85 protein-coding genes and 7 pseudogenes are annotated in these 100,538 nt (G+C 42.3%); 21 read left to right on the top strand and 71 right to left on the bottom strand.

Annotated elements, in window-relative coordinates:
- Positions 1-110 precede the first annotated feature (110 nt).
- On the bottom strand, positions 111-3,341 hold the full coding sequence (locus L2D08_RS10695; RefSeq protein ID WP_242233754.1) for an Ig-like domain-containing protein: 3,231 nt from the start codon (positions 3,339-3,341) through the stop codon (positions 111-113).
- A 513-nt stretch (positions 3,342-3,854) separates the two neighbouring features.
- On the opposite strand from L2D08_RS10695, the gene L2D08_RS10690 reads away from it, so the two are divergent.
- Together L2D08_RS10690 and L2D08_RS10685 are read left to right on the top strand one after the other, a co-directional pair.
- Positions 3,855-4,974 (top strand): IS3 family transposase gene (locus tag L2D08_RS10690; RefSeq protein WP_242233753.1). Its coding sequence is split into 2 segments (ribosomal slippage): positions 3,855-4,108 and positions 4,107-4,974, totalling 1,122 coding nucleotides; the frame shifts between segments, so codons are not numbered across the junction.
- A 306-nt stretch (positions 4,975-5,280) separates the two neighbouring features.
- Positions 5,281-7,023: a glucosaminidase domain-containing protein gene (locus L2D08_RS10685; protein WP_242233752.1), complete on the top strand. Its 1,743-nt coding sequence runs from the start codon at positions 5,281-5,283 to the stop codon at positions 7,021-7,023.
- 1,355 nt (positions 7,024-8,378) lie between these two features.
- Here the strand turns inward: L2D08_RS10685 and L2D08_RS10680 are convergent.
- Positions 8,379-9,398, bottom strand: coding sequence for an S-layer homology domain-containing protein (locus tag L2D08_RS10680; protein WP_242233751.1), 1,020 nt, complete (start codon positions 9,396-9,398; stop codon positions 8,379-8,381).
- Between the two features lie 117 nt (positions 9,399-9,515).
- Between L2D08_RS10680 and L2D08_RS24675 the strand changes: the two are divergent.
- A pseudogene (locus L2D08_RS24675) lies at positions 9,516-9,620 on the top strand (DUF8096 family protein); the annotation flags it as partial.
- Positions 9,621-9,804: 184 nt separating this feature from the next.
- On the opposite strand, the gene L2D08_RS10675 reads toward L2D08_RS24675, so the two are convergent.
- From L2D08_RS10675 to L2D08_RS24470, 4 genes and pseudogenes are all read right to left on the bottom strand, one after another.
- Positions 9,805-11,196: a CAP domain-containing protein gene (locus L2D08_RS10675; RefSeq protein WP_242233750.1), complete on the bottom strand. Its 1,392-nt coding sequence runs from the start codon at positions 11,194-11,196 to the stop codon at positions 9,805-9,807.
- 304 nt (positions 11,197-11,500) lie between these two features.
- Complete coding sequence (locus L2D08_RS10670; RefSeq protein WP_242233749.1) at positions 11,501-11,929, bottom strand: hypothetical protein; 429 nt, start codon at positions 11,927-11,929, stop codon at positions 11,501-11,503.
- Between the two features lie 354 nt (positions 11,930-12,283).
- A pseudogene (locus L2D08_RS10665) lies at positions 12,284-12,376 on the bottom strand (IS3 family transposase); the annotation flags it as partial.
- A 64-nt stretch (positions 12,377-12,440) separates the two neighbouring features.
- Positions 12,441-12,521: a hypothetical protein gene (locus L2D08_RS24470; RefSeq protein WP_375337576.1), complete on the bottom strand. Its 81-nt coding sequence runs from the start codon at positions 12,519-12,521 to the stop codon at positions 12,441-12,443.
- 688 nt (positions 12,522-13,209) lie between these two features.
- Between L2D08_RS24470 and L2D08_RS10660 the strand changes: the two genes are divergently transcribed.
- The 5 genes from L2D08_RS10660 to L2D08_RS10640 all read left to right on the top strand — a co-directional run bounded on the left by L2D08_RS10660 (position 13,210) and on the right by L2D08_RS10640 (position 16,748).
- Positions 13,210-13,419, top strand: coding sequence for a hypothetical protein (locus L2D08_RS10660; RefSeq protein WP_242233748.1), 210 nt, complete (start codon positions 13,210-13,212; stop codon positions 13,417-13,419).
- Between the two features lie 67 nt (positions 13,420-13,486).
- Complete coding sequence (locus L2D08_RS10655) at positions 13,487-14,248, top strand: ABC transporter ATP-binding protein (RefSeq protein WP_242233747.1); 762 nt, start codon at positions 13,487-13,489, stop codon at positions 14,246-14,248.
- Positions 14,229-15,617, top strand: coding sequence for a hypothetical protein (locus L2D08_RS10650; RefSeq protein ID WP_242233746.1), 1,389 nt, complete (start codon positions 14,229-14,231; stop codon positions 15,615-15,617). The genes L2D08_RS10655 and L2D08_RS10650 overlap by 20 nt, the downstream gene beginning before the upstream one ends.
- Complete coding sequence (locus tag L2D08_RS10645; protein WP_242233745.1) at positions 15,617-16,483, top strand: PqqD family peptide modification chaperone; 867 nt, start codon at positions 15,617-15,619, stop codon at positions 16,481-16,483. The genes L2D08_RS10650 and L2D08_RS10645 overlap by 1 nt, the downstream gene beginning before the upstream one ends.
- Complete coding sequence (locus L2D08_RS10640; protein WP_242233744.1) at positions 16,476-16,748, top strand: hypothetical protein; 273 nt, start codon at positions 16,476-16,478, stop codon at positions 16,746-16,748. The genes L2D08_RS10645 and L2D08_RS10640 overlap by 8 nt, the downstream gene beginning before the upstream one ends.
- Before the next feature lie 128 nt (positions 16,749-16,876).
- Here the strand turns inward: L2D08_RS10640 and L2D08_RS10635 are convergent, their stop codons facing one another.
- Both L2D08_RS10635 and L2D08_RS10630 read right to left on the bottom strand, forming a co-directional pair.
- The gene (locus L2D08_RS10635) at positions 16,877-17,095 is read right to left on the bottom strand and encodes a hypothetical protein (RefSeq protein WP_242233743.1); all 219 of its coding nucleotides are present in this window, start codon (positions 17,093-17,095) and stop codon (positions 16,877-16,879) included.
- 153 nt (positions 17,096-17,248) lie between these two features.
- Positions 17,249-18,369, bottom strand: a protein-coding gene (locus tag L2D08_RS10630; RefSeq protein WP_242233742.1) for an IS3 family transposase whose coding sequence is annotated in 2 segments (ribosomal slippage) — positions 17,249-18,120 and positions 18,120-18,369 — 1,122 coding nt in all. Because the reading frame shifts where the segments join, the coding sequence is not laid out codon by codon here.
- Positions 18,370-18,455: 86 nt separating this feature from the next.
- Between L2D08_RS10630 and L2D08_RS10625 the strand changes: the two genes are divergently transcribed.
- Complete coding sequence (locus L2D08_RS10625; protein ID WP_242233741.1) at positions 18,456-19,577, top strand: tyrosine-type recombinase/integrase; 1,122 nt, start codon at positions 18,456-18,458, stop codon at positions 19,575-19,577.
- Positions 19,578-19,609: 32 nt separating this feature from the next.
- Here the strand turns inward: L2D08_RS10625 and L2D08_RS10620 are convergent, their stop codons facing one another.
- The 5 genes from L2D08_RS10620 to L2D08_RS10600 form a co-directional block, all read right to left on the bottom strand.
- The gene (locus tag L2D08_RS10620; protein ID WP_242233740.1) at positions 19,610-19,861 is read right to left on the bottom strand and encodes a hypothetical protein; all 252 of its coding nucleotides are present in this window, start codon (positions 19,859-19,861) and stop codon (positions 19,610-19,612) included.
- Positions 19,862-19,930: 69 nt separating this feature from the next.
- Positions 19,931-20,374, bottom strand: coding sequence for a HEAT repeat domain-containing protein (locus L2D08_RS10615; RefSeq protein ID WP_242233739.1), 444 nt, complete (start codon positions 20,372-20,374; stop codon positions 19,931-19,933).
- A gap of 182 nt (positions 20,375-20,556) precedes the next feature.
- The gene (locus L2D08_RS10610) at positions 20,557-20,748 is read right to left on the bottom strand and encodes a hypothetical protein (RefSeq protein WP_242233738.1); all 192 of its coding nucleotides are present in this window, start codon (positions 20,746-20,748) and stop codon (positions 20,557-20,559) included.
- Positions 20,749-21,024: 276 nt separating this feature from the next.
- Complete coding sequence (locus tag L2D08_RS10605; protein WP_242233737.1) at positions 21,025-22,038, bottom strand: tyrosine-type recombinase/integrase; 1,014 nt, start codon at positions 22,036-22,038, stop codon at positions 21,025-21,027.
- 146 nt (positions 22,039-22,184) lie between these two features.
- Entirely contained in the window at positions 22,185-23,378 is a 1,194-nt protein-coding gene (locus L2D08_RS10600) for an acetate kinase (RefSeq protein ID WP_242233736.1), read from the bottom strand.
- 344 nt (positions 23,379-23,722) lie between these two features.
- Here L2D08_RS10600 and L2D08_RS10595 point away from each other — a divergent pair.
- The 4 genes and pseudogenes from L2D08_RS10595 to L2D08_RS10580 all read left to right on the top strand — a co-directional run.
- Positions 23,723-24,091 (top strand): annotated as a pseudogene (locus tag L2D08_RS10595) (methyl-accepting chemotaxis protein); the annotation flags it as partial.
- Positions 24,092-24,367: 276 nt separating this feature from the next.
- Positions 24,368-24,949 carry an HAD hydrolase-like protein gene (locus L2D08_RS10590; protein WP_242233735.1) on the top strand — a complete coding sequence of 194 codons (582 nt, stop codon included), beginning with the start codon at positions 24,368-24,370 and terminating at the stop codon, positions 24,947-24,949.
- A gap of 129 nt (positions 24,950-25,078) precedes the next feature.
- Positions 25,079-27,037 carry a methyl-accepting chemotaxis protein gene (locus L2D08_RS10585; protein WP_242233734.1) on the top strand — a complete coding sequence of 653 codons (1,959 nt, stop codon included), beginning with the start codon at positions 25,079-25,081 and terminating at the stop codon, positions 27,035-27,037.
- 256 nt (positions 27,038-27,293) lie between these two features.
- A pseudogene (locus L2D08_RS10580) lies at positions 27,294-27,542 on the top strand (Rieske 2Fe-2S domain-containing protein); the annotation flags it as partial.
- 47 nt (positions 27,543-27,589) lie between these two features.
- On the opposite strand, the gene L2D08_RS10575 reads toward L2D08_RS10580, so the two are convergent.
- From L2D08_RS10575 to L2D08_RS10520, 12 genes are all read right to left on the bottom strand, one after another.
- Positions 27,590-29,029, bottom strand: a complete 1,440-nt coding sequence (locus tag L2D08_RS10575; RefSeq protein ID WP_242233732.1) for a DEAD/DEAH box helicase — start codon at positions 29,027-29,029, stop codon at positions 27,590-27,592.
- 74 nt (positions 29,030-29,103) lie between these two features.
- The gene (locus L2D08_RS10570; RefSeq protein WP_242233731.1) at positions 29,104-29,298 is read right to left on the bottom strand and encodes a tautomerase family protein; all 195 of its coding nucleotides are present in this window, start codon (positions 29,296-29,298) and stop codon (positions 29,104-29,106) included.
- 19 nt (positions 29,299-29,317) lie between these two features.
- Positions 29,318-30,421 carry an NADH-dependent flavin oxidoreductase gene (locus L2D08_RS10565; RefSeq protein WP_242233730.1) on the bottom strand — a complete coding sequence of 368 codons (1,104 nt, stop codon included), beginning with the start codon at positions 30,419-30,421 and terminating at the stop codon, positions 29,318-29,320.
- A gap of 55 nt (positions 30,422-30,476) precedes the next feature.
- A complete protein-coding gene (locus tag L2D08_RS10560; RefSeq protein WP_242233729.1) occupies positions 30,477-30,794 on the bottom strand; it encodes a hypothetical protein in 318 nt (105 codons plus the stop codon).
- Between the two features lie 25 nt (positions 30,795-30,819).
- The gene (locus tag L2D08_RS10555) at positions 30,820-31,239 is read right to left on the bottom strand and encodes an Rrf2 family transcriptional regulator (protein ID WP_242233728.1); all 420 of its coding nucleotides are present in this window, start codon (positions 31,237-31,239) and stop codon (positions 30,820-30,822) included.
- 143 nt (positions 31,240-31,382) lie between these two features.
- On the bottom strand, positions 31,383-32,576 hold the full coding sequence (locus L2D08_RS10550; protein ID WP_242233727.1) for an MFS transporter: 1,194 nt from the start codon (positions 32,574-32,576) through the stop codon (positions 31,383-31,385).
- Between the two features lie 146 nt (positions 32,577-32,722).
- The gene (locus L2D08_RS10545) at positions 32,723-34,207 is read right to left on the bottom strand and encodes an alanine/glycine:cation symporter family protein (protein WP_242233726.1); all 1,485 of its coding nucleotides are present in this window, start codon (positions 34,205-34,207) and stop codon (positions 32,723-32,725) included.
- Positions 34,208-34,336: 129 nt separating this feature from the next.
- Positions 34,337-35,212, bottom strand: coding sequence for an SDR family oxidoreductase (locus tag L2D08_RS10540; protein WP_242233725.1), 876 nt, complete (start codon positions 35,210-35,212; stop codon positions 34,337-34,339).
- A gap of 151 nt (positions 35,213-35,363) precedes the next feature.
- Positions 35,364-35,912 (bottom strand): TVP38/TMEM64 family protein, encoded by a 549-nt coding sequence (locus L2D08_RS10535; protein WP_242233724.1) that lies wholly within the window; start codon positions 35,910-35,912, stop codon positions 35,364-35,366.
- A 77-nt stretch (positions 35,913-35,989) separates the two neighbouring features.
- The gene (locus tag L2D08_RS10530) at positions 35,990-36,718 is read right to left on the bottom strand and encodes a ZIP family metal transporter (protein ID WP_242233723.1); all 729 of its coding nucleotides are present in this window, start codon (positions 36,716-36,718) and stop codon (positions 35,990-35,992) included.
- Positions 36,719-36,847: 129 nt separating this feature from the next.
- Positions 36,848-38,263: an S-layer homology domain-containing protein gene (locus L2D08_RS10525; protein WP_242233764.1), complete on the bottom strand. Its 1,416-nt coding sequence runs from the start codon at positions 38,261-38,263 to the stop codon at positions 36,848-36,850.
- A gap of 159 nt (positions 38,264-38,422) precedes the next feature.
- Positions 38,423-38,818, bottom strand: coding sequence for a hypothetical protein (locus L2D08_RS10520; RefSeq protein ID WP_242233722.1), 396 nt, complete (start codon positions 38,816-38,818; stop codon positions 38,423-38,425).
- A gap of 229 nt (positions 38,819-39,047) precedes the next feature.
- Between L2D08_RS10520 and L2D08_RS10515 the strand changes: the two genes are divergently transcribed.
- Both L2D08_RS10515 and L2D08_RS10510 read left to right on the top strand, forming a co-directional pair.
- Positions 39,048-41,201, top strand: a complete 2,154-nt coding sequence (locus L2D08_RS10515; RefSeq protein WP_242233721.1) for an EAL domain-containing protein — start codon at positions 39,048-39,050, stop codon at positions 41,199-41,201.
- Positions 41,202-41,452: 251 nt separating this feature from the next.
- Positions 41,453-41,932: a hypothetical protein gene (locus L2D08_RS10510; RefSeq protein ID WP_242233720.1), complete on the top strand. Its 480-nt coding sequence runs from the start codon at positions 41,453-41,455 to the stop codon at positions 41,930-41,932.
- A 149-nt stretch (positions 41,933-42,081) separates the two neighbouring features.
- Here the strand turns inward: L2D08_RS10510 and L2D08_RS10505 are convergent, their stop codons facing one another.
- The 14 genes from L2D08_RS10505 to L2D08_RS10440 all read right to left on the bottom strand — a co-directional run bounded on the left by L2D08_RS10505 (position 42,082) and on the right by L2D08_RS10440 (position 57,626).
- Positions 42,082-43,953 carry a putative bifunctional diguanylate cyclase/phosphodiesterase gene (locus L2D08_RS10505; RefSeq protein WP_242233719.1) on the bottom strand — a complete coding sequence of 624 codons (1,872 nt, stop codon included), beginning with the start codon at positions 43,951-43,953 and terminating at the stop codon, positions 42,082-42,084.
- A gap of 237 nt (positions 43,954-44,190) precedes the next feature.
- Positions 44,191-44,370: a hypothetical protein gene (locus L2D08_RS10500; RefSeq protein WP_242233718.1), complete on the bottom strand. Its 180-nt coding sequence runs from the start codon at positions 44,368-44,370 to the stop codon at positions 44,191-44,193.
- Entirely contained in the window at positions 44,357-44,659 is a 303-nt protein-coding gene (locus L2D08_RS10495; RefSeq protein WP_242233717.1) for a hypothetical protein, read from the bottom strand. Before L2D08_RS10495 ends, L2D08_RS10500 begins: the two co-directional genes overlap by 14 nt.
- Positions 44,631-45,884, bottom strand: a complete 1,254-nt coding sequence (locus L2D08_RS10490) for a replicative DNA helicase (protein ID WP_242233716.1) — start codon at positions 45,882-45,884, stop codon at positions 44,631-44,633. The genes L2D08_RS10495 and L2D08_RS10490 overlap by 29 nt, the downstream gene beginning before the upstream one ends.
- Positions 45,881-46,645 carry a DnaD domain protein gene (locus L2D08_RS10485; RefSeq protein WP_242233715.1) on the bottom strand — a complete coding sequence of 255 codons (765 nt, stop codon included), beginning with the start codon at positions 46,643-46,645 and terminating at the stop codon, positions 45,881-45,883. The genes L2D08_RS10490 and L2D08_RS10485 overlap by 4 nt, the downstream gene beginning before the upstream one ends.
- On the bottom strand, positions 46,646-46,816 hold the full coding sequence (locus L2D08_RS10480) for a helix-turn-helix domain-containing protein (RefSeq protein WP_242233714.1): 171 nt from the start codon (positions 46,814-46,816) through the stop codon (positions 46,646-46,648). It lies immediately after the preceding gene.
- A gap of 119 nt (positions 46,817-46,935) precedes the next feature.
- On the bottom strand, positions 46,936-47,937 hold the full coding sequence (locus tag L2D08_RS10475; protein ID WP_242233713.1) for an N-acetylmuramoyl-L-alanine amidase: 1,002 nt from the start codon (positions 47,935-47,937) through the stop codon (positions 46,936-46,938).
- Entirely contained in the window at positions 47,930-50,002 is a 2,073-nt protein-coding gene (locus tag L2D08_RS10470; protein ID WP_242233712.1) for a YARHG domain-containing protein, read from the bottom strand. Before L2D08_RS10470 ends, L2D08_RS10475 begins: the two co-directional genes overlap by 8 nt.
- A gap of 18 nt (positions 50,003-50,020) precedes the next feature.
- Positions 50,021-51,499: an Hsp70 family protein gene (locus tag L2D08_RS10465; RefSeq protein WP_242233711.1), complete on the bottom strand. Its 1,479-nt coding sequence runs from the start codon at positions 51,497-51,499 to the stop codon at positions 50,021-50,023.
- Positions 51,483-52,508: a nucleotide exchange factor GrpE gene (gene grpE, locus L2D08_RS10460; RefSeq protein ID WP_242233710.1), complete on the bottom strand. Its 1,026-nt coding sequence runs from the start codon at positions 52,506-52,508 to the stop codon at positions 51,483-51,485. Before grpE ends, L2D08_RS10465 begins: the two co-directional genes overlap by 17 nt.
- Positions 52,509-52,519: 11 nt before the next feature.
- Entirely contained in the window at positions 52,520-54,109 is a 1,590-nt protein-coding gene (locus tag L2D08_RS10455) for an Hsp70 family protein (protein WP_242233709.1), read from the bottom strand.
- 12 nt (positions 54,110-54,121) lie between these two features.
- Complete coding sequence (locus L2D08_RS10450) at positions 54,122-55,636, bottom strand: Hsp70 family protein (RefSeq protein ID WP_242233708.1); 1,515 nt, start codon at positions 55,634-55,636, stop codon at positions 54,122-54,124.
- 349 nt (positions 55,637-55,985) lie between these two features.
- Positions 55,986-56,954, bottom strand: coding sequence for an NAD(P)-dependent alcohol dehydrogenase (locus L2D08_RS10445; protein WP_242233763.1), 969 nt, complete (start codon positions 56,952-56,954; stop codon positions 55,986-55,988).
- A gap of 189 nt (positions 56,955-57,143) precedes the next feature.
- Positions 57,144-57,626 carry a sigma-70 family RNA polymerase sigma factor gene (locus tag L2D08_RS10440; protein WP_242233707.1) on the bottom strand — a complete coding sequence of 161 codons (483 nt, stop codon included), beginning with the start codon at positions 57,624-57,626 and terminating at the stop codon, positions 57,144-57,146.
- Between the two features lie 836 nt (positions 57,627-58,462).
- On the opposite strand from L2D08_RS10440, the gene L2D08_RS10435 reads away from it, so the two are divergent.
- A complete protein-coding gene (locus L2D08_RS10435) occupies positions 58,463-59,341 on the top strand; it encodes a phosphoadenosine phosphosulfate reductase domain-containing protein (RefSeq protein ID WP_242233706.1) in 879 nt (292 codons plus the stop codon).
- A 36-nt stretch (positions 59,342-59,377) separates the two neighbouring features.
- On the opposite strand, the gene L2D08_RS10430 is transcribed toward L2D08_RS10435, so the two are convergent.
- The 10 genes and pseudogenes from L2D08_RS10430 to L2D08_RS10390 all read right to left on the bottom strand — a co-directional run bounded on the left by L2D08_RS10430 (position 59,378) and on the right by L2D08_RS10390 (position 79,812).
- Positions 59,378-62,725, bottom strand: a complete 3,348-nt coding sequence (locus L2D08_RS10430) for a hypothetical protein (RefSeq protein WP_242233705.1) — start codon at positions 62,723-62,725, stop codon at positions 59,378-59,380.
- Positions 62,722-63,588 carry a DUF4007 family protein gene (locus L2D08_RS10425; RefSeq protein WP_242233704.1) on the bottom strand — a complete coding sequence of 289 codons (867 nt, stop codon included), beginning with the start codon at positions 63,586-63,588 and terminating at the stop codon, positions 62,722-62,724. Before L2D08_RS10425 ends, L2D08_RS10430 begins: the two co-directional genes overlap by 4 nt.
- Before the next feature lie 249 nt (positions 63,589-63,837).
- Positions 63,838-68,100: a hypothetical protein gene (locus tag L2D08_RS10420; RefSeq protein ID WP_242233703.1), complete on the bottom strand. Its 4,263-nt coding sequence runs from the start codon at positions 68,098-68,100 to the stop codon at positions 63,838-63,840.
- 54 nt (positions 68,101-68,154) lie between these two features.
- A complete protein-coding gene (locus tag L2D08_RS10415) occupies positions 68,155-68,991 on the bottom strand; it encodes a DUF4007 family protein (RefSeq protein WP_242233702.1) in 837 nt (278 codons plus the stop codon).
- Positions 68,988-74,225 carry a helicase HerA domain-containing protein gene (locus L2D08_RS10410; RefSeq protein WP_242233701.1) on the bottom strand — a complete coding sequence of 1,746 codons (5,238 nt, stop codon included), beginning with the start codon at positions 74,223-74,225 and terminating at the stop codon, positions 68,988-68,990. Before L2D08_RS10410 ends, L2D08_RS10415 begins: the two co-directional genes overlap by 4 nt.
- 5 nt (positions 74,226-74,230) lie before the next feature.
- Positions 74,231-75,736, bottom strand: coding sequence for a hypothetical protein (locus tag L2D08_RS10405; protein ID WP_242233700.1), 1,506 nt, complete (start codon positions 75,734-75,736; stop codon positions 74,231-74,233).
- Positions 75,737-75,749: 13 nt separating this feature from the next.
- Complete coding sequence (locus tag L2D08_RS10400) at positions 75,750-77,507, bottom strand: hypothetical protein (protein WP_242233699.1); 1,758 nt, start codon at positions 77,505-77,507, stop codon at positions 75,750-75,752.
- 543 nt (positions 77,508-78,050) lie between these two features.
- On the bottom strand, positions 78,051-78,503 hold the full coding sequence (locus L2D08_RS10395; protein WP_242233698.1) for a hypothetical protein: 453 nt from the start codon (positions 78,501-78,503) through the stop codon (positions 78,051-78,053).
- 176 nt (positions 78,504-78,679) lie between these two features.
- Positions 78,680-78,933 (bottom strand): annotated as a pseudogene (locus L2D08_RS24465) (phosphorothioated DNA-binding restriction endonuclease family protein); the annotation flags it as partial.
- Positions 78,934-78,942: 9 nt separating this feature from the next.
- On the bottom strand, positions 78,943-79,812 hold the full coding sequence (locus L2D08_RS10390) for an exonuclease/endonuclease/phosphatase family protein (protein WP_242233697.1): 870 nt from the start codon (positions 79,810-79,812) through the stop codon (positions 78,943-78,945).
- A 760-nt stretch (positions 79,813-80,572) separates the two neighbouring features.
- On the opposite strand from L2D08_RS10390, the gene L2D08_RS10385 reads away from it, so the two are divergent.
- Positions 80,573-81,931: an MATE family efflux transporter gene (locus tag L2D08_RS10385; RefSeq protein WP_242233696.1), complete on the top strand. Its 1,359-nt coding sequence runs from the start codon at positions 80,573-80,575 to the stop codon at positions 81,929-81,931.
- Between the two features lie 152 nt (positions 81,932-82,083).
- On the opposite strand, the gene L2D08_RS10380 is transcribed toward L2D08_RS10385, so the two are convergent.
- From L2D08_RS10380 to L2D08_RS10330, 11 genes are all read right to left on the bottom strand, one after another.
- Entirely contained in the window at positions 82,084-82,425 is a 342-nt protein-coding gene (locus L2D08_RS10380) for a hypothetical protein (protein ID WP_242233695.1), read from the bottom strand.
- Positions 82,426-82,480: 55 nt separating this feature from the next.
- The gene (locus L2D08_RS10375; protein ID WP_242233694.1) at positions 82,481-82,723 is read right to left on the bottom strand and encodes a hypothetical protein; all 243 of its coding nucleotides are present in this window, start codon (positions 82,721-82,723) and stop codon (positions 82,481-82,483) included.
- A gap of 127 nt (positions 82,724-82,850) precedes the next feature.
- Complete coding sequence (locus L2D08_RS10370) at positions 82,851-84,293, bottom strand: lmo1851 family serine protease (protein ID WP_242233693.1); 1,443 nt, start codon at positions 84,291-84,293, stop codon at positions 82,851-82,853.
- A gap of 158 nt (positions 84,294-84,451) precedes the next feature.
- Entirely contained in the window at positions 84,452-85,228 is a 777-nt protein-coding gene (locus L2D08_RS10365; protein ID WP_242233692.1) for a M15 family metallopeptidase, read from the bottom strand.
- A complete protein-coding gene (gene deoD / locus L2D08_RS10360) occupies positions 85,225-85,932 on the bottom strand; it encodes a purine-nucleoside phosphorylase (RefSeq protein WP_242233691.1) in 708 nt (235 codons plus the stop codon). Before deoD ends, L2D08_RS10365 begins: the two co-directional genes overlap by 4 nt.
- 214 nt (positions 85,933-86,146) lie before the next feature.
- Complete coding sequence (locus tag L2D08_RS10355) at positions 86,147-86,908, bottom strand: sporulation protein (RefSeq protein WP_242233690.1); 762 nt, start codon at positions 86,906-86,908, stop codon at positions 86,147-86,149.
- 58 nt (positions 86,909-86,966) lie between these two features.
- Complete coding sequence (locus tag L2D08_RS10350) at positions 86,967-87,194, bottom strand: YozE family protein (protein WP_242233689.1); 228 nt, start codon at positions 87,192-87,194, stop codon at positions 86,967-86,969.
- A 197-nt stretch (positions 87,195-87,391) separates the two neighbouring features.
- Positions 87,392-87,817, bottom strand: coding sequence for a peptide-methionine (R)-S-oxide reductase MsrB (gene msrB / locus L2D08_RS10345; protein ID WP_242233688.1), 426 nt, complete (start codon positions 87,815-87,817; stop codon positions 87,392-87,394).
- Positions 87,814-88,338 (bottom strand): peptide-methionine (S)-S-oxide reductase MsrA, encoded by a 525-nt coding sequence (gene msrA, locus L2D08_RS10340; protein WP_242233687.1) that lies wholly within the window; start codon positions 88,336-88,338, stop codon positions 87,814-87,816. Before msrA ends, msrB begins: the two co-directional genes overlap by 4 nt.
- A gap of 11 nt (positions 88,339-88,349) precedes the next feature.
- Positions 88,350-88,928: a YpmS family protein gene (locus L2D08_RS10335; protein ID WP_242233686.1), complete on the bottom strand. Its 579-nt coding sequence runs from the start codon at positions 88,926-88,928 to the stop codon at positions 88,350-88,352.
- A complete protein-coding gene (locus L2D08_RS10330; protein ID WP_242233685.1) occupies positions 88,925-89,713 on the bottom strand; it encodes a GDSL-type esterase/lipase family protein in 789 nt (262 codons plus the stop codon). The genes L2D08_RS10335 and L2D08_RS10330 overlap by 4 nt, the downstream gene beginning before the upstream one ends.
- A gap of 118 nt (positions 89,714-89,831) precedes the next feature.
- Between L2D08_RS10330 and L2D08_RS10325 the strand changes: the two genes are divergently transcribed.
- The 3 genes from L2D08_RS10325 to L2D08_RS10315 all read left to right on the top strand — a co-directional run bounded on the left by L2D08_RS10325 (position 89,832) and on the right by L2D08_RS10315 (position 91,158).
- The gene (locus L2D08_RS10325; RefSeq protein ID WP_242233684.1) at positions 89,832-90,320 is read left to right on the top strand and encodes a PCYCGC domain-containing protein; all 489 of its coding nucleotides are present in this window, start codon (positions 89,832-89,834) and stop codon (positions 90,318-90,320) included.
- 57 nt (positions 90,321-90,377) lie between these two features.
- Complete coding sequence (locus tag L2D08_RS10320) at positions 90,378-90,638, top strand: hypothetical protein (protein ID WP_242233683.1); 261 nt, start codon at positions 90,378-90,380, stop codon at positions 90,636-90,638.
- Positions 90,639-90,789: 151 nt separating this feature from the next.
- Positions 90,790-91,158 carry a cyclic-phosphate processing receiver domain-containing protein gene (locus L2D08_RS10315; protein ID WP_242233682.1) on the top strand — a complete coding sequence of 123 codons (369 nt, stop codon included), beginning with the start codon at positions 90,790-90,792 and terminating at the stop codon, positions 91,156-91,158.
- Between the two features lie 16 nt (positions 91,159-91,174).
- On the opposite strand, the gene L2D08_RS10310 is transcribed toward L2D08_RS10315, so the two are convergent.
- The 11 genes and pseudogenes from L2D08_RS10310 to L2D08_RS10260 all read right to left on the bottom strand — a co-directional run bounded on the left by L2D08_RS10310 (position 91,175) and on the right by L2D08_RS10260 (position 99,657).
- Complete coding sequence (locus L2D08_RS10310; RefSeq protein WP_242233681.1) at positions 91,175-92,032, bottom strand: DegV family protein; 858 nt, start codon at positions 92,030-92,032, stop codon at positions 91,175-91,177.
- Between the two features lie 125 nt (positions 92,033-92,157).
- The gene (locus L2D08_RS10305) at positions 92,158-92,952 is read right to left on the bottom strand and encodes an ABC transporter ATP-binding protein (protein ID WP_242233680.1); all 795 of its coding nucleotides are present in this window, start codon (positions 92,950-92,952) and stop codon (positions 92,158-92,160) included.
- Complete coding sequence (locus L2D08_RS10300; RefSeq protein ID WP_242233679.1) at positions 92,945-93,862, bottom strand: ABC transporter permease; 918 nt, start codon at positions 93,860-93,862, stop codon at positions 92,945-92,947. The genes L2D08_RS10305 and L2D08_RS10300 overlap by 8 nt, the downstream gene beginning before the upstream one ends.
- Positions 93,863-93,917: 55 nt before the next feature.
- The gene (locus L2D08_RS10295; RefSeq protein WP_242233678.1) at positions 93,918-94,910 is read right to left on the bottom strand and encodes an ABC transporter substrate-binding protein; all 993 of its coding nucleotides are present in this window, start codon (positions 94,908-94,910) and stop codon (positions 93,918-93,920) included.
- Positions 94,911-95,055: 145 nt separating this feature from the next.
- Positions 95,056-95,544, bottom strand: coding sequence for a dihydrofolate reductase (locus tag L2D08_RS10290; RefSeq protein ID WP_242233677.1), 489 nt, complete (start codon positions 95,542-95,544; stop codon positions 95,056-95,058).
- 83 nt (positions 95,545-95,627) lie between these two features.
- Complete coding sequence (locus L2D08_RS10285; RefSeq protein ID WP_242233676.1) at positions 95,628-95,837, bottom strand: hypothetical protein; 210 nt, start codon at positions 95,835-95,837, stop codon at positions 95,628-95,630.
- A 107-nt stretch (positions 95,838-95,944) separates the two neighbouring features.
- Positions 95,945-96,238: pseudogene (thyA, locus tag L2D08_RS10280) on the bottom strand (thymidylate synthase); the annotation flags it as partial.
- Positions 96,239-96,541: 303 nt separating this feature from the next.
- Positions 96,542-97,237 (bottom strand): annotated as a pseudogene (locus L2D08_RS10275) (thymidylate synthase); the annotation flags it as partial.
- Positions 97,238-97,531: 294 nt separating this feature from the next.
- Positions 97,532-98,242 carry a phosphoadenylyl-sulfate reductase gene (locus L2D08_RS10270; RefSeq protein ID WP_242233675.1) on the bottom strand — a complete coding sequence of 237 codons (711 nt, stop codon included), beginning with the start codon at positions 98,240-98,242 and terminating at the stop codon, positions 97,532-97,534.
- Positions 98,243-98,428: 186 nt separating this feature from the next.
- Positions 98,429-99,064: a nitroreductase family protein gene (locus tag L2D08_RS10265; protein ID WP_242233674.1), complete on the bottom strand. Its 636-nt coding sequence runs from the start codon at positions 99,062-99,064 to the stop codon at positions 98,429-98,431.
- A gap of 146 nt (positions 99,065-99,210) precedes the next feature.
- On the bottom strand, positions 99,211-99,657 hold the full coding sequence (locus L2D08_RS10260) for a transcriptional regulator, SarA/Rot family (protein ID WP_242233673.1): 447 nt from the start codon (positions 99,655-99,657) through the stop codon (positions 99,211-99,213).
- A 688-nt stretch (positions 99,658-100,345) separates the two neighbouring features.
- On the opposite strand from L2D08_RS10260, the gene L2D08_RS10255 reads away from it, so the two are divergent.
- Positions 100,346-100,534 (top strand): hypothetical protein, encoded by a 189-nt coding sequence (locus L2D08_RS10255; protein WP_242233672.1) that lies wholly within the window; start codon positions 100,346-100,348, stop codon positions 100,532-100,534.
- The last annotated feature ends 4 nt before the right edge of the window (positions 100,535-100,538 follow it).

The raw sequence follows: 100,538 nt of genomic DNA, 5'->3' as shown, positions 1-100,538 counted from the left end.
TGGCTTTTTAGGTACTTACATACCCATTTTTCAACTTAAAGGTGTTTTTATTTGTCTCACTCCATGGGGTCAGTCCCTATGCCCAGCCCGGCTTTTTCTTTTATAATCGGTTATTTTAATGTTGATAGCTCAACTGGAGATGTTGATCTCCACCTTGTGGTTCCATCTCCAAGCTGCCCATAATTATTCCAGCCCCATGCCCACACACTTCCGCCTTTTGTAATGGCGAATGAATGATAACCGCCTGTAGCGGTTTTTCTAATATTACTTAAATTTTTGACCTGCACCGGAGCTTTGCCTGCGACCCATGTCCAAACTGTCCCATCATTTTTCACAACGACGTTTTCCTGGAAGCCGCCCGCCGAAATCCATTTTACATTCGAGAGGTTCGTCTGGCCATCAGCTTCTTTTTTGATGACTGGGTGATTTGACGAATCAAAAAAAGCATCTCCCCATCCGTTGCCCCACCCATAGACAGTCCCATTTTCGTGAAGGGCTATGGAATGGGTATCTCCTGCCGCAACAGCAACAATGTCGGTTAAAGGCTGCCTATCCAAACTTTTTACTTGAACAGGAGTAGTATACGTTTTGCCCCAAAATGAATCTCCTGCTTCACCAGCACCGACAGCCCCAAAGTAGCCTCTTCCCCATGCCCATACGGTTTTATCTGACCGAAGAGCGACTGTATGCCGTTCACCGAAAACATTCAAAGAAGAGTCGATAGAGATCACTTTATCCAACCCTGTTACTTGAACGGGAGTTGTGCTGCTGCCTTCTTGTCCATTTCCTAAAAGACCATTTCCACCCCAGCCCCATGAAAGAACAGTTCCATCTATCAGTATGGCATAAGCCGTACTGCTTCCGGCTGCAATTGAGACTGCATCCTGAATCCCTTGTACCTGCACAGGTACAGCACTATGAACATTTGTACCATTTCCAAGCTGCCCACTGCTATTACTACCCCACGCCCATACGGTTCCATCTTGACGTAACGCTACATTAAAGTTAAAACCAGCGTCTACGGCAATGATGTCTGATAATCCTGCAACCTGTCCAGGCAAAAAGCGGTTATTGTTTGTTCCATCACCGAGCTGTCCTACATCGTTTTTCCCCCATGTCCAGACCGTTCCATCATTTTTTAGGAAAACAGAATGTTCATAACCGGCTGCAGCTGGTGATTTTGCTAATAAACCTAATCCCTGCTGTTCACCGCTTCCGGACTTTACAACGATATTTGCATTTGCTTCATGCCCTCTAAAAGAGGCACTCAGTTCCACCGGAGGAATACCAGCAATGATTTTATCCGAAACATAAACCATTCCATCGTCACTTATACGTGCAATCGCAGAGTTTTCTGACTGATAGCTCACCTCACCCTGCATCTTGGTTAAATCTAGTGTTTCCCCATTGGTCATTTTGGCGAGAAATGCAATTTGCTTGCTCTCACCTGGTGCCAGCTGAAGATCTTCCGGGCTAATCGAAACACTTTCAATGTCAATGACTTTCACTTTCACTGATGCTTTTTTTTCTTCTTTTTCCGCTGTGATGGTCACTTCCTCTCCCACTTTCGCATCAGGAAGCACCTTTAGTTTGCCATTCTCATCGACCGTGACAGCCTGTTCATTGCTGGAGGTATAGGTTGTCCCATTTTTGGCTTCACTTACGTTTTTGGTTGATTTATCAGCATAATGAGCAATGACTTCCAAATTCATTTCTTTTCCTTTTTCAAGCAGGAGATTCTTTTGGCTTATTTCAATTTCTTCAAATGCCGGACAGTCGTCCCGCTCTTTTAAAACATGTTCCCAGTCAAACAGGGGCTGGGAAGCCTGCACCGGGAATTTTAGAGCTGCGGATGCATTTGCATACAAGCCATCATGGCCTTTTAAGCACACTTTTCCGTCAAACTCTAGTTTGCCTGTTTTCCCTTCTATGATGTTTCCATAGCCGATTTCACTTGTGATGCCGACAATATCCTTGCTAAAAGCCGCAATGAAAAGACTCGGCTGGAGGCCGACGCTTGTTTCCGCTTTTCCCTGAAATTCAAGAAGATTCAATTCAGCCGTCACGTCGAATGGCTTCTCATATTCCACAGGCGACACATTTCCTCCGGAAGCTTCAACCCCCATTTTTAAAACCGCTGTTTCCTTAGCTGAAATTTCAAATGTTACATCCCCGGAGGCATTTGCGACAGCCCAAAGCTCTCCTGAAATCCCGACCGGCCCCTGAATCGGAATGAGAATTTTCCCTATTCTATATTTCGTTTCCATTTCCCCGGCCAGCCTGCCTGTCAGCGCTACATTCAGCTGCTGTTCATTATGCAGTTCCACTTTCGCGTAATTCTTGACTAAACTGACATCGTACTTTAGTACGGGGCTTTTTAATACAAATTCGGCATTAAACTTCCCTTCCGCTTCTCCCCTGTAGCTGCTCACTACATTTCCTAATTTAATGGTTTCCCCTTTGCCAACGACAAGGCTTTTTTCAAAAGAAAAAGTAAGGTCCTGGCCCAATGATATAGAAGAGGCCAGGCTTCGTTTTTCTGAATTTCCAGTGGTCACGGTCACGCCATCATCCGGTATGACACTTGCCTCTGTCAGCGGTGCTTCTCCTTCCAGTTCCAGTTCGGTGAATAATTCTTCAAGTGCCGGCTCGGTTATTTGAACCGTCGTCTGGCCGCCGCCCGTATCAATAGACCCTACTTTTCCGGCCAGTCCGAAAGGAAATTCCTCCGTCGGAGCCGTTGTGAATATGGTTCCTTTTTCTAAGCTTTCCACTTCAGCCGGATGGCCATCAAAAACAATTTTTTCGCCTTCTATAACCTCGCTTGCCTGATTCATCGTGCTTTGTTCAAGTTCTTCAATACCTGTTTCCATGGAAATTTTCTCGGTGCCGATCTTAATCGTAAACTGCATGGTGGTTTGCTTTGCCAACGGACGGCCCTTTTTATCTTTAACTTGATTGGTAACGTAGAGTATGTATGTTTTTCCTTCTTCATAGCCCCCATCCGGAGCCTTTATTTTTACGCTTTTTGGGTCGGCGGATACTATTTCAGATTGAAGCTTCACACCATTGTCATCTTCAACATAAATAGCAGTGTTAGTAAGAGAAAATGGATCAACTTCCTTGTTAAACTTGATTGTAAATGTATAATGTGGATCAACGTTAGCCTTTGAGGGCAGTACCTTATCCACCCCTGCATTTATTGGCTCTTCCGTATCGGCAACTTCCCTTTTTACAGACAAGGACTGAGAGTTTGTATTTTGAGCAAAACCTGTTGTTGTCCCTGTCACCCCTAAAACGATTGTCAGCAATAAGCTTAATAAAAATCTAAGCGATTTCATCTTGTCCCTCCATTTCGTAATTTATAAGTCTATTTCACTATAATGCATAGAACAAAGTACCACAATAGGGATTTAATAGAAAAAATGTCGTGTGTACTGTCCCATTGCTTTCCTCTTACCACTTTATCTAACTTGCTGAAATCATGCTCTCACAAAGGAAAAAATATGCGACTATAGACATGTTAGATGGTACCTTGTTCATAACCAAATCTTCCTTTTCCCTACTTTTCATTTTTGCTAATTTTTTTGCCTGACAAAGCGGAAAAAACAAAAAGAAAGAGCCTAAGCCCTTTCTTTTTCGTCATTGATTATTACCCGCAACTGTAAACTGCATCTTTACAGGCTCCTTTAACTCTTTGCCTGAAGCTGAATTCACTGCTTTTTCTACATAAATAACATATGTTTCTCCTTGTTTATACCCTGCTTCTGGTGCCTCTGGAGCGTCTACACTTATCTGGACAGAAAAATTAAGGTCACGTACACTTGACCTAAAACAGATGAGGAGTTCCAACAATGACAAAGCGAGAACGCCGCACATTCGCGCCCGAGTTCAAAAAACAAATGGTGCAGCTTTACCAGTATGGAAAAACGAAACGAGCCGTTATTAATGAATACGATCTGACTCCGTCCTCTCTTGACCGCTGGATCCACCAGGATGAAACCTCCGGTTCTTTTAAAGAGAAAGACAACCGGTCTCCTGAACAGCAGGAGCTTTTAGAGCTTCGCAAGGAACTGAAACAGCTCAGAATGGAGAACGATATGGTAGTCTTGCCGCGCTGATCATGGGACGAAAGTAAATGTCATCAAGCAAAACCAGGACAAATACTCGGTATCAGCAATGTGCAGCGTCCTGCAAATCTCACGTAGTACGTACTATTATGAGGCAAAAGAACGTCAGTCAGAAGACAACGTAACAGGCGCTGTCATAGAGATTTTCAAACAAAATCGAATTGCCTACGGCACGCGCAAAATCAAAGTCGAACTGCACAAACGTGGATTTATAGTTTCCAGGAGGCGTATTGGACGTATCATGAAGGAACAAGGGCTTGTTTCTTCCTATACGGTGGCACAGTTCAAGCCACAGAAAGCTCCGTGTAATGAGTCAGCCCAGGCAAATGAATTGAAACGCGAGTTTCAGCAGGCAGAAGCGAAAAAAGTAGTCGTCAGTGATTTAACATACGTCAAAGTCAAAAACAAATGGCATTACGTGTGTATCTTTGTCGATCTCTTTAACCGCGAAATTATTGGCTTCAGCACAGGTCCAAACAAAGATGCAAGCCTTGTCGCACGGGCTTTTTCTTCTATTCAAGGTGATCTGCGGGATATCCAGCTGTTCCACACCGACCGTGGCAGAGAGTTTAAAAACCAGCTAACTGATGAGACATTAGCGGCCTTCCAAATTGGCCGCTCTTTAAGCATGAAAGGCTGTCCATATGATAATGCCGTGGCGGAAGTCACGTTTAAAATTATCAAAATAGAGTTTGTCAGCCAGATGAAGTTTGATAGTTTAGAGCATCTTACGATTGAATCCAGTGATTATGTTAACTGGTTTCACAAGCTGCGGATTCATGGAACATTAGGCTACGCAAGTCCAATTGAATACAAGCAATCATGCCTTAAAAAGGTTGCCTGATTTAGTGTTGACAATCCAATCTGCCTTTTGATAGACGGCTGGCTATCAATAAAGCTGCACAGCTATTTAATGTGGAGTATGCTTTCGCCGAGGAGCGTCTTGCTCTGTCGGAGATTTAAATGATAGATATTATGTATAATTCTCCTTTCCATTTATAATGTAGAATTTTTAATAAACCAAACCTAAAACTCTTTTATACACCGCATTTATGGCACAAATGGCATTGCTGTATCTAGATAAATTTTTACCCATTTTTGTTAAATTCAGTGTATTATTAGTATTACTACGTTGATGTTAATAAGGAGAGTGAAAAAGATCATTATTTTTAAAAAGGGGCATATTGTTTGTTTACTAATTACATTGTTTACACTATTCCCACTGACACTAATAAACGCTGCAACTTTAACAGATGAAGTGACCGATGTACCTGTCGATAAGACATGGACGGTTAAGTTCAATTTCCCTGTTGTTGAATCCAGTATTACACCTAGCTCTATTTACGTTATGAATAGTAAACAGGAGAAGCAGAACGTCACGGTTTCTGCCAAAGATAATATTGTAACCGTTCATGCACCTGCAACAGGCTACGAGCCTGGCCAAGCATACACTTTACATATTACAGCAAATGTTTTAGGGCAAATTGGCGAAGAAATTAAAGCTTTGAAACAGCCAGTTGTAAAACCTTTTTCAACAACAGAAGGCTACATTGTTGTAAATATTAAAAAAGATGGGACTTATTCGCCTGTTGAAAACTACCAGACTTATGATGAAGCAAATGCTAGCTTACAAGAAAATCAAGGGATCATGCTAAATGACAAGTACATTAAAATTCCATCTGGTTTTGTGGCAACAAATAAGCAAGCTGTGACGGTTCTTTACAAGCAGGCAACCTTCACCTCACAGTATGAATATACTGGTGTTTCCATCGATACAGAGCTTATCTATGCAGATGCTACAGCAAATTACGTAAAAGTAAAGGCATTTGGGCAAGACATGTATGTTAAACACGAAGACGTTACACTTATTCCTACTGTCACAGCAAAAGGGCAGTCGTATTATGTAGCAAATGAACAAGGCTTATGGCATTACATTTACCACCATAACCAGGGAAAATATAATACTGCCTATTTAGTCGGTAAAAAACCAGACTTTTTAAATGAAGGTGTCAAATACTATAGTACAGACGGAATAAACTTTGTTGACGCAAATAGTAAAGTTGCAGGCGAGAGCTATAACTATTTCCAATATGTATCTCTACGAATACCGACAAGTTACAGTGCAGTTGAACTAGATGCATATATTGATAGGGAACTTGCAGCGAAAGAACGAACAGCCTACGCAAAATATGCAAACGCAACAACAAAAAGCCCATTAAAGGGGCTGGGTGCTACATTAAAAACAATTGAAAAAGAGCATCGTATTAATGCATTGTTTTTATTATCATTTGCTATCCACGAAAGTGATTACGGTATGAGTTGTCACGCGCAAAACAATAACAACTTATTCGGACTAAACATACCGGATAGTAATGATCAGTGTTCAACAAATGGCAACACCTCTTCGGATAAATATTTTGCATCAATCGAGGAAAATATCACTGCCTTAGTGAATAGATTAAATACAAATTATTTAGATCCTCTTAATATGGCGGACTATCGCTACAATGGCGTTGCCCTTGGCAATAAAATGGTCGGAATGAATGTCCGTTATGCTTCTGATCCATACTGGGGTGCAAAAATATCAGGGCATATGTATCGCATAGATAAAGCACTAGGCAACAAAGATTACCAAAAATATGATGTCGGCTTTACTGCAGTTTCAGATGTGAGCATTCGTAAAGAGCCAGTCATCCAGAACGGTGTTAACAACAACCGTGCTTATCAGTATAAGCTGGATTGGACAATCAAACGGCTTGATAAAATGCCGGTCACTCTTTCTAATACACCATCAGAAGCGGCTGGTTGGTTACGTGTTATTTCTGAGCTACCAGAAGATGGGAGAGACCTGTACACAGTAACTGAAAATGTTCTTATTGTACCTACACATTAATAACAAACTAAAGCTAGGCTTAGGTTACGCTGCTAAATAACATGGCAAATACTTAAGCCTAGCTTTTTCTTTATGATTTATTGATACTCCCATATAACATGTCTGTTACACTGTTCGGGCAATCAGTATGTATTCCCTTTACTTCTACATGCCGACTTTTATGCTAGAAAAACTGGATCTGCCTTTTGATAAACGCCTGGCCATCAATCAAGCTGCAGAGCTATTTAATGCTGATCTTATGGGGAAGTACGTTTTGCTCTCTGGTATATCCAATTTACGGGAGTTACGTCTGGAAGGTCCGCTTCTCTTTAAGGAATTGATCCTGAAATTATACAGAAAGAGCCCTTATGGAAAAAGACTCTAGGAACAGTTAATAAAGGTTCCTACAATGGCATTCAGTTGAATAAAAATTAACGGGATTAGTTCTAATATTCTTAAAAGCATTGGAATCGTGCTTTTTAGTTACTATTAAAGTCTAAACATTCCTTTACAGAACAGCGTCCTGCTCTGTGGGAGATTCAAATGATGGGTGTTATATACGGAAAGTCCCCTTCTCTTTTATGATGCGGGAATCTAATTTAAATTTGAGCGAAAAAATATTCATAAAGCAAAAGGCCGTATCAGCATAACAACTGGTACGGATTTTTCTATAATTTAACGGATAGTATATTGAAGCTACAAAGAAATTCCGGCTACCCCGGCGATTTTCTGCCATTGTTCTTCTATAATATAATTTTTATAATAAAGTAACAGCCCCGATATTCCCCAGGTAAAAGCGCTAATAACGCCATAATTAATGAAATCTCCGATAACGACCACACTATCTGCGTACAGTCCATCCTCGTAAAAACTTCTCAAAAACCACAAATTAAATAAGAAACTTAAGATGAACTTCACAGAAAGACCAACTAGTATTCTCTCTGTTACCTACACTATTATGAGCCCAAATCCAATGGATACAGGGATGGATAATCAACAGATCTAATGCAAATGGGTGAAACAGTGTAGAACAAGTAATCATTAAACTCACTCCTCAGAAACCTGAAAATGTAAACGAGAGAAACAAGTTACACATTCTTGAGAAAATACGGATCGCGATCTCTTTGTGCGTCATGATAAATGTCCATTTTAAAAAGCCCCATTAAAAATATGGTCTTTCTTCACGAGTGCCGTAACTGGGGCATAAAGAAAACAATTTAATCCCGCCATCTGGCAGGGTTTATTTTTTACCATCTCATATATATATACGTCAGTTATACGACAAAATTTAAAGAGAAAAAGCACCCACCAGCAAGTAAGTGCATCCTTCTTTTTGAAATATTTGTAAACATAAAAATTACAAACTAAAAATTTATTCAGTAAGTAATGGTGAACTCTGCTACACCGAATGTATTCATGATTCTGTATTCTCCCGCTGTTATTAATGTTCTAAATCTACCAAACGAAACATTCACTTTCATGGTTTTGCCAGCTTCTATTTGTGGTACATCGGTTGGGTATAGGATTCCGCGATTTTCTCTTATCTCCAACCACTTATCTCCTTGTTTCTTCTCTAGTGTATATTGGTATCTATATCCGTAGGGGAAATCTTCTTTATTAACAATTGTCAGGCTTATACCTGTATCAGATGATAAACTATAGCTCTCCTTATCTGCTTTCATTGTTATCCCGCTTGGTGGAGAAGGCAGGTCACCGTCAGAAGGTGGTGATAGAGCCGGGTCACTCAGCCGGGCTACCATGATCGCAAACTCTCCTCTTTTTACAGGATCGTTGGTACCGAACCGGTCAGACGTTTTTCCATGAGTAATGCCTGTAGCAACTAGTTTGTTGATGGCCTTCGCGTACCGCCCTGTTGCGTCTGTAAAATGATGTACCGGCTCGGTTGGTGATAACAACACATCAGCATAGGCTCTTGAGAGAATAATCGCAGCTTCTCCTCTTGTGATCGTATCATTGGATCCGAAAACAGTTTCCGTTTTTCCATTTACTACTTTATTAAATTGGAGATAGGCAATCGCCTGTTTGGCACGGTCTGGAACATCTTTAAACGTCAACCACTTTTCCGGTATAGGGCGCTGCTCTTTTCTAAAACCCATGCCGCGTGCAACGACCATCGCAGCATCCACACGCTTGATTGTCTGGCTCCATCCGAATTGATCCGTACTAACCCCATTTAGAAATTTGTTTTGATAAAGGGCCAAAACGTCTTCCATGCGTTCTTCAGGAACATCAGTAAACGGGAATTCAGATGTAGGTTTTGCATAAATCGGCATGAAGTTTGTCGCCTCTGCTGTCGCCTCTGCTGATGGGCTAGTTGAAGCAAATACTGCTCCCGCAAGTGCAGCTGTAGCTATAATACGAGGTACCTTTTTCATAAATGTTTCTCCCCTCTGTTTTTTAACAAATTTTCTCATTAATTGATATGTTATACAGTATACCAGAAAGCAAGGGAGATTAATTACTAAACAAGAAAAAACCTCTATTTCATCAAAAGTTGTCGTTGCGATAACTGCGGCAATGCCCGTTTTAAAAGCTCCATTAAAAATATGGTTTTTCTTCGCGAGTGCCGCCATTGCGGAATGAAGAAAATAATTTAATCCTACCAATGAAAATAGGAGAAGAACATTTATCATTCCCCTCCTATTGGTTCGTTTACTTTTATTTGAGAATGGTCATACTAGTATTAGAAATTAATATACGGAAAATAGTCTCTTACAGCCGAGCGCCTGCTTGGCTGTTTTTTTATTTACTTGGATTCCCTTTTGTTAAGACTTTTAATAATTAGTGTAAAATATCAAACAATTCCACTTCATAATTAATAGTCACTGGTAAATTGTTTATATCCCGTAACCCGGATACCTTAATGGAAAAAACCTCCCCTTCATTGTAACTTGTGATATTATCAGGCTTAAAGATAACACCAAAACTATCCCCGTACCCCGAAGTATCCACGTTAAAAAACTTTTCACCTTTATCCAAATCATTAAAAGTCCATTTCTTACCATCATTTTTTCTAACTAGTTCTACCGTTACTTCACCATTGTAATCAATAATTGGATCTAAGAATTCATTGTAATTCAAATGGATGGACCACGGAGTTGCAGGATCGTCAAAGAATTGAACAGGGAAATAACCGGCACTTGGCCATGTTGTGTATGTCGAAGTAGCGGGCGGGCCGCTTTTATCAAATACTTTCATGGGAGTAAACGCTTGTGTATAGCCGCTGTATTGAGAACTAGGTTTAGTTGCGTAGCCAAATCCTATGTTTTTTAGCTGTGGACTAAGTATCCACCTGCGATGTCCCACACTCTGTAAATTAGAAGTACCATGATCATCCATATAACTCTTTACAGAATAGGCAAGTGTTCCACTCTCGATAAAGTCTGTTTGTTTGGAATTGAAATGTAAATTAGAGCTAGTAAAGGCATAATGTAAATTACTTGTACTTGTAGCTTGATAACCAATATTGTAAAAGCCTTCAGGCATATCCTCAGGTTTTTCAGGAAAGTGACTCAAGTAACCATTGGCTGCTGTAAGAACCGCACCATATTGGGCTTGTTCATTTAGTGCTTCATCTAACACTAAATTATCAGGCAGCCCTGTTAAATAACGGACGAAATTAGCCATGTTTAAACCATCTTCTAAGAAAGCAGGTTTTAAGGAGCCAGGTGAGTAAGGTGAGCTGATGCTTGGCGTTTCGATATACGGATTCCCTTCAAATGTGGGCTTATACTCATTCCACTTTTGAATAATTTCTTCCTTGGAATGTAAAGATGAAATCACATGTTTTGTAGTAAACTTCATTTTGATTGGCTGCATTAATTCTTTGCCTTTTAATGACTTGACCGATTTCTCCACGAATAAGTAATAAGATTCTTCCGGGCTGTATCCCTCTTCTGGCGCTTCTACCTTAATGGATTTTTTATCTGCATTTAACGATACTTTTACGCCTTCCACTTTGTCTAGATCGTGTTGGACATAGATATTGTTGTTATTTACAGTGTTTGCATCTAGTTCCTGATTCCATTTAATTGTCCAGTCATGATTAGGATCAATGCTTGTTTTTTCCGGCCATTCCAGATAGTCAGTTGTTTGTGCAGAACCCACCGTTACCCCTGTTAATCCTATACAGAGTGTTAGGAGTAAGCTCATTAGCATTTTTAGCACTTTCATACTGCACCTCCATTATTCTTTTTATCTTGTTAATACAATATACACACTACTAATTTACCATTAAATAAGGATATTATTACTAAATAAATCAAAAGTTTACAATGTATTCTTTCATTCTCAGAAAAACGCCTTCTCGGATCATCAGACTCAAAAAGGCGTTTTATATACTTCTAATTGGATTAATCTAGCTCGAATGACGGCTGCTCTTTAGCCAATCTGGATGGATTAGGTAAAGACCATATCAATTTTCCTAACTTTTCTCAGGTGACTCATTTCATTATATATCAGCAAAAAAAGCAATCCCTTAATTGGATTGCTCTACATTTTTATTTATTACAGCTAATTCTTTAGAAAATATATCATATTGCTTTATCATAGATTTTTTAAATTCCCGAAAATCTTTTTCAAACTGTTTTAAAAATTGCCAATAATGATGTTCCTTTAACTTGCTCCGCTCACGTGCCCTTTCTGTTTGTATTTCCTGGCACTTGTTTAATTGATTTTGCGCGCGTTCAATGTCTCGTTGATTTAATATGATTTTCTCATTTAACAAGTTTTTTCTTTTGAAAGATAGTAACCCTAAACCCGCTATTTCGGCTTTCATTTCCTCATTGTCAGACCTGGGCATTTTGATGATTGCCCCTCGCCCTCTCGCTTCTTCATAAAATTCTTTGTCTTCTGGTATTGGTATAATATAAGGACTTGACCATTTAGAATCCTCAGCTATCCCCATGAAAGGTTTCCATTGGTTGGTTTCAAGATTACTTGCGCTCTGTATAAATTCACTAAGTTCATCTCGTATTTCCCTAACCCTTAAGGTTAAAGACGAAAATTTATCATTAATAGATACAGGTGGCAACTTGCTAATAAAATCAAATATAGCAATCCCTAAATGTGAAAACTTTTGATCATTTTCTTTTTCAAAAGCCGAACCTTTAATGTCAATAATCCCCTGTAGTTTTTCTGTATGTTTACCAATGTCTCCATTTTGGATATATCTAGATATTTTATCATTATAAGATACTTGTACTTTAAATTAAATAATAAGCCATTAATCTCCTCTCTTATTGGATCGAACAATGTATCATTAGGCAGCTTGTTGGGCATGAGTCCAGTATTGTACCGGGCTTATGCCCTTTAATTTTGCCTTAATACGCTTTTTATTGTAGTACTCGGTGTAGTAGGCGATTTCCTACTTAAGGTGTTCTATCAGATAACAGGTGTTTTTAATAAAAGTTAATTATTTATTTTTTTGATTTGTTATATTCAGCATAAATAGTAGATCTAGGTACACCTGTTATTTTAGATATATCCGAAACAGTCATTCCTCGTTCTCCTTTTGATTCAAATAATTTAAGGGCTGCCTGATATTGCCGGCTGCCCCTTACGCCCCAATTTTTTGCCGTTCTTCATGGCTCTTTTTCTTCCCTCACCAGTTCGAGAAACGATCATGTCACGCTCAAATTAAGCGAAGTTGCTAAGAGTGTTGTGGAGAATCTGTTAAAAGTATATGTTGAAATACTTTTTCAATAGAAGAGGAATGGCGTATGAAAAAACAACATCAAAGATCCTGCTAACCCATCCATGATTTTAAATTGTATCAAAGTATGCATTCTCGAATTTGTTAGATAATGAGGTATTCTTATACCAATATTTTTAATTCGAGATTTTACCTTTATTTTTCAGTATTGCATAAAAAACCCATATGTACTATAGTTAGGATGTTGTTTCATGATGAACAACAAGGATTAGGGGATATGACACGCTTCAAAGAAAGGATTATAAATGTACACTAAACCTTCTATTGCTCCACGCCAGAATCAGTTAACAAGAGATGAATGGTGGCAGATTCCAGTCGTTATATTTGTTTTACGAGTCTATAATAACCATGCTATGCAACAAGCAGTTGCTAGTTGCGAGCGCTCTGGAGGAGTTCCAGAAGTTACTTCTAAGTTCTTTGGAAGTAGCTGGGAAGTCAAGTGTTTGAAAAAATAAATTTAGGAGGCGTAAAATATGGAATATGTTAAGCCTTTAATTTCCTTAGAAAAAAAACAAGATTTAGAAAGAGATGAGTGGTGGCAAGCTATCCTGCTATTCGTAGTTTGGGCTTACAGTCAATATGCGATGAAAGATGCAATCAATAAATGTGAGAAGCAAGGTGGAATGGCCAAGGTATCAAATTATGTATTTGGAGCAGTTTGGAAAGTAAGCTGCTACAAGTAACTCCATCAAAATGAAGTGTTATATCCCCCAATCCTAATTACTTAGAAATAAGGTGAGAAGGTGAACTATGATTTTATTAGAACTTAAAGACGTTTGTAAAAAATTCAATAGCTCTAAAGGACTTAAAGATATTAATTTAAAAATCTCACCTGGAAAGATACATATCCTTATTGGAGAAAATGGCGCTGGGAAAACTTCTATAATTAAGTCTGTTCTGAGTTACTATCCGGTAGATAGCGGACAGATTCTTTGGAAAGGAAAAGAACTTTTTTTTGGAGAATTTGATTACAAAAAAGAAATTGGTTACGTTCCTGATGATGAAACGTTGTTAGAGTATCTTACACCAAATGAAATTCTTAACTTTGTTCTTAATTGTTATAAGGTAGATAAAGAAAAGGCATTAACAACTGCAAAAAACCTAATGTTATTAATGGATTTAAAAGAGGGAGACACTTTAGTAAATCATTTTTCTAGAGGAATGAGAAAAAAAGTTCAGCTAATTCTATCCTTAGTTCATAATCCAGATTTACTAGTGTTAGATGAACCTATTGCTGGACTTGATCCAACGATGATAGCAATTTTAAAAGACTTATTGAAAGAGCTAAGAAATAAGGGAAAAGCCATTATGATATCAACTCATGATTTAGCTATTGCGGAAGAAATAGGAGATGAAATAAGTATTGTAAAAGATGGGAAAATTATTTTATCTATTTCCAAGCAAATGTGTGAACAACAATACGGTTCGTTACATAGCCTATATTCAACAGTTTATTCGAAAGAAGTTAATGAGTTGAGGAGTCGTGTACATAATGTGGTTTCAAATCTATAAAATATCTATCCGATCAATATCTAGAAAAATTAAAAACATTGATAGAAATATTATAATTGGTATCCTTTTATTAATGTTCATAATTCAAATATCCATTTATACTCAGTTTTCTAACGTATTAAAAGAAAGTATTATCAACGAAGTAATGATTACAAAATCATTGGTTTCAATAACAGGTGCCGCTGCAGTAATGGGTACATTGCTCTTTTTGTACATGGACAAAGAACAGAATTTAAAATCATTAATTCACCTTCCATTGAGTAACCAAGATATTAACCGTGCTTATTATTTACCTAACCTTATTATTATTGTTTTCTTTTTTATATTTGAATCAATTGGGGTTCTGTACGCTGTCCGACTTGTTTTTAATAATTTATCACAGTATTGGTGTTTCATAATATCGTTTCTGTTGTTGATAATTAATAACATACTAATAACCTTCTTTGTAAAAAAACTTCTTGAAAAAGTTTTTTCCCAGAAAAAAAATGGCTATATTTTAGAAATTCTTACTGTGTTTCTATTTTCATGTATCTATATTTTGTTATTCACGCAAGAAAAATTTCTGTTTATTAGTCCCGTTAGCTGGCTATTAAGATATGTCTTTCAAAATGAAAATGTTTTTTTAGTACTTTTTTCAGTTAGTTTTTTCATGATCTATTTTTTAATTGAAATGATCATTTTTAGAACGCCACCATATTATTTTGTTATGAAAGTACATAAAAGCCATATGAATCGTAACCTTCTTAATATCTTGCCTTTCAATGGCATGGCATTGCTTTCAGCTCAACTGATTAGAAATTTACAAGTAGCAAAAGCATTTATTTTTAGTATAGCTTTAGGAATCTTATTAACATTCATATCTTATATTTTTTTCTTAGCCGAAGATGCGAATGCTCATTTTCAGTTTTTAATTATATGTCTAGGTTCCCAACTTAGTGGAATAGTTATGTACGATAAAGAAACAGTGAGAGCACTTAGGAATATTTATGTAGATTATTTAGTTTTAATAAAACAAAAGGTTTTTTTCATCTTTCTCTTAAATGGTATAACTTTTAACGTAAGTATTATCATTTTGAAATTTTTAGGCGTATCTGTATCATATGAACAATTGTTTTCATTGAATACACAAATACTCTTTTTTACGTCAATAATGTTTATGCTTAATCTGATTTTAGAAAGGTTTATTGAAAATTCAAAAATGCTTGTAGGTATTTTAGGATTAGTGGTATATCTAATCTCTATAGAACTTTTAAATTTATTAGATTTATCACAAATAGTTACAGATCTTGTTTCGTTATTTTTAGTGAGTTTAATAACTTATATTTTCGTAGTAGGATATTCTAAGGCACTTAAGGATGTGACCGATTAATGATCTTATTTCCTACAGACATTCCCTATCTTCCTTCAAAACTTCTTCTTAAAAAGAATACAATTGAGGACATGGCTACTGAAGATGAAATTTCATGTAATGAAACAGTAATTAATATGCTAAAGGAGGTAGATGGAAAGAGAAATATAGATGCCATTTCAAAAAAGATTTCGAAAACTTACGATATTCCTTATAATGAAGCTGCTAACGATGTTATAACATTATTTGAAAATTTAAATGAAAATCACTTACTAAATATAATTAAAAAAGATTATAAAAACAGATTTAAAATGTTATTTGTATTTATTTACACGCTCCAGCTCAATAGAATTTTTCACTTACTTAACACTAGAAGACGATATGACATTCCGGAAAAATTTCGTTCTCCGTTTTTCTTATATATCTATTTTATTGTCAAATTGCTAATTATCCATCCTATATTATTTCTAATAATGTATACATTTTTTGTATCTTCTCCCCTTATCGACTACGGTAAAGCATTAGTTTTTACCCTTAATATATTTTTGGCTATAGCTACACATGAATTTTTTCATGCGTTAGCTTTATATACAGTCGACGAAAGCAGAAAGCTATCATTTATAGGTAAGGACAGATTTACAATAGGTATATATAGAAGACAAACTTCTCCTTTGAAATCTATATTTGTCTCATTAGCAGGACCATTGTTTCCTTTCCTAATCGGTTTATTTTTGTATAGGGCAGGTATAATTACTGGAAATCAGGATATTCTTTATGCATCGGTAATTTGGGTTGCTAATATTCTCACATTATTATCTGTAGATGGGAAGAATATTAGGGTTTCTTTATCTACACTTATAAAAGGAAGGAGCTTAAAAAATGACTAAACAATCTGTTAAACTATTCGTCAATTCATTTTTCACTACAGCAATTGTGGTACTTACTATTGTTATGGTCTATATAAATCAACTTGATTTAGAGCTCAATGAAAAAGTCGGAAGTGGGCTATTCTACTTAAAAGGCTATTATGAAGAAGGAAATGTGGTTACCACTGAACAAGGTATAGGAATTGTAACAATTCCTTTGTTTGCAGGCTTGTTAACCTCTCTAATACTATTAGGGATTCAAGTTGTACGCAAGAAAGCTAAATGACCAGAAACATTGATAATGGGCGGTTTACAATAATATCGCCGGGATGTATCCCGGTCTTTTTCTTTTTAAGAATTGATTCTAGTTGAAAGTTAAAATCATTATCTTATGTTGTACTCAAATCTGCATTTTTATAAAAACGTATTCATTACATCATGTAATGACACACTCGTTAATTTTCTTGCAAGCGGAAGCGGCGCCTTCCCTTTGCTTGTTTTGATATAGAGTGTTTTATCCGTCACATGATGAAGATAGTTTTCAAATCCTTTGCCTGTAAAAAAGATAGCATCCGTCTTCATTTTGCAGCAAAATTTTCGTTCAATCATGGCAGCTTTCACAATAAAGTGCATCCTGCTCCTCCTTGTTTTTTCGCTTTTGAATAAAATAAAAAGGAACGCTGAATTAAGCAGCGTTCCTTTTTATTTGGATTAAGCCTCTATTTTTATTTTGCATTGAAGCTCTCTTACGTTTTGGATTTTATAATGTGGATTGTCAACACTAAATCATACAACCTTTTTAAGGGACGATTGCTTGTATTCAATTGGGCTTACATAGCCCAGTGTTCCATGAATTCGCAGCTTGTTAAACCAGTTAACATAATCACTGAATTCAAGCGTAAGTTGCTCTAGGCTATCAAACTTCATTTGGCTGACAAACTCTGTTTTGATAATTTTAAATGTGGCTTCCGCCACGGCATTATCGTATGGACAGCCTTTCATGCTTAAAGAGCGCCCAATCTGGAAGGCGGCTAATGTCTCGTCGATTAGCTGATTTTTAAACTCGCTGCCACGGTCGGTATGAAACATCTGGATGTCTCGCAGATCACCTTGAATGGAAGAAAAAGCCCGTGCGACAAGGCTTGCGTCTTTGTTTGATCCCGTGCTGAAGCCAATAATTTCGCGGTTAAAGAGATCGACAAAGATACATACGTAATGCCATTTGTTTTTGACTTTGACGTATGTTAAATCACTGACGACTACTTTTTTTGCTTCTGTCTGTCGAAACTCACGTTTCAATTCATTTGCCTGGGCTGATTCATTGCAGGGAGTTTTCTGTGGTTTGAACTGTGCCATTGTATAGGAAGAAACAAGCCCTTGTTCCTTCATGATGCGGCCAATACGCCGTCTGGAAACTGTAAATCCACGTTTATGCAGTTCCACTTTGATCTTACGCGTGCCGTAGGCACTTCGGTTTTGTTCGAAGATCTTTATGACAGCGCCTGTTACGTCGTCTTCTGACTGACGTTCTTTGGCCTCATAATAGTACGTACTACGTGAGATTTGCAGGACGCTGCACATTGCTGATACCGAGTATTTGTCTTTGTTTCGCTTGATGACATTTACTTTCGTCCCATGATCAGCGCTGCTTGCTTTAAAATATCATTTTCCATCCTAAGCTGCTTTAGCTCCTTACGAAGTTCCAAAAGTTCCTGCTGTTCAGGAGACCGGTTATCTTTCTCTTTAAAAGAAGCGGAGGTTTCATCCTGGTTGATCCACCGGTCAAGAGATGACGGAGTCAGATCGTATTCATCAATAATGGCTCGTTTCGTTTTTCCATTCTGGTACAGCTGCACCATTTGCTTTTTGAACTCAGCTGTAAATGTGCGGCGTTCTCGCTTTGTCATAGTTGGAGCTCCTCATCTGTTTTAGGTCAAGTGTGCGTGACCTTAATTTTTCTGTCCAGATAAGTGTAGACGCTCCACTCTTTGAGATGAAAGGAAGCATTAAAAAGAACAAGCAAACAGGTAAATGGGATTTTGTAATTGATATTGGTAAGGATTTAATAACAGGCAAAAGAAAGCAAAAAAAGAAGCGGGGATTTAAAACAAAGAAGGAAGCGGAGAAGGCTTTAACGGCGCTTCTAAACGAATTGAATGAAGGGTCTTATATTGAACCATCAAAGCAAGCCTATAGTGACTATATGTACTTTTGGATCGGTATTAAGGCGCATGAAATGAGTATCCAAACTCTAAAAGCATATCAATCCTACTTAAAGAGCCATATCTCTCCTTCACTAGGACAGGTACCGCTCTCGTCACTAACACCTATTCATATCCAAAGCTTTGTAGGAGACCTTAGAAGCAAGGAGTTGTCGGAGTCGACTATTAAGCGGATATATAATGTCGTGAATGCTTCTCTTAATGCGGCTGCTAAAACGGAACTTATCAAGAAGAATCCTGCATCCACTATTGAGAAGCCAAAGGTTGTTGCAAAAGAAACCGTTATTTGGAAATGGGATGAAGTATCTTCATTTCTTGATAGTGCCATGTCTAGCCCTTATTATGTTGCTTTCCTGCTTGCAGTAACAACAGGTATGCGGCAGGGTGAGGTTTTAGGGTTGCGTTGGCGGGATGTAGATTTTGCGAATGAATGCCTCTATGTAAGGCAGACCCTTACTCACGATGGGAAAGGATTCAAAGAAGGTGCTAAGAGTAAGGCTGGAAGCCGCTCCGTTGGTTTGGATGCGTTCACCCTTTCCGCTCTTAAGAAGCAGAAAAAGCAGGTAGCAGAGTGCAAATTGAAGCTTGGTATCGCTTATACGGATAACGACCTTGTAATCTGTTCATCCAACGGCAAGCCTATTAACCCAAGAAATCTACTCAGGTCATTTTATAACTTGCTTGAGAAATCGGACCTTCCCAAAATCCGTTTTCATGATTTAAGACATACACACGCAAGTCTAATGTTACAGCAAGGAGAAAACATTAAACTAATATCCGAGCGGTTAGGTCATAGCAGCGTAAAAATCACATTGGATACCTACTCGCATGTTTTGCCTAACATGCAGCAAGAAGCATCAAATCGTCTAGCAAATAAATTGTTTAACGGTTAATTTCTTGTCCTTGTGACCAAATATGTGACCAATTAAGCAAAACCGCTACAAGAGAATAAATAAAAAAGCCGTAAACTCTTGAATACCAAGAACTTACGGCTTTGAACATTGATGATTCCTACTGGGTTCGAACCAGCGACCTCTACCCTGTCAAGGTAGCGCTCTCCCAGCATGATTCCTACTGGTGCAAAAAGAGGGATGAAACCGGCAAACGGGAAAAGACAGCCCGGTTTTGCAGGAGTGGGAACAATACCCGGATAATCAGGAAAAAGACCATAGCTCAATTCTCTATGGTCTTTAGCTAAATTAAAAAACTCATGTTTTTGTTTTATTCAGCTCTTATTCAATGGAGCTTACCTAGCCGGCAGCGATACCCATGTTTCTTGAAGCCACTTGTCAAAGTCTGCTCCTTTTTCGCCTTCATACGTATCGTATACATCAAGCCGCATCTTTTTCAATTTTTCTTCAAATTCTTTAAATGTGTGGCCTTCCGGCAAACTTTTCTTAATGCGCAGCAAAATCTTATTTACATCTTTTATCGCACCGCTTTTTTTCTGCGGTGGCATTTGAACGTTTTCCCCTAGCTTTTTCAGCTGTCGGAACGCCGCTTCTTGTACTTTATATACTGTATCGGCGGCCATAATCCGCTTTAACAGCTTAATGGTTTGGTCGTTTTTCCACTGGCCCAGCTCTTCCACCGCATCTAAACGTTCTCTCCAGTTAGACGTCCGGTCGGCCGACTTTTTTAATTCCTTAAAATTTGGGGGCAGCTCACTTTTTACTTCTTTATAATTCAAACGATCCGATCTCCTTTTGATTAAGCATCTTTTTAGTCAAGATAAAAACAAACAACCTTGCTTCAACAGCTATTGTACCATGATTTAATCAAGTACATACCTTTTTGGCTCAACTGAACTCATTCAGTCTGCCGTATGACCAGCACTGCTGATAAGCCAAGCCCCTTGAATGAAAAAATGACTTACCTTTTTGGCAAGTCAAGGGCTTGGTAAGCAAACTGAAACTTTCCGCCGTCCGCTACTTCTGCATGGTACAGTGCTTTAAGAGCAAAGTTTTTTTCAAGGTTGTGTTCCTTCATCAGTTCTTTTAAACGAAGCTGCAATTCTTCATTTTCTTTAACAAGCTGTTTCATCTGTGGTTTTAAATATTTCATAAGCCGGTGAACCCCTTTCTAAAACCATTCATCTAGTATATCATCCAGCAAACGATTAGTGGGGAAATAACCGGCTTGCTTTTGAAGGCGGAGTTTATAAAAGTCAGGATCCCCGGCTTTTTTCGCTGTTTGTTTTAACTCCTCTATATCTTCGTAAACAGATACAACCCGCCCTGCATAATTATTTAGTTCTCCTGCTGCCATATAATAAGCAAAAGGTAGCGACTACGACTTTAAAACTTATTACAGGGAGAATTCACACAGAATGTGAAGCCTTTACGTTCTCCTTTTGAATTCGGTTTGTGAAGTTCGTGTTTTTTGCTTTCTTCCATCGTTTAAATGTCTTATAGGACTGAATTTTTCATGTTGTTCCTTAATTGTGTCGTCAAGTACATGTGAATAAATCAGAGTTGTTTTTATATCAGCATGTCCGAGGATTTTCTGTAAAATTCGAATAGAACCGCCGTTTTTGAGAAACATTATATTACTTGTATGCCGGAAAATGTGTGGATGTATTCTCCTGTTAATTCCTGCCCGCCTTGCAATTTCATGAATATGCTTTCTTGCTGAATCTGTACCTAGTTTATTGCCTGCATGTGTCAGAAAAATGTATTCACTTTCCCAGTCATCACATTCTTCAATTAACTTTTCTAAAAGGTTCAATGTCTTTTTTGTTACTGGCACAATTCTAAACAAGCTGTTTTTTGTTTCATTAAAGGTTATTGAGCCGTTTTGAAAGTCAATATCTTGCTTCTTTAATGCTAAAACTTCTCCTATTCTCCCAAACGAATCGAGCAGCACATGAATTAAAACTGCTGATCTAAAATCAGCGAACCAAGAATGGTCAAGTGATTTCAATATTTTCTGTATTTCCTCCTCAGTCAAAGTTTCAACCTGCTTTTTCTGAAATTTAATATTTTTAATTTCCATAAAAGGATTTTCTTCAAGGTGTCCTTCATTAATGAGTGTTGAAAATGCTCCTTTCGCCAGCCGCAAGTATGAATTTGCAGAACTGACGGAAACACCTATCTTTTTCTCTCTTCCCCATCTTACTCCTTGAAATTGCTGTTTTTCAGTTAGCTGCCATTCCAAAAACCTTCTTGCATCGCTGATTGAGAAATTCTCCATATATTTATTTTTAGCAAAACACCGCTCCAAGTCATTGAATAACTTGTTATAATTCTCAATTGTATGTTTTGATAGTCCCTCCATTTTCTTTACTCTTATCACAATTTCCCGTGCTTTCTCAACAGACAATCCACTTTGAATTTTTGTTTTTCTTCTGGCCATAAAAAAACCCTCTTTTCCGTGTTAAAATTCACACATCTAAGAGGGTAAAGGGTCAAAATCAGTTATGGTTGCTGATGACCCAAAATGTTTTATTTAAATGGATAATTCGCTCACCATCAACCAGCCAAAAACGTTGATATAACGCCTTATACGCCAGCCAGACGAGATACGTCACGGGCAATCATGACTTCTTCGTTTGTTGGAATAACGATGACTTTAACTGGCGAGTGCGGGTAGCTGATAAACTGCTCTTTACCGCGTGTATTGTTCAGTGCTGGATCCCAATAAACGCCCATAAACTCGAGGCCGTTCAAAATGCGGGCGCGAGAAGCAATATCGTTTTCACCGATACCGGCAGTGAAAATAATCGCATCTACGCCAGACATACGAGCTGCGTATGAACCGATGTATTTGTGAATACGGCTTGCAAATACTTCAAGTGCTGTGATTGCACGCTCGTTGCCTTCTTCTGCCGCTTTAGACAAGTCACGAAGGTCGCTTGATACACCAGAAACGCCAAGCATACCGCTTTTTTTGTTTAAGATATCCAGTACTTCGTCCGCTGTCTGGCCTGTTTTCTCCATGATAAATGGAATCAGGGCCGGGTCGATGTTTCCGGAGCGTGTTCCCATTGCTACACCGGCAAGCGGCGTGAAGCCCATAGATGTGTCAATAGATTTTCCGCCTTCAATGGCAGCGATGCTGGCGCCATTTCCAAGGTGGCAGGAAATTAAGCGAAGCTGGTCGATTGGACGGCCAAGCAGCGCTGCAGCACGCTCAGATACGTATTTGTGAGACGTACCGTGGAAGCCATATTTCCGGATGCCGTATTCTTTGTAATATTCGTACGGCAGGCTGTATAGGAATGATTTCTCAGGCATTGTTTGGTGGAATGCTGTATCAAATACCGCTACAGCCGGCACGTTTGGCAATACCGCTTGAAACGCGCGAATACCTGTTACGTTCGCCGGGTTATGAAGCGGTGCAAGTTCAGACAATTCTTCGATTTGCGCTAAAGTTGCGTCATCGATCAAAGCAGAGTCGCTGAATTTTTCGCCGCCGTGCACGACACGATGGCCGATACCGTCAATTTCGTCAAGTGACGACACGATGCCGTGTGATACAAGTTTTGACAAAAGCATTTGTACGGCAACAGAATGATCCGGAATATCCGTTACTTCTGTGTCTGTTGTACCGTCTGGCTTTGTAATAGAGAAAACAGAATCCTGCAAACCAATTCTTTCCACAAGGCCTTTTGTCAGTACCGTCTCTTGCGGCATTTCAAAAAGCTGAAATTTTAATGATGAACTTCCTGCGTTAATCGCAATTACTTTAGACATTATATCCTCCTAAGTGTCGAACAATTTATCTCTCTATATAGAGATAACGCGTTCCGAACAAAATAGCAAGTACTCTTCCTTAATAAACCGTTTACATCCAAAAATAAGTATTTTCTGACAAATCTGCTTCGTGTTTCGAATCCGCTTTTTCCTGTTTAATTTTCTGTACTTCGTGTAAAAATACGCCAAATTATTTTTAAAAATATGGTTTTCCCGATAAAACGCATATACACTGCTCCCATCAAATAAACACTGAAAAAGGAGCGATGCTTTTGTTTGGATTTTCTCGCTCTTCTAAAAAAGAACCTGATGCGCTTTTTATACATACATCCGGTGAAATCAAAATTGAAGCAGCCCGTGCCGGTGAACATGGAAAAGGGTTTGCGGTGGCCGCCGGAGAAATCCGCAAGCTGTCTGACCAAACAAAAAAGCCAACGGTAAATATCTCTGCTCATATGACGAAAACAGATGATTTAATCCGGCAGATGAGCGAATCCGCCGGCGCCGTCAACCAGGTTGTAAAAAAAGGCATTTCTGCCATGGCCAAAACGGATGAGGATTTTTCCACTCTTCTTTCCCTCATCAGCGATACGAAAAAACAAAATATAGACATCGACCGCAAAATGCAGCAGTTTTTCGACGTGATTCAGCGGGCCTCCAAGCAAGCAGCAGGCTCGGCTGCCACTTTAAACAGTGTTACGGAATCATTTTAAATTTTATAGAACCGCCCATCAGAGCGGTTCTTTTTTGTGATAAAATATGAGATACACTGCTTGAAATAGGGGATAGCTAGTTGAGTAAGCGATACCTTGTTTTTATTTTGTTTATAAGGGCCATTTATTATGTATGCCTTTTTTCGTTTGAAAACGACAAATGGGCGAAAAACTGGAGCAGCTGATTTAAAAAGCAGACCCGGCCATGTATGCGGTAAAGCAAAATGGCAAGGGTGCTTACCCGTTTTATACGAAAGAAAAAAGGAGAATGACAACATGAGACTACTTTGGGATTTAGACGGAACCATTTTCGATACATACCCGGCTATTCTGGCCAGCTTTGCAGCGGTTCACGAAGCGGCACACGGCACGCCTGTTGACCGGGATGAAGCCCTTCGCTGGCTGAAAAAAAATTCAAAGCTTGCTTTTGCGCATTTTGGCATTTCAGACGATTTTCGTGCCATGTTTGCGGAGCTGGATCATAAACAGGCAGAGTCGGCCTGCTTTCCTTTCGAGGGAATTGACCGCGTGCTTGCTGCCGCGGAAGTAAATGTGATTGTGACTCACCGGACGAAAGAATCAACGAAAAACCTGTTAACAAAGTTTGGCCTGCTCGAGTACTTCACCGAAATTATCAGCCCGGAGGAAGACGGATTCCCGCGCAAGCCGGATGCCGCCGCTTATAAATATCTGCATGAAAAATACGGGCTCGACTGGGCGATCGGCGATCGTTCACTCGACTTGATTCCTGCGCGGGAAGCCGGCATGAAAACTGCCGCTTTTCAAAATGAAGATATCGAAGCCGATGTTCATTTGAACGTCTATGACGACTCTTTCTTCCAAAAAATCACAAAATAAAAAAAACGGACCTAAGACATAGGTCCGTTTTTTAATTTGTTAATAAAGACTCATTTTTTTCATAAAAAAGGATTGATTCCCTGTATTTAAACGCTAAAATAATAGCATCACATAAAAAGGAGCAACATCATGAAATGGACTATACGCAAAAAACTGATTCTTTCATTTCTAGCCGTCCTGCTGATTCCTTCCCTTTTGATCGGCTTTTCCGCATACAACAGCGCGAAAAATGAAATCAAGCAGCAGATGATGGACTCCGCCAATGAAAATATCTCCTCGCTTGACCGGCTCATTACCGACCAAATCGGAAAGAAAGCACATGATGCAGAAATGTACAGCAGTTTTGTAACCGCTAAATCGATTCAAGGAGAAGAAAGTCCGGCTCTTCGTCTTCGCCTTGATCAATATGCGAAGCTTCATCCGGAAGCAGTCAGCATTTATGTCGGCACTACAAACGGCATCATGATCCAGGAGCCGCGCCAGAAACTCGCAGCCGATTATGATCCGAGAGACCGTCCCTGGTACAAGCAGGCGGTTGAAGCAAACGGTGAAACAGTCATTACGCCTCCTTATGTTTCTTCATCCGGTTCAAATGTCGTGACGGTTGCCCGCCAGACAGCCGACAAAAGCGGTGTAATCGGGATCAATTTAACACTGGATTCTATTACCGCCATGACAGACCCGATCAAAGTGGGCAAGGAAGGCTATGCCATCCTGCTTGACGGTGAACGCCATTTTATCGTTCATCCAACCGAAGAATTTGGAACGGAAGCAACAGACGCCCTTTACGACCGGCTGTACGATACCCAATCAGGCTCGTTTGATTACACACTCGATCATGACAGCAAGTTTATGACCTTTCTGACAAATGAAGCGACTGGCTGGAAAATCGGCGGTACCATGTATTCAAGTGAAATAACAGAAGCGGCCAAGCCGATTTTACGGAAAACAGCGCTTACCATTCTTCTGTCCCTGATTGCGGGCGCTGCGCTTGTGTGGGCCATTATCCGCTCTATTACGCGGCCGCTTCACTCATTAAAACGAAGCGCTGATACATTGAGCCGGGGCGATCTAACCCAGGCGGTTGAAGCGGGCCGCCGCAGGGATGAGATTGGTGATTTATCACGTGCATTCAGCTTGATGGCACAGAATTTGCGTGAGCTTATTGGCCAGGTAGACCGCAACACAGAACAGGTGGCAGCGGCTTCGGAAGAGTTAACTGCCTCTGCAGATGAAACAACCGCTGCAACCGGCCATGTGGCCGGTTCGATTCAAAAAGTAGCTGCCGGAGCCGACCAGCAGACAAGCGCGATTGCGACCATTGTAAATGATATGGAAGAACTGCGTGTGGGTGCCGGAAAAATTGTAGACAGTGCCGGCATCATGGCTGCATCTGCAGCGGATACGATGTCCCATGCCGCTGAAGGAGAAGAATCCGTCCGCCGCACAGTAGCACAAATGAACGAGATTCAAGAGCATGTAGAGGCGTCTGATGAAATGATTAAATCGTTAAGCGGGCGGTCAGCCGAAATCAATACCATCATTGATGTGATTTCTTCGATTGCCGATCAAACGAACCTGCTGGCTCTTAATGCAGCCATTGAAGCAGCCCGCGCCGGCGAGCACGGCAAAGGCTTTTCTGTTGTAGCCGGTGAAGTAAGAAAGCTGGCTGAGCAGTCACAGGCTTCTGCCGGACAAATTGCCGGATTAATTAATGTTATTCAAAAAGATACACAGCGTTCGGTTGAGCTGATGAGCCAGGCGTCTCAAAGCGTCAAAACCGGCATTTCCCTGTCGGATGATACTTCCGAAAAGTTTAGCGGCATTTTAAGTGGCATGGAGCAAATTGCCCCGCACGTGCAGGATGTAGCATCCATTGCTGCCCAGGTAGCCGCCATCGTGAACCAGCTGACATCCTCCGTTCATTCCGTTTCGGATGTGGCGCAAAACAATGCCTCGGGCGCGGAACAAGTGGCAGCCGCGACACAGGAGCAGCTTGCTTCTTTAGAGGAAGTGAATACTGCCGCGAAATCCCTGTCTGTCATGGCAGAAGAACTGCAGCAGGTTGTCCGTAAGTTTACTGTTTAATAGATGCTCAGCACCGCCCCTCCGGGCGGTGCTTTTTTATATGACAGGCCCTCCTTCCTTTTTGGCGGAACTGTGGAAGGCCATTGTCGAAAATGAACAAATGAAAAAGCAATGATTCGAATCAGAAGGAGCCCATTCATATGAATGGATCTGCTTGTATAGGCCAGGCTGATGATTTTCCACTGCAGCCCGGCAAAAAAGCCGAAGCCTGAGGCCGCTTGCATGCCGTGTTTAAACTGGGTGATGGAGGGCGGTTGCCAATTTGTGTCCAGCCGGGCAGTGCCCCCTCTCAGCCGGTATGGTAAGCGGCCCCTATTTGCCCTGCCCGCTTCACGATGAAAAAATCAACCCTGATACCGGTTCAGTGGAAGCGCCTGGTACCGGCCAGGTGAAAACAGTTGAAGTGCTTGTAAACGAAGAACACGTTTTTTGTGGTCATTTAAAAAAGCACGCCCGGCTTATTACCGGGCGTGCTTTTGGGTTTTCCGCCATCATCATGACTTAATAGCCATGAATAAACAGCAGAGACTTTCAGTTATGATCGGCCCGGGGTCAGCTTCTTGCTTTTTGCACTTTCAGCTGCTTTCCTTTAACGGTCGTTGTTTTCATCGCCCGCAGCACATCCGGCCCTTTTCCATTTAAAATCTCCACATACGTAACGTTGTCCTGAATCGTAATAATGCCGATATCAGCCGCTTCGATACCCGGGAGATTTGAAATGGTGCCGACAAAGTCAACCGCCCGCAGCTTTTTCTTTTTGCCGCCGTTAAAGTACAGCTTCATAATGTCTTTGTTTAAACGCTCTCCCTTATCCCTTTTCCGTTCAGGGCGCTGGGCCATTTTGGCTGTGAAGGAAGGCTTTGCTTCCCTTACTGCTTCCTGGGACGGCTGATCCACCCGCTTCAAAGAAAACCCAATTAATTCTTCAATCGGTTCAATGAATTTTTCTTCAAATGGCGCCATGAGCGCAATGGCTTTCCCGGTATGTCCGGCGCGGCCGGTACGGCCGGTACGGTGCACATACGCTTCCTTCTCCATCGGCACGTCAAAATGGATCACAAGCGGAATATGTTCGACATCAATGCCCCTGGCGGCAACATCTGTCGCGCACAAGTAGCGGAAATCCGCCCGTTTAAATTTATTCATCACGATAAACCGGTCTTCCTGCGCCATCCCTCCGTGCAGCATCCCTGAAGATATTCCAGCGGCATCAAGCGCGTCAAACAGCGCTTCCACCCGCTCCTGTGTCCGGCAAAAAAGAATGGCGCTGTCCGGATTTTCCACAGTCAGCACGTTTTGCAGCACGCGCGTTTTTTCTTCTTCCGCCACCTGAATAAGCTCATGGGTAATCGACGGGGCAGCGGTTTCCTGCGCCATTTCAATCCGCTTGGGCGCTTTCATATAGGTGTCTGCCAGGCGGACAATGTCTTCCGGAAATGTAGCGGAAAACAGCATCGTGACGCGCTCCGCCGGAAGGCGCTCAATAATCGATGAAACTTGCTCGATAAAGCCCATATTGAGCATTTCATCCGCCTCATCAATGACGAGAAAACGGATGCTGCCGGTATCGAGCGTCCCTTTTTCCATATGGTCGAGCACACGGCCCGGTGTTCCAACCACAATATGCGTTTTCTGCTTAAGCTCCAGCTTCTGACGGGCAAATGGAGATTTCCCGTACACCGCAGCTGCTTTTGTCCGTTTAAACCGGCCGATATTGGTAATGTCTTCTTTCACCTGAACAGCCAGCTCCCGTGTCGGTGTCAGCACAAGCGCCTGCGGCTTGTTTTCCTCCCATTCGGTCAGCTGAACGAGCGGAATCGCAAAAGAAGCCGTTTTGCCGCTTCCGGTCTGTGACTTGACAATCAAGTCCGCTCCTTTAAGAGCTTCCGGGATTACAGCGGCCTGAACCGGGGTGGGATCGTGATAGCCAAGTGTATCAAGTGCCCGCATAATATCTTTGTTTAATGAAAATGATTGAAATGTTTCGGTCATAATGACTCCTCTTTTTTGTTTGGTATTCTGCTTATTATGCAGAAAAACAGCCCGGATCACTCCGGGCTGCCCGATTATTTTTCCTCTTTAAACGATTGCAATTCGCCTTGCTTGCCGTAATCCTCCGGCTTTAAGTCTTCAAAAAAGATGAATACTTTATCCGCGTCTACATCGAATGATTCTTTGACAGCTGCAGTCATCCGCTGGACAAGATCACGTTTTTGTTCAGGTGTTTTTCCTTCTAACACTTTTACGGTAATAAACGGCATGTAAAGGTCACCCTTTCTCTTAAACGCCCGGGAACCAGCCTGGTGTATGAATAATCGCCTTCCAGAGCGGATCTGGCACCACAAGCTGTTCCTGCGCTTCTTTATCGAGCTTCACGGCAATGGATTCTTCCTGTCCGCTCTCTACTTTTTGTACCCAGTCCGGCTCAATAATAAGCCCGCGGCCGATCGCAATTAAATCCACACCCGTTCCGAGTGCTTTCACTGCATCATCTGCTGTGTAAACCGAACCGACACCGATAACCGGCACGGCATCCCCAGCACGCTCCTTAATGATTTCAAGACGTGTGCGCGTATCATCGACGCCCCGTCTCGGCTCGGACCAAAATTCCATTAGGGATACGTGCAGATAATCGAGTTCTTTTTCTTTTAAAGCATCAATCAGTTCAAGCGTATCTGCCATTGTGATCCCCGGTGTTTCCGGCTCTTCCGGTGAAAAGCGGTAGCCGACCGCAAACGGGCGGTCTGCTTTTGCAGCGGCTTGCTTCACCGCATCTACAACGGCAAGCGGAAACGCGAGGCGTTCTCCCCACCGGTCTTCCCGGCGGTTTGAGTGAGGAGAGAAAAACTGCTGAATCAAGTAGCCGTTTGCGCCGTGAATTTCTACGCCGTCAAAGCCGGCTTCCACTGCCCGGCGGGTTGTTTCCCCGAAAGCAGCAATGATTTCTTCTACTTCCGCGGCAGATAATTCGCGCGGCACAGGGCTTCCTTCTGCTTCAGCCGGTACGCTGCTGGCGCTGACTACGTCTCCATCCACTAAATGAGGCGGCACCTGGCGGCCTCCGTGGAAAATTTGTAAAATGGCTTTAGCGCCTTCGTCTTTGATCGCAGAGGCAAGACGCGCAAGGCTTGGAATCATTTCATCCCGGTCAGCAGCAAACTCTCCCTCGAATCCTTTTCCGTTTGGTGTTACATATGTACAAGCTGTAATAACGGCTGACACTCCTTTTGAGCGGCGCGCGTAATAAGCAATTTCCGCATCCGTAACAGTGCCGTCCTCGTTCGATGAAAAGTTCGTCATTGGAGCCATCACGATCTTATTTTTCAAGTGAAGACCGCTGCGCAATGTCATGGTTTCGAATAAAGATGCATATTTTGATTTCATTTTAAAAGCTCCTTTGATAAAATTAGCTCTCCGCTAAAGCAGAGAGCTGTTTCTGTTATGAATATTGCGTTCGCAGTTCCTGCAGCTGTTTCAGCAGCTGCCCAAACCATTCTTCATCCTTTGTTAAAAGTGCTATATCAATCAGCTGTTCAAGCGCTGCTTCCGCTGGTTCCTGTTCCGGCACGAGCTGAAGAGACTTGGACAGAACACGAATCATTCGTCCTTCTAATTCTTTGTTAACAGATTCAACAATATACACTTTTGTAATGTCTTCCGGGTTTTCTATTTTTATGACATATCCGTAGATTCTCTGTTTATCCCACGTTTCGCCTTGTACCCAGTCACCGACATGAAATTGTACTTTGTTCCCCATTTTTCCACTTCCCTGTTTCAACCGGTCATTTATCTGCTTTGATTTGAAGCAAAACAGACGCAACCGTAAATTGGTTCAGAAAGGATGCGTATGAATCTTCCGCTTCTTTGAAAATAAGGTCCATTACACTTTGCGTGTTAGAGGAAATCGGACATCCGCATTTTGGATCGCCTGTTTGCCAGTCTGGCTGCAGGGCCCCGCGCGCAATTGCCTCATATATGTGCCCTAATGTAATCTTCCCTGGATCTTCGCCGAGCATGTATCCTCCCCGGACACCTTCTTTTGTTTTCACAAGTCCTTCGTTGCGCAGCGCACTCATCACTTTGCGGATGCGGACAGGATTGGTCGCTACATTATGAGCGATCGCCTCGCTTGAAGCCATATGCCCCGGCAGATAAGCCAGATACACGAGACTGTGAACGGCGATGGTAAAATTGCTATCCAACCGTGCGTTCCCCTTTCTGAAAACATACTGTAATTTTATTTGTTACAGTTCCAAAAGTCAATGGAAGTGATTTTACAACAGGAATGATGGATTGTCAATCCATGTTTCATCGCCTTTTTCCGACAAAAAAAGCTGCCTTCTTATTAAGAAGACAGCACATTTTGTTTCACAGACCGCTTTTGCCAGATGATTGTAATCATGAGCGCCAGTCCAAGCAGCACCAAACCGAGCATAAACGGGAAGAAGATATTCACATCATATAAAAGTCCAGCGCAGGTTGGGCCGAGCACATTTCCAATCGACATATACATGTTGTTCATCCCCATCGCAAACCCCTGCTCCGAGCCTGCCATTTTGGAAATAAGCGTATTGAGCACCGGGCGCAAAATCGATGTGGCACAAAATATAAGAAGCGAAATGCCGAAAAACAGCCAGTAATTTCCCGCAAACAAGGAAATGAAAAAGCCAAGAGCGGCAACGGCCAAAAACAGATTCAACACTTTTCCTTCTCCATACCTGCTTACAATACGGTCGACCACAAACAGCTGAACAAGTACGCTGACAATGCCGGTAGACGTCACCATAAGGGCAATATCCTGCGGTGTAGCGCCAAATTCATCGTCGACAAACAAGCCAAGCACTGACTCATACGCCATTAAGCCAAAACTCATCACGAGCGTGATCACAAGCGGAATGAAATATGGCATGGTCACCGAGCGGGCCAGCTTTTTCATCATCGGCTCCTCAGCCGGATGGTGTGCTGCGGCCGGCTGTTCCGGCCGCTCCGGTTCTTTTAGGAGCACAACGGAGAACAAAACCGCAAACAAAGCGACAACCGCAGAAATCAAAAACGGGGCTTTTAAGCCGAAATCCGCGAGAAAGCCGCCGATACCAGGGCCGACCACGATCCCGAATGACATGGCGGCTGAAATCAAGCTGTTGCCTTTCGCCCGCTGGTCAAACGACGTAATATCCGCCACATACGCGAAGATAGCCGGCACCAATAGGGCTGCACCGATTCCGCCGATCACACGCGAGGCGTACAGCATCCAAATTGAATTAAAGAAATAAAACACAAACATGGAAAGCGCAAGTCCGAACAAACCATATATAATCATCCTCCGTCGGCCGTAATCATCCGCCCACTTACCGGCAATCGGTGAAAAAATAAGCTGCGCACCCGCAAAAATCGCAATCATTAGCCCGGCAGCCATTCCTCCTTCGTTAATGGAGTCCAAATACGCAGGCAAAATAGGAATAATGATACCGAAGCTGCCAATAGCGATAAACATATTAATCATCAAAATGACTAACTTTTTCCGCTGATCACCAGTCATGTAAAAAACCTCCTTTTGTTCACCCTTGCTCATTTTAGCAAATTGCTCCCCAAACGGAAATATATTTAAACAGAGGGAATCAAACTTTTATTGCACCGCTTCCACGTGCATCATTTCTTCCATCCACACACAAAAAAGCAGCCCTTTTAGGGGCCGCTTGTTTTTTGAACAGGTGGTGTATTCAAGTCTCCGTCATTCTGGTTATATTCATTTTCCCAGAAATCTGCGTTTTTAATGCCAAGTGGTCTTGGATCAAATACCGGGTCCTTGCCCTGCTTTTTCTGGGCTTCGTAATCTTTTAATGCAAGAAGCGCCGGTTTAGCCAGGATCACGATGGCGATCACATTCAGCCATACCATGATGCCAAGTCCCGCATCGCCAAATGCCCAGGCAAGCGTTGATTCATTCGTGGCGCCGTAGAATGTTGTAAGAAGTAAAAGGATACGTAAACTGTTGATCGCCGTCATGCTTGTCCGGCCGCGCATCAAGTAAAAAATATTGGTTTCGGCAATGTAATAATACGCCATAATCGTCGTAAAAGCGAAAAAGAATAGGGCCACTGCTATAAATCCAGATCCAAATCCAGGAAACACGGTGTCAATGGCTGCCTGTGTAAATCCAGGTCCGATTTCCTGGGCCGGCAGGTTTTGAGCTAAAAACGAACCATCTTCTGCCTGCGTGTTATACATGCCTGTCATGAGAATCATAAACGCTGTTGCAGAACAAACTAAAAGCGTATCAACATAAACAGAAAATGCCTGCACAAGCCCCTGTTTGGCTGGATGGGATACTTCTGCTGCTGCTGCCGGATGAGCCCCGGTACCCTGCCCTGCTTCATTTGAATAAACGCCGCGTTTTACTCCCCAGGAAATCGCCATTCCGAGCAATCCGCCAAATACTTGATCCATGCCAAACGCACTTCGGAAAATAAGAGAAAGAACCGCTGGCAGCTCCGTAATGTTCATAGCTACAATAATAAGAGCTAATAAAATATAGCCAAGAGCCATAAACGGCACGATGATTTGCGCAGCGTTCGCAATGCGCTTCACGCCGCCGAAAATAATAAAAGCAAGAAGAAGAACAATAATAAGACCTGTAACCGTTGGACTCATATTAAAAGCATTTTTCATACCGCCGGCAATCGCGTTGGATTGAACACCCGGCATTAAAATCGCCATGGCGATCAAGGCCGCAATGGCAAATAACACAGCGAACCATTTTACACCCATGCCTTTTTCAATGTAATAAGCGGGACCCCCGCGATACTGCCCATCCTGTTTTGTTTTGTAAATTTGAGCCAGTGTAGACTCTACGAATGCGCTTGCCGCGCCGATAAAGGCAATAGCCCACATCCAAAAAACCGCACCCGGACCGCCGTAGAAAATTGCGGATGCCACTCCGGCAATGTTTCCCGTTCCGACACGGCCGCTCAGCGCGATAGACATCGCTTGAAAAGACGAAACCCCCGCATCAGAGCTTTTTCCGCTAAACATTAAAGTAATCATTTCCTTGAAATGACGAACTTGCAAGAATCTTGTTAAAATTGAAAAAATTAAACCGACAGCTAGAAGTCCATAGATCACCGGGTTGCTCCACAAAATACCATTTAACGAGGTCACGAATGCTTCCAAATATCATCTCTCCATTTCTATATTTAAAATAGATTACTTTTTTAGAATAAAGGCTTTCACCTAAAATCACAATAGAAATGTGAACTTTCCTCACACAAAAACCCCTGCTAAAAGCAGGGGTTTTATGATTTAAGAACTAATATAGTCGCCACCATTGACGTGAATCGTTTGTCCTGTGACGTATGTGGAATCATTTGAAGCAAGGTATACGTAAGCCGGTGCATTCTCCGATGGCTGTCCCATGCGCTTCATCGGCGTGCTGTCTCCGTGCTTTCCTACTTTCTTTTCGTCGAATGTAGCCGGGATCAGCGGCGTCCAAATTGGACCTGGCGCAACGGAGTTTACACGGATTCCTTTTTCCACCAAATTCGCTGACAGCGACCGGGTAAACGTTGTGATCGCTCCTTTAGTTGAGGAATAGTCAATCAGCTCTGGTGAGCCCCGGTACGCCGTTACAGACGATGTATTAATGATGGCATCTCCTTCTGTTAGATGCGGAAGGGCTGCCTGTGACATGTAAAACATCGAGAAAATGTTCGTCTGGAACGTTTCCTGCAGCTGCTCTGGCGAAATCTCTAAAAAGTTCTTTGTTGGAAATTGCTTGGCTGCATTGTTTACGAGAATGTTTAAGCCGCCAAACTCCGACACAACCTCTTCCACAAGCTGCCTGCAGTTTTCCACCTTGCTGACGTCTGTTGCTTTGTGCATCGCCTTTACGCCATACGATTCAACGATGTCGACCGTTTTTTTCGCGTCGCTTTCTTCATTTAAGTAGGCAATCGCGACATTGGCTCCTTCTTTTGCAAAAGCAACCGCTACCGCGCGGCCGATTCCAGAATCGCCGCCTGTGATCAAGGCGACTTTTCCGGCGAGCTTTCCAGATCCTTTATAATTCGGGTCATCATACAGCGGCTCAGGCGTCATCTCTGATTCGATACCCGGCTGCTCACTTTGTGTTTGCGGAGGTGTTTGTTCATCCATTTTTTCAAATTTATCTTGCGTCATGGTATCCACTCCATCCGTTTTATTTTACAGAAAAAGTATTCCCCCGCTCACAAAGAATAAACATTGCCTGGAAGCCGCCCGTTTTTATTTTTTGTTGAATTTTGCACATAATGAATTCAGAAAAAAATTAAATATGTTAAGACATCTTATCTTAATCCTGCTGCCTGCGCTTTTTCCTTTTTTCAAGCAGGGCATAAAGCAAAAGCAGCACCGTTAAAAACGTAAGCGATTCATACCAGGGCATTTTTTCAATCACATCGCCAAAAGCGGTATATAAAAGAGCCGGTGTAATTACGCCAAGCAAAGAATAGTGCATGTATTCGCGGTACGATTTGGTCATATCCATTAAATAAACGGACAGCAGGTGAAAATGAACAAACGGCATCACCCGCAGCAGCATAACCTGCCCGATCGTCATTTTCCGCTCCCCGGCCACTTTCCGTTTTACTTTTAACATTCGTTCGCGCACACGCGGAAAGTGGTCAATCAGTTTATAAAAAACGGCACTCATCAGTGACAGGCCAATAATAGAATATAAAGATCCCCAGACAAACCCGAATGCATATCCTCCTGCCATACAAACAATCACGACCGGCAGAAATAAAAAGGGGCGGATCAGATGTAAAAAAACAAATAAAACCGGTCCCAGCCATCCCGCCTGCTCGATCGTTCTTTCGATCCATTGTTCTGCCTCTATCATAAAGCGTCCACCTCTTATTAACAGTGTAGCAGTTTTCCATAAATTGAAGACAAGAAAAAAAGAGGGAGGCCCCTCTTTTACAGCTCATTCAGCAGCAGGGATACAAACAGCCCGAGTGCTGCCATAAAGCCGACGACCGGGCCGCCCTCTTCAAATGCTTCAGGCATCATGGTCGACCCGACCATTGCAATAATCCCGCCGCCCGCAAAAGCCGCGATGGCTGCCATAATGGCCGGGCTTGCATCTTCCAGGAAAAAATAGCCGCCCCATGCGCAAAGAGCGGAAATGACCAGAACAGTCAGCCATAAAAGAAATATTTTTTTCTTTGAATAGCCGCCTTTTAAAAGACCCGTTGTACTTGAAAGACCTTCCGGCACGTTGCTGATAAAAATGGCAATGACAAGTAAAAAGCTGACCCCTTTTCCCGCTAAAAGGCTCGCACCGATCATAATGGATTCCGGTATGGCATCCATAACCGTTCCAATGAAAATCGCAAGCCCCGACCCGCCGCCCGAATCCTGCTCATGCGAGCGTTTCCGTTTAGCGGCCCCTTTTCGTGAAATATAAATGTCTAAGATCGTAAAAACAAGCGCTCCAGCCAGAAAGCCGGCTCCGGTCGCCAGAAAGCCGCCTTCTTCAACAGATTCACCGAGCAGCTCATAAGTGGCTGCCCCAATCAGCACACCTGTACCAAAAGCCATAATGCAGCCGATCAGCCGTTTTTGAATAGGCACAAACAACGCGGCCAATGCACCGAGCAATACGGCTGAGCCGGATACACCGCCCCACATTAATGCCTGCCACATGCGCAATCCCCCTTCTTTTTTCTTTTCTCTTTACACTTCCCTTGCTTATTTGATTAAAAACACATTTTATTTTGAACTTTGCACATTAAGTAATAAGAAAAAGACCTGCTGACGAGCAGGTCTTTTGGATTATCGCTCTAGCGTGCGGTTTAAAAACGCCGCAAGCTCGCCGCGTGTAACAGGCTTGTCCGGATTAAACTTGTTGTTATCTCCGTAGGCAATACCCGCTGCGACTACCCGGCGAATTGAATCGTAGGCTGCCATTCGTGAATGTACATCCGTAAATGAAATCGAGACGGTTTCCTTTAAGTTAAATGCATTCGTCAGGATAATGGCTACTTGTGCTCTTGTAACCGGCTCTGTTTCTGCTAAACGGCCGTTCCTGTCTCCGTTTATAATCCCCTGTTTCTTGGCGACTTCAATAGGCTTCATGCCATTGGTCGGCAACCCGAGCGCCCGCACGACCATCGTCGCTGCCTCTCCGCGGGTTACTTGGCTGCCAGGCTTAAAGGTGCCGTCCGGATATCCGCTGATAATTCCCTGACTGCTGAGGGCAGCGATATCATTGTAAAAACGGTGATTAGCTGACACATCTTTAAACAACGGCGCAGCAGGCTTGTCCGATTTTTCAAGATAAGCAGACGAAACAAAGCCTGTTTTGCCATCTGCCGTTCTCACCGGGTACCAGACAAACTGCCGGTTGCTTTTTGGATTTTCATCAAATTGAAACGGGCCGGTCACAGTTAAAAGAGTGCCCTCCGGAAGTGTCTTTATAACAGCTTCCGGTCCACCGCCTGGAATGCTCCGCAGGGCTGGCGTATTTAAAGTTACGGCCTGGTCTCCTTTTTGCAGGTTATAGGCGGTTTGATTCAATTTTCCCGTCGGCGTATAGCTCATTTTCTTGAATACGATGTTGTCCGTTTTTTCTGGATCATATTGAAAGTCCGAGGTCTTAAAGCCAAAGTCTGCAAATGACCGATCGTTTAAAAAACTCGACGCTTTGATCTCAGCAAATACCTGCTCTTGATAAGCAGCCGTATTTTTTTCACCGTCTTCTTGTTTGATTGGGCTGTTGACAGGCTTGATGCCGTTATACGCCATCACTGGAAAATACCAGTTTTCGATTACATCACGGCCTGCACCGGCAATTTTCGGGACATTGCTGTCATACATCTGGCCAAGCACAGTCACGCCCGCTTCAATGTTATAAGCCAAGTCTGTTTTTAAAAGTTCTTCTTTAAATTGGGACTGGTTGGTCAGCTGCATAAGACCAATGCCGCCATCGTCTGAAACGACCGCTTGTCCACTTTCATCAAATTGTTTCCAGCCGCCATTTTCCTGTGTCGCAATCGCTTTAACAACCTCAGGCGGAATTTCCTGCTTCAGCGCTTCCTCTGTCAGCAGGCAATTAATGTGCTGGAAGGACGGATTCACGCCCGGCTGTACACTTCCGTATGCAGCACATGCAGAAGTATCAGCGGAGGCTTGTCCACTAAAAGACAGGCCGGCTGCCAGCAGGGACAGCACTCCGGCTGCTTGAACCATTTTTCTCACTTTTCCACTCTCCCTTTTTCTTTCATTCTATTATAAACAAGATCCAAATAAAGGAATAATTGTGTCGTTTTTTGCTTTTTTACAGACGAAAACGGCCTGTCCCAATTGACAGGCCGCCCTTGTATGATTTATTCAGTCCAAAGCAAGCTTTTACAAGAGCCGGGCAAACGCCGATTTCAAATAGGAATCAAACGCTTTTTCTTCGCCCTGCTGCCAGTATAAGCTGTCCGCATAGGCTGCCTGGTCCGCATAAATATTGTCGAGAATATCCGGCTCTTCCTCCGTTGTTTTACCCGCGCTTACTTGGATAAACGGCTCTGTTTCATCAAACACGACGTCAAAGCGGAGAAAACGGTCTTCGATTCGGAGCGCTGCTGCGTTTTCTGCTGCTTCAAATGCTGCGTCCAAGCCGACCGCTGCATATTTTTCCAAAGAATCATCAAAGGCTTCTAACTTTCCATATAAATCGAGAAACAAATCTGCTAAAAATAATTCATCTTTATAACGAGCGTCTAAAAACGTCCGCATTTGATCTTGAAACGCCATGACATCTGCTCCTTTACTATTTAACTATTCATAATTTACAGTATAAACAATTTATTCCTTCATGAAAACTATTGTTTGCCTGCTCTTTAAGCAAAAAACAGGGTAAAGGGAAAAAGAACGGGCTTCCATTTTCTTTTTAAACTACCGTTTTCCCCCGTTTTTACATAGCCCATTCGACATATTTCTAGTAAGATTAAAAAAAATGCCTGCAGAAAGAGGAGCAGAGGTTATGGAAAATTTATTTTGGTCTTCATCACTGCTCGATGTGTACCAATCTTTATTTGAACAAGATGACGAAATTTCGTTTGCGATAGATACAAAAGGAAATGTTCAGCTGATGAACGAAGCGGCTGTCCGGATACTCGGTTATACGTCAGCTGAATTTAACCGGATCGATTATAAAAAGATAATTCCAACAGAACATGTGGCAGAGGTAGAGGCTCATTTTTCCCATGTTCTTCAAGGAAATAAAGCATCTTTTCGTATGATGTTTCAGCATAAAGATGGATATATCGTTCACTTATCTGTAAATGCCGTTCCTATTTACGAGAACGGTGCTGTTCAAGGCGCTTTTGGCATCGGCCGTGTGCGGACGAATGAACAATACACAAGCGAGCTTTTAAACGGACAAAACTGTATTTTGCAAATGATTGCCAAAGGTGCTCCCTTTGATGAAGTTCTTCACCAGATTGCAGCCATGGCGGAGCGCATTTCACCGGGCCATCTGTGTGCGATTATGCTGCTTGACCAGGAAAAGAGGGCTCTTTTTCACGTTGCAGCGCCTGGGCTGCCTGACAAATATGTTACATATATTGATGGGGTCCCCGTCGCTGAAAACCAGGGATCGTGCGGCACGGCTGCTTTTTTAGGGGCACCTGTTATTGCAGCGGACCTCGCAAAAGACCGCCGCTGGTCTGGATATCGGGATATCGCACTTAAACATCAGTTACATGCCTGCTGGTCCACTCCTGTTTTTGATGATGATCAGCAGATCATTGCCACGTTTGCGATGTATGCCCGCCAGCCGGCTGTACCGACTGAAGCGGATAAACGGCTCATCCGTGAAGCGACCCGGTTAACGAGCCTGGCCATTCAGCATTACCGGGCGAAAGAACAAATTCACCAGTTAGCTTATCACGACCACTTGACCGGCCTGCCGAACCGCCGGCAGTTCCGGCAGGCGCTCGAGAATACGATTGCCCGTTATCCGCATGACACACACGCACTTTTTTTCCTGGATTTGGATCGTTTTAAATTTATCAATGATTCGTTCGGCCATAAAACCGGTGATGATTTGCTTAAGATGATTGTTGACCGCATTCAAACGCGTCTCGGTCATTCCCTTCTTTTTTCCCGTGAAGGCGGTGATGAATTTACCGTCTGGATTGAGCGGACAAGCGGTCAGGATGCGGCTGATATGGCGGCGGCGATATTAGGGACGTTTCGCGAGCCTTTTTCCCTTCAAGGAAATGAGCTGTTTATGACAGCAAGCATTGGGATCAGCTTGTATCCGCATGACGGTATACAGGAACAGGACCTGTTCCGCAAAGCCGACATGGCGATGTATGAAGCCAAAAAGAAAAACCGGAATTCCTTTCAGTTTTATACCAGTATGCTGGACCGGCAGTCACTAAAAAAATTAAAGATGGAAAGCGAGCTTCGCTCAGCGCTTGAACGGGAAGAACTAAGCCTTGTCTATCAGCCGATTCAGAACTTGTGCACCGGTGACATTTACGGGGCAGAAGCCCTGATTCGCTGGAACAGCCGGCATTTTGGCCTGGTTTCACCTGGCGAGTTTATCCCCATTGCGGAAGAAACGGGCTTGATTATTCCGATCGGCGAGTGGGTCATCCGCACCGCCTGCCGTCAGCTGAAGGCGTGGCAGGAAGAAGGGCGTTCCCTTACCTGTATGTCCGTCAATTTGTCTATTTCACAGTTTTACCAGTCCAATCTGGCAGAAACGATCCAGGCGATCATCGAAGAAACCGGCATTCAGCCGTCCCATTTAACGTGTGAAATTACCGAAAGCATGACGATGGACACGGATAACGCTGCCGCTGTTTTGCAGCAGCTGCAGCGTATCGGTGTTTTTATCTCCATTGATGATTTCGGGACAGGCTACAGCTCGCTCAGTTATTTGCAGAAGCTGCCGCTTGACACGTTAAAAATCGACCAGTCTTTTGTCCGTGATATTGCAGTTAATGAAAGCGCCGAAAAAATCGCCACGACCATTATTTTAATGGCGCATCATCTTGGCCTTCACGTTGTGGCCGAAGGAGTCGAAACGGCAGAACAGCTTTCCATTTTAAAAGAATACCAGTGCGACGCCGCCCAGGGCTACCTGCTCGGGCGGCCGGCGCCGCCAGACGAATTTTTCGCTTAACCGAACAGCAGCCGGCTCCCGATGCCGGCTGCTTTTTGGTTTCTTCTCTTTTATAAAAAGCTTTTTTCGAAAAAAAAACGGATTTTTCCACCGGTTAACAGCCAGGAGCACATTTTATGGCGTGCAAATGTTTAAACTACTGTCAAGAAAGGTTAAAGATGTAGATAAGTTCATTCATTTATATACACGTTCCTGCGCAAAACGGCAGATGTCCGGTTTATGCAATGGAACGAGTCGAAAGGAGACTTTTTATGCCTGTTAGAAAAAGCCCGGGGTATTATGAACGCAAACTCATTGCCGGTGCCCTGGCCGGTACACTTTTTTTCCTGCTGCTGGTTTTTATTCAGCCGCTGCCGATTGATACGCCGGCATCCGGCTGGTCCAATTCCCTTCAGCGATTTACAAACGCCATTCCGGTTTACATGATGTATATTACGCCGGTGGCCATTATTTATTTTGTGCTGACATCCTTGATCAGTGACAGGGCGGCACGTTATTTGACCCGCCGGAAAAACGGCCACAATGAATGGCTGTTTTCCCTGATCTTTCATTTGATCTTCGGCCTTATTTTATTTTGGTATACACTGGCGGCTGCGCTGTTTTTCTTTGTGATCGACCGGATGTTAAAAAAGTGGCGCGACCGGTATTCCTATAAACATGTGCTTCTGGCCATGGTGGTTCCGTTTTTCACCTGGTTCATTTTTATGATGATCGCATTCTTAAAAGGATAAAAAAACCTGCCGGAATCCGGCAGGTTTTTTGTTTTATGGAGCCGCTCAGCGCTTTTTTCAGGCAAACAGACGCACGGCTCATTTTAAAATGGCGGCTTACGCCTGCCTGCTTTACTTCAGTATGAAGCCCACACGTCATAAAAATAGTTTCACGCATCAATCTTCATTTTTTGCTGCTCCTGCACAAGCAGCTCTTCTGCTTCCTGGTGAAAAAGCGGCTTACTGAACAAATAGCCCTGCCCAGTCTGGCAGCCCAGCTTCTTTAGCATGCACAGCTGGCCGGCTGTTTCAACACCTTCTGCCACTACGTTCAACTCAAGATTGTGCGCCAGGTCGATTATATTTTTGACGATCGCTGCTTCTTTTTTGGACGTCGTTACATCCCTTATAAAAGACTGGTCAATTTTCAAGCAGTCGAGCTGCAGTTCCTTTAACACGCTGAGAGAAGAATAGCCTGTACCGAAATCATCAATCGAGACTTTCACCCCAATTTCTTTTAATTGATCCAAAATATGCTTTGTTTCCTGCGTATTCTGCATGATGCTTTCAGTAATTTCAATTTGCAGCAAGCTTGGGTCCATATGGGTTTCCCGAATCAATGCTTTAAAGGTATCGGCGAAATACCGGTTTTGAAACTGCTGAACGGAAATATTGATGCTCATACTAAACCGTCCGTACCCCTGCTGCTCCCACCGTTTGCTTTGCAGGCATGCTTCTTTCAGCACCCACTCGCCAATGGAGGTAATCAAGCCGGATTCTTCAGCGATCGGAATAAATTCGGACGGAGACACAGACCCAAACCTTTCATTTTCCCACCTGATAAGTGCTTCAAACCCTGTTATCTGGCTTGTGGCCAGATCGACCTGAGGCTGATAGTGCAGAAAAAGTTCCCCTTTCCAAATGGCCCGTCTCAGCTCTTTTTCAAGCGCCGCCTTGCGCTGGATCTTGTTGTATAAACTCGAATGAAAAAACTGGTAATTGTTTCGCCCTTTTTCTTTGGCTATACGCATAGCGGAATCTGCGTACATAAGCAATGTATCCATGCTGTCCGCATCGCCAGGAAATGTGCTGATCCCAATCGACGGTGTGATGACGATCCCATGATCCTGTATCATAAAGGGTGAAGTCAAGGTGTGTAAAAGCTTTTCCGCTAAAAGGGTGAGCTGCACTTTGTTCGTCTTATGGCAGACAAACCAGAATTCATCGCCGCCAAACCGGTAAATGCAACCGCTTTCTTTGGACAAAGCACTTTTGAACCGGCCGGCTGCTTCTTTAAGCAGTGTGTCGCCTGCCAGGTGGCCAAAAGAATCATTTACTGTTTTAAAGCGGTCAAGATCAATGATAAACAGCGCTGTTTCTTTTCCTTCCTGCAGCCGTTTATTTAAATCCATAAATAAAGATGTCCGGTTTGGCAGCTCCGTAAGTGAATCGGTATACGCTAACTGTTTAATCCGTTCTTCTGATGTTTTTCTTTCCGTGATGTCCAGGACGATACCGTTTGTTTTCACAGGCTCGCCTTTTTCATTCCAAGTCGAGGATAATTTTACTTCCACCCACTTGATTTGCCCATTACGCACGATCCGGAATTCAGCTGTTTTACCTGCTTCCCCTTTATCGTCTTTATAAGATCGAAGAAAATGTAACGCCTTATGGCAATCCTCATGATAAAGATATTTTTGCCAGAGCGTTCTCTCTGTGTAAGCCTCTTGAAGCGAAACATCGAGTATTTTTTCAAACCCTTTTGACAGTGACATACGGTTCGTCCTATGATCGATGGACCAAATGGCCGCATCCGCATTATCTAACAGGCTTTGCAGCTCATTCCTTTTTTCCATTAATTTTTCATTTAAATGGCGGTTATCATCATAGTGCCTGCCGATCCACCAGGCGATGACAGAAAAAAAGAACAGGGATAACAGGTGGTAGCCATTGTAAAACTGCGCGAAATCCAGCTTCATTGTCCAAAAGAAATAAGCAAAATCGGCAAACAGCGGCGTTCCTACCCTACCGATGTATTTCATACGTTATTCTCCTTTTTTGTCGAAATATGCATTTTATAATCCCTTAGACCTATAAATTGATCATAGCAGAAGAAACTAGCCATGACACGTTAAATTTGCCGTTTTCTCATAAGATAATTAAAACATATTTGTTTCCGGATCTTTTTTCCATCGTTTTAAGAAGCCGAACCGGTCCACTCTTTTGCCTGTTTGTAACAAAAACAGCCTGCACGCCTCGTACAGGCTGTTTGGCACATTTTAATTCCTGCCGTTTGGTTTAGAGAAGGTGGAGGATGGCGGCTTGTTCACATCCACCACACCGACAAGCGCAGGAAACGACTCACATTCGGCAATCATGTCTCCCATCGTCACCGCCCGCCCGTTCCGCTCGACCATATAACCAGAGCTGCAGCATGCGACAACGCTAGGGAGGCTCACCAAGTCCGCACGCTTTTTGTATGGCCCTTTCTCTGGACTCCGCCGCTATAAGCAGCCAAAGCGTCCGGTTGGAGGTTGTGGCATACACGCGAACCGGGACAAAGCCGAGCTCATTTTGTTTTTTCATCTCCCGAATCGCCTCGTTATCCATCGCTTCAAACGGAATCCGGTTTTCGCTTGTTTCCGCATGGACGACCCCGCGGCGCAATAAATCGAGCAGCCCATAAACAAGCGTATCCTCCTGCCGCTTAAACGCTTCCTTAAACAGAGACCGGATCGTCACGGTCAACCAGAATGCCCGTTTCTTTTATGTAGGTAACGGTCACAAACCCCGTCTGGCCGTTTCGGTTTTTCGCCACAATGATCTCCATCCGTTTATCACCTGCTTGTTTGGAATAATAAGCGTCCCGGTATAAAAACAGCACCACATCCGCATCCTGCTCCACCGACCCGGAGTCCCGCACATCTGAAAGCATCGGCCGCTTGTCCGCACGTGCTTCCACGGCCCGTGAAAGCTGCGCCAGACAAATCACCGGGCAGTCAAAATCTTTTGCCATCGCTTTTAAACCTTTTGAAACCGCCGCTATTTGTGCGGTCACGTTCCCGTCAAAAAAATGCGGCGGCGTAATCAGCCCTAAATAGTCGATAAAGACAACCGGGCGGGCTTTCGGATCGTCAATGAGCAGCCGCCTGATGGACGAGCGCATATCGGACACCGTGACGGCAGGCTGATCGATGATATACATGCCAAGCTCCGCTACTTTTTTGATCATATTCGGCCACGTTTTCTTTTGCCCTTCGGTAAACAGCTCGTACGGATTGCGCATTTTTGTCCGGTTAAACCGCCCCTCCATCGCTAAAATCCGCTTGATGAGCGCGGCGGCCGGCATTTCAATCGAAAACACAATCGGCATATATCCTCCCTGTGCGGCCATTCTTGCCAGATGCAGCATCACGTCGGTTTTGCCCATCGATGGGCGGGCGCCAATGACCGTCAGCTCGCCTTCCCGAAAGCCGCCGAGCGTTTCATCGAGCCCTTTGATGCCCGTCATCGCGCGCTGCACCTGCTCTTCTTTCACAAACGGCGCTTCCCGGAGCGGCTCCACCAGCTCTGATGTCGACTGTGCTCTTTGAATGCGGACGCTCCCAATACGGGCTGCTTCTTCCATGATCCGGTCCGCCGGCCATTCTTCTGCCGATGCCCGAATGCACATCGAACGGATTGCCCGCTTCTGCCACTCTTCAATGACGAGCACTTCATAATGCGAAAACCTCTCCACATTCGCATGCGCGACCAGGTCATTGATATACGGTGCTCCGCCAAACGACTCAATGAGCCCGCCGACCGACAGGGTCACGACATCAACGATTCGTCCGGCCTGCGCCTCTGTTTGAATCAAGGAAAACAGCTCCCGGTGCAGCGCCGATTCAAAATACGCCGGCACAATCTGCGTATCGAGCGCCACCCGGCTGTCATGCAGGCAGGTGCCTAAAACCGCCATTTCCGCCCTCACCCGATTCCCTCCCCGGCCTCGATATCGAGCACAAGCGGCTCATACAACGGAGCGGCTCCGGCTCTTTCCGTTTTGTTTTGCACATCTGTGAGTGATGTCCGTCCTTCTGCCTGCCAGCTGCTCAGCACCTTTTGCACATACGCATACGGCTTATCCGCCTCATGTGACCGCTTCAACGCTTCAATGACCAGTTCTTCACTGAGTGCGGAGCACCAATCTAAGAGACCCTGCTCGACTGCTTGAGAGGCCGGGCCAAATAACTTTTCCCAAAACCGCACGACCGCCGGGCAGCTTTCTGTTCGGTTCAGTTCCGTTTTCTTTCCGTTTTCTTTTTCTTTTTGGTAACGTAACGTGCACGTATCGTACAAGGACCGAATGCGCCCAGGCGGAATATGCGCTGCGACAAAAGCAGCGAGTGATGTATCTTTTACGAGCGATAATTCCTTTTCCACACAATCCTCGACCGGCTTGCCGCCCCGGGTGAAATTGTAGCGGCCCCAGTGCCCAATCGCCATTTCGCCTGTTTCTTCACTCAAGCGGATGATACCTTCCTCCTGAAGCACCCGAAAACATTCCTCTACCTTGGACGCCGCCATTCCCATTTCAAACGCCGCCTTGCGCACATTCAGCGGGTAAATGCCAATCTGCGTCGTCTGGCTGTTTGTCAGTACATATAAAAAACAAAGCTTCTCCGCCGCCGACATGTCCATTACTTTATTGTCACTCCAGAAATTCGCATACACAAACCGGTACTTCGCCATTTACATTCCCTCCTGCCGATTGATCCAGTCTGACAGCGTTTCCTGCGAGAAAAAAATCCGCCGCCCCACCCGGTAATGAGGCACCGACCCGTCCTGCACATACCGGTACAGCGTCCCCGGGTATACCCCCAAAAACAGCGCGGCTTCCTTGATCGTCATCTTCGTTTTCATCCGTTTTCCTCCCCTTTCATTTTTTATGTACGGAGAGAAAGAAAAAATCGATACCTGGAGAGAAAAAAAGAAAAAGAAGACAGCTTTTGGCTGCCTTCTTTCATCATGTTAATACATACTTATTGATCTTTATAGTTTGTAATTCCTTCTGCAAGAACCTTCATGACTTTTAGCAAGTATTCCTCACTTGAAAGCATAACATCTTCTTCTGGATTCGTCATAAAGCCGATCTCTGGCAAAATAACAGGCACCTTTGACCAATTAAAGCCTGACATATCGTTTCGTGGGAAAATACCCGGCTCGTTGATAGCCAGCTGAGTTCGGGCCAGTGCCATAACTTCATCAGCGGCCTGGCTGCTTCGGTCAACAATAGGTTTTGTATATGGATTTTCACTTGAAGGGATCAATATAGAAAACCCTTTTGTATCAGGATTTTCAGATCCATCAGCATGCAGCCTCACAAACAAGTCCGCTTTGTGTGTATTAGCAATCTCCGCTCTTTCCCGGTTACTAATATCTACCTCGTTTGAGTCGCGTGTCAATATCACCTGAATGCCTCGTCGTTCCAACTCGGCTTTTAGCAAAAAAGCCGCTTTTAAATTTAGTTCATACTCCGGTACACCTGTTTTGATACCAGTTGTCCCACCAGTTACTTTATATTTTGTCTCAGTGGCTCCCGGTCCTACCGGCTCCTGATCCAAGTTGGCTTTCACCTGATGACCAGGATCAATTACAACAAGAAATCGCTTTTCTTTCGCCTCCGGCACTACTGTTTCTTCTGGTTCAGATTCTTCTTTTATTGAATTTTGCCGGGTTATTACAGAGGGTGTTTCCCCCAGATCAGAATCGGTCTGTTCGATTGTCTCTAATTTTGGGGTTTCTTCTGGCATTTCTTCTGGCGTTTCTTCTGGCGTTTCTTCTGGCATTTCTTCTGGCATTTCTTCTGGCGTTTCTACTGTTTTTTCTTCTTCGCCAGCTGTTTTTGTGACAGGAGAGGTCGTTTTAATCGCTGTGCTGTTAGTTCTTTCCAGGTCGTTAATATTTAGAAGTACAAGGCCGGCTATGATCAAAATAAAACAAGGCAAAAGGGCAAATAAGATTTGCTTTTTCTTTTTATTCATATTGTTTCAGCAGCTCGGCATTAAATTTTTCTATATCTGTTAACATTCCGGAATAAGATGGATCTGGGTAATACCACGATTTTGCATCAAAGTATGCTTGCAAATCAGCTTCATTAAACACGTAACCATGTCGGGCAAAGATTTCATTTCGAGCCAGGCGTATATCTTCACTCGTCATCCCGCTAACTTCACTGTCTTCCAAGTAAACCGTATCACTATTCGGCAAAATATAGCTGTCTGACTCACCGGACTCAACCGCTTTTAAAAAAACAGCATTATATTCTTCCACTCCAGATACCTCTCCCTTATAACTCGCATCCGGTGAGTACCATGACTGCTGGTTAAAGTAATTTTGGATAGATTGATCTGTGAAAATGTAGCCATGCCGGGCAAAAATTTCGTTACGTGCCAGGAGGAGCTCTTCACTCGATAATCCACTCACGTCGTCTGCAGTTAAATAATCACTGTCGCTGTATGGAAGCAAATATGAATCTTCTTCTTCATGCGTTGCTGGTGTATCAGTCGTCTTGCTTGTTTCGTTTGTTTCATTTGTTTCGTTTGTTTCATTTGTTTCGTTTGCTTCGTTTGCTTCGTTTGCTTCGTTTGTTTCCATTGTAAGATCTGGAGTTGTTGCTTCCTGTATGGTTTCGGAGGAAACGGTTTCTGTGTCCAGCAGCCTATTTACCTTCAGTTCGCCAGTCGCCACCATGACTGTCAGCAAAAATGTACTTTTAAATGTTTTAAATTTTTCAGAGCCGTCTCCATACCAAATCGTATATTCTTCATATGTTTCTACCTGGTACATGCCGTCATCCGCTTTTTTCACATCGAGCACTTCAAACCAGGCCATCTCCTCCGTAATGCCTTTTTCTTCAATATGCTTTAAGTAGCTGGAATGCTCTTCATAGGCTTTTCCATTTGGATCAATTAACTGACTGACCAATGAAAAGTCACGGTTATTAATCGAATCGACAGCCTGCTGGCTGTATTTTTCCATAAATGTGGTGATTTCTTCATCCGAATAAGAGCGGTAAGACGGTTTTGCTTCTTGTACAACTGCCTCACCTTCAACTGAAACAGGCTGGGTCGTTTCAACAGCACCGGCTTCTTCAGTTTGCATCGATTTTGAAACTGTGGCTGGCCCTGTTACCTGCGTTTCACTAGAATCGATTATATTCCCAACTCCATAAAGCGCCGCTGCAGCAATTGCCAGGCGTACAGGCACACGCTTAAAAAAAGGCTTTTTTCGAGTCTCTGATCGTTTAGGTAATGGCGTTTCTTGCTTTCTTTTTGTTTTAGGCGGTAGCGGAGTAGACTCCTCCTGCTCCGGGGATTCTGGTTCTACTTCTGGCTGCTGTGGTACTTCTTCCTCCGGTTCTTCCTGTACAGGATCGGGCGCCGGGAGTATTTTTCTTTCCTGGACATCTTCTCCTTCTTTTTCCACGATACCCGGATGACCAGTTGTTACTTCTTCAAAGTTTTCCAGCACTTCCTCAAGTGCAGCCATGTTGTCAGGCGGATTTTTGGAAATCAGCTGAAAAGCAGCTTCCTCAAGTAGAGAGTATTCAGCCAAAACACCGGCAATCTGCCGGACATCATCTGCTTCTGTCATACTTTTAGCGGATGAAAGCACAGCTGCCTCCCCTGCTCCGAACAATACGATTTGCCCGTCTGCTGCTAACCAAATATTCTCGGGTGTGATGGCCCCATGAATCATTTTTTTTCGATGGAGGTGGGCGACCGCATCTGCCAGCTGAACAAGCTGTTCCTTGGTAATGACACCTTCCTGCCGAAGTGTCTGTCCTTCCTTGCTCTCAAGCACCGTATAGGGAACATTGTTTTGCAATGCTGTCTCTACTACTCTTGGCAAGTATTTGAAGTTCGTTACATTCAACTGATACTGGTCATAGAGCTTAAACCAAGAATCCATGAGATCCTGACTAGCTTCTTTTGGCATACGAATATGAACAAGATGTCCACCTTTGTTTTTTGCCTCGTGAACCGATATTTTTCCGTTTTCTGCTGTCCAGCTTTTTAAACGAGTATATCCGGCTATGATCTCCATTTTGTCACCTTCTTTCAATTAAGAGAGTTTCACATTTTCAACTTTTCGAATATTACTCTCTTTTTGTTCCACGGTTACTGATACATTTTGCTGCTGACTGATACGGAATGTTATTTTAATATCAAGTTCGCCGGCAGGACGCTTTGCCAGCCCGCCCACATGAATCGTGCCAATTTTTTTGTTATTGCGGACCAGCTTTGAAGAGCCCTGGTACAAATCAATATCCAGGCTTTCACAATTGTCGGTGTTTGTCGTAAATGTCCGGGAGGCTTCACATGGCGTCCGACGATTGGCCGGAATAAGAACACTGAACCGTCCATCTCCAAGGCCGATGCCGAGAGCATGGGCCGTCGCTGTTTTAATGTCAATTTCTTTTGACCAGCTAAGCCGTTCCTCCAAATAAGCTGCGTAAACGCTCGCACCCTCTGCTACACACAAATCCGGGTCGATGTTGCCGTAAATTTTCCCGTCTCCGATCTTTTTTGCAAGCATCTCGTCCATTTTGGGAATCCGGCTTGAGCCGCCTACTTTAATCACACGGGTGATGTCCTGCTTAGAAAGCGAGGCCTTGTCGATTACATCGTCAATGATCATATCGATTTTCTGGAAAAATGGCACCAGGCATTCTTCCAGCTCGCTCCGTTCTATATCTAATTCTATATGCCGGCCCGGAAGCACATTCGGCTTGATGATTTCAGTCATTTCTTCAAATGACAATGTTTCTTTTGCCTCTTTTGCCGCTTCCAGCAATACTTTTTTCGCTTTGAGCACTGCTGTTTCTTCATGTCCATGAAACTCAATTCCAGCTTTTTCAATAATGTAGTTCATCATAGAGTTATCAAAATCCAGCCCTCCGAGACGGTCGTCTCCGCCAGTTGCGAGTACTTCAAAGGTAAGCTTGTCCGTATCATTGACAAATCGGAAAATGGTAATATCAAACGTACCTCCGCCAAGGTCAAACACCATGATGATTTCATCATCGAGCGCTTCCTCTTCATGAATGCCATACGCAAGCGCTGCGGCAATGGGTTCTTGAATAATGCCAAGCACATTCAGCCCGGCTTTCTCTGCCGCTTCCGATGTATTTGTATTTTGAACGGCTGTAAAGTAATACGGAACTGTCACAACGATGCCGGCTGGATCAAAGCCCGGCGTTGTTTTTTTGGCGTACTCAAATACATCTTTTATAATGATGGAAGAAATATCGATTGGTGAGAATTCTTTTCCTCCCAGTGTGATGGTCTGATCCGCATCATCCATCATTCTTTTCACACCAATAATTGCATTGGATGGATCAATAACTGCTTTGCCAGCCGCATATGCGCCGACAAGTGGCTTTTCCTGACGTCCGTCGTAATACACAACCGAAGCACACGTGTAATCGCCTTTTGGATTCTGGTATACTTTCGGCCCTTTTTCCGTCCATCTAGCAATCGCTGAATAAGTCGTGCCGAGATCGATCCCCAGCACTGGCTTTTTTTCATTGTCCACTTTCATTCGGCTGTTCCTCCCCGGTGTCTTCCTGCTGTTCTTCCCTGTTTTTTACGACAATGACCTGCGCCGGGCGAATCAAAAGCGGCTCTTCTTTATCCCTCTGTTTAGATAAAAGACCGAAACGGACAATTTCAGCTACCTGCTCATCTTCCATCTCATGATTTTCAACCACACCAATCGGCTCCATTGTTTCTTCATCAAACAAGGCCCCTTCTTCCGGCTCATACAAATGAAAGTTGAATGTTTCCAGGAACTCGGTCATTTCTTGAATAAACCGATCATATACGTCCAGCCATTCAATAACACGCTCATTTTCTTCATTGTTCTGCTCCTGAAGCTGGCTGATCCATTCCGCTGAAAATTTCTTGCCGCTGTAAAGGCCATCAATAACTGGCACAACTGCTTTTTCAAAAAAAGAGTAGAACTGTTTTTGGAGACTATTAGTAAAATCCGTCAAACCATCCAGTACTTTTTCATTTATTTCAGCTTTTTCCTGGACTAGCTCAATATCTGATTTTCTTTCCGTTTCAGCCAGGCCCGCTTGATTCTTCTGTTCAGATGTCTCTTCTTTCTCAACTTCTGCTGCAGGCTCAGTATTGATTTCGTCCTGCTTTTGTTCAGTGCTTGTTTCCGCCTGTTCACTATTTTTTGGTTTATCCGAATGCTGCTCCTTGTTGGCCTTTATCTCATTCACCAGCTCTTCAGGCGTTACAAAATTTTCTGCAAAGTCTTCAGGCCACTGGATATCCTTCCATTTTCGTTCGAGGCGGCTGGCACTTTTCACAGAAAGACGAATGCCGTCTTTTCGATTTTGAAGCTGGTTTTCGGTTTCTTCATCCAAGTCAGCCGGCAGATCGAGCCCATCATACATAGCTTGAAATGCATTTACGATCCCATCCATTTTTTGTTCAAGCAGATTGACTTGATTTTTCCAACTCGCTATTTCCTGCTCTTTCTGCTTGAAAGAATTCTGAGTCTGTTCAAACGCCTGCATTACTTCTTCTTTTGTCATGGCTCCGTCTCCTAATCTCTTTTAATCGCCAGCCGGCTTGATACTCCTTTGTCGCCCTTGAGCGAAGCGGTGACAATCACCTCATTTTGCTGATTCACCTCGAATTCGACTGCAATGCGGTGTGTGCCTTTTGGAGCTGCTGGAATACCCGTCAAGAAAAACTCACCAATGCATACACTTGATTCCTCGTTTACATATGAAACAGACTCTACAGATTGAAAAACGGTAAACCGCATTTCGGTCATTCCATCTTCCGGAGTGCTATACAGGCGTTCTTCTACAACAGCTGGCTGTTCTTCGTTCAGCTCAACCCCTTTTTCAACAATCGTATCAAAGCGGCCTCCGCGAATTTCAATCCCGAGATGATGTGTAACAATGTTGTTCATTTTAATATCTGTATCCGGCTTGTCTTCCTGATCCTGCTCCGTCGTCTCCGGCAGCTTGTCTGTCGGAACACCAAGGCTCGCTCCGTAAATAGCCGCTCCCTGGGCAACAACTGTATCCGGGTTGATATTTGAAAAAGGTTCTCTTCCCATCATTTCCTTGATTTTGCTTCTGACGAGCGGCACACGCGAAGAGCCACCTGCTAAAATGACGCGCGAAATGTCGCTTTTATCCAATTTTGCCTGCTCTAGCGCTTTCTTCATCGTATTAATCGTTTGGTCAATAAGCGGCTCAATGACCTGCTCAAAGTCAGCCCGGCTTATGTCAAAGTCAACATTATGAATAACGCCGTTCTCATCTTTTATAATATTAGGTATTTCAATGGCCGCCTCATCCATTTCAGACAACTCTTTTTTCGCTTGCTCACATGCTTCCTGCAGCTTTTGCTGTGCTTCAAGCAATTCTCTCACCGACACGCCCTGATCCGCCTCTAAGTCAAACAAGTCCAGCTTGCTTTTCTCCTTAAAGTCATCGGCTACGAGCTTCATAATGGCCTGGTCAATATCGTATCCGCCAAGCGCTGGATCGCCTTCTTTCGCTAAAATAGAAAACGTTGCCGGCTCGTCTTCAGACGTGCTGTCTACTTTCATAATGGAGACGTCAAATGTGCCGCCGCCGAGATCATACACCATAATCGTCTGGCTGCGGCTTGTTTCTGTACCGTAGGCAATGGCTGCTGCGACCGGCTCTTCAAGCAAATAGGTCACCGTCAGCCCGGAGAGCTCTGCCGCTTCTTTTGTAGCCCGTTTTTTATTATCATCGAAATTGGCCGGCACACAAATCACTGCATACGCCGGTGTGCCTTTTAAATCAACTTCTTCCTGATTGATTACATATTCTTTGATTTTTGATAGAATCTCTGCCGAAATATCTTCCGGCCGGTATGTATTTCCATAAAATTCTTTTTTCCATTCAGTACCCATTTCCCGCTTAATAAAGGAAACGGTGTTTTCCGGATCAATTAGAATACGCCTTTTTGCTGCCTCACCGACTTGAATATCTTCTTCTGTGCGAAAGCTGACAACCGAAGGAATCGTTTCTTCCTTTCCTAATTTGATAACAAGCGGCTGGCCTTTCCGGTAAATGGAAACGGCTGAATTTGAGGTGCCGAGGTCAATACCAAGCACATATGGACTGTTTTTTTCAATAATCGACAATGGAAGTCCTCCTTATTTGGTTGTATCAATTTTGACTGATTTAACTTGAATTTGTTTGGAATCGATCATATCCCGTAAAAGTGGTATGTTTACTTCTCCTGTGTCGGCATACTGGCGAATGATCGGACTGTAATCTGGAAGCTCACTGCTTGATAGTACCAAGATGCCGTTTTCATCAAGCTCAAAAATAGAGCTCAGGGCAACCGGTTCCTTTTGAGCACGAACACTAATAGTCAATTTTCCAAGGAAGCTTTCCTCATCCGGAACAATAGATTCCTGTCTATATACAGGCAAATCTACTTCAGTCTGATATGGATACCGTGTGAGACCAAGCGTGGAACCCATGGCTGGGAGCTTGTCATTTCGGCTAATCAGATGCTTAACGGACCAGACATCATTTAAAAACATACCGACGCCGAACGAATGCGGCACCGCTTCCTGCACCTCAATTGGGACCGGTGCCATGTCTTTCTCTGGTGCAGACAAATTGGCCGCCATAATAGCCGCGCCATGTGCCACAATTTCATCGACATTGTCTGCAATAAATGGCTGCTTAATTTCCTTGGTTACCGCTTCACGCACAGCTCTCATTCTAGTAGACCCCCCAACCAAAATAACGCGGCTGATATCTCTTTTGGTTAAGCCGGCTGCCTGAAGCACTTCTTTCATTTTATCTGTTGTCTTTTTTAAAAGCGGCTCAACCATTTGGTTGAATTTATCTATTGTCAATTCTTCATCAATATGAGTATTGAAAATATCCGGAATCGTAATATCCGCCACATCGCTTACCGAAAGTTCTTTTTTCGCTTCTTCCACTGCTTCTTTCAGGCGTTGCATAGAAATAGAACCTTCTTGGCTCCCTTGGAGAGATTGAGAAACCGATACCTGACGTAGAATATACTGAACAATTTTATTATCAAAGTCGTCACCACCGAGAAGTGAATCACCGTCTACAGCTACCACGTCAAAGTGGTTATGTTCAACTTTTAAGATTGAAATATCGAATGTTCCGCCGCCAAGATCGTACACCATAATAGTCTGGTCTTTTTCCTTGTCAAGTCCATAGGCAATGGCTGCCGCTGTCGGCTCGGACAGTAACCTGAGCACTCGAAACCCCGCCAGCTCACCCGCTTTTTTGGTCGCTTCACGCTGCTCACTCGTAAAATAAGCGGGAATCGTAATGACAGCGTCATTGACTGATTCACCCAGATATTTTTCCGCTTCCGCTTTAATTTTCGACAAAATCTCTTTTGCTGCGTCCACCGGTGTCATCGACCGCCCGCTCACGGTGTACGTTTTTCCCTCATCCCCCATATGCCTCTTAGAGGATGAAATGGTGTTAAGCGGATCAATATATAGCCTCGATTTTGCCGAATGACCGATAAGCGTCGTTCCATCTGGCTTGCATGAAATAACCGATGGCATAATTTTTTTCCCTTCGATAGGAAGGCTTTCTACCTTGCCTCTCCGATATACGGCTGCTGCCGATGTGCTCGTTCCTAAGTCAATTCCTATTGCCAGCCCCATAATGAACCTCCTGATTAAATAAGATAGTTTCATAGTACCAAAACCGTTTTGTCGAAGTCTGTCGTTTTTTGTTTAAACGCCAATAAAAGAGGTCTTTTTTATTAAATCTTTTTGACTATTTTATTGGTTTTTTCGGAAAAATTTTTCTGCCCTAACTTTCTTATGAACGTTGAAAAGCAACATGTTCAGATTTTTTTCGTCTAAAGTCACTGAACTTTTTATGGTTTTTGTCCATGAAAAGAAAGCAGCTGTTCGCTGCCTTCCCCAAACTCTTTTTCTTGCATGATCACGGGCTTTCTCATCTAAGTAACAAGTAAAATCCTCTCTGCTGCTTCTTTTCTAATATGTTTCATATCGTAATAACGACTTTTCCTTGCGCATGTCCTTCTTCAAAATACCGAAATGCTTCAGCCACTTCACTTAACGTATAGTGTCTGTCTATAACCGGCTTTACTTTACCAGCTTCTATCAGTTCTTTTACATACATTAAATCTTTTTGGCTTGCTCTTTGAAGCATGCTGCCCATTTTCCGATTTCCGGTTAAAGAAATCCAGGGCCCGCGAACCATCGTTTCGGTTAACTGGGCACCCGATCCTCCGACGTGAACGAAAACGCCGCCGGGACGCAGGGCGCGTTTATAAGCAGAAAGCGGCTGGTGCCCGTTCACCCCCAGAATCAAATCGTACTGCTGCGTTTTTGTCTTAAAATCCTCTTTTGTATAGTCGATGACATCGTCTACACCCAGCGATCGCAGCGTATCCACATTTCTCGTGCTGCACACACCCGTTACCTCTGCCCCGAATGCTTTGGCCATTTGGACGGCGAATGTGCCGACCCCGCCAGAAGCTCCGTGAATGAGCACCTTTTGCCCCGGCTGGATGTTCCCTTTATTCCGCAGGCCCTGCAGCGCTGTCACCCCCGCCATCGGGACCGCCGCTGCTTCCTCAAACGAAAGCCGGGCTGGCTTTAGCGCCAGTGCCCTTTCGGGTACCGCCGCATATTCAGCGAAGCCGCCCCAGCCGCAGCCGGACAAGTCGCCAAACACCTCGTCACCTGGCGCAAACTGCTTCACCTCCCTGCCCACTGCCTCTACCCGGCCGGCAATATCCCCTCCAGGTATCGGGTGCTTCGGCTTCAAAAGGCCAAACGCAAAGCGGGCGAGAAACGGTTCTCCTTTCAACAAAACAAGATTTCCATAATTGACCGATGCAGCACGAATGTTTACCAGCACTTCATTGTCCTTTGGAACAGGCTTCTCTACCTCGGTGAATTGCAGAACATCCGGCGTCCCGTATTTGGAACAGACAATCGCTTTTATATGGATCCCTCCTTGTTTCCTGCCATTTTTAGACCTTGCTCCTGATAAACGGTTAAAAGGCCACCGTATAAAGTATATTCCGGTCATATAAGATTCAAGACTCGAATCTGTTAAAAAAGAAATGTGTAAAATCTGTCCTGCCTTTCACCTATCGTTCCGGGCAGCCTCCCCCTGCATAAACGGGTCTATTTACTCACTGTCGCTGAACGCGTCCTGCAATTGCTTGATTGCGGCCTGCTGCCATTTCCGGACAGCGGCCGGCGTCACACCGCATTTTCTGGCGATGTCCGGATTCGATAAGCCTTTGATCACAGATAGGCGAAACCATTCCCCCGCCCGGCCATCGAGCCCTTCCCCGCATAACTGAACAAGCGCCGCGGACTCCGGTGTTGGCTCCGGATCCACGCCTTCAAACAATTCCGATTGGCCGGTCAAGACCGTTTCGTCACTGAACGTGGCATCTTTTGTTAGAGCATTTTTCAGGCGTCCCTGAATGTACGAATACGCATACGGCGCAAACTCGCCTTTTGACGCATCGAATCGTGTATGTGCCTCCCACAGGGCAATCAGCCCCACCTGATGAAAATCCTCTTTGTTTTTGTAAATATGCAGCTTGTTCATGATGCGGTGAATCATCGGATTGTATTGCTGCGCGAGTTGTTCAAATAACATGGAAACATCCAATCCAAAGCTGGCGCCAGCCCCGGGTACTCCTTAAGGGCATGACCATCGTAGCGTGTGAATGAATGAGTGTAAATACCTACAAAAAGGGCCAATTGTAAAGGCAAAAACGACAAATTTCAGCTTAAATTTGCCCGCTTCGACACCCTTTGTTATACTCCTCGCTGACGAAAGGAAAAAGATGGAGTTTCTCTGATTTTATCCATTAAGTCCCCTGTTTTGTAAAAGAACTGTAAAGTGAATATTATTTTTTGCAGGGGTCAAAAGAACTGACTTACTTTATGGATATAATATCCCATTTCCATAATTTAAATACTTATTTTCCCATTTTATAAACCATGTAGATTAAATTTATCTAGCTGTATCGTGCCCTTAAACGATTCTCCAACAAAAAAAGCCAGCTCGGCGCCGGCTCTGATTTCATTCATAGTTATTTTTACGATTCAGCTGCCAAATTCCTTTTCCTTTACGGCCTGCTAATCGAAACAAATCTTGTTTCTGTCCATTGAAACGTTCTGTATCCGAGGAATGGTCATAAATAGTAGTCCATACTCTTGATTGCCAATCCACATAAATTGTCAAATCTACTCGATTTCACTGCTCTACTTTGCGGTAAATCTCATCAAGTGTGCCCGTTCCACCGAGTTCTTTTAAGGATTCTATGATTTCAGCGACTAAACTAGTTGTTTCGTTCACATAAGCTCCTACTTTCTGTATTAATAATGACAAAATCAAGCAATTTTCTTTATTACCTATCTAAAGATGCTATACTTAACTATACTGTAAATAAGTTCAGCATTTTTAAAAGAGGTGTCAAGAGTTTGAATATGAATAATGTCAAAACGCAAAAAACATCTGATCGCTCTGCATTAGGTGTTTTGAAAGCAGGAACTGGCCCTGTGACTACTGTTCGTAAGCCAATACATGTAGCAATGTTTAGTGGCGGCGCTTCTTCAGCGTATGTTGCTTATCATATCGTACAAAAATATGGAAAAGAAAATTGTGTTCTGTTTTTTACAGATACACTTTGGGAAGACGTCGATAATTATCGTTTTATGGAAGAAGTTGCGGAATATATCGGGATGGAAATCACAACTCGCATTGATGGCCGAACACCAGAGGAAGTATTTCACGATGTTCGTTTCCTAGGTAATTCCCGTATGGCAAAATGTTCTGAAGAATTAAAAGTGCGTCAAACGCTTATTTATCTCGAGGAATTGCGGGATGAACATGGCTTAGAACCCATCCTTTACTTTGGTATTGGTCCTCATGAGCAGCACCGTGCTATCAATCTACAAAACTTTTATGAGCATAATCCAATCGAGCCGATTGAAACACGTTTTCCAATGATTGAGACATTTAAAGGGGATCTTGATACAAAAGAAATTATCCGTGATGAATGGAAAATCGCTTTGCCACGTATGTATGGTCTTGGCTTTTCACATGCAAACTGTGCGGGTCGTTGTGTTCGTGGTGGTCTTGGTCATTACGCCTTGTTATATAAAGTATGGCCGGAACAATATGCTGAACAAGAGGCTATGGAAGAACGGTTCCGCGAGAAATTTGATAAAAACGTTTCTATCCTAAAGCGCAATAGCCAATCTTTTACGTTAAAAGAATACCGCGAATTGATGGATCGCGATGGCATCGAAAAATATTTAAGTGAAAGAGACGACACAATTCCATGTGTTTGCTCTTATTCCTAAAAAAAACGCTCATCCGGCAATCGGATGAGCGTTTTTTTATTGATCAAGCTCGGTCAATATCTTATACATAATGTATTTCACTTCTTCTTTCGACATTGTCCGTCCACCCGCTTGCACAATTCGGCTCACGTTGCTATAAACTGTTTTCCCTTTAACTGAAAGCTCTACTTCTTGCAATTTCATTACTGTTTGATCGTTCGTCATAATCTTAATAACATCTGAATCTTCTTGCGAAGCTGCTAACTGTTTAACAGACGATAGAAAAGAATCATACGTAATATCTGACCAATCTTTCAAATGAGCTCCTACTGTTTTTTCAATTAAGTAAGGAAGCCAATCTTCACCATCTTGAATTTTTTTAGTCATGTTTGAAAGAACAGGCTGCTGTTGAATTAATGTTTGATTTTCATTAATCCAATCTGCCCAATCTTCGGCACCCAGTATGCTACTGACTTCATTTTCAAGTTGATCTCTTTTATTGGTTAGATGTTGTTCTAGTTCATTTTTCAGCTGATGCAGCCATCCCTCCGCATCATTCTTATCATTGAGTAATTTCTCAATTCGATAAGCAGCCTCAAGAGGGTCGGTTTCACTGTGTCGTATAGATGCTTTAAAAGCAAGAACATCCTGCCTTTGCTCTTCAGTAATTTGTGTATATCGAGGTAACTTTCTGAGCCAATCCGTTAAAGCCCCAAATAAGATTACTGGCTGCACCGTCTTTTGCTGATCAAAAAATACATCATTTACAACTTTTAAAGCGTTTATTGTACTTTCGGACAACTGATACATTTCGTACTCATAAAAATCAACTTGTTGTTCTAAAATTTGATAAAGAAGCTCTGCGTTCATTTCACTTACATAAAAATCATTTGCATAAAAGGCCATCTGGCCCCAGACGTCTTTTAACAAGGCAATAGTTAAAATCGGGATTAATGGCTCTCTCATGCCATACGGATCTTCTAAAAGGATTTTATATAGATCGGAAATCTTTCCTCTTGGATGAGCCCGCACCTGTTTCATTAAATCTTCCCGCATCCGTCTCATCTCGGGATTTCTCAACCGATCTAGCTCATCTACTTGATAATCTTGATTTTTTAGTAATGTTGCATAAATTAAATAATCAGGTCCATACCCTGAAATATTCATTTCACCATTAAAATCCGGCTTTAACAGCATACTTAGTATGCTTATAGCTGCCTTTTTCTGCATAGTTGTCACAGTACGCTTATTGAATCCTTCATTTCTCACTTCCAATGTATGTTCAAAACGATCGTTCATCCAGTCACTTAAAAAAGCTTCTAACTCTTCTTTTGACTCAAACGGCATCCGTTCTTCGCCTTGAAAAATCCATCTCAACGTGTCTGGATCAAATTGTTGAATTGGTTTTAAAATTTGTTCAATATCGTATTTTACATTTTCGATTCGAATCTCAATTTCTGATTTTAAATTTTCATCTTCTTTTAATTTTTCGCGATCAGATAAAATCATATTTAATAAAAGATATTGATCTATTTTCTCTTGAAGAAGTTCAACATTTAGGGATGGAATACAAAAAAGAATGTTTTCTTTTTTATCTTCCTTTACTATTTTAATTAAATCTTGATACTCTTCACTATTACGATAAAGAATGTAAACAATTAGCCCATCGCCAGTTGACTGAATGCTTGATACCTGATCATGCCAACTGAACTTCGCTTCAATAAAGCGAGTCATGCTTTTTTTACTGTTATAGGCATGAGGCAAATAGTACTTGTTTAAGAACAATTGATCAATTGCCATGATTCGTTTCTCGTCGTTTAAAATAACAGACTGGCTGAATTCTTGATACAGCTCTTCAAACTCTACAATCGAGCCGCTGTACAATTCATAAGAATCTGCAAATCGATTAAAACGAATTAATCTCGCATTTGTAAGTTCATTAATCGCATAATCTACTCTTTCCGCTTTCATCCCAAGCGCAAATTGCAAAAATGGTTTTGTGATAGAGAAAGGGCGATTTGCAATATTCATTAAAGTGATCATTTTAACGATCCGTTTAGATTCTTCCGTTAGTCGGTAGCTCATGGCTAAGCGATAAAATTTAAGATCTTCAATTAAATAAAACGTTGATTCATCTGGATAAAAATAATCGAATAAACGATCTGCATAATACCAAGATGCAACCTCTAAGTTTTGCTCGGCTTCTGCTAAAAAGGTGTAGAGCGTCCGGTCATTTTGACCAAGAATATTTGATAGAGCTGGCAGCATCCGTATTGTTAAAGGATGAATCGGCTGACAGCCTTCTAAAATAGCACCGTCAATTTCAGATGGCTTCATACCTGGGAACAAGTTAAATTTAATAATTTCATTTCGTAAATAATCAATATCTTTTAATAGAAAGAGACTTCCACCTTCTCCTTCACGTGTTGCCTCTAGCACTTTAAAAGCAGAACGGTAAAACAGAGAAGGGTCACTTTCTAGACGATGGTTCGCAAAGCGTTTTTCAACCCGTTCTAACTCAGATCTAGAAAGATTATTATTAGAAGCAGCATATTGCCGAAGACCCGTGTGTGTAATAAATAAAAGACCTAAATTTGATGATCTGTTGCCCATTTCCGCCAAGTCCTGCAAGCTTTGCATTGTTTGATAAATAGCGGACTGATGAACTGTCTGCAAAAAGCGTCCAAACTCATCATATACAATAAACAAACCAATTTTTTTCCCGTTAAGCTGCTTAAGAATATGATTCATTTGTTCTGTAAAAGAAATAGTTGAAGCACTCGAAAAAACAGCACCTGACGTTAAATGAGGATACATTTTTTTAAACTCAAGAATATATTCTTCATCACCTGATTCAATATAAGAAAGCATTTCAGACAGCTCTATATGAATTCTTCGAGCATAATCTTCAAGTTTTTTATATGTGTTTGGGTATTCACGTTTCCACAAAGCCACCGTTTTTAAAATCTGGTCACTGTCTCCCTTTAAGGACACAAAAATATCCTGCTTCCTCAATTCATTGACAATGGAGTCTAAAATTATTTGATCAAAGTCACCATACTTACCTGTAATCGCAACTGGTACCCATTTAACTTCCTTTTGCAACAACGCCTCATCAAGCAATTCAAAAGACTCCGGATTAACCATTTTTACGTTTTGCAGAAAATTTTTAACGTCCTTGCTATTCTTTCGTGCAGAGACTAAAGAAGCTGCCAGAGCCCCAACCATTGATTTTCCAGCTCCATACGGTCCAATCATTAGGTGAGCTTGCTGCTTTTGTTCAATGATCCCTTGTAGAATCTCCGTTAAGATATCGATTTGATTCATATTCGGTACAAACTGATCAAAAAGTTCTGGGCGGCCTATATCGTAAACGATGTTAATACTTGGCTGAAATTTCTTCATTTTGCCGCCTCCTTTTTATAATACTGCTCAATGAAATCAAGAGGTTCTATAACATTTTTCAGTCGAACAATATCCAGTCGATTTGTCCGAGTAAAGACAATTGGATATCTTTTTTGCATTTCTTCTATGGCTTCAACAATTGTACTACGGTTTAAATTAAAAATTTTCCCCCATAGCTCAGGCTCATTTACTAAATCACTAATGCTCAACTCGTTTGTATGATGCTTTTGTGCGTAAATTAAAAGTGCTGCATACAGAAGATCATAATGCGTAGCGTCAACCAGTGGCATTTTCGTGTAACTGGTTCGAATCGTCTGCATGAGCAGTCCTAATTCCTCAAAAGGACTTCTTATTACATCTTCAGGAGTAGCATTTTCAAAATTTTTATTTAGATATGTTAAAAATAAACAATCAATATCTCTTTTTAAAGAGTTGGTTGAAACAGCTTTTTCTTGTGTTTCACCTACCCATTTTTCTAACGCCAGCATGACCGTTTGGCGGTCAAAAACGTCTTCCTTGAATATATTAAAAAACCAATACCAAGTCGTTGCAATAGATTCGTCCGTTGTTAAGAAGTAGTGAAGCAATCCTACAGTAAATGTTTTTTGCAAATAGGGGTCATAGGTATGAACCAATGATCCAAAATGAGTTAAATGCTGTTCTGTAGTTGTTGTCTTTACATCTTTCATTACTTTTGTGGCATTCATCCAATAGCGGACAGACTTGGCCATGTTTTTACCAATGCCTAGTCGCTCAAAATGATCCTCTTGATAAAAAAAGCGAGAATCCTTTTGAATTTCGTCCATCCCCTTATTCAGCCATTGCGGACGTAAATAAAAACTTTGATGTTGTGCAAATCCCATAATCTTCAGCCTTTCTAGATAGGACACGTGTCCAGAAAAAATAATTGAAGCTACACGCATATTTCTATGTGTGTAGCTTATTGCTTAGTTTTTTGATTCTTTGTAAATGATTTAGACGATCAAATTAAAAATTTTAATTTGTAATTCTGCGATCCAATTTGATAAAAAAGGGACTTCGAATGGAGCACTAATCTATTACCTTTACAATAATAGATCAAATAGTTTAAAACTGAAATTCCTTACTAAAAATTAATCTTTTCCTAAAGAAATAATTTCGTTTTCAAGTAAATATTCTTTCATTTCTTCAAAAGCCTTTATTTTCTGTTCAGTAGTCAAATTGTTAAATAGGCCTATTACGGCATCAATACTTAGTTCACTTAATCGTTTCTGGATACTTGCTTCTGTTAGTCTAATTTTTTCAATGGCCGTTTCGGTTAGGTAACCCGGAAGCACCTGGGTTTCTGTGAGCCAAGTTGTACAGTTCTTAACTTCCCATGAATTAATGTCATCTGTTATATCAACATATTTTTCGAACCATTTAAACATTTGATCGTCTAACCGTTTAATTAAGGTGTTTTGATAGTTTTCAAGCACAAGAGCAAAATCGATTTCCGATTCAATTTCTGACCACTTTTGTTGTAAACTATTGAATTCTTCTAAAAGTAAATAACGTTGATCCTTTATGTTTTGTAGAGCCTGCGTATCATTTAGGAAATTTTGAAGATGGTTAGCTGCTTCTTCGATACCTTCACGGTCATTTTCTTTAATATCCTTCGCTAAAATTAATTTCACTTTCATAAAGAAATTTTGACAATCTGTTAGCGTCTGAATATCATAAATCGCATCGTAAATTTCCATTACTTCATCTGTTAAGACTTTTAAAGCTGCTTTAGCTTGTTCTAAAACTTGGTTTACTTGCTTTTCACTAGCTATTCTATCTTTTTCATTCAGCTTACTGCTTCCAATGAAAGGTAGTAGTTTCTCGCCATTTTCCTTGATCTGAATAAGCTGCGAATAACCAAGAGCCGGTTTAGGTGTAGATTTTGTTACATATTCATTTACTTTATCTTGAATCGGATCTAGATTATCTAAAATTTCTTCAACTTTAGTTATTAGCGCTTTAGCTTCCGCTTTATATTCATAACGATTCATCCAATCAATTTGCTTTCTACACCATCTTTCAAAAGAAGTGGCTTGGCTCCTAGATTGACATTTTAATGTGCTTAAAAATGTAGGGAACGTTTCTTCAAAATATTTATGAGCTGCATCTTCAATTCTACGCGCTTCAATTAATTGTGCATCATTATAAATATATTTGTCTGAGCTGCCAACTGCATTTTGAATAGTTTTTGTAATATCCAAAATCTCAAATACACCACGTAAATCATCTGTTTTGCGTTTTGTTTCCGATAATTTTTGTTTTAAATTACCGAATAATTTTATCGTTTCATCGTATAACCTATTACCCTCTTTTAAAAGAATTTCCATATTTGTTACCTTATCTTCCAACTCTACTGGAATATCTTCTTCTAACTTCAGATCATGAAACTGGTTATACAAATCTTTAGCAATGTTAACATCGCTGTTTTGTACAACTTTTTTATATAAATTCAAAAATTTATTAGCTGATTCTTCAGGCTTAACTTGAACCACCTTAGTCGCAAACATCGCTTTTAAGTTAATATTTTTGTCCGTATAGACTTTTATAGACCATTCTTCTAAACGAATACGTTGATTGTCTAATTGTGTTTTTGTTTCCTCTCGACGTGAAGCTAAGTATACTGCTACTAATAAAGAAAGCGCATAGTCGTTAATTCCGTAGGGCACTTTTTGATATTTATCAAACAATGTTTGAATTTCGAATTCGCCGTTTTCCTCTAACAAGCGATCCCACTCGCTAAAAATAGACTGGACTTTTGGATTTTTTGGAGCAATTAAGTTATATTCCTCGTTTAGTACAGCCCAAGACTCGACCGATTTTTGGTATAAAATCGATTCAATACGTCCTTTGATATCCGCACTCTCAGAATGTAATGTTTGATAAATTACATTCGATAGCACAATACGACTAATACGTGATAAACCTTTTTTCGCTTTACCTAAATTAACATTAGCGAATTCAGTATAGGAAAATGGAATTACTCTGGTATATAACTGCTCAAACAATTCATTTGTAAACATGATTAATCGGCTTGGAACTTTTTCAATTGTAGTGCTTGTTATTAACAATCGTTTCGATGCTAAGTCGCGATATACATCTAACAGCACTGAATGAGCTTTTTCTTGATAATCCGTAATAAATCTTCGATATTTATCAATTTCTTGCTGTGTAAAGTTTTGAGATACTCGATGATCCGCAATAGCTTCATGAAACCTACCTTCCTTATCATCTAAAATGAAAAATGCTATTGGTAAATCATCAAATTTTTCTTTTTTTAGCAGTTGCTGAGTTACCTTGAATTTTTCTGGATCGTAATCACTCGGTACATACAGCCAAATAATTTGCCCTTTTGCTTTATCTGGTTCCAGCGCTTCTAAATGATCCGTTTTAATTTTAGCTAATTTACGCAATGTTAAATCATTTACATGTAAAATAGTTTGAGTGAATTTCCATTCACGCGTTTTAATAAAATGACGCTTACCAAATGCGGGTTCAATGTCGCCTAGTTGTAGTTCGCCACCTAATCCCATATCGAAAATAACAGACATGTCGATTTCGAGATTGCGTTTTTTCTTTCTTAATAATAATTTAAAATCGTTCACACCAATTGCGTCCGCAACAAAGTCAAAGACATTAGCGACTTCATCGTAACTTAAAACACCAAATTGATCCTCAAGCTGGCTAATTGCTGTCTCTACTTCTTTCCCAGAGAGTCCAGCAGCGTATGCCACTAGCTCAACCGATTCATGCCTACTGTGTGTTTTAAAGCGACCAATGCGACTAATTAAGATAGCTGCTAATGTTTCTTTTGAACGCTCATCTAATTTATCACCGTATTTGGTTAAAATTTGATTGTATAAAATACAATACTCACTTTGTTTACGGCCTTCTTGTTCGGCAGCTAATAATTCATTGAAAAATTCAGTTCGAATAATACGTGTCGCTGGGACTAACAATAAGTCCCCAAATTCATTAACTTGCTGATCTGCTAAATCATTAATTTGCGTTTCTAAAAACGTTAGCGATGACCGTTGTTGTAACCAGGAAGATAAATTTGACAAGATCCAGGAAGCAAGCGGATGTAGCGGATAAATCCCTTCCAAAATCACTTTTTTGAAATGTTCATAGTTACTCCAAACACTTGAGTTATCCGCTTCTGGAGCCCATTTCATAAATTTTTGGTGGAACTGTTGCCACTCACTATCATTCTTTTCGATTTTAGAAGTGACTACATCTTTAAAAGCTTTCACATTTTTACGTTCAACTAAATTTGCAAAAATTGTTTCTAAGTTTGAAGATAAGTGGATTTTTTCACTTGATTCGTAACGCCCAACATAACGATTAATATTTGCTGTACGGTCGACCCGCGTTAAATATGATTTTAAATCTGACTGGATAAATCCAAGGAACACAATTTTATCATCAGCATTTTGTACCGCTTCATATATTTGTTGCAATGCTGCATCGGATGCTTTTGTTGGATTGTTTGAAGAAAATTCAATATAGCGGCCAAATTCATCAAAGAACAAGACTACTTTATTAAATGGCTCTCGTTCGCCACAAAGCTTATCTGCAATCTTCTCTAAAACATCACCAGCTGATACACCTTCATCCCAACGGATATATGTACCATTAATTTCTTTATAGACTTTATTTATTACTTCAAATACATCCGCATCATTTAAAATATTATCAATTAAATATTGCTTCAAATTAGCCTTAGCACCTGTATTGCTTAACATATCACTATGTGTTTTATATAATTCTTGATAATTATTAAATGTGTTCTCTACGAACACGCGTGCAATATCATAAGACTTAGTTAATTCTTTCAAAAACTCTGCATCGATATTATGGGCTGTTAATGTTTTTTGAGTTGCATTTAAAATTTCGTAATTCAAGTTGAAATCGCGCATGCCGTTTAAAACCAATACTAGATTTGGCTTTAAATCATGCTTTGAAACTTGTTGCTCAATATTTGCATCAACCGATTTTAAATTCCTTAAAACTGCTTGTTGAGCTTTTAAATTCCCACTTAAAAAGCTTGCTAGTGCAACAGATAAATGCGATTTACCTGTACCGTATGGTGCAATTGTTAAGAAGAAATTCGATAAGGGGCTTTCCCCATATACTTTATCTACTAATACATTTGTAAATGAAGCGGTGTCTAATAAACGATGACTCTTAAAAGCAATTTCATTCTTAGCTACACCAAAGTATTCTGGGCCGTGAAATACGAAGCTGCTGGCTACGTCATACTGCCTCTCTTCATTGTAAAACCAGTCAACCTGTACGGCCCCATTAAAGTACAACTCTTTTTTAAATCGAATAATATCTTGGAATCTATACATACTTTTCAGCTCACTTTCAACCGTTGTTGTGTTTTAATACTCATCTGTTGGAAATCAAATTAAAAGTGAATACATATTATCTAAACAGAAAGAAGAGTTCTGATTTTTAATAATTGTGATTGGTGACAATTGCGCATTAACTTTAATCAACCCCGCATCTTGCATCAAATCTAATGCATCACGCAGCTGTCGCTCTCCCCATAAAAAAGGCTTGCCAAAGTATAAGACATCTGTAATCTCATCAAACGTAATTTCCGATCGATCTGCTAAAATTTGTTCCCATTTTTCTAACAATACATATCCATAAACATAGACATTTTCCCTAGAAATACGATGTGGTTCTATTTTATAACCTTTGTCCTTTAAACGAATTAATCCTAGATCTCCTAATGAAAGGTCGCTGCTGTAACAAGTTCGAAAAGGTGTAAGGTTAACATTTGAAGAAAAGTGTCGCTCAATAGCATTTTGAATTAGTTCATCATTAAAATCCGGCATTACTTTAGGAATAAATTCATTAAATAAATATGACCACAACATAGCAGCTGAATGTTTATCAGCTAAAAAAACATGCAGTAATAATTTGGAGATATTCTCTACTAAATATGGATCCTCTAAAACAACCAGCTTTCCTAACCTTGTTAATTTGCATTCATACTTCCTATCTGCTTTTTCAAAAGTAATCAACTTCATTGCTGCCGCGTAATAAATATGAGGCTCTACTTTCCCAGAACTTTTGCCCGTAGGGATCATTGTCTTCTCTGAAATCTCTTCTTTCGTTAAGAAACCAGCATCTGAATCGGCCAAGCTCACAATACGTGAGATGGCCTCTATTTCAGGTGCAAAACTTTGGTGAAAGTTAAGATGATACGTTACTAACTCTTCTTTACTCATTTGTGCCTTTTCCTTTCGTTCAACGGCGTTACATCAATGACGTGTTTTAATTTAGGCCCTAAACTTCCATCCGGCAATCGATCTGAACCAACAACTACGCATTGCCCTTTTGATAATTTAGAAAGTTTTGTTGCCCAGGTTTTTTGTTCATCACTTTCCGGGCTTAAGAAGCTAGCGATGTTTTTATTATCACCCTCTGGTGGTAAGAAGTGTACTTTTTGACTAGCATTTTGAAAACGTGTAATCGCATCTTTAGTAATTGGGTGCTGTAATGTTTGCGTAGCGAATAAACCGGACCACCCAAACTTGCGTCCTTCAGTTAAAATACGCGCACTCGGTGATGTTTCTGACTGATCTAAATTTTGCGCTTCATCAAGGATAACCGGGAACGGCGTTTCGACTGAACCATGCGATAAATTGTAGCTCCAAATATCCCATAAGATAAATTCAGTTAATAGCACTTGCGTATCGCGGTTAAACCCTGTTAATTGAACAATAAAGACTTTTCCAGCTGCACGACGCAACTCTTCCCAATCGAACAGATTTTCCGTAGCAAATGGCTTACGATCAATTAACGGGTCGATTTTAGATAATACTGTTTTTGCACTGCCTTTATCTAAGCTCTCAAGCTCACTACGTAAATAATCTAGGCTCATCTTATCGCCATATTTTTGTAAACCACTAACAGTTGCTTTGTAGATCGCGTTTTTCTGTTGATCCCCAATACCATTCTTTTTATAAACTGCATAAAAAATCCCTGCGATACGTTCTGCCACGTCAATATCAGATTCTAAATCGTATTCATCTTCGTCATACTCTTTTAAGTTTCTCTTAAATGGGTTGATTGGGAATCCTTCACGTTGCACATTAAATTGAATGATCTTGCCGCCCATTGCTTCTTTAAAGTCATCATTTAATTGGCTTTTCTTAAAGCCGTCCGTATAATCAAAAATTAGTGTGGAAACATTATTATTTGCTAGCTCTAACAACAGGCATTGCATAAAATATGTTTTACCGACCCCCGATGTGCCTGTAATTAGCAAGTGACGGTTTTCTAATTTAGGATGGCCATATTCCCAATAAATATCTTTATTAGTACGCTGTTCCCGCCCTAATAAAATCCGTACATCTTGCAGCTTTGTTTGGCCCTCATCTATAACTGGTTCTATAACCACAGGCGGGGAATCTGGTTCTTTCGGCTGTGGCTGCGGATTAACCACGGTATCAGGCTCTATCACGGCATCATCTGTCTCGGTAACTAGGTTACCATTCGATGGTTTTACAACAATAGGCTTCATTGGTGGTTCTGCTACAATACTCACTTGTGGAATTTCAATTACCGGTTTAACAACTGGTTCATCAACAAATTCTTCTTCGATCTGACGATTTAATTCTTTAGCAATTTCTTTGAAAGTTTTTTCATCATCTGCAAAATGTTCGTACTCCTTATTTGACACATCTTCAAACTGGACGGCTGTACGCTCTGCTTCTGGCAACAATTGTTTTTGGATATATAATTGTCCATATGGCTGATGATGTACTTGAATATCTGCCTGGCCTAAAGGAATCGTTATAACCTCTAGCTCTTCAGCATTATAATCTAGCCAATATGTTAAGAGTGTTGCTTTCCAATCAATTGTAAATTCACCATTTAAAATTTTCATCAAGTCACTGTTTAACCGCTCGCGCTCGAATTCATCGCTCGTTAAGTAGACAGGCGAAAATGCTAGCAGGCGATACAATTGAGCAAACCAATAACGGCGATCATGCGCTGCTGAGTCTGGTGAAAACACGCTTGAAAGGAATTTATAACTGTTCTCTAGCTGTGTCATTCCTTTTTCTATATGCATTGGATTTTCTTTACCCATTTTGCATTCTACTAGGTTCGCTTTAATATATAGTAAATGGTCATCTTCATTACGGACGATTTCCAATTCTAATAAGTCCGGACGGTTTGGCTCATGGTTAAACCAATGATCATACGAGTCTAATGAGATAAAGCTCTTCAGTAGTGTGTCTTCATTTATTTTTATAACGTTTAATGAATGAACAGCTAATAGGCTCGATAAGTAACTATGGATTTCATAATCATATGGGTTTAACGCTCTTAGAATTTTAATACCATCTAAAATGACTGAGTCTCCTAGGCAATATTCTGCAGCTTGTTCATACATTTCAGGCAGCCATGACGGGAATAGCTTTCGCAAGCGCATTTCCAAACGTGCTTGAATATCCTTTTTCATTTCTACAGAAGCTGAAATCGCAACGTTTAATTCCCCGTAAACACCTTCTCCTGTTGAAAAACTGATGATATTTTCAGAATCAAAAATTTGCTTATCAAGCCCCGTATCAATGCTAACAACCCACCGCGCTTTTTCATGGAAAATGGCTAATAAATCCTTAATGCCTTTTTGAACGGATAGCACTTTTTCTACACGATAAAACTCATTTTCTTTCGCATAAGCATTTTGCGCCCAGAACACTAATTGTGAATGAGCAAAAGATGCTTCAAATTGCATTTGGCTGATCGAAACACTACGTTCATCTTTATTTTTAGGTGCTGGAATCGGGTTGAATACCATTGGGAATTTTGTTTCACTTGGCGCAATTTTCTTCCCAACATTCGTTTTGTAATTAATATCACTTGTGTACAATAAATTATCAATAAATGCTAGATCGTAAGCTTTATATTCTAAAAGCTCATTTAATTTAGCTATCTCTGTATTTTTGTACGTATTAAAATGAATGTTCAGCTCAATATCATCATCTACACTAAACGTTTGATCTAACCATAGTTTCACATAATTTTGCGCTTTATAATTTACTTTTGACGTCAAAATATCCAGCTCTAAACTAAATTTTCCAGCTTGTTTTTGCTGTACTTTGATGAAATTTTTAATCCCTTCAATGATTGGATATAGATGGTCAAAATTAATGAAGCATAGCGACAGTGCGTCTACATTTGATGGGAATGTTTTAATATATTCTGCAATATGGGATTGGATTATATAAGCTTTTGAAGAACTCGTTTTAAGCTCATTATTTTCTTCTAAATCATCCTCATAGCCCATCTCGATTAAATTAGAACTATCAATAATTTGCGTACGGTTCGACTCGCCATGTAAGGCATAATAACCTAGCACATGTGAGGGTGCACGATTCACTTCATTTTGCGTAATTAAACAATCGACACCAGATAAAATAGCAGATTGATTTTCTACTTTAGATAATTTATGTAGGCAATCTGACAGTTCCACATATTCATGGTTTTCTACTAAATCAGTTAAAACGTCTACTAACCCTTGGCGAATAAACGCTTGTTGAGCCTCAATTTTTTCTAGCATTGCAGGATGAATTGGCGGAATAATAGCTCCTTGCACAATATTATTACGCTCTTTGAAGTCCTTTTCCTCAATGATTGTAAATAGATTGGAAATTAAATAAAAATGTTCTTTTTCAAAGTTAGGATACGAGCTATATGCTTTCCATAAATCATTGTAGATCGTCACATAAGTATTGATTAACTCTGCCGTTGCCCTTGTTTTTTGAACGTTAATTGCATTGTAAAAACCATTATTATTGATTTCCATTACAAACTTCATAAATGGCTCAATTAAACGATAAAGTTTGTTTATTACTTTCCTTTCATCTAAATTGCCATTCGTATTAGATTGTTTAAAAATCTTTAACGTATTATGCAAGACAATTTCGTAATTGTTTAACTGGTAATGGAATGACGCAATATCAGTACTCGTTAACAAATTGCCTAACTGCTTACAGGTGAAAATCGGCAGCTTATCTTCATTATCTAATGCAAGCTGCTGTTCAATATATGGAATTAAATTAAATGACTGTAGCCAATAATCAAATGGGCTAAATGACCATTCGAATAACCACTTGGAGTTTTCATCACTAGCCAACTTAACTTCAAAATTAATTTTTGAAAGAGCGTTCGGTGTTTTTATAAAGTCTAAATTAACTGCAGCTTTATTCTTCAGGGCGAATGGATCTTCATTGTTGTTATATTCAACCGCCACAACATTTTGTACCCCTACATTCAAATAATCAACAAGACCACCTAAAGCAAGGCAAATTTCATTCCAGCGATTAGTACGGTCCTCTTCTAGAATCCCTTCTGCTAACTTAGCAGCAGTTACATTGATTACAACTTTATCTGAAGATTGTACAGGCTCGGGCAACTGCGATAACACCTCTAAGATCATCTGTGAATATGCGTGAATTGGTTCGCCTTTTAATTTAATCACTCGATCTTTAATTGGTGTTGGGCCGCTTGTCTTGATGCCTAAAATTTCTGTTGTTATGGCTTGATCGAATTGTGCTAGTTTTGGACGCAGCTTTTCTAAATTTTCTCCCTTAGCAAAGTCTATAATATCTTCGCAATATTTTTCATAAGATCCAAACGTTGCTTTAATGCTTGCTTCATACTCCATAAACTTTTCATTTTGTTCTTTAAATTTGCTAAATTTATCACGTAATTTCTTTTCAGCACTATTACTAAATCCACTTTTATAAGCATCGCGCTTAATAAACTTTTCGCCGCTTTCTAATAATTTGAACGTTTTGCCTTTGTGCAGTTCGCTCAGTAATTTATTATTTACGGTAAGAATATTGGGCAATCCAAATTCCGCCCATAAATTTCTTAAAATGTATTCAACAATTTCTTCTACTTGGTATAAATTTAGTTCCGATGCACTATCTGCAATGTCACTCACTTTTAATAGATCTAATGGAACATGTTTAAAAATACTTGTAAAAAGGTGGTTGATAATTGCAATAGCACGTTGATCGTCAATGTCTAAAGTGCTAAAAAACTCTGCAAATCTCCCTTTATATTTGGTATTCATATCAGCTGGTGTAATCGAATAGAAGTCTGCTAAGCCTCCTTTATCCTGTACGCTTTCTGTAGCTAATAAAACGACAGATCTTTTCATCTCGCCAAACTCATTACGAAGCTTTGTAAAGCGCTGATCTATACTGACGAACCTTAAACGGCGCATTTCTTCAATTTCTGTTGGATATTCATCTTTCCAGACTTCGTATTTTTCTTCGGAAAGCTGAACCTCTAAATTGTCAAAACGAGAAGTCAAATATTTTGCTACTTCTAGATAAATCGTTGGATGATTAAAATAATCTAGGCGAATAAATGTTGCTTCGTCTGTATTACTAATTTTATCCCCAATAAATGCATTTAACTTTTCAATATATGCCTTCATTTCATTCACCCTTTAAATGGATTTTCTACAATAGATGTAGCGTCCGATAAGTTACGCAAGAAACCGCAGTTTCGTAATATCTCTAAGAAAATACGCTCATTTTCGTTAAAATCATTTAAATATGAAATTTCTTCAAAATGTTGTTCAGCCTCTTTAGGACCAATCACAATATTGTAATGTTCATGGCACAACCGTAAGAATGTCGTAAATAATAGGCGTTCCCCAGGTTTAATTAATGTTAATACAAGAATTTTTACTAGATTTTCATTTAAAGACATGCGCATAGTACCACCTGTAGGAGGGATGACCAAGCCAATATCCTTACCTAACTTGCGGATCAACAGACTTGTATCTTTAGCAGCATCCTGCAACGCATTCTTTTTTGTTTCTGCCATCTCTTCATCATACACTCGATAAATGGCTCTAAAGACATTTTCTTCTAGTTGTTGGTATCCCTGTACAGCCTTTTTACGAATAGATCCTTGCGTATTTTTCGTTAAATCAATTACCCATGCTTGTCTATGTTTTAAGTTTAAAACGGTTGTAGAGCGATAAGTCATCATTCGAATAATTTGAATGGCTAACAAATTCCCTACTAGTTCTACCTTTTCAAAAGCATCCAATTCACTGCATAATAAATTGTGCAGTTCTTCGACTGTATAATGGGCGACATTTTCGTAATCTTTTGGGATAACTTCCATTGTTTTATCTAAATAATGAAATCGATGCTCGTTATCCGGTGCATCTACAACATCTTCCCATTCATCTTGAATGTAATTGGCGAGCGCACTTAATTGCGGAATAGACATAATCATCTCTTTTAACTTTTCAGATAATTGATCCCGATAATCATTGTTTACTTTATTTAACCCTTGTAGCACATGTAAGTAATAGACTTCTCCACCCCGAGCCATAAACATATGTTGAGAAAAATTAAATTCTCGATCAATACTTAAGAAACTATCTTCCTTCGACAAATTTTCTGTTCGTGTTTTCTTATTGCCAATTGATTCGCTAAAAATAATTTCCGGGGCTAATGGCAATAAAGATTGTGCAAACCAAGAACGTTTTCCGATAATTGCGTTATAACCGTAAAATAAGTCTTGTAATATGTCTAAAGCGAAATCTTTATCATAGCTGGAGCCTTCTATTTGAATCGTTTGCTTTAAATGTTCACGATGATGCTCTAATGCATAACGGTCAATTTCAAAACGTTTCTCCTGATCACTACGATTAAAGAAGATAAAACGCTTCAATCCCATTTTAGGGGCTGGATAATAATGTAGCCTTTTTGTTTCATCTTCAATTTTGTTGAAATAAAATCCGTCAGATTTGATTTTTTCGTAGTCCGTTGCACCCTCACTTTTAGGTGATACAAATACTAATAAAAATTCCAATAAATATTCATATAACGTTTGATCTTTATAAATACGGTGGCCATAAATTTGAATTTGAGGGTTTTGAGCTTGAAGATCGTACCCTTTATATTTTGGAAAGAATTCCAATGTCATCGCAGTCTACCTCCTAGTCAAAATATAATTTATTGTTGTCGGGATCTAACTCAATATCTATGATTTTAGGTCCTTGTAGTGTTTGAATTAACAACTTGATTACTTCTTCACCATCAGTAAATTGATACTCTTTATATAACTGTGCTTTTAATCGATGAATGCCATGCGATAATACTGGATTCAGCTTTGTAGAAAGAGATCCATTCGCTATTTGATAAAAATAATCTAGTAAAGGCAGCGGCAATAAATAGTTTTGAGATAACCGATCGAACTTCATGTAAATATTATAAATGGGCTCATCTGAAATCGTATTTTCAATTTGCTCCGTATCTACTACTAGGCTATCAAAGTCAATTTTACCTACTAAAAGATAAACATTTTGATTATTAAGACCATCACGTTTTAATGGCAAATACAGTACACTATCAGAATAAACATCGCTGCTGTCTCCCATAATAAGTACTTGTAATGCCTTGAAAACAATTTCCTTCAATTGGCGCTTTGAGCGGATACGCATGCCGTTTTTACGATATGATAAATATTTTGGATATATAGGCGAATATAAAATACCAAATAAATGGTCAGCTTGTTGTTCATCCATCTCAGCAAATAAGATCCCCATACGACGCATTGCTTTACGTATTAAAAAAGGTTCTTTTTCGTAAAGTAATTGTTCTGTATTGAAAAGTCGACGACGCATAAAGTAATCCCATGTATTTTTTGTAATCGTTCGTACTTCTTCAACTAATACATCAAAGTTCTCTTTCACAAAAAGATCCTGGTCAAATATTAACTTTTTCTCATCTAACTTCATCTTTTGAATTTCAGCGATTGATTTAATTTTCAACGCATCTTCATTTTCAGTAAACCCTACATATCCAAAAAACAAGTTACTAATATGATAATCAAATAAAATCGTTTGACGGTTAATGATATTTAATTTATGGCATTGTAAGTTGCCTGTAATCGCATATGAAAGATGTGATAAAATTTGACGAATTGTTAATCTCTTGTCATTGTCGGCTAGCCAGCGATAATAATTAATGGCAAAGCGTTTAAATTGTTCTTGATGCTTTTTCAATGTCAAATAATTATTATAAACCGGGCAAGATGAACCTAACTCACATGTATTAGAATCTATCCAAAGTTCTTCATTTAATAGGTTATCAATTAACAATGGCACAATGTCAGTATTATCTAATAACGCTAGATTAATCACTAACACAGATATCTCCCCTATAAAACCTTCTTTAAATGAATTTTCATCCATTAATTTGAGGATATCCATCTCAATTTCATCTTTATCCAAAGCTGACTCTGCATAAAAATTTTTAAAAGCTTCAATTAAAGGACCTGTATTTGAGACAATGATACTTGAGCCCCCAGTATTAACTGTGTCCAGCCCTTTTTGAATACAATTTTTTTGCTTGTCACTCACCAATTCACTCATATCTTTTACGTAATATAATGGCTGTCCGTTTACTTTATTTTGAACAATGTCTTCTTCTTTTAGCTGTTCTTCTGCTGGAATCGCATCAACTTGACGCAAAATCTGATGCAATAAGCTTGTTTTTCCATCACCGGCATGGCCGGTTAATATAATAAACGATGACTTGTCTTTAATTTTTTGTATTAGATAACTTCCAATCTTTCTCTCCACACGAATTTTTTCATAAAAAGGATTAGAAAACTGGGATTCTGCAATTGCATTGTCATTTGAACTATTAGCATTGTTCATGGATTGTAAATATCTGATATATTGTGTATGCATATTGACTCCTCTGTTTGTGTTGTTAATTACTATTGTAGCATTATATGTAAAAGAAATTTCGAGTTAATCTATGCCATCTATATAAATGTGCTTAATTTGTTCATATATCGTCACATTTCTCCCCTAATTCAATAATTGTATCAGTGTTTTTAAGGATTGTCTTCGCAATGAAAAGGGATAAAATGGAATGATAACCACTATTATAACCATAAAACTAAACCACCCGCTGCCAAATGCGTAATGGCAGTTGGCTATTCAAAAGGTGTTTTGATACCTGTCTTAAAAACCAGAGCCAGTCCCATCTATAGGCGCTTTTTGTCTACAGGTGGGACTGGCCCATGATCTCAAGCCGTTTTCTTATGGAAATGAACACTATCTCAAAATATTTACTTTTTATCGCGCCAAAAAAGGGCTGCTAGCGGATTGTCCGGCTATGCAGCCCGTTTTTTCTTTTTTATGAGGTGTTACTGAAATGACCAGAATCATAGTTTCCTAGTCATTGAATGCTATCGTTATAATATGAATATGTAGAAAACACTTTGACTACTTTAACTTAAATACATTTTCTCGTCTCGTATTTTTACTGTTCTCCTCAAAATTCGTGTGTTTTTGCTGCCAGTTTTCCAACATTTCCATAAAACGAACTTTGTCTTTTGCTTCTGCCAGCGTTCTTAAATCATCAATCATCTCTGCCATAAATAAACGACTGGCGGAATGACAGCCGGCCAGGTTAATGGCTAGCGTTAATAGTTGATTCAGGATTGGTCCATTAATCCCCTTATACAATGGTTTGTGTATGCTTCTAACCGCTTCATCGTAAAGTTGGTTTATCAAAGCCTCATTCAGCTTGAAGGAAAGATTTTTATTCTTCCCACTATGGGGTACAACAGGAAGCCGCTCTGATTCTCCGCTTTTTAAGAAATCATTATAGTGTTGTTCACAAAAACCGCGTGCGTAGTGATCATGCTTGCAGTCAGTTACTTTACAGTTCTTCATTTTTTACATATCCTTTCAATCGTTAAAATGGTGTCCCGCTGTAATTCTAAACAGGAAAAGATTCTTGCTTTTGTCAGTGCCTATAGACCCTGTACATAGAAGTCACCTTTAGATATAAGATATCCCTCTGATCCGTAACAAAAGGGATTGTAACACTTAATAATTTAGAAATAGCTCATGTATTGATACATTTCATCCGTAAACCCCCCGCCTATGTTTTCCTGGCGAAGAAAACGTTTTGAAATAGAAGCTGAAGGGACAGACTTTGTTATTTTCCACACTCCATCATTCTTAAGATGGACAAATGGCTGTTCTGGATTATTACTTTTACGCGTCGGTCCAAAGTCAATAAGCAGTTTTCCCAGCGAGTCTTCCCTTCATCAATGCGGAAGGTCTGTATGTGTTCATTTTGGATTTTTCCTAGTGCAAATTCTCTCTTTTACATCAAGCGCGATGCTTTGATATACCGAATCGCTTCATCAATTTCTTGCTCTGTGGCAATCTCATTATCAATTTTAAGGCTATACTGTTCTTTTAAAAGATCGGGTGTTATCTCCGTCTTTCCCTTTGCTGAATTCCCGACATTGCCACTAACAGAACCGATTTTAATATCTAATATAAGAGGTAGATGGTCACTAAACGCACCCCATTCTTCACTCTCACCTATGTAGAATTTCTGAACATTCTGTAAGATCTCCTTAGAAACCATGCAATAATCAATATGAAATGGTCTATCACGTTTTCCGTAGTGATAGTACGTAGCATGTCTTTCCGAACCATATTCTTCCTTACTAAAATAATGATAACAGCTTTCCAGTCCATGCTCTCTAAACAAATCAGTAAGGCGACTAAATCCCTTGATTCCTGAATAGCTAGAAGGCACCTTTTTATCAACATTAAAATCACCGATAATAAGAACTGGATTCCCCTGAAGGAAGCTCTCGTACTCTTTTAAAGCTGAATATAGTACTTTTCCATACGAATATCCCGTCATTCTCTTTGTCCAAACTGCTAATAGGGTAAAATTTTCTTTTCCGGACACCTGTATAGGCACAATCCACTCGTATTTTGCTTCATCTACTAACATGGAAAGCTTATAATCTTCGGAAAACGATAAGACACACAGTCCTAATCCCCTAGCTTTATTTTCTCCTACCCAAACCATATCGTGATGCTGGGAATCACCTTGAAACTCACTAGGATGAAAGCACTCTTGTATTACAGCAATATCGGGGGAAAACTCAATGAGTTTCTTATACTTTTCCCGGCTGCTAAGGCCTTTTTTACAGTTCCATGAAATTATTTTCATTTCTTAACACTTCCTACTCCTATAATTTTTTTCATGCTACACTTTTTGTCATGCACAAAAATACATCAGCAATGATAGCTTTTGTTTCTGAACAAGGAAGGTGCCCTGAATCAATGAACAAAAAGCCTCTCAAGACAAGGTTCTCCATTTAACATATTTCTGCGCGAGAAAATTATTGTAATACTCTAAATTCAAAATAGCTTAATGTATACAATATTCAAGGGCAATTTCCGTTCGTATCTTTGAAAGTATCAACAGTATGAATGGTTGCTTTCATTGTTTATACACTATTATTTAATGAAATAATTCCTGTTGTAATTCCTAATAATGCAGCTGTAACGTTTCTTTTGCTTAATATTTTTCGCCCCGTGAATTTTAAATCTTACGGTTGCCCTTCATTATACCTAATCACGCTTTTTTAATGCTCTTTTTTCTAACCCATTTTAATTCTATCAAACTGTTTAATAATTGTATAAAGCATCACTTCACTCCCGACAGCATACTAGATCAAAACCCTCTCCAACGCCACTTTGCCATGCCGGATACCCCCGCTTTGTTTATACCCCACCTTCCTTTCCAGCAGTAGTTTGAACCGCTTCCGTAAGAAAAGAGGCTTTTTAATAGAGTCCCAAATTTTTTACCGCCCGCTTGAGCCCAATGCTTTTCCTCCCTGCAAAATGACCCGTAACATTTATAAAAAATTGGTAAAACGAAACCGGGACTTTGTGCTATACTATGTTCGGTAAAGGAGTTGAACGGCTTGATTGAAACAGCCACAACGCGTGCAAAGGTACGCCAATTTTTATTTATTTTAATCCCGATTCTTGTGACGCAGATTGCCATGTTTGCGATGACATTTTTCGATACGATTATGTCCGGGCATTACAGTGCCGATGATTTGGCCGGTGTAGCGGTCGGCTCTTCTCTCTGGATGCCCGTTTATACAGGACTCAGCGGTATTTTATTATCGATTACGCCGATTGTCGGCCATTTAACGGGAAGCGGACGCCGCGGTGAGGTGTCTTTTTCTGTGATGCAGGCGATTTATGTGGCGCTTGTGATTTCCGCCATTACCTATCTGCTTGGATGGGTCCTGCTTGAACCCGTGCTTGGAATCATGAATTTAACAGATAATGTGCGCCGCATCGCCTATGAGTACGTGATTGGACTGTCATTCGGCATTTTGCCGCTTTTTTTAACGGCGGTTGTGCGCGGCTTTATCGATGCGCTCGGCATGACCCGCACGTCGATGGTGATTACGGTGATGACGCTGCCCGTCAATGTCGCTTTTAACTACCTGCTCATTTATGGGAAATTCGGTTTTCCGGAGCTCGGCGGTGTCGGCTCTGGTTACGCGTCTGCGATCAGCTACTGGCTTATTTTCCTGCTCGCTGTCTGGATTGTATGGCGCAAGGAGCCGTTTTCGGCTTACCGGCTGTTTGGGCGCCTGCCGCGTGCCTCCTTTGCAAAATGGAAAGAAATTTTGCTCTTAGGCCTGCCGATTGGGCTGTCGATCTTTTTTGAAACGAGTATTTTTTCCGCGGTCACGCTTTTGATGAGTGAGTACAGCACAAACGTCATTGCGGCCCATCAGGCTGCCATTAATTTCGCTTCACTCACGTATATGATCCCGCTCAGCGTATCGATGGCGCTGACGATTGTGGTTGGTTTTGAAGCCGGAGCCGGACGGTTTCAAGACGCCCGGCAGTACAGCCGGATCGGTATTGCGATGGCGGTTGGCATTGCAGTAGTCGGCACGGTTGTGATTTTCGGGTTCCGTGATGCAATCGCCCATTTGTATTCGACGGATGCGGAAGTTCTCGGGCTGACGACCTCGTTTTTAATTTACGCGGCGATTTTCCAGCTTTCGGATGCGGTACAAGCACCGGTGCAGGGCGCACTCCGCGGTTACAAAGATGTCAATGTCACCTTTATGATGACCATGATCAGCTATTGGGTCATCGGGCTGCCGCTCGGCTGGGCGCTCGCCCGCTGGACTGACTGGGGTCCATACGGCTACTGGATCGGCTTAATTACCGGATTAACATGCGGGGCCATCACGCTGTCCGTACGCCTGCGTATCGTGCAGCACAAAAAAACATCACGCCTGGCAGCGTGATGTTTTTTTATTTTTACCGGGTCTATACATCTTCCCATGGGTATGTAAAACGGCGTGCCCGTTTTGCCAGGAAGCGCCTCCCCATTCTTTTACCTCTTAAATGATTGGATACGGGGCTGGCAAATGTAAAAAGCCGATGCACAAGCACCGGCTTAAAGAGAGCCATCCATGCAAATAAACCCTTTTACATGAATGTTGTATTTTTTCAGCAGCCGGACGGAAAAGTTCCGTTCAACTGCTGAAGCAGCAGCGATATATACTTCCTGCCCGCCAAATTTGCCCGCATTCCGCGGAATGTAACCGCATGGAATAAGCTCTGCTCCTTCAAGCGGCAGTCGGTTTGCTTCCTGCCAGTCACGCACATCAATGACTGGATGCCCAGCCGCTTCTTCGGGAGATATGCGCTTTACGTTAACCGGCCAATAACGTTTATAGCCAATGAGCAGCGCTGCTGCGATTGCCAGCACTGCGGCGGCCATGGTCACCACCGTCATTTTTGCTTCCCTCCATCCGTTTCCTGCTTTATTTTATACGCGAAGGGGTATAAAATCAATGCTTTTGTTTGATTTCTTCAAAATGATCCAAATAAACAGAAATTAATGTTACTTTTTCTGTATCCGTTAAGGACGACGCGCAAACACGGCGTACCGCTTCCACCAGCTTTTGTTCCGGCTTTTTGCGCAGGCGCGGATGATTCAGTTTATCTTCCAGCTCGTTTCGGATCGCTTCTTCTATATCGGTAAACGTGCGTCCTTTCCACAGTGCCTGATACAATGCATGCCAATCTGCCAAAAAGAACCCTCCTTTATTTCCGAATTTTATTTTATGCTTCTTTTTCCGGTTTGGCTAGGGACAAACGTCTATTCTCCCAGAAAATGTGCCCATAAAAAAAACCTCTCCACACCGGGAGAGGTTTTTTTTATTTGATTTTTGCCTCGACGGACTGGATCGCCCGGTTTAGCTGTGTATCGTTTTGTTCCAGCTCTAGGCGAAGGTTCTCCATCAGTTTCGTCGTAGAGGCGCCGGTTAGGATACCCGTTTCCTCAAGCTTTGCCGCTTTTTGGAATTCTTTTACGGCGCTTTCCGTTGATTCATCGAAGTAGCCGTCCGCTTTGCCCGGATCGTAACCAAGGACAGACAGCATTTTTTCAGCTGTTTTCACTTCATCTGACATTGATTCAAGCTGCAGCTTCGATTCCGGATTAATATACGTCAAGTTTGCGTAATCAGGAAGCGCTACAGCCGCATCCGGCTTAATGCCTTTTTTGTGAATCCATGTTCCGTTCGGCGTCAGCCATTTGGCTGTGGTCAGCTTTAAGTTGGAATTATCGCTGAAGTCCTCGGCCGATTGAACGGTGCCTTTTCCGAAGGATTTTTCACCAATAAGCGGAATGCCGGCCGATTCATTCAGGGCTGCGGCCATAATTTCTGCCGCGCTGGCGCTGCCGCTGTCAATCAGCACAGCGGTCGGAAGCTCAATTTTCTCGCCGCCTTCCGCTTTATACGCATCGGTTTTGCCGGCCGATTCGATTTGTAAAATGTTTTTGCCTTCCGGTACAAAAAGGCTGGACATTTTGATAGCCTGGTCAAGCAGGCCGCCCGGGTTTTGACGAAGATCCAGCACAATGCCTTTCATGCCTTCTTTTTCCATATCGGCAAGGGCTGTTTCAAACTCCTCCGCTGTATGCTCGGAAAAGCTTGTGATTTGAATATGGGCGATACCGTTTTTCTGCATGTCGGCATACACCGTTTCAATCGGAATGTCATCGCGGACAATCGTCATTTTCTGCGCTTTTTCCGTTCCGGCTTTTCTCACTTCCAATGTTACTTTCGTTCCTTTTTCGCCGCGGATCAGAAGAACGGCCTCGGAAGCGCTCATGCCTTGAATGCTTTTTCCATCTACAGAAAGAATCATATCATTCGGCTTTAAACCCGCTTTTTCGGCAGGAGATCCTTTAATCGGCGATACGACGACAATGTAGCCGTCCTGCTCTTGCACTTCAGCTCCAATTCCCTGGAACGAGCTGGATACTTCTTCATGAAATTGAGAAGCTTCTTTTTCGTCCATATAATCTGAATATGGATCTTCAAGTGAATCAATCATCCCGTTGATTGCACCGTTGACGAGCGTGTCCTGATCCACATCTTCATAGTACGTGCTTTGAATTTTGTCGTATGCTTCATATAATTTGCTGAATTCTGCCCGGGCCGGCGCCCCAACTTCAACTGCTTTCTCGTCACCGAAAGCAAGCGTAAGTGTCGTGACCGCCGCCGTAATAAACACGAGCGCAAAAATCATTATTATAAACGGAAATCGTTTTATTTTGACATAATGGCCCTGTTCCGGCTTTTCTTCTTCCATTTTGTTCCCCGCTTTCATCATCTATGTACACTGATCTTCTCATTTTAGCAGTTTTCGTCTATTTTTGAAAACAAAAACCTGCTAAAAAGCCGGCAGATTACTCTGCCGGTTCCAGTCAGCCTGCTTTCTAGCACTGTTTATACTCAGAAATCACCAGATTACTCCGCTGGCTTCATCTGCTCGAAATACTCCTCGAGTGTCCAGCCGTTTTTGTAAATCACAGCCGCTGCTTCCTTGCCGATATAGCGAAAATGCCACGGTTCATATATATACTGGGTAATATCTTCCTTGCCTTTCGGGTAACGGAGAATAAACCCGTATTCATGGGCGTGATCTTTGAGCCAGCGGCCTTCTTCTGTCGCTTCAAACTCTTCATTGAGCTCAAACTGATTGCTTTCGGAGGAAATATCCATGGCAAGACCCGACTGATGCTCGCTCATGCCTGGCGGAGCGATCGATTTCAGGGCTTGTTCTTTGCTGCTTGCTGCCGCCCCGGCCGCTAAAATTTCTTCCTGGCGGCTGTAGGAGCGGTAGCCTGACACGGCAAACAAGTAAATCCCGTCTTCTTCCGCCCCTTTAAACATCGTTTCAAGCGCGGCGGCTGCTCCTTTTCTCATATAGCTTTTCTCAATGTCCTGGTTGCCGAATGAAAACTGCACATTCGGGCGAACCAAATCCGGCGGGCTGTAATCAGAAGGCAGCGCAAACTGTTTGTTCACAAGCACCATCATATTTTCCGGATTTTGAATTTCCTGCACACCGTCCACCTCTTTCAATTCATTGAAATACGATGCGTCAATGACAGGTCCCGTTTCTTCTTTTGCGGCTTCTTTTACAGGGGCTGCTTGTTCATTTTCTTTCACAGGTTCATCTTTTGCGGGCGTACACCCGGCAAGCATCAAAGCCGCTGCCAGGGTTAAAGCTGTTTTTTTCATTTGGATAGAACCGCCGCTTCAAGCGCCACTTCAATCATTTCATTGAACGTTGTCTGACGTTCTTCGGCCGTTGTTTCCTCACCTGTTATAATATGGTCGCTTACCGTCAGCACCGACAGGGCACGGCGTCCGAATTTTGCTGCCAGCGTGTAAAGAGCGGTTGTTTCCATTTCAATGGCTAAAATGCCGTACTGAGCCCATTTTTTATGGTCAGCGTTGTCGTTGTAAAACTGATCCGCTGTAAACACGCCGCCCACCTTCAGCTGGAGCCCTTTTTCCGTACCGGCATCAAAAGCCGCTTTCAGCAGGGACCAATCGGCCGCCGGCGCATAGTCGATGCCCGGGAACGTCACCCGGTTCATGCTGGAATCTGTTGAAGACGTCATTGCTAAAATGACATCACGCACCTTTACGTCCTGCTGAATCGCTCCGCAAGTACCGACCCGAATCAAGTTTTTGACGTCATAGCTTTGAATCAGCTCATTCACATAAATCGAAATCGACGGCACACCCATGCCGGTACCTTGAACAGATACCTTCTTTCCTTTATATGTACCGGTAAAGCCCAGCATGCCACGAACTTCGTTATAGCAGACCGGATTTTCCAAAAACGTCTCTGCAATATATTTTGCCCGCAGCGGGTCGCCCGGAAGCAGGACTGTTTCGGCGATATCGCCCTGTTTTGCACCAATGTGTACACTCATTTATAATTCCTCCATCAAATAAAATAAGCCAATTAACTCGGGACTTTCCCCGTTGGCTTTCCCATCGTACATATGTTAAAACGCACGAATCTGCCCAGACGAATGCCCGGGTTCTATCCCATTCTATCCCACCTTTGCGGGCAGTACAAGAATGACACCACAAAAGAACCGCCGGCATGTATCATGCCGGCGGCCAAAGTGAGTCCGCTGATTCTTAAGCAAAGCGGCGGATCGTTTCATCAAGCATTTTCCGCAATCCTGAAAGCTGCTGGCGGGAAATGCGCAGCCGGATATTTGTTTCATCGGTGCCCATTGCTTCAGACAGGAAGCCGCCCAGGCCGCGTGCCCGTCTATCCACCTGCAGCAGGATCTCCACTTCCTCTTTCGACTGCTGCAAAAACGAGACCTCCAGTTCGTCCAGTTTGCCGGCATACTCGCCTGTTACCGGCACAAATTCAAACTCCTGCACAAATGGATATTTCGTCAGGCGGGCATGCTCACATTCCACTTCGCGAAGACGGAATCCAAGCGCGCGGACGCCATCGAGCACTTCTTCTGCCATAACAGTAGGATGGACATCGATATAATCTTTATCGGCCGGGTCTACTGCCTGCTTAATGTCAAGGCCTGTGGCAACCCAAACCCGCGTTTTCCCCTGGGTAACCGGCGTTTCATATGGAAGTGTCAATTGAAGCGGAAACTCCCGTACTTCACCAGGATTAATGGTAAAGGGTTCATTTAATTTTTCCTTTACTACCGCTGCTTCCTCTACTACTTTGCGGTCATCTGTTTCCCGCACATAGGTCGTCATCACCGATACATAGATGGAATCCACCTGCTGGGCGACGTTTCCGCCTTTTACCTCTACAACGCCGCGCATTACATCGCCGGCTGTGTATTTGGTCCGTTCCAGCTTCGTATCCACCTTTGCGTTTCCAATTCCGATGCTTGCCAATGCTTTGTTAAACAATGCCATCCAGCTTCACTCCATTTCTTTGTCGTTGTCTTATTTACGACCCATTATCTAAAAAGTTTCACCGGTTTAATTCATCCTGCTCATATTTTTCCCATGCTTCATCAAATACGCTCATTGTCGGCAAATAATCCACATCCATTTCCAAATAACGGCTCAATACATCGTAAGAATCCGCCATCTTCGGAAAGGAATGATCCGCAAATGCTTCATTCGCAAACAGGGCCAGGTTATCGCGCGGCGGATCCTCCCGATACTTCATTAAATAATGATAAAATGACTTGTGCATTTTAGTTTCCCTCCAAAAAAAAGACCTTAAAAAAGGTCTTCAGGCTGCCCTCAAACGCCCGCTTTCAGCGTCACTTGCCGGCCGTGAATGCTCATGAACCGAAAAAGGTCACTCCGCTTCCGAGCCGGCGGCGTTCCTGGAAAGACAGGCGTTTTCACCCAGCCTGTCTTCTTATTTTGTCCACGCCCTTAAAAATTTTAGAAAAGGTTTTTGTATTCTCCATATCCTTCTGCTTCCAAATCCTCTTTGCGGATAAAGCGGAGCGCAGCCGAGTTAATGCAGTAGCGCAGGCCGCCGGCTTCCATCGGTCCGTCCGGGAATACGTGGCCAAGGTGCGAATCAGCTGTTTTACTGCGCACCTCTGTCCGAATCATGCCGTGCGACAAATCGCGTTTTTCCAGTACTTCTGCCGCTTCAATCGGTTTTGTAAAGCTTGGCCAGCCGCAGCCCGCATCATATTTATCTTTTGAAGAAAACAGCGGCTTCCCTGAAACGATGTCCACGTAAATGCCTTCTGCCGTTTCATTCCAGTATTCGTTATGAAAAGGCGGCTCCGTCCCGTTTTGCTGCGTGACGTTATATTGCATCGGCGTTAATGTTTCTTTTAAGTTTTCTTTGTTCATTGCATGTCCCTCCAGTGTGATTGAATAAAAGCAGCCCGGCCTGAACCCGTCTGGTACGCATTGTAGTGGGCAGGATTTTTCTTGTAGTAATCCTGGTGATACGCCTCTGCCGGGTAAAACGGCTCTGCCGGCAGGATTTCTACCACAATCGGCTTGTTGAACCGTCCGCTTGCATCAAGCTGCTGCTTTGATTCTTCCGCGAGCCGTTTTTGCTCTTCAGTGGTGTAAAAAATGGCCGGCATATAAGAGCGGCCCCGGTCATAAAATTGACCGCCGGCATCGGTCGGGTCGATCTGCATCCAAAATACCTCCAGCAGCTTTTCATATGAAAAAACATCCGGATTAAAAGTGATTTCAACCGCTTCAATATGACCGGTTGCACCGCTGCATACTTCTTCATACGTTGGATTTTCGGTGTGTCCTCCTGTATAGCCGCTTACAACCGATTCAATGCCCGGCTGTTCATGAAACGGCTTTACCATGCACCAGAAGCATCCTCCTGCAAAAATTGCTTTTTCCATCCTGCTGCCTCCTATTCTGCGGCTCCTTCCGGCAGAAGCACCGCAAATTGAATATCGTCTTTCGCTAAATTAAATGATTCGGCTTTTACCCGCATCCCATTATCGAGCCGCATTTCGGCCAGTGATACATAAATCCGCTCTTCATCAGGCACAACATGCACCCAGTCGGGAAACGCATAGGCGCTGTCAGCTGTTTTCAGTACGTATGAGGCCGGAATATCAAGCAGGCCGACGCGCAGTCCTTTTTGATGAAGGACGATATTGCCGTTTTCCATCGCTTCCGGCTCAAATGTCATATAGTAGTCAATGTCTGTCCCGAGCACCGGGAAAGAGCCATACAGCTCTACATCGTTGCCAATATACACATCGTAATCGATCGGCGCATCGCCGGCTTCCTGTGCTAAATAATAGTTTACGAGCTGATTGAGCTCCGCTTTTGTAGAGGTCACGTGAAAAGCCGTTTTCCCTTCTGCTTCCAGCATGGCTGGTTTTTCCGCACCAGACGGAAGAAAAATAAAAATCAAAATCATTCCCATAAAGGCAATAATACCGCCTAACAGTATAAAAAAGGCCACTTTCCATTTCGTCAATTTGATCCCTCATTTGGCATAACAATTTTTTGGCTGGTCAGTTCCTCAAGCGGATCTCCATTGATCGTATCAAAAATGCGGCCTGCCATTTGTTCATACCCCATATCATTCGGATGAAACTGATCTTCAAAAAACAGCCCGTCACTGCCTTCGCCAAAAACCGTTTCGACATTTACAAATACAGTTCGATCAAATGATGCGGCCACCTCCTCCGCCCGCCTGTTCCATGCCTGGACAATCGCTTCATCGTCGTCCGTATCCACAAAAACACGGCCAAACGGATTATAAATGCCGATCAGCACAATGCCCGCTTCCTCGTTAATGGCTCTTATATCCTGCAGTACAGTGCGGATGCGCTCTCCATAGCCTTCTTCTTCTTTTTGGAATGTATCCACTGTTAAATCCGACCAGTTTTCTTTTACTACTTTTACGACATCATTGCCGCCAATCGTAACCATAACGATATCGGCCTGTTGAATGTCTGCTTCAATTTCTTCTTTTTTCAGCCGTTTAATCAGCTGGTCTGTACGGCTGCCCCGCTTTCCGTAATTTACAAACGATGCGTCGTTTATCTCATCAAGCGATTCCAGCTGATCTTCCAGGTATGGAACATAGCCGCCGGAGTTTGTACTATCTCCGACTCCTTCTGTCAGGGAATCCCCAATTGACACAATCTTTATATCTTGCGGGACACGTGTTTCTACTGTTTCCTGTGCGTTGCTCCCACACCCGGCCAGCAGCACTGTTAATATGATGCCCGCTGCTCCCCACTTCAACGCCGTCACCTCTTCTTTTTCAAAATCGTATCATGTTCCAAGCACGGTTGAAAGTGATTGGGTTTCAATGTATGATTATATCAGTTTTTCCGGTATTCTTCTAATTTGAAAGGAGCCCCAGAACACGTTGAAAAAGAAACTATCAATCATCATTTTAACGATGTCTATTCCTTTTGCAGCCGCATGCGGGCATGACGACAACGCTGAGTCACATACCTCTCATATACATACAGCCGCAAATGGCGACCTGCAGGAAGCAACAGCTTCAGCCGATACACTGCCGGCTTTTTTAGATAATAAAGACGAAAACATACGGGCTGTTTATGCCGCCGCTGCCAAACATGCGGCTGTGCTCGGTCAAATCCCCTGCTACTGTGGATGCGGAGAATCTGCCGGCCATCAAAGCAGCTTGAATTGTTTTATTGCAGAACAAAACCATCATGAAATCACCTGGGATGACCACGGCACCCGCTGCGGGGTGTGCCTGGACATTGCCGCCACAGCTGCCGTGATGACAGAAGAAGGCAAATCACCGCAAGAAATCCGTACTTATATTGATCATACGTACAGCGAAGGCTATGCAGAACCAACTCCTACTCCGCTGCCAGGTGCTTAAACAAAGCGCCTCAAGTGTAGACAAAACCTTTCGCTTTTAAAAAAGAGCCGATAAGGGTTGTGGAAGATCAACAAGCAAGGACCGAATAGACATTTTCTCTTTTTTAAACAAAAAAATACGGCCTTATTAGCTTTATACAATCTTGTCGCAAGCCACTTGGCGGCGGGAGGGCAGCGCAGACTCCTATGGGACTGGCGGGCAGCTGAAACCGGGTTCAGCGCCTGCCCCATGGAAAGCGGAGCTGCCTGGACGCCGCCGATCCACCCCATTCATGTGCACATTCATCAATATGATTTGTCTACAGTCTGGGGCGTTTAAATAAAGCGCCTCAGGCTGCCCGCAAACGCCCGCTTTCTAACTTTTTCTATACTCTAGAGCGCTTAAATAAAGCGTCTGGTTTTTCTTTTTCTCGTTTAAACGCCCAAAACGTGGTATAATTTGGTTACGTCAAACGCGAGGGCTGATAATAATGAGTATCAATGTTTTCCTTGATGACTACCGCACTTGTCCTCCCGGCCACACACTTGTCGAAACAATCGACGAATGCTTTGATTTATTAAAAAATCATGCCATCGGCCATTTGTCGCTGGATCATGATTTAGTCAGTAAAAGCAGGAATGGATTCGTTCTCGTCCAGCTGATGGTTGAGCACCAGCTGTTTGCGGAGCGGATTACCATTCATTCAGCCAATTCAACAGGCGGAAAAGCCATGTACCGCTTCTTAAAGGAAGCCCAGTCCAATTACCAAATGCCGCGGTCTATTCAAGTGACACTTCGTCCTTTGCCGCTTCATCCTTCTATAGATGCATATCAAAAAAACAGGAACGGCTTGTGGTAAGCCCGTTCCTGTTTTTTTATCCGTCTTTTTTAGCCTGATACATAATGCCGACGGCGCCCGGTCCGGCATGAGCAGAAATAATGGGGGCTGTGATGCCAATCTCCACATGCTGAAAACCGGTGAGCCGTTCCACTTCTTCTTTCAGCTTTTCTGAAAAAGCGGCACTGTTCCGGCCGGCATGCATAATGGAAAAACGCACAAGTTTTTTCCCTTCCAGTTCTTCACCCAGCTGCTCTGCAAAAAAACGCAGCGCTTTTGTATGGGATCTTACTTTCGTAACAGGAGACAATGCCCCGATATCCAGGTCTGCAATCGGCTTAATATTTAAAAGAGAGCCGATAAAGCCTTTTGCCCGGCCAATCCGGCCGCCTTTAACCAAATTTTCAAGCGTATCGACCATAATATACAGCTTTGTTTCGGCCCTTATTTCATCAAGTCGTGCGATAATTTCTTCGACGCTGCGGCCGGCAGACGCCATCCGGGCCGCTTCTAGCACCTGATAAGAAAGCGCTTTTGAGATGTAGCGCGAATCAACGACCGTTACATCCGATGAGGACATTTCAGCAGCCTGTCGTGCCGCCTGATACGTTCCGCTCATTTCCCCGGTCATATGAATAGAAATGATCTGGCTGCCGTCTGCACCGAGGTTATTATATACATCCAAAAACCGGCCGACCGGCGGCTGTGAGGTTTTCGGAAGTTCCGCGGCCGCGGCCATTTTACCCAAAAACGCTTCCGCTGAAATATCCACTGTATCCAAATACGTTTTTCCGTCAATCAGGACGGTCAGCGGCACCATCGTAATGCCGAGCTTCCCGAGTTCATCGCTCGTCATATCCAGTGCCGAGTCTGTTACAATTTTAATACTGCCCAATTTAAATCCCTTCTTTCCTGCCATTCAACGTGGTGCTGTCTTCATTTTACTTTTCTTTATCCATTCTTCCCATCTTTTTAACGCTTTTCACAAAAAAGAAGAAGACGCATCGTCTTCTTCCCATTTTACGACAGAAGCGAGCGGTCGCTTAAGCCTCCGCCGCCTTTTATTTTTTGGAATTCTGCCAGCAGCTTTTCCACGGTCAGCCTTCTTTTTTCCGCTTCGTTGGCCGTAAAAATGATTTGCCCTTTGTCCATCATGATCAGCCGGTTGCCAAGATCAAGCGCCTGCTGCATGTTATGGGTGACCATCAGTGTAGTCAAACCGAGCTTGTCTACGATTTCTTTCGTTAAATTCGTAATCAGCTCCGCCCGTGACGGATCAAGCGCTGCCGTATGCTCGTCCAAAAGCAAAATTTTCGGATCCGTGAATGTCGCCATCAAAAGAGAAAGCGCCTGCCGCTCTCCGCCTGAAAGAAGACCGACTTTTGCCTGCAGCCGGTTTTCCAGGCCCAGATGCAGCATTTCAAGCTTTTCCCGGTAAAAATCACGCCGTTTTTTTGTTACACCGAATGCGAGCGTCCGTGTTTTCGTCCGGTTGTAGGCAAGAGCCAGGTTTTCTTCGATGGTCATGGCCGGGGCTGTACCCGCCATGGGATCCTGGAACACGCGGCCAATTTTGGATGCCCGCTTATGCTCGGCAAGCGACGTCATGTTCGTCCCGTCAATCGTAACCGTCCCCATATCCGGGGTAAGCTTGCCGGAAATCACGTTCATCAGCGTCGATTTCCCTGCCCCATTCGAGCCGATCACGGTTACAAAATCACCCGGCTTCATCGACAGGTTTACCCGGTTCAAGGCGATTTTTTCATCAGGCGTTCCTTCATAAAACACTTTAAAAATTTGATTCATTTCAAGCATGGCTGCTGCCTCCTAACTGCTGAAGCCGTTTTTTCTTTCGTGCAGCCGCTTTTTGCCGGTCGAGCATTTTTGGCAGAACAAGCGCGATAATGACAATAACGGCTGTAATCAGCTTCATATCACCTGTATCTAAAAATTCAATCCGGAGCGCCAGCGTCACAATCATCCGGTATAAAATCGCTCCGACCACAACAGCTAAAGTCGCCCGGGCAATAGAAGAATGCCCGATGACCGCTTCACCTATAATGACGGAAGCAAGACCAATGACAATCATCCCAATCCCCATGCCAACGTCGTTAAATCCGTTGTACTGAGCAACGAGAGCGCCTGAGAATGCCACAAGCGCATTGGAAAGGCCCAGACCGAGCACTTTCATCCAGCCTGTATTGGCCGAAAAGCTCCGCACCATTCCTTCGTTGTCTCCGACAGCGCGCAGACTCAATCCTACTTCTGTTTTCAAGAATAGATCTGTGACAAATTTAATGATCAGCGTTAACACAAGCATAAACAACAGAACGCTCCACTCAGAGGCAAACCAGGTATTTATTTTGGTCATCACTGTTTCTTCCGCTAACAGCGGCACATTCGGCTTGCCCATAATCCGCAGATTAATAGAATACAAGGCAATCATCATCAAAATGCCGGATAAAAGCGGGTTAATGCCGCCTTTTGTATGCAAAATTCCGGTTGCACATCCAGCCAGAAAACCGGCAAACAGCGCGGCAATTGTCGCTGTAAATGGATCGCTGCCATTTACGATCATAATCGAGGCAACGGCTCCGCCTGTTACAAAGCTTCCGTCTACCGTTAAATCTGGAAAATCAAGCACCCGGAATGACAGGTAAACACCAAGTGCCATAATTGCATAAATGACGCCCGATTCCATGGCGCCAAACATGGCTGTCATCATAAAAAATCCCCCTATATACAAGAAAAAGCGCCCGGTGAAGGCGCGCCTTTTCCACTCATTTTACAATCTCTGCATCCTGTTTCCACTCTTCTTTAATCTCGATATTCATTTCAGCTGCTGCTTTTTCATTGATTACAAGCTTTAAATCCTGCGGCGGCAAAACAGGAAGATCACCTGCTTTTGCTTCACCTTTTAAAATTTGTGCAGCCATTTTGCCGGCTTCTTTTCCGATTTCTTCATAATCGAATCCATATGCCGCAAAGCCGCCCCGTACAACTGAATCTTTTTCTCCGACAAACAGCGGAATATCTTTATCGTTCGCTACTTGAATAACAGATTCAAGCGCAGAAACAACCGTGTTGTCTGTAAAGATATAAAACGCATCCACTTTGCCGACTAAGCTTTCTGCTGCCTGCTTTACTTCAGAAGAAGCCGAAACGGTTACCGGTACCATTTTCAATCCATTTTCTTTTAAAATGGATTCCACCTGCTCTGCCTGCGCAACAGAGTTTTGCTCGCCCGCGTTGTAAATGACGCCGACATTTTTGCCTTCCACCGCTTCTGTCATAAATTTCACCGTATTAGCAATGGCATCCGGATGAAGGTCAACTGTGCCTGTGATATTGCCGCCCGGTGCTTCCGCGTCCTTCACAAGGCCTGCTGCTACTGGATCGGTCACCGATGTAAAAATGATCGGAATATCTTTTGTTGCATTCAGTGCCGCTGTAGCGCTCGGTGTTGAGTTAGCGAAAATCAAGTCGACTCCATCGGCTACAAAGTTCTGCGCAATCGTCTGGTTGTTGTTTTGGTCGCCCTGCGCGATTTGTTCGTCAAACTCAGCCGTTACGCCTTCTTCTTCCAAGCCTTCCTGAAACCCTTTGTACGCATTATCGAGTGATGGGTGTTCCACAATCTGTGTCACACCAATCTTATATGTATCTCCTTCTGATGACCCGCCGGATTCGGTTTTGGCTTCTTCCTCGCCGCCGCATGCTGCCAGCATCATGGCCGCCGCACCTGTTGTCATCATCCATTTCCATTTACTCATCCGTAAACTGCCCCCTCTTTTTTGCGTAACCGCTTTTATGTATGAAATTACTGTTTATTATCTTCGAATAATAACAGAAAAGCAAGAATTTTTTTAATTTACTGTACAACAAATGACCTATAAACCAAAAAAACGACAAGGCTGCTTACCTTGTCGTTCGATCGTACACACAAAAAAAGTAGTCGTACGGATTTTCTTCGTTTTTTTCGCCTTTTGTGCGGGAGGTTTCTTTAAATTCATCCCATGGAATAAAGTCGATAACCGTGTCTCCTTCAAATTCCGCCTCGATTTTCGTGACATACAGTCGGTCTGCTTCCGGCAAAAACTGCTTGAACACATTCGCACCGCCAATCACAAAAATATCCTCATTTTTCGCTCTTTGGAGCACCTCTTCTTTTGAGTGAACAACGGTCACACCGTCCTGATGAAAGTCACGTTCTGTCGTTAAAATTATGTTTTCCCGCTTTGGCAGCGGCTTGCTTCCAAAGGACGCAAATGTTTTTCTCCCCATAACAATCGGGTACCCAAGCGTCGTTCTTTTAAAAAAGCGCAAATCCTCCGGCAGGCGCCACGGCAGGTCGTTATCGCGGCCAATCACGCCGCCTTTCGCCTCTGCCCAAATAAATGAAATCATGGCTCTCTTCCTTTCTTTCGTTCCTCGTTCACATCGTACCATATTTCCATCCCTCACATGCAAAAAGCACCCGCCCGGATGCGTTAATCAATCATTTTAGCTGTTTGCCCATCCGACTGAATTTCCAGCGTTTTATTGCACGCTACTTCAATGTCACCGCCTGTTACAGTCATCTTCACCCCTGTTCCGTCATCATATTCAACAGTAGAAACAGTTTGATCCGGTGCGAATTCCTCTACTGATTTTTTAATGACCTTGCGTCCTTCTCCTAAAGTGTGCAGTTTTTGGTTCATAAAAAGCCTCTCCAGATAAAGTTTGATCAGATTTCTTTTCCTCACCCGGACGCTATTCGCTTTAAACAAAGAAGAGCACAAACAAAAAACCAGCCAAAGGCTGGTTTTTAAACTGCAACAGGAGCTTTAATGGCTGGATGGGGATCATAGCCCGTCAGCTTAAGATCATCAAGCTCAATATCAAACAATGATTTTCCTTTTGTTACTTCGAGTGTTGGCAGTGCCTTTGGCTCGCGTGAGAGCTGCATCTCTACCTGCTCGATATGATTCGTGTAAATGTGCGCGTCGCCGATTGTATGGACAAATTCGCCCGCCTCTAAGCCGCATTCATTCGCAATTAAATGCGTCAGCAGCGAATAGCCGGCAATGTTAAATGGAATTCCTAAAAAAACATCTCCTGACAAAATCTTCAGCTAAGGTCGCTACCCTTAACCCGTTCTCCACGAAGAACTGCTGCATATCACTATGCAGATGAGACTATATCACGGTCTATGTAAGACCCTCTGCGTTTCGAACCCCTATCGCTTGGATTCTACTCCCCTGCGGGATAGTCGTTTGGCATTTATTTATTCCTTACAAAAAACATTTATTATTAAGAAGGAAGGAATAAAATTTAGCACAGGATTGTCTTGATTTTCTCAAGAGGTTCCCTGTTTAGCAGAGTTTTTCATTACAGATTTCTCTGTAAAGGCGCCCAAAAATTAACGCTGGTAAAGCTGGCAGGAAAGTTTTCCATCCGCTACGTAAAATTGAAACATCGTATGGCATGGCGGCAGCGCCATCGACGGCACATCTTCTGGATTCCAGGCGGATACAATCAAGCGTCTGGAGTCCGGTGTTTTTTTGATCATCTCGATCACATCGCCGATTTGGTCAATGGTTTCGCCCTGTGAGGTTTTCCATGCGCGCCATTGGCGTCCATATACGTCACCAAGTTCGCCAAACTTTTCCGCAAAGTCCGCGTCTTCAAGTACACGCTGCTTAAAGAGCGCCATCTGCTCATCATACTGCGCCGCAAATGCTTCATCAGCCAAAGCACGCCGGCCGAAGTCCGTCATATCCGGCCCTTCGTATTCCGCGCTTTCCACCCAGCGTTTAAATGCCCATTCATTCCAAATATTATTGTTGTGCTGAAGCAAATAACGGATATTGGTGTCCCCTTTTAAAAACCAAAGCATTTCGGAGGCTACCAGTTTAAAAGACACCCGCTTCGTCGTTAATAGAGGAAAGCCTTCCGCTAAATTAAACCGCATCTGCCGGCCAAATACAGAAATCGTTCCCGTACCGGTCCGGTCTTCTTTTCTGTTGCCGTTCGCTAAAATATCCCGGCTCAAGTCAAGGTATTGTTGTTCACTGCTGCTCACCTGTTTCCTCCTACTGATCCTTAGCGGACCGTTCATTTCTCTGTACCCTCCGCATCATACCAAGAGAACTTTTTCGATTCAAGCCCTGACCCGGCCTTTTGATGCAACGCAAAAAGAATTGTGCCCTTATGCCGTCATCTGCCTCCTTCACCGATTGCCTGCACAGATCGGGCAGGTTCTAGAAATCGATCATTTCCCTTTATCACACTGGAAACAGCCAGGCTTAGTGATCGGGGTCATATAAGCCAAAAAGCGATCTTCCCTGTACTGGAAGATCGCTTTTTTACTTTAGTGAAAGTACCATTTTTCTTTCGAATCACTTTTTGAGAATTATACTTTATGGAGGCCGCATTCTGTTTTCTCAAGGGAAGCCCACCGGCCTGCACGTGCATTTTGCCCTGCCTCAACCGCAATGGTGCAATATTCGCAGCCAATACTCGGGTAGCCTTTGTCGTGAAGAGTATTGTACGGAAGTCCAAATGCCTTGACATAATTCCAGACATCTTCTTCTGTCCAATGAATCAACGGGCAAATTTTAATTGATTCAAATTTGTTGTCAAAGTTGATAAATTCAACATGGCGCCGTGTTTCAGATTGTTCTCTTCTTAAGCCGGATATCCAGGCTTTTGGCCCCGTCAATACTTTCTTTAAAGGCTCTACTTTGCGAATACTGCAGCAAAGATCGGGCTGGCTTTTCCAGAGCTCCTCCCCGTACTGGGCAGCCTGCTCTTCTGGCGTTAATTCCGGTTTTTGCATTTCAATACGAAGCGTCGGATACTTTTTCTTTACTTTTTCAATTAATTCATACGTTTCTTGAAAGTGAAAGTCTGTATCAAGAAACACAATCTTCGCGTTTGGATTTACTTTTGAGATAAGGTCGATTAAGACAATGCCTTCTATGCCAAAGCTGCACGCATACACAATCTCTTCTCCATATTCTTCAAAAGCCCACTTTAATACATCGCGGCTGCCTTTTAAAGAATTGTCTATTGGAAAATCGAGCTGTACGCCATCCCAGTTTTCATATGTTAAAGCTGCCATTTTTCTTGATCCTCCAATCTTAAGTTTACATATAATCGCTTATTCATCGCAGCAAACTGTAACGTTTTTTATTACATTTAAAGCAGGTAAAACCATTATTCTGGTCTCACCTGTTCAATCATCTTTTCTAAGGAACCATGAAGAATGACTTCTGATGGTCATTCTTCATGAAGCATTTTGTACAGTTTACTTCCATTGCGCCACCCGGTCGATTGGAAGACGGACAGATGTGTGCCCTGTATCTGCAGCTTTCCCTATAGAGATCAGCATAACCGGCACGTAACGTTCCTTGTCTAAACCAAATGCTTCGGCAATTTGGTCTTTTTCATAACCGCCGATTGGATTTGTATCATAGCCATATGCGCGGGCAGCAAGCATGAGCTGCATGGATACAAGGCCGCCGTCCACTAGTACGACATCTTCCATCTCTGCACGGGAAATGGTTTCAAAGTAACCGGCAAATGACTTGTGAATGCCTTCTTTCACTTCCAGCGGCATATGCCCTTCTTCTACTGCTTTTCCATAAATTTCTTCAAACTTTTCAAAGTTGTTGATATCACCAAATACGGCAATTACCGCAGCAGAAGTTTCCACCTGGTTTTGATTAAAGCGTGCCAGAGGAGCAAGCTTTGCTTTTGCTTCGGGACTCTCGATCACAAGAAATCTCCATGGCTGCATATTAACGGAAGAAGGTGCGGTAGTCGCGAGTGTTAGAATCTCTTCCATTTCCTGCTTGCTGATTTTCACCGCTGGATCGTAATTCTTAATGGAACGGCGTCCTTTTACAATTTCATTAAAGTCGTTTGTTTTCTGTGTAGTCATAGCTGTAAAACTCCTTCTATTAAATCGTTATGTTTTCGAAATTACATTTTGTACGTGAGTGTTTTTACATCCAGGTCTAATTTGCTGACAGCAGCAGCTGCCCGTTCATTGCGGCCTGTTTCTGCTGCCTTTGTTGTGTATCTCGCTTATTTTATATTCCTTGTTTCTTTTTGCAGGTTTCCTAAAATTTGTTGCATTTGCGCCAGTAAATCCACATACTGCTCTCCTGTAATACCGTAATGAGGAGAACACATTTGCGATACACAGACCGCTTCTTTCCTCATTTGATTTGCTTTCTCTGTTACCTCAATCCATACCTTCCGTTCATCATCCATTGACCTTACCCGCTTGACTAAGTCCATCGCTTCCATTCGCTTTAGCATGGGCGTTAGTGTACCGCTGTCAAGATGAAGCAATTCTCCAATTTCCTTTACTGTGAGCCGGTTATGCTCCCAAAGTACGAGTAACGTTAAATACTGGGGGTACGTGATGTTAAATTGCTCAAGGACAGGACGGTATAACCGAGTGATTTCACGGGAACAAGCATAGATCGCAAAACAAAGCTGATTCTCAAGCTTTAAGTTCTCATTCACAGTTCCATCATTCCTTCACCTATATAAATTGTCCAAAATTATATTTTTCAAAATTAAGTTGTGTACAATTGAATATTACACAATTCAGTTAAGGGTGTCAACAATCTTATACTGCTCCTCCCTGTTCTCGTTCAAAATCATCATTCCCAGGAAAATACCTTTAAGCTGTCTTGAATTTCTACAGCCCGTTTTTTTAGTATGCCTATTCCCATCCTGTTCTTTGCTCTTTTTTCTCAAAGAGAAGATTGGCCCGGCACAGTCATCTCCGCCGGCGAAGTAGTCTGCTTGTCCAGGACGAACAGCGAACGGCTTTTGAAGATGGACATCCAGCAATCTTTTCTTCATTAAAGAAAAAAAACCATGCCTCGATACCAGGCATGGTTTTATTCGTTTCAAAACAATATTTAATTAAAAAAGGCCGATAAAGTTCACTTATCGGCCTCAGTGTGCAGGCAAAGTCTTTCGCTTTTAAAAAAGAGCCGACCAGTGAAGCCCGCCGGACTTCGCGCATCCTAAGGCAGTGCGGGAGCTCCCTCGGCTGCACCCGCGGGGTCTCCCGACTCACTGTACTTCCCGCTGGAGTCTTCGTCCGTCAGGCTTCACCAAGTGGTGTTGAAGACCAGTAAGCAAGGACTGAGTAGATATTTTCTCTTTTATAAACAAAAGACCTTACTAGCCCTATACAATCTTGTCGCAAGCCACTTGGCGGCGGGAGGGCAGCGCAGACTCCTATGGGACGAGCGGGCAGCTGAGACCGGTGGAGCCGACAGGCGAAGCCGGGCTCAGCGCCTGCCCCATGGAAAGCGGAGCTGCCTGGACGCTGCCGATCCATCCCATTCATGTGCACGGTCATCCATATCATTTGTCTACAGCCTGAGGCC

The sequence above is a fragment of the Domibacillus sp. PGB-M46 genome (genome assembly GCF_022668875.1).
In the GTDB taxonomy this organism is placed as follows: Bacteria; Bacillota; Bacilli; order Bacillales; family Domibacillaceae; genus Domibacillus.
Note: the sequence above shows the minus strand (reverse complement) of the source record. Positions and strands in the feature narration are given on the sequence as shown.

Bases quoted from the DNA above. Each gene is read 5' to 3' on its own strand.
- L2D08_RS10695 (WP_242233754.1), bottom strand. From the start codon at position 3,341: ATGAAATCGCTTAGATTTTTATTAAGCTTATTGCTGACAATCGTTTTA.
- L2D08_RS10680 (WP_242233751.1), bottom strand. From the start codon at position 9,398: ATGAAAAAGGTACCTCGTATTATAGCTACAGCTGCACTTGCGGGAGCA.
- L2D08_RS10675 (WP_242233750.1), bottom strand. From the start codon at position 11,196: ATGAAAGTGCTAAAAATGCTAATGAGCTTACTCCTAACACTCTGTATA.
- L2D08_RS10670 (WP_242233749.1), bottom strand. From the start codon at position 11,929: ATGGGGATAGCTGAGGATTCTAAATGGTCAAGTCCTTATATTATACCA.
- L2D08_RS24470 (WP_375337576.1), bottom strand. From the start codon at position 12,521: ATGACTGTTTCGGATATATCTAAAATAACAGGTGTACCTAGATCTACT.
- L2D08_RS10660 (WP_242233748.1), top strand. From the start codon at position 13,210: ATGGAATATGTTAAGCCTTTAATTTCCTTAGAAAAAAAACAAGATTTA.
- L2D08_RS10655 (WP_242233747.1), top strand. From the start codon at position 13,487: ATGATTTTATTAGAACTTAAAGACGTTTGTAAAAAATTCAATAGCTCT.
- L2D08_RS10650 (WP_242233746.1), top strand. From the start codon at position 14,229: ATGTGGTTTCAAATCTATAAAATATCTATCCGATCAATATCTAGAAAA.
- L2D08_RS10645 (WP_242233745.1), top strand. From the start codon at position 15,617: ATGATCTTATTTCCTACAGACATTCCCTATCTTCCTTCAAAACTTCTT.
- L2D08_RS10640 (WP_242233744.1), top strand. From the start codon at position 16,476: ATGACTAAACAATCTGTTAAACTATTCGTCAATTCATTTTTCACTACA.
- L2D08_RS10635 (WP_242233743.1), bottom strand. From the start codon at position 17,095: ATGCACTTTATTGTGAAAGCTGCCATGATTGAACGAAAATTTTGCTGC.
- L2D08_RS10625 (WP_242233741.1), top strand. From the start codon at position 18,456: ATGAAAGGAAGCATTAAAAAGAACAAGCAAACAGGTAAATGGGATTTT.
- L2D08_RS10610 (WP_242233738.1), bottom strand. From the start codon at position 20,748: ATGAAATATTTAAAACCACAGATGAAACAGCTTGTTAAAGAAAATGAA.
- L2D08_RS10605 (WP_242233737.1), bottom strand. From the start codon at position 22,038: ATGGCCAGAAGAAAAACAAAAATTCAAAGTGGATTGTCTGTTGAGAAA.
- L2D08_RS10600 (WP_242233736.1), bottom strand. From the start codon at position 23,378: ATGTCTAAAGTAATTGCGATTAACGCAGGAAGTTCATCATTAAAATTT.
- L2D08_RS10590 (WP_242233735.1), top strand. From the start codon at position 24,368: ATGAGACTACTTTGGGATTTAGACGGAACCATTTTCGATACATACCCG.
- L2D08_RS10585 (WP_242233734.1), top strand. From the start codon at position 25,079: ATGAAATGGACTATACGCAAAAAACTGATTCTTTCATTTCTAGCCGTC.
- L2D08_RS10575 (WP_242233732.1), bottom strand. From the start codon at position 29,029: ATGACCGAAACATTTCAATCATTTTCATTAAACAAAGATATTATGCGG.
- L2D08_RS10570 (WP_242233731.1), bottom strand. From the start codon at position 29,298: ATGCCGTTTATTACCGTAAAAGTGTTAGAAGGAAAAACACCTGAACAA.
- L2D08_RS10565 (WP_242233730.1), bottom strand. From the start codon at position 30,421: ATGAAATCAAAATATGCATCTTTATTCGAAACCATGACATTGCGCAGC.
- L2D08_RS10560 (WP_242233729.1), bottom strand. From the start codon at position 30,794: ATGGGGAACAAAGTACAATTTCATGTCGGTGACTGGGTACAAGGCGAA.
- L2D08_RS10550 (WP_242233727.1), bottom strand. From the start codon at position 32,576: ATGACTGGTGATCAGCGGAAAAAGTTAGTCATTTTGATGATTAATATG.
- L2D08_RS10540 (WP_242233725.1), bottom strand. From the start codon at position 35,212: ATGACGCAAGATAAATTTGAAAAAATGGATGAACAAACACCTCCGCAA.
- L2D08_RS10535 (WP_242233724.1), bottom strand. From the start codon at position 35,912: ATGATAGAGGCAGAACAATGGATCGAAAGAACGATCGAGCAGGCGGGA.
- L2D08_RS10530 (WP_242233723.1), bottom strand. From the start codon at position 36,718: ATGTGGCAGGCATTAATGTGGGGCGGTGTATCCGGCTCAGCCGTATTG.
- L2D08_RS10525 (WP_242233764.1), bottom strand. From the start codon at position 38,263: ATGGTTCAAGCAGCCGGAGTGCTGTCCCTGCTGGCAGCCGGCCTGTCT.
- L2D08_RS10520 (WP_242233722.1), bottom strand. From the start codon at position 38,818: ATGGCGTTTCAAGATCAAATGCGGACGTTTTTAGACGCTCGTTATAAA.
- L2D08_RS10515 (WP_242233721.1), top strand. From the start codon at position 39,048: ATGGAAAATTTATTTTGGTCTTCATCACTGCTCGATGTGTACCAATCT.
- L2D08_RS10510 (WP_242233720.1), top strand. From the start codon at position 41,453: ATGCCTGTTAGAAAAAGCCCGGGGTATTATGAACGCAAACTCATTGCC.
- L2D08_RS10505 (WP_242233719.1), bottom strand. From the start codon at position 43,953: ATGAAATACATCGGTAGGGTAGGAACGCCGCTGTTTGCCGATTTTGCT.
- L2D08_RS10485 (WP_242233715.1), bottom strand. From the start codon at position 46,645: ATGGCGAAGTACCGGTTTGTGTATGCGAATTTCTGGAGTGACAATAAA.
- L2D08_RS10480 (WP_242233714.1), bottom strand. From the start codon at position 46,816: ATGAAAACGAAGATGACGATCAAGGAAGCCGCGCTGTTTTTGGGGGTA.
- L2D08_RS10475 (WP_242233713.1), bottom strand. From the start codon at position 47,937: ATGAATAAAAAGAAAAAGCAAATCTTATTTGCCCTTTTGCCTTGTTTT.
- L2D08_RS10470 (WP_242233712.1), bottom strand. From the start codon at position 50,002: ATGGAGATCATAGCCGGATATACTCGTTTAAAAAGCTGGACAGCAGAA.
- L2D08_RS10465 (WP_242233711.1), bottom strand. From the start codon at position 51,499: ATGAAAGTGGACAATGAAAAAAAGCCAGTGCTGGGGATCGATCTCGGC.
- grpE (WP_242233710.1), bottom strand. From the start codon at position 52,508: ATGACAAAAGAAGAAGTAATGCAGGCGTTTGAACAGACTCAGAATTCT.
- L2D08_RS10450 (WP_242233708.1), bottom strand. From the start codon at position 55,636: ATGGGGCTGGCAATAGGAATTGACTTAGGAACGAGCACATCGGCAGCA.
- L2D08_RS10440 (WP_242233707.1), bottom strand. From the start codon at position 57,626: ATGTTATTTGAACAACTCGCGCAGCAATACAATCCGATGATTCACCGC.
- L2D08_RS10435 (WP_242233706.1), top strand. From the start codon at position 58,463: ATGAATAATGTCAAAACGCAAAAAACATCTGATCGCTCTGCATTAGGT.
- L2D08_RS10430 (WP_242233705.1), bottom strand. From the start codon at position 62,725: ATGAAGAAATTTCAGCCAAGTATTAACATCGTTTACGATATAGGCCGC.
- L2D08_RS10425 (WP_242233704.1), bottom strand. From the start codon at position 63,588: ATGGGATTTGCACAACATCAAAGTTTTTATTTACGTCCGCAATGGCTG.
- L2D08_RS10420 (WP_242233703.1), bottom strand. From the start codon at position 68,100: ATGTATAGATTCCAAGATATTATTCGATTTAAAAAAGAGTTGTACTTT.
- L2D08_RS10415 (WP_242233702.1), bottom strand. From the start codon at position 68,991: ATGAGTAAAGAAGAGTTAGTAACGTATCATCTTAACTTTCACCAAAGT.
- L2D08_RS10410 (WP_242233701.1), bottom strand. From the start codon at position 74,225: ATGAAGGCATATATTGAAAAGTTAAATGCATTTATTGGGGATAAAATT.
- L2D08_RS10405 (WP_242233700.1), bottom strand. From the start codon at position 75,736: ATGACATTGGAATTCTTTCCAAAATATAAAGGGTACGATCTTCAAGCT.
- L2D08_RS10400 (WP_242233699.1), bottom strand. From the start codon at position 77,507: ATGCATACACAATATATCAGATATTTACAATCCATGAACAATGCTAAT.
- L2D08_RS10395 (WP_242233698.1), bottom strand. From the start codon at position 78,503: ATGAAGAACTGTAAAGTAACTGACTGCAAGCATGATCACTACGCACGC.
- L2D08_RS10390 (WP_242233697.1), bottom strand. From the start codon at position 79,812: ATGAAAATAATTTCATGGAACTGTAAAAAAGGCCTTAGCAGCCGGGAA.
- L2D08_RS10380 (WP_242233695.1), bottom strand. From the start codon at position 82,425: ATGACGGTGGTGACCATGGCCGCCGCAGTGCTGGCAATCGCAGCAGCG.
- L2D08_RS10370 (WP_242233693.1), bottom strand. From the start codon at position 84,293: ATGGAAGAAGAAAAGCCGGAACAGGGCCATTATGTCAAAATAAAACGA.
- L2D08_RS10365 (WP_242233692.1), bottom strand. From the start codon at position 85,228: ATGAAAAAAACAGCTTTAACCCTGGCAGCGGCTTTGATGCTTGCCGGG.
- deoD (WP_242233691.1), bottom strand. From the start codon at position 85,932: ATGAGTGTACACATTGGTGCAAAACAGGGCGATATCGCCGAAACAGTC.
- L2D08_RS10355 (WP_242233690.1), bottom strand. From the start codon at position 86,908: ATGGCATTGTTTAACAAAGCATTGGCAAGCATCGGAATTGGAAACGCA.
- L2D08_RS10350 (WP_242233689.1), bottom strand. From the start codon at position 87,194: ATGCACAAGTCATTTTATCATTATTTAATGAAGTATCGGGAGGATCCG.
- msrB (WP_242233688.1), bottom strand. From the start codon at position 87,817: ATGAACAAAGAAAACTTAAAAGAAACATTAACGCCGATGCAATATAAC.
- msrA (WP_242233687.1), bottom strand. From the start codon at position 88,338: ATGGAAAAAGCAATTTTTGCAGGAGGATGCTTCTGGTGCATGGTAAAG.
- L2D08_RS10315 (WP_242233682.1), top strand. From the start codon at position 90,790: ATGAGTATCAATGTTTTCCTTGATGACTACCGCACTTGTCCTCCCGGC.
- L2D08_RS10305 (WP_242233680.1), bottom strand. From the start codon at position 92,952: ATGCTTGAAATGAATCAAATTTTTAAAGTGTTTTATGAAGGAACGCCT.
- L2D08_RS10300 (WP_242233679.1), bottom strand. From the start codon at position 93,862: ATGATGACAGCCATGTTTGGCGCCATGGAATCGGGCGTCATTTATGCA.
- L2D08_RS10295 (WP_242233678.1), bottom strand. From the start codon at position 94,910: ATGAGTAAATGGAAATGGATGATGACAACAGGTGCGGCGGCCATGATG.
- L2D08_RS10290 (WP_242233677.1), bottom strand. From the start codon at position 95,544: ATGATTTCATTTATTTGGGCAGAGGCGAAAGGCGGCGTGATTGGCCGC.
- L2D08_RS10285 (WP_242233676.1), bottom strand. From the start codon at position 95,837: ATGAACCAAAAACTGCACACTTTAGGAGAAGGACGCAAGGTCATTAAA.
- L2D08_RS10270 (WP_242233675.1), bottom strand. From the start codon at position 98,242: ATGGCAGCTTTAACATATGAAAACTGGGATGGCGTACAGCTCGATTTT.
- L2D08_RS10265 (WP_242233674.1), bottom strand. From the start codon at position 99,064: ATGACTACACAGAAAACAAACGACTTTAATGAAATTGTAAAAGGACGC.